General features: G+C 71.8%; 105 protein-coding genes, 3 tRNA genes and 4 pseudogenes (2 of these 112 cut by a window edge). 54 read left to right on the forward strand and 58 right to left on the reverse strand.

Annotated elements, in window-relative coordinates; all coding sequences use genetic code 11:
- The 5 genes from F4556_RS29050 to F4556_RS39555 form a co-directional block, all read left to right on the forward strand.
- On the forward strand, positions 1-2,255 hold the 3' portion of the coding sequence (locus F4556_RS29050; RefSeq protein WP_184921278.1) for a glycoside hydrolase family 95 protein. It extends 79 nt beyond the left edge of the window; 2,255 of the gene's 2,334 nt are visible here — the last part of the coding sequence; its start codon lies beyond the left edge, outside the window; the stop codon is at positions 2,253-2,255.
- A 23-nt stretch (positions 2,256-2,278) separates the two neighbouring features.
- The gene (locus tag F4556_RS29055; protein ID WP_184921280.1) at positions 2,279-3,037 is read left to right on the forward strand and encodes a GNAT family N-acetyltransferase; all 759 of its coding nucleotides are present in this window, start codon (positions 2,279-2,281) and stop codon (positions 3,035-3,037) included.
- 87 nt (positions 3,038-3,124) lie between these two features.
- Positions 3,125-3,745 (forward strand): hypothetical protein, encoded by a 621-nt coding sequence (locus F4556_RS29060; protein ID WP_184921282.1) that lies wholly within the window; start codon positions 3,125-3,127, stop codon positions 3,743-3,745.
- 71 nt (positions 3,746-3,816) lie between these two features.
- Positions 3,817-4,098: a PDDEXK family nuclease gene (locus tag F4556_RS39550; protein ID WP_313068777.1), complete on the forward strand. Its 282-nt coding sequence runs from the start codon at positions 3,817-3,819 to the stop codon at positions 4,096-4,098.
- Positions 4,077-4,253 carry a hypothetical protein gene (locus tag F4556_RS39555; protein WP_313068779.1) on the forward strand — a complete coding sequence of 59 codons (177 nt, stop codon included), beginning with the start codon at positions 4,077-4,079 and terminating at the stop codon, positions 4,251-4,253. Before F4556_RS39550 ends, F4556_RS39555 begins: the two co-directional genes overlap by 22 nt.
- 1 nt (position 4,254) lies before the next feature.
- On the opposite strand, the gene F4556_RS29070 is transcribed toward F4556_RS39555, so the two are convergent.
- Positions 4,255-4,740: a peroxiredoxin gene (locus tag F4556_RS29070; protein ID WP_184921284.1), complete on the reverse strand. Its 486-nt coding sequence runs from the start codon at positions 4,738-4,740 to the stop codon at positions 4,255-4,257.
- A gap of 81 nt (positions 4,741-4,821) precedes the next feature.
- Positions 4,822-5,154, reverse strand: coding sequence for a YnfA family protein (locus tag F4556_RS29075; protein WP_184921286.1), 333 nt, complete (start codon positions 5,152-5,154; stop codon positions 4,822-4,824).
- 96 nt (positions 5,155-5,250) lie between these two features.
- Here F4556_RS29075 and F4556_RS29080 point away from each other — a divergent pair, with 96 nt between their 5' ends.
- On the forward strand, positions 5,251-5,931 hold the full coding sequence (locus F4556_RS29080) for a GNAT family N-acetyltransferase (RefSeq protein WP_184921288.1): 681 nt from the start codon (positions 5,251-5,253) through the stop codon (positions 5,929-5,931).
- A gap of 7 nt (positions 5,932-5,938) precedes the next feature.
- Here the strand turns inward: F4556_RS29080 and F4556_RS29085 are convergent, their stop codons facing one another.
- Positions 5,939-6,526 (reverse strand): GNAT family N-acetyltransferase, encoded by a 588-nt coding sequence (locus F4556_RS29085; protein WP_184921290.1) that lies wholly within the window; start codon positions 6,524-6,526, stop codon positions 5,939-5,941.
- A gap of 55 nt (positions 6,527-6,581) precedes the next feature.
- Entirely contained in the window at positions 6,582-7,793 is a 1,212-nt protein-coding gene (locus tag F4556_RS29090) for a pyridoxal phosphate-dependent aminotransferase (protein WP_184921292.1), read from the reverse strand.
- A 97-nt stretch (positions 7,794-7,890) separates the two neighbouring features.
- Here F4556_RS29090 and F4556_RS29095 point away from each other — a divergent pair.
- The 3 genes and pseudogenes from F4556_RS29095 to F4556_RS29105 form a co-directional block, all read left to right on the forward strand.
- Positions 7,891-8,241 (forward strand): annotated as a pseudogene (locus F4556_RS29095) (winged helix-turn-helix transcriptional regulator); the annotation flags it as partial.
- A 91-nt stretch (positions 8,242-8,332) separates the two neighbouring features.
- Entirely contained in the window at positions 8,333-8,788 is a 456-nt protein-coding gene (locus tag F4556_RS29100; protein ID WP_184921296.1) for a DUF3291 domain-containing protein, read from the forward strand.
- 280 nt (positions 8,789-9,068) lie between these two features.
- Positions 9,069-10,640, forward strand: a complete 1,572-nt coding sequence (locus F4556_RS29105) for a S8 family peptidase (RefSeq protein WP_184921298.1) — start codon at positions 9,069-9,071, stop codon at positions 10,638-10,640.
- A gap of 59 nt (positions 10,641-10,699) precedes the next feature.
- Here the strand turns inward: F4556_RS29105 and F4556_RS29110 are convergent, their stop codons facing one another.
- Positions 10,700-11,512, reverse strand: coding sequence for a GNAT family N-acetyltransferase (locus tag F4556_RS29110; protein ID WP_184921300.1), 813 nt, complete (start codon positions 11,510-11,512; stop codon positions 10,700-10,702).
- Between the two features lie 123 nt (positions 11,513-11,635).
- On the opposite strand from F4556_RS29110, the gene F4556_RS29115 reads away from it, so the two are divergent.
- The gene (locus F4556_RS29115) at positions 11,636-12,430 is read left to right on the forward strand and encodes an SGNH/GDSL hydrolase family protein (protein WP_184921302.1); all 795 of its coding nucleotides are present in this window, start codon (positions 11,636-11,638) and stop codon (positions 12,428-12,430) included.
- A 24-nt stretch (positions 12,431-12,454) separates the two neighbouring features.
- Here the strand turns inward: F4556_RS29115 and F4556_RS29120 are convergent, their stop codons facing one another.
- On the reverse strand, positions 12,455-12,829 hold the full coding sequence (locus tag F4556_RS29120; protein WP_184921304.1) for a cupin domain-containing protein: 375 nt from the start codon (positions 12,827-12,829) through the stop codon (positions 12,455-12,457).
- 112 nt (positions 12,830-12,941) lie between these two features.
- Here F4556_RS29120 and F4556_RS29125 point away from each other — a divergent pair, with 112 nt between their 5' ends.
- The 3 genes from F4556_RS29125 to F4556_RS29135 all read left to right on the forward strand — a co-directional run bounded on the left by F4556_RS29125 (position 12,942) and on the right by F4556_RS29135 (position 14,619).
- The gene (locus tag F4556_RS29125; protein WP_184921306.1) at positions 12,942-13,394 is read left to right on the forward strand and encodes a MarR family winged helix-turn-helix transcriptional regulator; all 453 of its coding nucleotides are present in this window, start codon (positions 12,942-12,944) and stop codon (positions 13,392-13,394) included.
- A 96-nt stretch (positions 13,395-13,490) separates the two neighbouring features.
- Positions 13,491-13,841 carry a VOC family protein gene (locus F4556_RS29130; RefSeq protein WP_184921308.1) on the forward strand — a complete coding sequence of 117 codons (351 nt, stop codon included), beginning with the start codon at positions 13,491-13,493 and terminating at the stop codon, positions 13,839-13,841.
- A 118-nt stretch (positions 13,842-13,959) separates the two neighbouring features.
- A complete protein-coding gene (locus F4556_RS29135) occupies positions 13,960-14,619 on the forward strand; it encodes a hypothetical protein (RefSeq protein ID WP_184921310.1) in 660 nt (219 codons plus the stop codon).
- On the opposite strand, the gene F4556_RS29140 is transcribed toward F4556_RS29135, so the two are convergent.
- Positions 14,609-15,250: an HAD-IA family hydrolase gene (locus tag F4556_RS29140; protein ID WP_184921312.1), complete on the reverse strand. Its 642-nt coding sequence runs from the start codon at positions 15,248-15,250 to the stop codon at positions 14,609-14,611. The two genes, F4556_RS29135 and F4556_RS29140, sit on opposite strands and share 11 nt — an antisense overlap.
- A gap of 85 nt (positions 15,251-15,335) precedes the next feature.
- Entirely contained in the window at positions 15,336-15,845 is a 510-nt protein-coding gene (locus F4556_RS29145; RefSeq protein WP_184921314.1) for a MarR family winged helix-turn-helix transcriptional regulator, read from the reverse strand.
- Positions 15,846-16,152: 307 nt separating this feature from the next.
- Here F4556_RS29145 and F4556_RS29150 point away from each other — a divergent pair, with 307 nt between their 5' ends.
- On the forward strand, positions 16,153-17,385 hold the full coding sequence (locus tag F4556_RS29150) for a cytochrome P450 (RefSeq protein WP_184921316.1): 1,233 nt from the start codon (positions 16,153-16,155) through the stop codon (positions 17,383-17,385).
- Between the two features lie 6 nt (positions 17,386-17,391).
- The gene (locus tag F4556_RS29155) at positions 17,392-17,589 is read left to right on the forward strand and encodes a ferredoxin (protein ID WP_184921317.1); all 198 of its coding nucleotides are present in this window, start codon (positions 17,392-17,394) and stop codon (positions 17,587-17,589) included.
- Positions 17,590-17,641: 52 nt separating this feature from the next.
- On the opposite strand, the gene F4556_RS29160 is transcribed toward F4556_RS29155, so the two are convergent.
- Complete coding sequence (locus F4556_RS29160; protein ID WP_184921319.1) at positions 17,642-18,172, reverse strand: hypothetical protein; 531 nt, start codon at positions 18,170-18,172, stop codon at positions 17,642-17,644.
- A 174-nt stretch (positions 18,173-18,346) separates the two neighbouring features.
- On the opposite strand from F4556_RS29160, the gene F4556_RS29165 reads away from it, so the two are divergent.
- A complete protein-coding gene (locus tag F4556_RS29165) occupies positions 18,347-19,165 on the forward strand; it encodes a class I SAM-dependent methyltransferase (protein ID WP_184921321.1) in 819 nt (272 codons plus the stop codon).
- A 256-nt stretch (positions 19,166-19,421) separates the two neighbouring features.
- Positions 19,422-21,761, forward strand: a complete 2,340-nt coding sequence (locus F4556_RS29170; protein ID WP_184925338.1) for a Tex family protein — start codon at positions 19,422-19,424, stop codon at positions 21,759-21,761.
- Positions 21,762-21,833: 72 nt separating this feature from the next.
- Here F4556_RS29170 and F4556_RS29175 read toward each other — a convergent pair whose 3' ends face one another.
- Positions 21,834-22,400, reverse strand: a complete 567-nt coding sequence (locus F4556_RS29175) for an NUDIX domain-containing protein (protein WP_184921323.1) — start codon at positions 22,398-22,400, stop codon at positions 21,834-21,836.
- 79 nt (positions 22,401-22,479) lie between these two features.
- Here F4556_RS29175 and F4556_RS29180 point away from each other — a divergent pair, with 79 nt between their 5' ends.
- Both F4556_RS29180 and F4556_RS29185 read left to right on the forward strand, forming a co-directional pair.
- Positions 22,480-22,683, forward strand: a complete 204-nt coding sequence (locus F4556_RS29180; RefSeq protein ID WP_184921325.1) for a helix-turn-helix transcriptional regulator — start codon at positions 22,480-22,482, stop codon at positions 22,681-22,683.
- A gap of 59 nt (positions 22,684-22,742) precedes the next feature.
- Positions 22,743-23,558, forward strand: a complete 816-nt coding sequence (locus tag F4556_RS29185; RefSeq protein WP_184921327.1) for a hypothetical protein — start codon at positions 22,743-22,745, stop codon at positions 23,556-23,558.
- A 26-nt stretch (positions 23,559-23,584) separates the two neighbouring features.
- Here the strand turns inward: F4556_RS29185 and F4556_RS29190 are convergent, their stop codons facing one another.
- The 3 genes from F4556_RS29190 to F4556_RS29200 all read right to left on the reverse strand — a co-directional run bounded on the left by F4556_RS29190 (position 23,585) and on the right by F4556_RS29200 (position 25,467).
- Positions 23,585-24,007, reverse strand: a complete 423-nt coding sequence (locus F4556_RS29190; protein ID WP_184921329.1) for a MarR family winged helix-turn-helix transcriptional regulator — start codon at positions 24,005-24,007, stop codon at positions 23,585-23,587.
- A gap of 5 nt (positions 24,008-24,012) precedes the next feature.
- Positions 24,013-24,444, reverse strand: a complete 432-nt coding sequence (locus tag F4556_RS29195) for an SRPBCC family protein (protein ID WP_313068784.1) — start codon at positions 24,442-24,444, stop codon at positions 24,013-24,015.
- 66 nt (positions 24,445-24,510) lie between these two features.
- Positions 24,511-25,467 carry a LysR family transcriptional regulator gene (locus F4556_RS29200; RefSeq protein ID WP_313068786.1) on the reverse strand — a complete coding sequence of 319 codons (957 nt, stop codon included), beginning with the start codon at positions 25,465-25,467 and terminating at the stop codon, positions 24,511-24,513.
- Between the two features lie 198 nt (positions 25,468-25,665).
- Between F4556_RS29200 and snpA the strand changes: the two genes are divergently transcribed.
- Positions 25,666-26,316, forward strand: coding sequence for a snapalysin (gene snpA, locus F4556_RS29205; protein WP_246511113.1), 651 nt, complete (start codon positions 25,666-25,668; stop codon positions 26,314-26,316).
- A 57-nt stretch (positions 26,317-26,373) separates the two neighbouring features.
- On the opposite strand, the gene F4556_RS29210 is transcribed toward snpA, so the two are convergent.
- The 3 genes from F4556_RS29210 to F4556_RS29220 form a co-directional block, all read right to left on the reverse strand.
- Positions 26,374-28,743, reverse strand: coding sequence for a SpoIIE family protein phosphatase (locus F4556_RS29210; RefSeq protein ID WP_184921331.1), 2,370 nt, complete (start codon positions 28,741-28,743; stop codon positions 26,374-26,376).
- 47 nt (positions 28,744-28,790) lie between these two features.
- Complete coding sequence (locus F4556_RS29215; protein WP_184921333.1) at positions 28,791-29,615, reverse strand: SDR family oxidoreductase; 825 nt, start codon at positions 29,613-29,615, stop codon at positions 28,791-28,793.
- A 153-nt stretch (positions 29,616-29,768) separates the two neighbouring features.
- On the reverse strand, positions 29,769-33,119 hold the full coding sequence (locus F4556_RS29220; RefSeq protein ID WP_184921335.1) for a hypothetical protein: 3,351 nt from the start codon (positions 33,117-33,119) through the stop codon (positions 29,769-29,771).
- A 153-nt stretch (positions 33,120-33,272) separates the two neighbouring features.
- On the opposite strand from F4556_RS29220, the gene F4556_RS29225 reads away from it, so the two are divergent.
- Genes F4556_RS29225 through F4556_RS29245 form a run of 5 tightly spaced genes read left to right on the forward strand, consistent with a single transcriptional unit; the run spans position 33,273 to position 38,819 of the window.
- A complete protein-coding gene (locus F4556_RS29225; protein ID WP_184921337.1) occupies positions 33,273-33,923 on the forward strand; it encodes a LysE family translocator in 651 nt (216 codons plus the stop codon).
- A 39-nt stretch (positions 33,924-33,962) separates the two neighbouring features.
- Positions 33,963-34,994, forward strand: coding sequence for a hypothetical protein (locus tag F4556_RS29230; protein ID WP_184921339.1), 1,032 nt, complete (start codon positions 33,963-33,965; stop codon positions 34,992-34,994).
- Complete coding sequence (locus F4556_RS29235; RefSeq protein WP_313068788.1) at positions 34,991-36,400, forward strand: hypothetical protein; 1,410 nt, start codon at positions 34,991-34,993, stop codon at positions 36,398-36,400. Before F4556_RS29230 ends, F4556_RS29235 begins: the two co-directional genes overlap by 4 nt.
- The gene (locus tag F4556_RS29240) at positions 36,397-38,238 is read left to right on the forward strand and encodes an AAA family ATPase (protein WP_184921340.1); all 1,842 of its coding nucleotides are present in this window, start codon (positions 36,397-36,399) and stop codon (positions 38,236-38,238) included. The genes F4556_RS29235 and F4556_RS29240 overlap by 4 nt, the downstream gene beginning before the upstream one ends.
- A 23-nt stretch (positions 38,239-38,261) precedes the next feature.
- Positions 38,262-38,819, forward strand: a complete 558-nt coding sequence (locus F4556_RS29245; RefSeq protein WP_184921341.1) for a hypothetical protein — start codon at positions 38,262-38,264, stop codon at positions 38,817-38,819.
- A gap of 270 nt (positions 38,820-39,089) precedes the next feature.
- Here F4556_RS29245 and F4556_RS29250 read toward each other — a convergent pair whose 3' ends face one another.
- From F4556_RS29250 to F4556_RS29265, 4 genes are all read right to left on the reverse strand, one after another.
- Positions 39,090-40,448 (reverse strand): SDR family NAD(P)-dependent oxidoreductase, encoded by a 1,359-nt coding sequence (locus F4556_RS29250; protein WP_184921343.1) that lies wholly within the window; start codon positions 40,446-40,448, stop codon positions 39,090-39,092.
- A 20-nt stretch (positions 40,449-40,468) separates the two neighbouring features.
- Positions 40,469-40,540, reverse strand: a tRNA-Asp gene (locus F4556_RS29255).
- Between the two features lie 8 nt (positions 40,541-40,548).
- A tRNA-Gly gene (locus F4556_RS29260) sits at positions 40,549-40,623 on the reverse strand.
- A 40-nt stretch (positions 40,624-40,663) separates the two neighbouring features.
- A tRNA-Trp gene (locus F4556_RS29265) sits at positions 40,664-40,742 on the reverse strand.
- 36 nt (positions 40,743-40,778) lie between these two features.
- Between F4556_RS29265 and F4556_RS29270 the strand changes: the two genes are divergently transcribed.
- Positions 40,779-41,444 carry an HAD family hydrolase gene (locus F4556_RS29270; RefSeq protein WP_184921345.1) on the forward strand — a complete coding sequence of 222 codons (666 nt, stop codon included), beginning with the start codon at positions 40,779-40,781 and terminating at the stop codon, positions 41,442-41,444.
- A gap of 76 nt (positions 41,445-41,520) precedes the next feature.
- A complete protein-coding gene (locus F4556_RS29275) occupies positions 41,521-42,477 on the forward strand; it encodes an aldo/keto reductase (protein WP_184921347.1) in 957 nt (318 codons plus the stop codon).
- A 37-nt stretch (positions 42,478-42,514) separates the two neighbouring features.
- Here F4556_RS29275 and F4556_RS29280 read toward each other — a convergent pair whose 3' ends face one another.
- From F4556_RS29280 to F4556_RS29290, 3 genes are all read right to left on the reverse strand, one after another.
- Complete coding sequence (locus F4556_RS29280; RefSeq protein WP_184921349.1) at positions 42,515-43,489, reverse strand: aldo/keto reductase; 975 nt, start codon at positions 43,487-43,489, stop codon at positions 42,515-42,517.
- A gap of 126 nt (positions 43,490-43,615) precedes the next feature.
- On the reverse strand, positions 43,616-44,215 hold the full coding sequence (locus F4556_RS29285; RefSeq protein WP_184921351.1) for a GNAT family N-acetyltransferase: 600 nt from the start codon (positions 44,213-44,215) through the stop codon (positions 43,616-43,618).
- A gap of 118 nt (positions 44,216-44,333) precedes the next feature.
- On the reverse strand, positions 44,334-45,008 hold the full coding sequence (locus tag F4556_RS29290) for a nitroreductase family protein (protein WP_184921353.1): 675 nt from the start codon (positions 45,006-45,008) through the stop codon (positions 44,334-44,336).
- A 171-nt stretch (positions 45,009-45,179) separates the two neighbouring features.
- Between F4556_RS29290 and F4556_RS29295 the strand changes: the two genes are divergently transcribed.
- Positions 45,180-45,950 (forward strand): sulfite exporter TauE/SafE family protein, encoded by a 771-nt coding sequence (locus tag F4556_RS29295; RefSeq protein WP_184921356.1) that lies wholly within the window; start codon positions 45,180-45,182, stop codon positions 45,948-45,950.
- A 13-nt stretch (positions 45,951-45,963) separates the two neighbouring features.
- Here F4556_RS29295 and F4556_RS29300 read toward each other — a convergent pair whose 3' ends face one another.
- Positions 45,964-47,601: an ABC-F family ATP-binding cassette domain-containing protein gene (locus tag F4556_RS29300; protein ID WP_184921358.1), complete on the reverse strand. Its 1,638-nt coding sequence runs from the start codon at positions 47,599-47,601 to the stop codon at positions 45,964-45,966.
- 281 nt (positions 47,602-47,882) lie between these two features.
- On the opposite strand from F4556_RS29300, the gene F4556_RS29305 reads away from it, so the two are divergent.
- Genes F4556_RS29305 through F4556_RS29315 form a run of 3 tightly spaced genes read left to right on the forward strand, consistent with a single transcriptional unit; the run spans position 47,883 to position 50,155 of the window.
- Positions 47,883-49,499, forward strand: a complete 1,617-nt coding sequence (locus F4556_RS29305) for an ABC-F family ATP-binding cassette domain-containing protein (RefSeq protein ID WP_184921360.1) — start codon at positions 47,883-47,885, stop codon at positions 49,497-49,499.
- A 54-nt stretch (positions 49,500-49,553) separates the two neighbouring features.
- Positions 49,554-49,781 carry a hypothetical protein gene (locus tag F4556_RS29310; RefSeq protein ID WP_184921362.1) on the forward strand — a complete coding sequence of 76 codons (228 nt, stop codon included), beginning with the start codon at positions 49,554-49,556 and terminating at the stop codon, positions 49,779-49,781.
- Positions 49,778-50,155: a toxin Doc gene (locus tag F4556_RS29315; RefSeq protein ID WP_184921364.1), complete on the forward strand. Its 378-nt coding sequence runs from the start codon at positions 49,778-49,780 to the stop codon at positions 50,153-50,155. Before F4556_RS29310 ends, F4556_RS29315 begins: the two co-directional genes overlap by 4 nt.
- 31 nt (positions 50,156-50,186) lie before the next feature.
- Here F4556_RS29315 and F4556_RS29320 read toward each other — a convergent pair whose 3' ends face one another.
- On the reverse strand, positions 50,187-52,163 hold the full coding sequence (locus tag F4556_RS29320; protein WP_184921366.1) for a carbohydrate binding domain-containing protein: 1,977 nt from the start codon (positions 52,161-52,163) through the stop codon (positions 50,187-50,189).
- Between the two features lie 376 nt (positions 52,164-52,539).
- Here F4556_RS29320 and F4556_RS29325 point away from each other — a divergent pair, with 376 nt between their 5' ends.
- Together F4556_RS29325 and F4556_RS29330 are read left to right on the forward strand one after the other, a co-directional pair.
- Entirely contained in the window at positions 52,540-52,935 is a 396-nt protein-coding gene (locus F4556_RS29325) for a hypothetical protein (RefSeq protein WP_184921368.1), read from the forward strand.
- Complete coding sequence (locus tag F4556_RS29330; protein WP_184921370.1) at positions 52,932-53,318, forward strand: hypothetical protein; 387 nt, start codon at positions 52,932-52,934, stop codon at positions 53,316-53,318. Before F4556_RS29325 ends, F4556_RS29330 begins: the two co-directional genes overlap by 4 nt.
- A gap of 19 nt (positions 53,319-53,337) precedes the next feature.
- Here F4556_RS29330 and F4556_RS29335 read toward each other — a convergent pair whose 3' ends face one another.
- A complete protein-coding gene (locus F4556_RS29335; RefSeq protein WP_184921372.1) occupies positions 53,338-53,910 on the reverse strand; it encodes a YdeI/OmpD-associated family protein in 573 nt (190 codons plus the stop codon).
- A 79-nt stretch (positions 53,911-53,989) separates the two neighbouring features.
- On the opposite strand from F4556_RS29335, the gene F4556_RS29340 reads away from it, so the two are divergent.
- The gene (locus tag F4556_RS29340) at positions 53,990-54,895 is read left to right on the forward strand and encodes a HEAT repeat domain-containing protein (RefSeq protein WP_184921374.1); all 906 of its coding nucleotides are present in this window, start codon (positions 53,990-53,992) and stop codon (positions 54,893-54,895) included.
- 18 nt (positions 54,896-54,913) lie between these two features.
- On the opposite strand, the gene F4556_RS29345 is transcribed toward F4556_RS29340, so the two are convergent.
- Positions 54,914-55,369, reverse strand: coding sequence for a DUF2000 domain-containing protein (locus F4556_RS29345; RefSeq protein ID WP_184921375.1), 456 nt, complete (start codon positions 55,367-55,369; stop codon positions 54,914-54,916).
- Between the two features lie 66 nt (positions 55,370-55,435).
- Positions 55,436-56,692, reverse strand: coding sequence for an RNA-guided endonuclease InsQ/TnpB family protein (locus F4556_RS29350; protein ID WP_184921378.1), 1,257 nt, complete (start codon positions 56,690-56,692; stop codon positions 55,436-55,438).
- Between the two features lie 137 nt (positions 56,693-56,829).
- On the opposite strand from F4556_RS29350, the gene F4556_RS29355 reads away from it, so the two are divergent.
- Entirely contained in the window at positions 56,830-57,633 is an 804-nt protein-coding gene (locus F4556_RS29355) for a helix-turn-helix transcriptional regulator (protein ID WP_184921380.1), read from the forward strand.
- Between the two features lie 21 nt (positions 57,634-57,654).
- On the opposite strand, the gene F4556_RS29360 is transcribed toward F4556_RS29355, so the two are convergent.
- A complete protein-coding gene (locus tag F4556_RS29360) occupies positions 57,655-58,281 on the reverse strand; it encodes a TetR/AcrR family transcriptional regulator (protein ID WP_184921382.1) in 627 nt (208 codons plus the stop codon).
- Between the two features lie 98 nt (positions 58,282-58,379).
- Here F4556_RS29360 and F4556_RS29365 point away from each other — a divergent pair, with 98 nt between their 5' ends.
- From F4556_RS29365 to aroA, 5 genes are all read left to right on the forward strand, one after another.
- Complete coding sequence (locus tag F4556_RS29365; protein ID WP_184921384.1) at positions 58,380-59,150, forward strand: SDR family oxidoreductase; 771 nt, start codon at positions 58,380-58,382, stop codon at positions 59,148-59,150.
- Between the two features lie 140 nt (positions 59,151-59,290).
- A complete protein-coding gene (locus tag F4556_RS29370; protein ID WP_184921386.1) occupies positions 59,291-59,845 on the forward strand; it encodes a hypothetical protein in 555 nt (184 codons plus the stop codon).
- Between the two features lie 117 nt (positions 59,846-59,962).
- Entirely contained in the window at positions 59,963-60,487 is a 525-nt protein-coding gene (locus F4556_RS29375; RefSeq protein WP_184925352.1) for a SigE family RNA polymerase sigma factor, read from the forward strand.
- Positions 60,488-60,594: 107 nt separating this feature from the next.
- Complete coding sequence (locus F4556_RS29380) at positions 60,595-61,371, forward strand: hypothetical protein (RefSeq protein ID WP_184921388.1); 777 nt, start codon at positions 60,595-60,597, stop codon at positions 61,369-61,371.
- Between the two features lie 192 nt (positions 61,372-61,563).
- On the forward strand, positions 61,564-62,802 hold the full coding sequence (gene aroA, locus F4556_RS29385) for a 3-phosphoshikimate 1-carboxyvinyltransferase (protein WP_184921390.1): 1,239 nt from the start codon (positions 61,564-61,566) through the stop codon (positions 62,800-62,802).
- 50 nt (positions 62,803-62,852) lie between these two features.
- Here aroA and F4556_RS29390 read toward each other — a convergent pair whose 3' ends face one another.
- The 9 genes from F4556_RS29390 to F4556_RS29430 all read right to left on the reverse strand — a co-directional run bounded on the left by F4556_RS29390 (position 62,853) and on the right by F4556_RS29430 (position 72,160).
- The gene (locus F4556_RS29390; protein WP_184921392.1) at positions 62,853-63,500 is read right to left on the reverse strand and encodes a Pr6Pr family membrane protein; all 648 of its coding nucleotides are present in this window, start codon (positions 63,498-63,500) and stop codon (positions 62,853-62,855) included.
- Between the two features lie 105 nt (positions 63,501-63,605).
- Positions 63,606-64,250 carry a response regulator transcription factor gene (locus tag F4556_RS29395; RefSeq protein ID WP_184921394.1) on the reverse strand — a complete coding sequence of 215 codons (645 nt, stop codon included), beginning with the start codon at positions 64,248-64,250 and terminating at the stop codon, positions 63,606-63,608.
- Positions 64,247-65,461 (reverse strand): sensor histidine kinase, encoded by a 1,215-nt coding sequence (locus tag F4556_RS29400; RefSeq protein WP_184921396.1) that lies wholly within the window; start codon positions 65,459-65,461, stop codon positions 64,247-64,249. Before F4556_RS29400 ends, F4556_RS29395 begins: the two co-directional genes overlap by 4 nt.
- Positions 65,458-66,441 (reverse strand): hypothetical protein, encoded by a 984-nt coding sequence (locus tag F4556_RS29405; protein ID WP_184921398.1) that lies wholly within the window; start codon positions 66,439-66,441, stop codon positions 65,458-65,460. The genes F4556_RS29400 and F4556_RS29405 overlap by 4 nt, the downstream gene beginning before the upstream one ends.
- Before the next feature lie 242 nt (positions 66,442-66,683).
- Positions 66,684-68,060: an FAD-dependent oxidoreductase gene (locus tag F4556_RS29410; RefSeq protein ID WP_184921399.1), complete on the reverse strand. Its 1,377-nt coding sequence runs from the start codon at positions 68,058-68,060 to the stop codon at positions 66,684-66,686.
- Positions 68,061-68,195: 135 nt separating this feature from the next.
- Positions 68,196-69,506 (reverse strand): cysteine desulfurase, encoded by a 1,311-nt coding sequence (locus F4556_RS29415; RefSeq protein WP_184921401.1) that lies wholly within the window; start codon positions 69,504-69,506, stop codon positions 68,196-68,198.
- Complete coding sequence (locus F4556_RS29420; protein ID WP_184921403.1) at positions 69,493-70,887, reverse strand: family 2B encapsulin nanocompartment shell protein; 1,395 nt, start codon at positions 70,885-70,887, stop codon at positions 69,493-69,495. Before F4556_RS29420 ends, F4556_RS29415 begins: the two co-directional genes overlap by 14 nt.
- Before the next feature lie 214 nt (positions 70,888-71,101).
- Positions 71,102-71,806, reverse strand: coding sequence for a hypothetical protein (locus F4556_RS29425; protein WP_184921405.1), 705 nt, complete (start codon positions 71,804-71,806; stop codon positions 71,102-71,104).
- Between the two features lie 90 nt (positions 71,807-71,896).
- Entirely contained in the window at positions 71,897-72,160 is a 264-nt protein-coding gene (locus F4556_RS29430; RefSeq protein WP_184921407.1) for a DUF1876 domain-containing protein, read from the reverse strand.
- Between the two features lie 174 nt (positions 72,161-72,334).
- On the opposite strand from F4556_RS29430, the gene F4556_RS29435 reads away from it, so the two are divergent.
- Genes F4556_RS29435 through F4556_RS29450 form a run of 4 tightly spaced genes read left to right on the forward strand, consistent with a single transcriptional unit; the run spans position 72,335 to position 78,017 of the window.
- The gene (locus tag F4556_RS29435) at positions 72,335-73,447 is read left to right on the forward strand and encodes a CaiB/BaiF CoA transferase family protein (protein ID WP_184925355.1); all 1,113 of its coding nucleotides are present in this window, start codon (positions 72,335-72,337) and stop codon (positions 73,445-73,447) included.
- A 12-nt stretch (positions 73,448-73,459) separates the two neighbouring features.
- Positions 73,460-74,602, forward strand: a complete 1,143-nt coding sequence (locus F4556_RS29440) for an acyl-CoA dehydrogenase family protein (protein WP_184921410.1) — start codon at positions 73,460-73,462, stop codon at positions 74,600-74,602.
- An 11-nt stretch (positions 74,603-74,613) separates the two neighbouring features.
- Positions 74,614-75,828 (forward strand): acetyl-CoA C-acetyltransferase, encoded by a 1,215-nt coding sequence (locus tag F4556_RS29445; RefSeq protein ID WP_184921412.1) that lies wholly within the window; start codon positions 74,614-74,616, stop codon positions 75,826-75,828.
- A 29-nt stretch (positions 75,829-75,857) separates the two neighbouring features.
- The gene (locus F4556_RS29450; RefSeq protein WP_184921415.1) at positions 75,858-78,017 is read left to right on the forward strand and encodes a 3-hydroxyacyl-CoA dehydrogenase NAD-binding domain-containing protein; all 2,160 of its coding nucleotides are present in this window, start codon (positions 75,858-75,860) and stop codon (positions 78,015-78,017) included.
- Here F4556_RS29450 and F4556_RS29455 read toward each other — a convergent pair.
- From F4556_RS29455 to F4556_RS29475, 5 genes are all read right to left on the reverse strand, one after another.
- Positions 78,014-78,760, reverse strand: coding sequence for a MerR family transcriptional regulator (locus F4556_RS29455; RefSeq protein WP_184921417.1), 747 nt, complete (start codon positions 78,758-78,760; stop codon positions 78,014-78,016). The genes F4556_RS29450 and F4556_RS29455 overlap by 4 nt on opposite strands.
- A gap of 146 nt (positions 78,761-78,906) precedes the next feature.
- Positions 78,907-79,917 carry an isopenicillin N synthase family dioxygenase gene (locus F4556_RS29460; RefSeq protein WP_184921418.1) on the reverse strand — a complete coding sequence of 337 codons (1,011 nt, stop codon included), beginning with the start codon at positions 79,915-79,917 and terminating at the stop codon, positions 78,907-78,909.
- Positions 79,918-80,205: 288 nt separating this feature from the next.
- Positions 80,206-80,631 (reverse strand): VOC family protein, encoded by a 426-nt coding sequence (locus F4556_RS29465; RefSeq protein ID WP_184921420.1) that lies wholly within the window; start codon positions 80,629-80,631, stop codon positions 80,206-80,208.
- A gap of 115 nt (positions 80,632-80,746) precedes the next feature.
- Positions 80,747-81,376, reverse strand: coding sequence for a hypothetical protein (locus F4556_RS29470; protein WP_184921422.1), 630 nt, complete (start codon positions 81,374-81,376; stop codon positions 80,747-80,749).
- Between the two features lie 48 nt (positions 81,377-81,424).
- Positions 81,425-82,786, reverse strand: coding sequence for an NAD(P)-binding domain-containing protein (locus F4556_RS29475; RefSeq protein WP_184921424.1), 1,362 nt, complete (start codon positions 82,784-82,786; stop codon positions 81,425-81,427).
- 114 nt (positions 82,787-82,900) lie between these two features.
- Between F4556_RS29475 and F4556_RS29480 the strand changes: the two genes are divergently transcribed.
- The gene (locus F4556_RS29480; RefSeq protein ID WP_184921426.1) at positions 82,901-83,254 is read left to right on the forward strand and encodes an ArsR/SmtB family transcription factor; all 354 of its coding nucleotides are present in this window, start codon (positions 82,901-82,903) and stop codon (positions 83,252-83,254) included.
- A 46-nt stretch (positions 83,255-83,300) separates the two neighbouring features.
- On the forward strand, positions 83,301-83,774 hold the full coding sequence (locus F4556_RS29485; RefSeq protein WP_184925362.1) for a GNAT family N-acetyltransferase: 474 nt from the start codon (positions 83,301-83,303) through the stop codon (positions 83,772-83,774).
- Here F4556_RS29485 and F4556_RS29490 read toward each other — a convergent pair.
- The 3 genes from F4556_RS29490 to F4556_RS29500 are packed head-to-tail and all read right to left on the reverse strand — an operon-like array spanning position 83,767 to position 85,908.
- The gene (locus F4556_RS29490; protein ID WP_313068801.1) at positions 83,767-84,801 is read right to left on the reverse strand and encodes an ArsO family NAD(P)H-dependent flavin-containing monooxygenase; all 1,035 of its coding nucleotides are present in this window, start codon (positions 84,799-84,801) and stop codon (positions 83,767-83,769) included. The two genes, F4556_RS29485 and F4556_RS29490, sit on opposite strands and share 8 nt — an antisense overlap.
- On the reverse strand, positions 84,798-85,568 hold the full coding sequence (locus F4556_RS29495) for an aquaporin (RefSeq protein WP_246511115.1): 771 nt from the start codon (positions 85,566-85,568) through the stop codon (positions 84,798-84,800). The genes F4556_RS29490 and F4556_RS29495 overlap by 4 nt, the downstream gene beginning before the upstream one ends.
- Positions 85,569-85,596: 28 nt before the next feature.
- Complete coding sequence (locus F4556_RS29500) at positions 85,597-85,908, reverse strand: ArsR/SmtB family transcription factor (protein ID WP_184921428.1); 312 nt, start codon at positions 85,906-85,908, stop codon at positions 85,597-85,599.
- 71 nt (positions 85,909-85,979) lie between these two features.
- Here F4556_RS29500 and F4556_RS29505 point away from each other — a divergent pair, with 71 nt between their 5' ends.
- The gene (locus F4556_RS29505) at positions 85,980-86,411 is read left to right on the forward strand and encodes an arsenate reductase ArsC (protein WP_184921430.1); all 432 of its coding nucleotides are present in this window, start codon (positions 85,980-85,982) and stop codon (positions 86,409-86,411) included.
- A gap of 18 nt (positions 86,412-86,429) precedes the next feature.
- On the opposite strand, the gene F4556_RS29510 is transcribed toward F4556_RS29505, so the two are convergent.
- Entirely contained in the window at positions 86,430-87,236 is an 807-nt protein-coding gene (locus tag F4556_RS29510; protein ID WP_246511116.1) for a sulfite exporter TauE/SafE family protein, read from the reverse strand.
- Positions 87,237-87,482: 246 nt separating this feature from the next.
- On the opposite strand from F4556_RS29510, the gene F4556_RS29515 reads away from it, so the two are divergent.
- Entirely contained in the window at positions 87,483-89,291 is a 1,809-nt protein-coding gene (locus F4556_RS29515) for a CocE/NonD family hydrolase C-terminal non-catalytic domain-containing protein (protein WP_184921432.1), read from the forward strand.
- 144 nt (positions 89,292-89,435) lie between these two features.
- Here F4556_RS29515 and F4556_RS39785 read toward each other — a convergent pair whose 3' ends face one another.
- Entirely contained in the window at positions 89,436-90,296 is an 861-nt protein-coding gene (locus tag F4556_RS39785; RefSeq protein ID WP_184925371.1) for an MBL fold metallo-hydrolase, read from the reverse strand.
- A gap of 252 nt (positions 90,297-90,548) precedes the next feature.
- On the opposite strand from F4556_RS39785, the pseudogene F4556_RS39790 reads away from it, so the two are divergent.
- A pseudogene (locus F4556_RS39790) lies at positions 90,549-90,962 on the forward strand (Y-family DNA polymerase); the annotation flags it as partial.
- 990 nt (positions 90,963-91,952) lie between these two features.
- Here F4556_RS39790 and F4556_RS29530 read toward each other — a convergent pair.
- The 4 genes from F4556_RS29530 to F4556_RS29545 form a co-directional block, all read right to left on the reverse strand.
- Entirely contained in the window at positions 91,953-93,980 is a 2,028-nt protein-coding gene (locus F4556_RS29530; protein ID WP_184921434.1) for an alpha-galactosidase D, read from the reverse strand.
- A 223-nt stretch (positions 93,981-94,203) separates the two neighbouring features.
- Complete coding sequence (locus F4556_RS29535; protein WP_246511117.1) at positions 94,204-95,652, reverse strand: non-reducing end alpha-L-arabinofuranosidase family hydrolase; 1,449 nt, start codon at positions 95,650-95,652, stop codon at positions 94,204-94,206.
- Between the two features lie 788 nt (positions 95,653-96,440).
- A complete protein-coding gene (locus F4556_RS29540; protein WP_184921438.1) occupies positions 96,441-97,838 on the reverse strand; it encodes a glycoside hydrolase family 43 protein in 1,398 nt (465 codons plus the stop codon).
- 313 nt (positions 97,839-98,151) lie between these two features.
- Positions 98,152-98,706 (reverse strand): hypothetical protein, encoded by a 555-nt coding sequence (locus F4556_RS29545; RefSeq protein WP_184921440.1) that lies wholly within the window; start codon positions 98,704-98,706, stop codon positions 98,152-98,154.
- Here F4556_RS29545 and F4556_RS29550 point away from each other — a divergent pair.
- Complete coding sequence (locus F4556_RS29550; RefSeq protein WP_184921442.1) at positions 98,693-99,736, forward strand: hypothetical protein; 1,044 nt, start codon at positions 98,693-98,695, stop codon at positions 99,734-99,736. The two genes, F4556_RS29545 and F4556_RS29550, sit on opposite strands and share 14 nt — an antisense overlap.
- 332 nt (positions 99,737-100,068) lie before the next feature.
- On the opposite strand, the pseudogene F4556_RS29555 reads toward F4556_RS29550, so the two are convergent.
- Together F4556_RS29555 and F4556_RS38560 are read right to left on the reverse strand one after the other, a co-directional pair.
- Positions 100,069-100,515 (reverse strand): annotated as a pseudogene (locus tag F4556_RS29555) (GNAT family N-acetyltransferase); the annotation flags it as partial.
- Between the two features lies 1 nt (position 100,516).
- Positions 100,517-100,656, reverse strand: a pseudogene (locus tag F4556_RS38560) (IS256 family transposase); the annotation flags it as partial.
- A gap of 367 nt (positions 100,657-101,023) precedes the next feature.
- On the opposite strand from F4556_RS38560, the gene F4556_RS38565 reads away from it, so the two are divergent.
- Positions 101,024-103,009, forward strand: a complete 1,986-nt coding sequence (locus tag F4556_RS38565) for a DUF7927 domain-containing protein (protein WP_184921444.1) — start codon at positions 101,024-101,026, stop codon at positions 103,007-103,009.
- Positions 103,010-103,267: 258 nt separating this feature from the next.
- Here the strand turns inward: F4556_RS38565 and F4556_RS29565 are convergent, their stop codons facing one another.
- Both F4556_RS29565 and F4556_RS29570 read right to left on the reverse strand, forming a co-directional pair.
- Positions 103,268-104,248 (reverse strand): NADPH:quinone reductase, encoded by a 981-nt coding sequence (locus F4556_RS29565; protein WP_184921446.1) that lies wholly within the window; start codon positions 104,246-104,248, stop codon positions 103,268-103,270.
- A gap of 22 nt (positions 104,249-104,270) precedes the next feature.
- Complete coding sequence (locus tag F4556_RS29570) at positions 104,271-104,849, reverse strand: PadR family transcriptional regulator (protein WP_184921448.1); 579 nt, start codon at positions 104,847-104,849, stop codon at positions 104,271-104,273.
- A gap of 56 nt (positions 104,850-104,905) precedes the next feature.
- Between F4556_RS29570 and F4556_RS29575 the strand changes: the two genes are divergently transcribed.
- The 3 genes from F4556_RS29575 (at position 104,906) to F4556_RS29585 (ending at position 108,963) form a co-directional block, all read left to right on the forward strand.
- Positions 104,906-105,379: an ester cyclase gene (locus F4556_RS29575; RefSeq protein ID WP_246511118.1), complete on the forward strand. Its 474-nt coding sequence runs from the start codon at positions 104,906-104,908 to the stop codon at positions 105,377-105,379.
- 70 nt (positions 105,380-105,449) lie between these two features.
- Complete coding sequence (locus F4556_RS29580; protein ID WP_184921449.1) at positions 105,450-106,790, forward strand: MFS transporter; 1,341 nt, start codon at positions 105,450-105,452, stop codon at positions 106,788-106,790.
- Positions 106,791-107,253: 463 nt separating this feature from the next.
- Positions 107,254-108,963: an LPXTG cell wall anchor domain-containing protein gene (locus F4556_RS29585; protein ID WP_184921451.1), complete on the forward strand. Its 1,710-nt coding sequence runs from the start codon at positions 107,254-107,256 to the stop codon at positions 108,961-108,963.
- Positions 108,964-109,202: 239 nt separating this feature from the next.
- Here the strand turns inward: F4556_RS29585 and F4556_RS29590 are convergent, their stop codons facing one another.
- Positions 109,203-110,927 carry a family 43 glycosylhydrolase gene (locus F4556_RS29590; RefSeq protein WP_313068809.1) on the reverse strand — a complete coding sequence of 575 codons (1,725 nt, stop codon included), beginning with the start codon at positions 110,925-110,927 and terminating at the stop codon, positions 109,203-109,205.
- A 177-nt stretch (positions 110,928-111,104) separates the two neighbouring features.
- Positions 111,105-111,564, reverse strand: the final stretch of a protein-coding gene (locus F4556_RS29595) for a non-reducing end alpha-L-arabinofuranosidase family hydrolase (protein WP_184921455.1). The gene runs 1,034 nt beyond the window's last position; the window shows 460 of its 1,494 coding nt (coding positions 1,035-1,494); its start codon lies beyond the right edge, outside the window — the gene reads right to left on this strand; its stop codon occupies positions 111,105-111,107.

The raw sequence follows: 111,564 nt of genomic DNA on the forward strand, positions 1-111,564 counted from the left end.
GCGTCCTGGTGCACGGCCGGACCGACGCCGAGACGGTGGTGGTCACCCACCACGACCTGGTGCTGCCGGACGCCGCCTCGGGGGTCGAGCCGCCCGCGCTGGCCGGTGAGCTGGCCGCCGTCCAGGACCTGTTGCTCGCGGGTGAGCAGGCGGCGGCGGTCCGCCGGTTCGGCGGTGACTGGGAGGCCCGGTCCGTCCAGTCGTTCCACCCGGGCTTCGCCGTCCGCTGGACGCGCTCGCACCGCGGCGAGGTCACCGGGTACCGCCGGGAGCTGGACTTCCGGACCGGCGTGGTGACCACCCGCTGGCGGGAGGCCGACGGCGAGTGGCTGGCGGAGTGCTTCGTCTCCCGGGCCGACGACGTGGTGGTGCAGCGCCTGGTCGCCCCCGAGGGCGGCACGGTCGAGGCCGAGATCGGCCTGGACGGCCGGCTGCCGGGCGCCCCGGCCGGCCTGCGCGCGGCGGTCCGCTCGGTGTACCGGCCGGCCGAGATCCCGTACTCCGCCGAACTGCCGCGCGACACCGCCCTGTTGCGGCTGCGGGCCCGCTACCCCGACAGCGCGTACGGCTACCGGGGCGCGGCCCGGATCGTGGCGACCGGCGGTACGGTGCGCTGCGACGGGCCCCGGGTGTACGTCTCCGGCGCCCGGGAGGTGCTGGTGCTGACCCGCGCCGCCCGGGGCGAGATCGGCGCCCCGGCCTCCGAGTTGAGCCGGCTCGACACCGGGATGTACGGGCTGTCCGCCGACCACCGTGAGCTGCTGGCCCGGCACGTGGCCCTGCACGGCACCGCCTACGACCGGGTCCGGCTCGACCTCGGCGCGCCGGAGGCGGACCGGCAGCGGCCGGTCGCCGAGCTGCTGGAGCGTCAGACCGCCGACCCGTCCGTGCTCCAACCCGCGCTGCTGGAAGCCCTGTTCGCGGCCGGCCGGTACCACCTGCTGTCCGCCTCCGGCGCGCTGCCGCCGAGGCTCTGCGGCCTGTGGACCGGCGACTGGCACACCGCCTGGGGCGGCGCCTTCACCACCAACGCCAACCTCAACCTGCAGATCGCCTCCGCCGCCACCGGCGACCTGCCCGAGGTGACCCGGGCGCTGGCCGCGCTGATCCGGGGTCAGCTCGCGGACTGGCGTACCAACGCCCGGCTGCTCTACGGCACCCGGGGCGTGGTCGCCCCGGCCCACACCGACGGCACCAACGGGCTGCAGTACCACTTCGACCAGCGCTGGCCGCACCACCTCTGGACGGCCGGCGCGGACTGGCTGCTGCAACCGCTGGTCGAGTACGTCGAGACCTCCGGCGACCTCGACTTCCTGCGCGCCGAGCTGCTGCCGACGCTGGCCGAAGTCGCCGACTTCTACACCGACTTCCTCACCCGCACCGCCGCCGACGGCACCTTCGTCCTGGTGCCCTCCTACTCCCCGGAGAACCGCCCGGCCGGCCCCGACGGCGTCCCACTCCCCGCCCCCGCCTCGGTCAACGCCACGATGGACCTGGCCGCCGCCCGGCACGCCCTGCTCACCGCCGCCGACCTCACCGAACGGCACACCGACGCCTCCGGCGCGCACTGGCGGGCGGTCGCCGACCGCCTCCCCGACTACCGGGTGAACGCCGACGGCGCGCTCGCCGAATGGGCCTGGCCGTCCTCGGGCGACAGCTACGACCACCGGCACGTCAGCCACCTCTACCCCGTCTGGCCGCTGGACGAGATCAGCCCCGACACCACCCCCGCGCTGGCCGAGGCGGCCCGTACGGCACTGCTGCTGCGCGGCGACGAGAACTGGTCCGGCCACGGTCTCCTGCACCGCGCACTGGCCGCCGCCCGGCTGGACGACCCGGTGCTGGCGGGCCGTCAGCTGGCCGAACTGCTGCTCCGGGGCTTCCACTTCCGCTCCCTGATGACCAGCCACTACCCGGACCTGGAGGCGTACAACGCGGATGTCGCGCACGCCCTGCCCGCGGTGCTGACCGAGCTGCTGGTCCGTTCGCACCCCGCCACGGCCACCGCCCCCGCCCGGCTGGTGCTGCTCCCGGCGCTGCCCGAGGCCCTGCCGTTCGGCAGCCTGTCCGGGCTGCGGACCCGGTTCGGCGCGGTGGTGCGGTCGCTGAGCTGGACCCCGTCGGCCGTCACCGTGGTGCTGTACAGCCCCGTCGACCAGGAGGTGACGGTGCGGTCGGGTCCGGTCGGCAAACACCCGTCGGTGCGGCACCTGTTGACGGCGGGGGAGGAACGGCGAATCCGCTTCGACCGCTGACCGCCCTGACCTACCATCGGCGGATGTCCACCAGTGAGCTGCTGCGCGCCAACGCCTTCCGGACCGCCTTCGCCCGCCGCCAGGCCACCGAAGTGCGGGAGGTGACGGGGGGCTTCCTCGCGCTGAACGACGTGTTCCCGCTGTCGTACGAGCACAACCAGCTGCACATCGACGGGCCCGTCGGGCCGGCCACCCTGCTCACGCTGGCGGACACGGCGCTGGCGCACGCCGCGCACCGCCAACTGACGGTCTACGACGCCGAGTCGGGCGCCGCGTGCGTACCGCTCTTCGAGGCGGCCGGGTACCAGCACATGACCGAGGTGGTGCTGGCCCACCGCGGCCCGACCCCGGCTCCGGCGGCGCCCGCTTCACCGGTGGAGCTCACCGAGCTGGCGGCGCCGTACCGGGCCCGGCTGTGGGACTGGATGCCGGAGGTCTCCGAGGAGACCGTCGAGCAGCTGATCGCCCGTCGGGAGGCTCGGCTGCGCGGGGCACCGGAGGTGGTCTTCCTCGGCGCCCGCACCGCCGCCGGCTCGGTGGCAGCCTGGGCCGACCTCTACCGCGACCCCGCCACCGGCATCGCCCAGATCGAGGACCTGGTCACCGCCCTGGACCACACCGGCCGGGGCCACGGCGACACCGTCCTCACCACCGCCCTGCACCTGGCGGCCGACTACCCGCTGCGCTTCCTGGTCGCCGACGCCGAGGACTGGCCGATCCAGTGGTACACCCGCCGTGGCTTCACGCCGATCGGCGAGTGCCACTCCTTCACCCGCTCCTGAGCGTCTGCCGCTCGCGCGCCGTTACGCTGGGGCGCCGGTGATCATCTGCCCCGGTCTGACGCCCCCAGCCCCCAGGAGCTCTGTTCGATGAGTACGTTCACCGCGCCCGAGACGCCGGTCTACCGGGCCGCCACGCCACGGGAGCGGGCCGCGAAGGCGATCACCGACGTGCTGGCCCCGGCCAACCTGGTGATCGGCCTGCTGCTGCTGGTCGGCTGGCAGGGCAGCCACAGTTGGCGCGGGCTCGGCTGGGGCCTGCTGGCCGCGCTGTTCTGCGGCGTCATCCCGCTCGGCATCATCCTGCTGGGCGTGAAGCGCGGGGCGCTGACGGACAAGCACATCCGGGTCCGCAGGCAGCGGATGATCCCGATGGGCGCGAGCCTGGTCTCCGTGGTGGCGGGTGTGACCGCGCTGTACCTGATGGGCGCCCCGGCCGAGGTGTCCGCCCTGGCCGTCGCGATGCTGGTCGGGCTGGCCACCTCGCTGCTGGTGACGGTCTGGTGGCAGATCTCCATCCACAACTCGGTGGCGGGCGGAGCGGCCCTGATCCTGCTGCTGGTCTTCGGCCCGCTGCTCGCCCTCGCCGCCGCAGCGGTCGCCGCCATCGGCTGGTCCCGCCTGGTCCTCAAGGCACACACCCTGCCGCAGGTCCTGGCCGGCACGGCCCTGGGCAGCGTCGCGGCCCTCACCTTCGCCCTGCTGCGCTGACCGGTGGCAGCATTGGGCTTGGTCCGAGCCGACCAGGGCATCGTCCGACCACAGAAGGGGCCCGGCCGTAGATGCGTGTCGAGGAGTTCGAGCGGTTCGCCGCCGTAGCTTCGGAACGGCTGGAGTTCATCGCGGGTGAGGCGCGGACGAAGCCGCCTGGCGACGGCGACCACGGCGCGATCATCATGTGGTTGCTCCGGCAGTGCATGCAGCATCGACCGGAGCACGACCTGCACATCGAGCAGGGCATCCGGGTGGAGCAGTACCGCACCGGCTGTGCCCGGTCTGACGGCGTGCTCGCACCGGTGGCGCACTTCGCGGGCCAAGGTGAGTGGGCCGACCCGGCGGGCTGATCGACCACGAGCGCTGCGAGGTCACGGTCCACAGTGAGCCGGCCGGAGAGCGCTACCGGACCACGGTGATCCGGGCGTACGGCAACGAGATTGAGCTGCCGTCACCGGTCGGGTTCACCTTGCCGACGGAAATCCTCAAGAGCTACGTGCGCTGACTCAGCTCTCGCCGAGGGTCGCCAGCTGAGCGGTCAGGGTGTCGGTGTGCTGGAAGGTCAGGCCGGCCAGGGCGATGTGGCGCCAGGTGACGGTGCCGCCGCCGTCCAGGATGAAGACCGAGCGGCGCAGGCCGAGGCCGGGCACCGTGATGCCGTAGGCGCGGGCGACGGCGCGGTCGGGGTCGGCGAGGAGGGGGAAGGCCAGGCGGTGCTTGCGGGCGAAGCGTTCGTGGCTGTCCAGGTCCTGCGGGCTGATGCCCCAGACGGTGGCGCCGAGGTCCTTGAAGCGGTCCAGGTCGGAGGTGTACTCGCAGAGCTGCTTCGTGCAGACCGGGGTGTCGTCCCCCGGGTAGAAGACCAGCACCAGCGGGCGGCCCTTGGCCTCCTCGAGGTGGTACTCGCGGCGCTCGGCGAGGTCCTCCGTCAGGAGCAGGCCGGGCAGGGTGAAGGACGGCGCGGAGGCTCCGACCTCGGGCGGCTTGGCCATGGAACTTCCTTCCGGGACGGGGCCGGTGACTCGGTTACCGGGCGGTACCCATGGCACTGTACTTGCTCCCGACGGCAGCCGTCAGCGGCGCGGGCCGTACATGATGACCGCCACGCCGGCCAGGCAGATCGCCGCGCCGAGCAGGTCGGAGCGGGTCGGCCGGAAGCCGTCCACGGCCATCCCCCAGAGCAGGGAGCCCGCCACGAAGACCCCGCCGTAGGCGGCCAGCACGCGGCCGAAGTTGGAGTCGGACTGCAGGGCGGCGACGAAGCCGTACCCGCCGAGCACCACGATCCCGAGACCGGCCAGCCACCAGGGGCGGGCCTCCCGGACGCTCTGCCAGATCAGCCAGCAGCCGCCGATCTCGGCGACGGCGGCGACGGCGAACAGGGCGACGGAGCGCAGCACGGTCATGCGGGCGAGCCTAGTGATCGCCGGACGGTGCGGACACGCTGGTTACGATGGGCCGGGCCGCGCCGGGTGGGTGCGGGAGATCGGAACGGGGACCTGATGCCGCATCCGCTGGACAACCCGGTCACGGCGTCGCTGGCCGGACCGCACGCGCGGTTCGCCGAGTGGCGGGGGCGGGCGGCCCGGTACCCGGGGGACATGACGCACTTTCACGGACTGCCGGACGCGCCGCAAGCGGCGGACTGGGCGGACCTGGCCGCGCTGGCCGGGCCCGGGGCGGTGGTGCTGCTCGCGGTCGACGCGGCGGTCGTGCCGCCGACGGACTGGGCGGTGCCGTTCCGGATCGAGGGCGTGCAGCTGGTCGGCGAGGACGTGCTCGGCAAGCCGGACCCCGAGGCGGTCCGGCTCGGCCCGGCCGATGTGCCGGAGATGCTCGAGCTGGTCGAACGGACCCGGCCCGGACCGTTCCTGGCCCGGACCATCGAGATGGGCAGCTACCTGGGCATCCGCCGGGACGGCGCGCTGATCGCGATGGCGGGCGAGCGGATGCACCCGTCCGGCCACACCGAGATCAGCGCGGTCTGCACCGACCCGGACCGCCGCGGCGAGGGGCTGGCCTCCCGGCTGATCCTGGCGGTGGCGGCGGGGATCCGGGAGCGCGGCGAGGTCCCGTTCCTGCACGCGGCGGGGGACAACACCAACGCGATCCGGCTGTACGGGACGCTGGGCTTCCGGCTGCGCCGCGCGGTCACCTTCCTCGGCGCCCGGGTGCCGGGCTGACGGTCGGTCAGAGGTCGCCCTGGAGCAGCGCGTGCAGGTGCATGTCGTGCCACCCGTCGGCGTGAAGCAGCGAGCTGCGGAGGGTCCCTTCGAGGGTGTACCCGGCCTTCTCCGCCACCCGGCAGGAGGCGGCGTTGGCCACCGAGTGGCGCAGCCGGAGCCGGTGCAGGCCGAGTTCGTCGAGGGCCCACCGGCTGAGCCGCTCGGTCGCGGCCACCACGACGCCGCCACCGCGGGCGGCGGGCAGCACCCAGTAGAGGATCTCGGCGCTGCCGCCCTGGAGGTCGATCTCGTTCCAGCCGATCAGGCCGATGGCCACCTCACCGGGGCGGGCGATCGCCCAGATCGCGCCCTGCTCGGCGCGCCAGCGCTCGTGCATCCGCCCGATCCGCACGCGGGCCTCCTCGACCGTGCCCACCGAGAACAGGTTCCACTGCCGGATGTCCGGATCCTGACTCGCGGTCACCAGGCTCTCGGCGTCGGCGGGTTGCCAGGGCCGCAGCTCCAGGCCGCCGGGAAGGTCGAGCACGGGCTGTTCGCTGTCGGCCATCCGGCCGGCGGGAACGACGGGGGGCAAGGGCCAGACGGTGGTCATCGCGGCATCGTGTCAGAACGCCGGCCGCGACGCCACCGATCATCGCCGGAGGGGCCTACTGCCGGTAGGTGGTGAGGAAGCGGCCGATCCGGCTGATCGCGGTCTCCAGGTCGTCGGCCCGGGGCAGGGTGACGAAGCGGAAGTGGTCCGGGCGGGGCCAGTTGAAGCCGGTGCCCTGGACGATGTGGATCTTCTCGCGGAGCAGCAGGTCGAGTACGAAGCGCTCGTCGTCGACGATCCGGTGCACGGCCGGGTCGAGCTTGGCGAAGGCGTACAGCGCGCCCTTGGGCTTGACGCAGCTGACGCCGGGGATCTCGTTCAGCGCCCGCCAGGTGACGTCGCGCTGTTCGGTGAGGCGGCCGTTCGGCAGCGTGAGGTCCTGGATGGACTGGTGGCCGCCGAGCGCGGCCTGTACGGCGTACTGGGCCGGGACGTTGGGGCACAGCCGCATGCCCGCGAGCATGGTGAGCCCCTCCAGGTAGTCCTTGGCGTGCTGCTTGGGGCCGGAGACCACCAGCCAGCCGCTGCGGAAGCCGGCCACCCGGTACGCCTTGGAGAGGCCGTTGAAGGTGAGCGTGATGACGTCGTCGGCGAGCGCGGCGAGGCAGTGGTGCTCGACGTCGTCGTACAGGATCTTGTCGTAGATCTCGTCGGCGAGCACCATCAGGTTGTGCCGGCGGGCGAGTTCGAGGATGCCGAGCAGCAGTTCCTTCGGGTAGACCGCGCCGGTCGGGTTGTTCGGGTTGATGACCACGATGGCCTTGGTGCGGTGGCTGATCTTGGAGGCGATGTCGTCGAGGTCGGGGTACCACTCCGCCTCCTCGTCGCACAGGTAGTGCACCGCCTTGCCGCCGGCCAGCCGGACCACCGCCGTCCAGAGCGGGAAGTCCGGTGCGGGGACCAGGACTTCGTCGCCGTCGTCGACCAGGGCCTGGACCGCCATCTGGATCAGCTCGGAGGCGCCGTTGCCGAGGTAGACGTCATTGACCGTCACCCCGTCGACACCGCGCTGCTGGTAGTACTGCACCACCGCGCGGCGAGCCGGCAGGATGCCGCGCGAGTCGCTGTAGCCGTGCGCGTTGGGGAGGTTGCGGATGATGTCCTGGAGGATCTCCTCCGGCGCCTCGAAGCCGAACGGGGCCGGGTTGCCGGTGTTCAGCCGCAGCACGCTGTGTCCGGCCTCCTCGAGCGCGTTGGCCTGTTCGACCACCGGGCCGCGGATCTCGTAACACACGCCCGCCAGCTTGCTGGACTGCCGAAACTCCACTGCGGCCTCCCGACCGTCGCACCGCGCCATCATTCGGTTGCTTTGTTCTACCAAGTATCCACTTGGAAAGTCCAACCTTTTGGCTATGCTTCTCCACATGCCACGCCGAAGCTACGACCAGTACTGCGCCGTCGCCCGCGCCCTGGACGCGGTGGGGGAGCGCTGGAGCCTCCTGATCGTCCGTGAACTCCTGGACGGCCCACGTCGCTACACCGACCTGCACGCCGACCTGCCAGGGGTGTCGACCGACATCCTGGCCACCCGGCTCAAGCAGCTGGAGGGCGAGGGCGTGGTGGAGCGCCGCAAGCTGGAGCGCCCCGCCAACGCGGTGGTCTACCAGCTCACCGAGCGCGGTCTGACGCTGCGCCTGGTGGTGGACGCGCTGGGCGTCTGGGGGCTGGACGCGCTGGGTGAACCCCAGCCCACCGATGCCGTCCGGGAGCACTGGGTGACGGGCGCTCCGGCTGGCGCCACGGAGAGTGCGACCAAGGGCTGAAATTGCCGGGAGACGATCGGCCGTCCGGGTTATCGTCCGCCCCATGACGGCTCATCACCACCTCGCGCAGATCAACATAGCCCGGCTGCTCTTCCCGATCGACGGCCCCGAACTCGCCGACTTCGTCGCCCAGCTGGACCCGGTCAACGCCCTCGCCGAGCAGGCCGACGGCTTCGTCTGGCGGCTCGTCGACTCCGCCACCGAGGGGACGGTGCGGATCTACGAGGACGACTGGCTGATCGTCAACATGTCGGTCTGGCGGGACCCGGACGCGCTGGAGGCGTTCACCTACAGCCCCGAGCACATCGCGGTGCTGCGCCGCCGCCGGGAGTGGTTCGCCCGGGCGCGGGAGGCGATGACCGCGCTCTGGTGGGTGCCGGCCGGTCACCGGCCGACGGTCGAGGAGGCCGAGCGGAAGCTGACCGAGCTGCGGGCCAAGGGGCCGACGGCCGAGGTGTTCACGCTCCGTGAGACCTTCCCCGCGCCCGGCCAGGTCTGACGAACACTCAGTGGCGGGCGGGTGGACGGCGGTTGAGCGCCGTCCGAATGTGTCCTGCACGTGACAATCGTTCCCAGCTCTTGTGTCCCCGGCCGCCGATGGGTCAACCTTTCGTTGGCGGCCGGAGAACAAGTGCGCGGCCAGTACCGTCGTCCCATTTGTCATGGGCATGCATAAACCTGTGCGTGCCCACTGCGCCGCCGTGCCCGAACCGAGCCCCAAGTACCGGACCCCATCGGGCAGTTGAGTACGTACCGCCCCCACCTAGGAGGACCCTCAGATGGCAGTGATACGTCCCTCTCGGCGCGGCCTGGTCGCCGCCACGGCGGCCACCGCGGCCGTGCTGGCCCTCGGCGTCGGCTCGGCGCTGCCCGCGGCGGCCTCGGCCCAGGCCGAAGGCGTGATCGCCAACGCCGGTGCCCCGGGCACCGTCAAGGACAGCTACATCGTGGAGCTCAACCAGGGTGTCGCAGCCGCGAGTTCGGACCACGGGCAGGCCCTGGCCGACAAGTACGGCGCGAAGATCACCCGGACCTACACGGCCGCCCTGAACGGCTTCGCCGCCCAGCTCTCCGAGGCCCAGGCGAAGCGGCTGGCCGCCGACCCGGCGGTCGCCAAGGTCTCGCAGAACCGTACCTTCCACGTGGACGCCACCCAGCCGAGCCCGCCGTCCTGGGGCCTGGACCGGATCGACCAGAAGTCGCTTCCGCTGAACAGCAGTTACGGCTACCCCGACACCGCCGGCGAGGGCGTCACCGCGTACATCATCGACACCGGGGTCCGGATCAGCCACAGCGAGTTCGGCGGCCGGGCCAGCGACGGCTACGACGCGATCGACAACGACAACACCGCCCAGGACGGCTACGGACACGGCACCCACGTCGCCGCCACGGTCGCGGGCAGCTCGTACGGGGTGGCCAAGAAGGCCAAGATCGTCGCGGTCCGGGTGCTCGACAACAACGGCTCGGGCACCACCGAGCAGGTCGTCGCGGGCATCGACTGGGTGACCGCCCACGCGGTCAAGCCGGCCGTCGCCAACATGAGCCTCGGCGGTGACGTGGACGACGTGCTCGACGCGGCCGTCCGCCGGTCCATCGCCTCCGGCATCACCTACGGGGTCGCGGCGGGCAACGACAACCAGAACGCCAGCACGCACTCCCCGGCCCGGGTCGCCGAGGCCATCACGGTCGGCTCGACCACCAACACCGACGCGCGGTCCAGCTTCTCCAACTACGGAAGCCTGGTGGACCTGTTCGCGCCCGGCTCCAACATCAAGTCGGCCTGGAACAGCGGCGACACCGCCACCAACACCATCTCCGGCACCTCGATGGCCACCCCGCACGTGGTCGGCGCGGCCGCCCTCTGGCTGGCCGACCACCGCACCGACACCCCGGCCCAGGTGGCCACCGCCCTGGTCAACAACGCCACCAGCGGCGTGGTGACCAGCCCGGGCAGCGGCTCGCCGAACAAGCTGCTGTACGTCGGCACCGGCACCACCCCGCCCACCGGGCCGAAGTTCGAGAACGCCGGTGACTACGCGATCGCCGACAACACCACCGTCGAGTCGCCGATCACCGTCAGCGGTGTCACCGGCAACGCCCCGGCCGCGCTGAGCGTCGAGGTGGACATCAAGCACACCTACAAGGGCGACCTGAAGGTGGACCTGGTCGCGCCGGACGGCTCGACCTACCTGATCAAGAACTACGGTGACGGCGGCAGCGCCGACAACGTGATCGGGACCTTCACCGTGAACGCCTCCGCCGAGGTCGCCAACGGCGTCTGGAAGCTGCGGGTCAGCGACAACGCCGCCGCCGACATCGGCAAGATCGACCGCTGGGCGCTGCAGTTCTGACGTCTGGTCAGCACTGAGCCGGGGTCGCACCGTTCAGGTGCGGCCCCGGCTCTGCTGCTCTACTCGGCGGGTTCGGCGATCAGCGCGGTGCCGACCGTCCGGAAGCCGACCCGGCCGTAGATCCGGGCCACGTCCTGGTCGCCCGCCGACAGGAAGACCGTCTCCACCCCGCGCGCCCGGGCGTCCGCGACCAGGGCGGCGGTGACCGCGTACCCGAGGCCCTGGCGGCGGGCGGACGGCAGGGTGCCGATCCCGACCAACTCGCTGACCGGGCCGACCGGTTGGTGCTGGCCGCCGCACAGTGCGGTGCCGTCCGGGCCGAACGCGGCGGCCACCACGGTCAGGCCGTCCCGGATCCGTCCGGCGATTCGGGCGGCGGTGCCGTCGGCCGTCAACTTGGCGGTGAATGCGGCGAGTTCGTCCGGTCCGGCGGTGCCGATCGCGGTACCGGGCTCACTGAAGGAGAGGTACGCCACCGCGAGGGCCTCGGCCAGCGCCGGGTCGTCGGCGCCGACCACTCGGGCCGCGGTGGCCGGAGCGGCCATCGGGGGAGCGGCCGGATCGAGCACCATCAGCGGGTGGTCGTGCACCGCGAGCCCGGAGCCCTCGACGGCGGCCCGCAGGGCGGGGGTGGTCTCGGCGACCCACTCGAAGCTCTCCGGTACGCCGAGCTCGCGCTGCCGGGCCCGGACCCGGTCCACGTCCGCCACCGTCGCCGCCGGCCCGGTCCAGCCGAGCGCGGGCCGGGCGTAGTAGGGCCAGCCCTCGCCCTCCCGGACGAAGAGCGAGAGCGGCCCGAAGTCCTCGGCGCGGGCGGCATTGCGGGGTACGGCGTCGTAGTACCGCTCGAGGCGGTCGAGAAGATCAGTCACGCGCGCATGAAACCAGCCACCCGGCCGAGCCGCCACCCGATATTCCGGGCCGGTCCTTCACCCACCCCCCAATCGCCGGTCGGTCATACCGGCCGGTATCGCGGCGCGTACGATCGTTTAACTATGGACGACATCACCACCGCCACCACGTACCGCAGCTATGTCGCCGTCGGGGACTCCTTCACCGAGGGTATGTGCGACGAGCTGCAGCCCGACGGGCAGTTCCTCGGCTGGGCCGACCGGGTCGCCCGGGCGCTGGCCGCCGAGCAGGGGTCCGGCTTCCGCTACGCCAACCTGGCGGTGCGCGGGAAGCTGATCGGCCAGATCCACGACGAGCAGCTGGACGCCGCCGTCGCGATGGGCGCCGAGCTGGTCACCCTGGCGGGCGGGCTGAACGACGTGCTGCGGCCGGGTTGCGACGTCGACCAGGTGGAGGACCTGCTCGGCCGGTCGGCCGAGCGCCTGCTCGCGGGCGGCGGCACCGTGGTGATGTTCACCAGCACCGACCCGACCCGGCGGCTCGGCGGCAGCGCCCGGCTGCTGCCCGCGATCCTGCGGATGAAGGCGTTCGTCGAGGGCCTGGCCAAGGCCCACCCCAACCTGGTGGTGGTGGACCTCTACTCCGCGCCCTGCTTCGACGACCGCCGGCTCTGGGACGAGGACCGGCTGCACCTCTCGCCGGAGGGGCACCGCCGGGTGGCCACCGCCGTCCTGGAGGCGCTCGGCCGCCCGGCCCCGTACGACTGGCGGGCGCCGCTGCCGACCGCCGAGCCGCGCGGCCGGAGCGCGAAGCTGCGCTCCGACCTGCGCTGGCTGCGGATCCACCTCGGCCCGTGGATCGGGCGCCGCCTCACCGGGAAGTCCTCCGGCGACGGGCGGGCGCCGAAGCGGGCCGAGCTGCTGCCGTACGAGGGCTGACACCCAAGTCGCGGACGGTGCCGTTCAGTTGGCCCACGGCGGGGCGATGACCGTGCCGTCGGCCAGGGTGGCCCGGAGCCCGACGTTGGTGGTGACCCAGGCGGTGGCGGGCTGGTCGCCGGAGTTGTCGAGGCAGAAGCTGGACCCGGCCGGGACGATGACGGTGTCACCGGGTGCCAGGGTGCTGCGCTCGCCGTCCAGGACGACGTCGGGGGAGCCCGCGAGCAGGTGCAGGACCTCCTCGCGGCTGACGGTGTGCGGGGTGCCGGGGGTCCCGGCCGGGACGTCCAGCCGCCAGGCGCAGAGTTCGGCGCTGCCGGTGGTGGGGTTGGCGTGGACGGTGAACCGGGCGCCGTGGATCTCGTGCACGGTGGTCTGGGTGCTGCGGATGACGGGCAAGGGTCTCTGCTCTCTTCGATGCTCTGATGGTCAAGCGGCTTGTCTATATGGTCAAGCTGATTGACCTGTTTCGTCAAGAGGGACGGCACCAATGAGTGGCACAATCTCGCGCATGAGCGAGCCCGACCCCATCGCGCTGAGCATTCCTCCGCTGCTGATCGCCCTGACCGCCGACGTGGTGCACGAGATCGACGCGGGCGTCCGCCGGCGCGGTTTCGACGACGTGCGCCCGACCCACGGCTTCGCCTTCGCCCGGCTCGCCCCGGGCGGTGCCACCGTCAACGAGCTGGCCGAACACCTCGGTGTGAGCAAACAGGCCGCCAGCCAGATGGTGGAAGAACTGGTCCGCAAGGGCTACGTCGAACGCCACCCGCACCCCACCGACGCCCGCGCCCGCCTCATCCAACTGACCGCTCGCGGCTGGGAGTGCACCCGCGCCGCCGACGCGGCCGCCGCCGAGGCGGTGGTCCCCTGGGCCTCCGTCCTGGGACCCGAACGGCTCCGCCAGCTCCATGACGACCTGGCCCGGCTGGCCCCCTCGGGCCCGCTGCGGCCTGCCTGGTGACGGTCCGTCGGTGCACGGACCGGCGCCGGTTGGTCCGCCCGGCGCGCCCCGGCGGTTCGCGCGGGCAGTCGGCGGCGCGACTTCTACCATCAGCTCATGTTCAGTGGCGCACACGTGATCCTGCACAGCTCGGACGCCGAGGCCGACCGCGCGTTCGTCCGTGACGTGCTCGGCTTCGCCCATGTCGACGCCGGCCGCGGCTGGCTGATCTTCAAGCTGCCGCCGGCCGAGCTGGCCTTCCATCCGACCGAAGCACCGCCGCACAGCGAGTGCTACCTGATGTGCGAGGACCTGGACGCCGTGCTCGCCCGGCTTGCCGAGCACGGCGTCCAGCCCGTCAGGCCGCCGAGCCGGCAGAACTGGGGCACGGTCACCGCGATCCCGCTGCCGAGCGGCTTCGAGCTCCCGCTCTACCAGCCCACCCACCCGGTCGCGTACGAGCTCTGACCGGGCCGGGGCCTGAGCTTCGCGGGCCGGGTCGACGTACCGTCAGAAGTTGCTATCGTGCCCGTGATCCAACGGCGCGCGAGCCCGGTCGCGGCCACCAGAGCACTCGGGGGAAACCATGACCCAGCCACCTCCCTACGGCGACCCGATGGGTGCGCCGTCGGCGCCCGGTCCTGCGGAGGCCGAGCGGCGGTCGCCGGTGATGGTCTGGGGCGTGGTCGCGGCGGCGGTGAGTGCGGTCGCCGGGGTGGCCAGCGCCATCGCGGCGTTCACCGGCGGCGGTTCGGAGCCGTCCGCGGCGCCGACGGTCTCGTCGGTCGTGTCAGCACCGGCGGCCGAATCGGCGGCCGCGCCGGTCAGTGCCACCCCGAAGCCCGCGCCGGCGCCGGCCGCTGGTGGGGCCGTGCGCTGGACCGGGAAGGTGGTGTTGGGCCTGGAGGGCATCGACCTGGCCCAGGTGCCGCCGGTCAAGGGCTCCAGCGACAGCCTGTCCTTCCTCCGGCCGGCCGCAGGGCGCAAAGGCAGCAGCGGCATGGAGGTCAAGGGCACCAGCGCACTGTGGACCGAGACCGGCGAGCCCACGGCCCAGGGCTGCCGCGCCCTGCTGCAGATGCAGTCGCACGACCAGGTGGACGTGGTCGAGGGCGATCAGGTGTGCGTGGTCCACGAGGGCTCGCCGATCGGCCTGCTGAAGGTCACCAAGACGCACTACATGCAGGGCGGTTACGGCGAGTTGGACGCCGAACTGACGGTCTGGGACCTGCGCCTCAAGCGCTGAGCCCGGACAACGGGGCCAACGCCGCACGGAGATCGGCCGGGCCGCGGAAGTGCACGCCCGTCATGCCGAGCTCCTCGGCGGCCACGACGTTCTCCCGGCGGTCGTCGACAAAGAGGCAGCGCTCGGGCGCGACCCCGGCCCGGTCCGCGGCGACCTGGTAGATGAGGCGGTCCGGCTTCGCGGCGCCGACCAGGGCGCTGTTGACCGCACCGTCCGCGAGGTCGGCGAGGCCGAGCCGGGTGAGGTCGTCGTCCAGCCACGGGGTCGCGTTGGTGACCAGCAGGACGGGGCAGTGCGCCCGGGCCCGGCGCAACAGTTCGACCACCTCCTGGTCGGCCCGGACCGGGCTGCCGGTGAAGGCGGTCGCGAGTGCCCGGGCCTCGGCGGGCCGGGCCAGGGTGGCGAGCCCGGTGGTGATCGAGTCTCTCCACTGCTCCTTGGTGAGCTGACCGAGGATCAGCGGCAGCGCGGTCTCCGGGCCGAAGGCCACCGCCGAGGTGCTGCCCGGGGGCAGGCCGGCGGCGAGTTCCAGCCGGGCCACCTCGGTGTGGTCGAAGAAGCGGATCACGCCGTCGATGTCGCACAGGACGGCGTCGAAGCCCGGCGTACGGGGGTGGGGAAGCAGGGTCATCCCGTCTGGATACCATTCGGCGCCCGCCGTCGGCCACCGGTTCGGCTACTGACGGTGATGGGACGAAGTGTCGGTCCTGGTGGCGTCAGGACGGAAGTTCGCGGTGCGAACCAAGGTGCCGCCCGTGCTCCGGTCGGCTCTCGTCGAGCTCCAGGAAGACCGCGGGCACCTGGTTGTCGAGCACCATCCGGCCGAGCAGCTCGGCGAGTCGGCTGCGCTCGGGGTCGCTCAGCCCGGACGGCAGGGCCTGGACACGGCGGCAGGTCTCGGCGTAGAACCGCTCCGCGGTCGCGGTGCCCTCGGGGGTGAGCGCGACCCGGATGGCCCGGCGATCCTCGGGGTCCGGCTCGCGGCGGACCAGGCCGCGCTGGGCGGTGCGGTCCACCAGGCCGGTCAGGCTGGACTTGGCCAGGCCCAGGACGGTCCCGAGTTCGGTCATCCCGTACGGCTGCCCCATCAGGACACAGAGCAGCTGCCCCTGTTGGGGCGTCAGGCCGAGGACGCGGCCCGACTCGGCGTAGACGGAATTCACCAGGAATGCGGAGCGCACCAGCCCGGCGACGACACCCGGTCGCCCGTCCGTGGATTTCCCCATGCGCCCAGAATACGGCAGGCCGCCCGGGGGGTGCGTGATTCGTCTCCCGAACTACTCGGGTCGCCTGCAGCTGTCCGACGATCCGTCAAGAGCGCGCGGTGCGCCGTCCCGGGATTTTCAGCCGCAGACGATCTGACATGCCAGTACCAAGAGGGGGGTGGTTCGTCCAGGGACAGTACCGGTGACTGGGGTCGTCCGGCGCCATCCTGAGGGGTCCACTAGGGGGTCGGGATGGCCTGCGGACTCGATATCTTCCCTTTCGCAAACCTGCTCGACTGGTCCCAGGGACCGAACAACGGGAGCGGAAATGACCGAAATTGACACCCCCTCACCCCTCAGACAAGACCCGCCGCAGTTCCCGATGGAGCGGAAGTGCCCGTTCCAGCCGCCGGCCGAGTACGCCGTGATGCGTGCCGAGGAGCCGGTCGCCAAGGTCAGGCTCGCGGTCTCCGGCAAGGAGATGTGGGCGGTCAGCCGGCAGGAGCACGTGCGTCAGGTGCTCACCGACCCGACCATGAGCTCCAACTTCAAGCACCCCGGGTACCCGCTTCAGGTGCCGGTGCCGGACGACATCCTGCAGGCCATGGAGCTGCCGCTGGTCGCGATGGACCCGCCGGTGCACGGCAGGCACCGCAAGGAGATCATCCCGGAGTTCACCCTCAAGCGGATGCAGGCCCTCACCCCGCGCATCCAGAAGATCGTGGACGAGCACGTCGACGCGCTCCTGGCCAAGGGCGGGCCGGTCGACCTGCTGACCGAACTCGCCATCCCGGTACCGTCGTTGGTGCTGTGCGAGCTGCTCGGCGTACCGGCCGAGGACATCCCGGAGTTCCGCGACTTCGCCGAGACCACGGTCCGCAGCGACGTCACGCCGCAAGAGGTCGGGATGGCCATCCACCAGATGGACGTCTACCTCGACAAGCTGGTCACCGCCAAGGAGCAGAACCCCACCGAGGACGACCTGCTCGGGCGGGTCGTGCTCAAGAACACCGAGGAGGGCAACCTCAACCACCGGGAGATCGTCGCGCTGGCCCGGATGCTCATCTCCGGTGGCTTCGACACCCTCACCAACATGATCGTGCTCGGGGTGGCGGCGCTGCTCGAACACCCCGACCAGCTCGCCCAGATGAAGGCGGACCCGGAGCTGACCCGGAACGCGATCGAGGAGCTGCTGCGGTTCCTGAGCATCGCCGACTCGGCCCCCTCCCGGGTCGCCACCCAGGACCTGGAGGTCGGCGGCGTCAAGATCAAGGCGGGCGAGGGCATCATCAACCTGACCGCCTCGGCCAACCGGGACGAGACCGTTTTCGAGAACGCCGACCAGCTGGACATCTTCCGCGAGATCGGCCTGCACTCCGCGTTCGGGCACGGCGTCCACCAGTGCCCCGGCGCGAGCCTGGTCCGGGTCGAGCTGAAGATCGTCTACGACACCCTCTTCGCGCGCATCCCCGGGCTGCGGCTCGCGGTGCCGGTGGAGGAGCTCCCGTTCAAGCGCGCCACCCTCATCCAGGGCCTGGACGCACTACCGGTCACCTGGTGAGCCACCATGCCCCTTTCGGTCCATCGTGAACGCTGCATTGGATCCGGAACCTGCGTCTACACCGCGCCCGAGGTCTTCGCCCAGGACGAGGACGAAGGTCTCGTCGTCCTCCTGACGGACGGTACCGACCAGGCGAACGAACGGGCCGTCCGCTCAGCCGTCGAACGCTGCCCCGTCGCGGCGATCTCCCTCGACGCGCCCTGACACCTGCTCAGTCGCCGGGGTGCTGCGGCCACGCTCCGCAGCACCCCGGCCCTTACCCCCGGGCCGCCCGGCGCCGCCGGTGGTACGAGACCGTGACGGCCGCGAGCAGCGGGGCCCAGGCGACCTGTGGCAGGTAGACGAAGCCGATCAGGGTGTGGCCGAGCGGCGTCAGGTCGGGGTGCGGGATGCTCCACCACAGCAGGAACGGGGTCCACAGGCAGGTCAGCAGCACCACCCCGACGGTGGCGGACACCACCGCGGCCCGCTCCGGTACCGCCCGGCCGCCCAGCACCGGTATCCAGCGCGGCAGCACCTCACCCCAGGGCCGGACCAGGCCGAGCGTGAGCAGGGCGGCCAGCTCGCTGACCGCACTCAGCGCGATCAGGTACACCGCGCCCCAACCCGGCCCCAGCTGACCCTGCGCCGCCAGGTAGCCCTCGTCGGTGTACCCGGCGTGCTGCCCGGCTGCGAGCAGCAGGCGCCAGATCCCGCACGGCAGGGTGAGCAGCGCGGCGGCGTGGGCGGCCCGGACCGCCCAGCGGGGTGCGGGCGCGGCGGTTCCGGTGAGCTGAGTGGTCGTCATGGGCCAATCCTTTCCGGCCGGTGCCCACCACCACGTCGCCCCGGAGGAGGGCATCCGGGCCCGCTCCGGACGGACGCCCGCCCCGCTGCCTCACCCGCGCGGGGGAGTGCCCTCATCCCCGGGCCCGGCCGAAATGCTTTGCCGACGTCCGGTCCGCTCCGGCAGGGTACGGACATGACAGCCACGGATGACGCACCGCTGCTCGCGGAAGAAGTACACGCCTACTACGCGCGCGGCGCCGAGGACGGCCGACTGCGCTCGGGCGCCGACCGGTTGGAGTTCTGGCGGACCCAGGACGTGCTTCGCCGTCTGCTGCCCGCCGCCCCCGCCCGGGTGCTGGACGTCGGCGGCGGCAGCGGGGTGCACGCCGAGTGGCTGGTGGCCGACGGCCACCATGTCCGTCTGGTCGACCCCGTAGCGCTGCACGTCGAGCAGGCGTCGAAGCTGCCCGGGGTCGAGGCCGTGCTCGGCGACGCGCGCGAGCTGGACGCGGCCGACGGATCGGCCGACGTGGTGCTGCTGCTCGGACCGCTCTACCACCTGACGGAGTGTGCGGACCGGGTGCGGGCCCTGGCCGAGGCCCGGCGGGTGGTGCGGCCGGGCGGGCTGGTGGTGGCCGCGACCATCAACCGGTTCGCCGCGCTGCACGACACCGTCAACCGGGGCTGGTACCTGGACGACCCCGGGCGGCGCCCGCAGGTGGACGGTGCCAGTACGGACGGCCGGCTCCTGGTGACGGGTGACCGGCCGACCTTCACCACCGCCTACTTCCACCAACCCCACCAGGTCCCGGACGAGTTCGAGGCGGCCGGGCTGCGGACCACCGGCCAGTACGGCGTCGAGGGGACGGTCTGGCTGATGGGCGCCGTCAACGACTGGCTGGACGACCCGGAGCGGCGGGCCACCGTGCTCGACGTGCTGCGCCGCACCGAGTCGGAGCCCTCGCTGCTCGGCGCGAGCGGGCACCTGCTGACGGCGGGTCGGAGGTCTTAGGGGCTGTCTCCCGATTCCCGCCGGGCTCGCGGTGTTGGAGTGCGCACCTCGCCGGCTTCTCGTCGGTCGCCGATGCGCTGCATCAGGCTCCCTCCTCGGCGCCGCCGAGGCACGCACTCCAACACCGCGAGCTGATCCGACGCGAATCGGGAGACAGCCCCTAGAGGCAGGTCGCACCCGTCCGGTCACGGTTACCTGCCAGAATGCGGGGCGGAACTCAAGCTGACTCCAGGAGAAGGTGACCGGCTTCGTGACCATGCCAGTCGAACGGAAGATCGCCGAAGAGCTGGGCGTACGGGAGGGGCAGGTGAGGTCCGCCGTCGAGCTGCTCGACGGCGGCGCCACCGTGCCCTTCATCGCGCGCTACCGCAAGGAGGTCACCGGCGAGCTCGACGACACCCAGCTGCGCACGCTCGAGGAGCGGCTGCGCTACCTGCGGGAGCTGGAGGAGCGGCGGGCCGCCGTGCTGGAGTCGATCGAGAGTCAGGGCAAGCTGGACGACGTCCTGCGCGCGCAGATCCTGGCCGCCGACTCCAAGGCCCGGCTGGAGGACATCTACCTCCCGTACAAGCCCAAGCGGCGGACCAAGGCGCAGATCGCCCGCGAGGCCGGTCTCGAGCCGCTCGCCGACACCCTGCTCGCCGACCCGTCCCAGGACCCGGCCGCGCTCGCGGCGGGCTACCTGAACGAGTCGGTGGCCGACGCCACCGCGGCGCTGGACGGTGCCAGGTCGATCCTGGTCGAGCGGTTCGGCGAGGACGCCGACCTGGTCGGCACGCTGCGCGAGCGGATGTGGACCCGGGGCCGGCTGGTCGCCACCGTCCGGGACGGCAAGGAGCAGGACGGCGCCAAGTTCGCCGACTACTTCGACTTCGCCGAGCCGTACGGCAAGCTCCCCTCGCACCGCATCCTGGCGATGCTGCGCGGCGAGAAGGAGGAGGTGCTCGACCTCGAGCTCTCGCCGTACGAGGGCGCCGAGGGCGACCTGCCCGGCGCCAACGACTACGAGCAGCGGATCTCCGCGAAGTTCGGCATCGCCGACCGGGGCCGTCCGGCCGACAAGTGGCTCGGCGACACCGTCCGGTGGGCCTGGCGGACCAGGATCCTGGTCCGGCTCGGCATCGACCTGCGCACCCGGCTGCGGCAGGAGGCCGAGGACGAGGCGGTGCGGGTCTTCGCCGCGAACCTGCGCGACCTGCTGCTGGCCGCGCCGGCCGGCACCCGCGCCACCATGGGCCTGGACCCGGGCTTCCGGACCGGCGTCAAGGTCGCGGTGGTGGACGCCACCGGCAAGGTGCTCGGGTACGACACCATCTACCCGCACCAGCCCGCCAACAAGTGGGACGCCTCGATCGCCACGCTGGCCGCGCTGGCCGAGCAGCACGACGTCGAGCTGATCGCGATCGGCAACGGCACGGCCTCCCGGGAGACCGACAAGCTGGCCGAGGACCTGATCAAGCGTCACCCCGAGCTCAAGCTCACCAAGGCGATGGTCTCCGAGGCGGGCGCCTCGGTGTACTCCGCCTCGGCCTTCGCCTCGCAGGAGCTGCCGGACCTGAACGTCTCGATCCGGGGCGCGGTCTCGATCGCCCGGCGGCTCCAGGACCCGCTGGCCGAGCTGGTGAAGATCGACCCCAAGTCGATCGGCGTCGGCCAGTACCAGCACGACCTGAGCGAGCTGAAGCTCTCCCGGTCGCTGGACGCGGTGGTCGAGGACTGCGTCAACGCGGTCGGCGTGGACGTCAACACCGCCTCCGCGCCGCTGCTCACCCGGGTCTCCGGGGTCACCGGCACGCTGGCCGACAACATCGTGGCGCACCGCGACGCGAACGGCCCGTTCCGGACCCGACGGGCGCTCAAGGACGTGGCGCGGCTCGGCCCGAAGGCTTTCGAGCAGTGCGCGGGCTTCCTGCGGGTCCCCGGTGGTGACGACCCGTTGGACGCCTCCGGTGTGCACCCCGAGGCGTACCCCGTGGTGCGCCGCATCCTCGCCGCGACCGGCGGCGACCTGCGGTCGCTGATCGGCAACGGGGCGGCACTGCGGGCGCTGCGGCCGGCCGACTTCGCCGACGAGACCTTCGGCGTGCCGACCGTCACCGACATCCTCGGCGAGCTGGACAAGCCGGGCCGCGACCCGCGTCCCGCGTTCCGTACCGCGACCTTCAAGGAGGGCGTCGACAAGATCGGCGACCTGGCGGTGGGCATGGTGCTGGAGGGCGTGGTCACCAATGTCGCGGCCTTCGGCGCCTTCGTGGACGTGGGCGTCCACCAGGACGGCCTGGTGCACGTCTCGGCGCTGTCGAAGAACTTCGTCAAGGACCCGCGCGAGGTGGTCAAGCCGGGCGACATCGTCAAGGTCCGGGTGGTCACGGTGGACGTGCCGCGCAAGCGGATCGGGCTGACGCTGCGGCTGGACGACGAGGTCGGCCAGGCGGCGCCGCGCGAGCGTGACCGGGACCGCGAGCAGAACCGCGACCGTGGCCGCGGAGGCTCGAAGCCGCCCCGGCAGGACCGCAGGAACGCCCCCGCCCCGGCCCCCGCGGCCAACAGTGCGATGGCGGACGCCCTGCGCCGGGCCGGTCTGACCGGCAAGTAGCGGCGCACCGGGCCCGGCCCACCTCCCTTGATCGGGTGGTGGGCCGGGCCCGTTTCCAGTGCCGTAGCGGGGCTAGCGGCCCCGGCGGGACTCGACCGCGAGGGCGACCAGTTCGCGCCACCAGGTCTCGCGGTGGTGGGTGAGCAGGCGCTGGGCCTCGGCCGGGTCCATCGCGCGGACCTCGACCACCTGTTCGCCGTCGTCCGGGTTGCTCGGCTCGGAGTCCACGGTGACCTCGGCCCAGCCCCAGAGCCAGGCCTTCTCGGGGTGCGGCTGCCAGGGGCGGTACGGCACCGGGTGGTCCGTCACGCAGCGGTGGGCGCCGAGCCAGACCGGCTCGCCGAGCAGCCGGGCGCCGGCCTCCTCGCGGAGTTCGCGGGCCAGGCAGCTCTCGATGCTCTCGGCCGCCTCCCGGGTGCCGCCGGGCAGGAACCAGTGCCCCCGGGCGTCCCGGCAGAGCACCACCTGATCACCGGAGAAGCCCACCAGGTGGATGTTGGTGATGAGTTCGTCGGGCGGCAGCACCGCCGAGAACTGTGCGTCGATGCCGCCCCAGGCCCAGCGCTGGGGCGCGTGCAACTGCGGGAACCGGGCCGCCAGGTCCGCGAGTTCCCGTGCTCTGTCCGAGGTGTCCGTCATTCACAGATGGTAGTCCAGCCGGGGTGGGGTGTGTAAAGGACCCTTGACTCACCGTCACGGCCGACCCTACCTTTCTGGGGTGCGCAACAGCCTGCGTGAACTGCGCTCCCAACGTGGCCTTTCCCAGGGGGAGTTGGCGGATCTCCTCGGGGTCTCCCGGCAGACGGTGAACGCGATCGAGACCGGCCGGTACAACCCGGCGCTGCCGCTGGCGATCGGTATCGCCCGGTTCTTCCGGCGGCCGGTCGAGGAGATCTTCCAGCTCGACGACCCGGCCGCCTGACCGTTTCGGCCGCCCGACGTAGGGTGGGCCCCGCCGCACCTGCGAACGGAGCCCCACCGATGTCCCGGATCCTCTACGTCACCGACCTCACCTACCCGGCCAGGGGCCGCCGCTACTGCGACGAGGACATCGCCCTGTCGGCCGCGCTGCGCGGCTCCTTCGAGCTGGCGCTCTGCCACCCGCTGGACGCGGCCGCCCTGATGGACGGCTTCGACCTGACGGTGGTCCGCAACAGCGGCCCGGTGCTGCACTACCAGGAGAGCTACGACGCCTTCCGGGCCCGGGCGCTGGCGAGCGGCACCCGGGTCTTCAATCCGCTGCACGGCCGGGGCGACATGGCGGGCAAGCAGTACCTGCTCGACCTGACCGCCGCGGGCCACCCGGTGATACCGACCGTGGCGGACCGCGCCGACCTCGGCCTGCTGCCAGAGGTCGCCGAGTACGTCACCAAGCCGAAGCTCGGCGCCGACTCGATCGGCCTCGCCGTACTCCCGGCCGCCGCCCTGGCGGAGCTGGAGCTCGACGGTTCGACCCTGCTCCAGCCCCGGATCGACTTCCGGTACGAGGTGTCCTTCTACTTCGTCGGCCGGGCGTTCCAGTACGCGCTGTACGCCCCGGACCCGGCCGTCCGCTGGCAGTTGGAGCCGTACCAGCCGACCGCCGCCGACCTGGCGTTCGCCCAGGGCTTCGTGGACTGGAACTCGCTGGACCACGGCGTGCAGCGGGTGGACGCCTGCCGGACGGCCGAAGGCGGCCTGCTGCTGGTCGAGTTGGAGGACCTCAACCCCTATCTCTCGCTCGACCTGGTGGACGGGCCGACCCGGGACGGCTTCGTCCGCGCGATGGCCGCCTCGATGAGCGACCTGCTGGGCTGACGCGGTCTCAGTCCTCGGGGTGGCTCTCAGCCCTCGGGGTGGGCGAGCCGGCCGAGCAGTTCGACCACCGTGGCGCGGGGGACCGGGCTGAAGAACTCCGTGTCCACCTGCTCGACCGCGCTGATCGCCCGGGGGGCCAGCTCGGCCCCCGCCGCGGTCACCCGGAGTCGCCGGGCCCGGCTGTCGGCCGGGTCCACCTCGCGCTCGACCAGGCCCTTGGCCTCCAGGGTGCGCACCACCTGCGAGGTCATCTTCACGTCGGTGCCGGCCTGCCGGGCCAGCGCCTGCTGACTGGGGTGCTCACCCTGCCCGTTCAGCCACCAGGTGCAGGCGAGCAGCACGAACTGCACATGCGTCAGATCGAGCGGCGTCAGCGCCGTGGCGATGCCGCGCTGCCAGCGCAGGGTGGCGTGCCAGAGCAGGAACCCGGGGCTCTCGCCCGGCTGCACGGCCGTCAGCCCCGGGCCGCGTGCGCGACCAGCGCGGCCATCGTGTCGGGCCAGTCGGCGGTGATGCCGGGGCCGATCTCCGGGCCGACCTGGTCGGCGCCCTCGCCGCTGATCTCCATCCGGTAGACCACCTCGGTGCGCCCGGGGCCGAGCGGCACGAGCCGGTGGGTGGTGCGCAGCACCAGCCCGCCGAACCTGGCCTCGTCGGTGAAGTGCTCACCCTCGCCGAGCTCGACCACGGTCAGCTCGATCGGGTCCTCTCCGGGCGGGGTCATGGCGATGCCGGCGCCCACCGCGAACGGGCCCCGGAAGTCGATCTTCTCGATCTCGGCGTTCCACTCGCCCCAGCCGTCCACGTCGGCCCAGAGCCGCCAGATCGCCTCGGGGGCGGCGGCGGTCTCGATGCTGTGCTGGTACGTCCACATGGCGGCCTCCACGGCTTTGATTGTCTATGCGAAGACTATCTGCGCGGAGAGTATTAGTCCAGGGGAAGCCCCCGCCGGTCAGTGCGCCAGCAGGCGGGGTAGTGAGCTGTCGTTGCTGAGCAGCCAGGCCAGGTACGACGGGTTGGTCGCGGCCAGGTCCAGGTAGGCGGCCCGCAGGTCGGCGTACAGTCCGTCGAAGGCGGGCGCGCTGAGCGCGCGGGGGCGCCAGACCAGCAGCAGGCGGACGCTGAACGGGTTGCCGTGGACGGGGCGGATCACCGTGCCCGGGCCCGGCCGTGAGGTGGGCTGGCAGGGGCGGACGGCCTCGCCGGAGGCGACCAGTTCGGCGGCGGTGGCGTTGTCCCTGACCTGCACCACGCGCGGGTTGAGCCCGGCCTCGGAGAGCACCCGGCGCAGCGCCGCGTACTCGTGGTCGGCGGTCGGGTCGACCATCCAGGCGTCGGCGGCCAGGTCCTCCAGCCGCACCACCGGCGAGCCGGCCGCCGGGTGGCTCAGGGCGAGCGCGACGAACTGCGGCTCGCGGGCGATCAGCACCCGGTGCTCGGCGTCGGCGGGCAGCCGGAGCGGGAAGCCCTCGCTCTCGTGCACCAGGGCGATGTCCAGCTGCTCGGCGGCGACCAGGTGCAGCAGGGCGTTGGCGGAGATGTCGATCCGGATGCTGGTGCGGGTGTCCGGCAGCCGGGTGTGCACCCGGCGCAGCCAGCTGGCCACCGCGCGGCTGCCGACGCTGCCGATCCGCAGCGTCATCTGCTCGGCGTCGTCGGCCTCCTGGCGTGCGGCGCTGACCAGTTCGGCCATGTCGGCGATGATCGTCCGGGCCCGGGCGAGCACGGTGTGGCCGAGCGGGGTGAGCTGACTGCCGGTCCGTTCGCGGGTGAACAGCCGTCCGCCGAGGGCCCGTTCGATCCGGTGCAGCTGGGTGCTGACGGAGGGCTGGCTCGTGCCGAGCAGCCGGGCGGCCTTCCGGACGCTGCCGGTGTCGGCGACCGCACACAGCACACGAAGGTGTCTCACCTCGAGCTCCACATCGGGAGCATACGGCCGACCGGGCCGTTCACGCCAGGGACATGTCAGGTTTGGCGGGAAGGGGTATAGGACGGTGCTATCCCCGGCTGGCATCATCCGCAGGCCGGTCGCGGTGGCCGAAGCTCGGTGGCACGACAGTCCGTCCCCCACTCCCAAAGCACTTGCCCCACAAGGGCTTTGGAAGCCATGAACTGGAGTCCCCAGATGAAGCGCTCGATGCTCTCCGCCGCGGTGGCCGTCACCCTGGGCCTGTCCGCGGGGCTGCTGGCCGCGCCCGTCGCGAGTGCGGCCCCCCAGCCGCAGGCGGTCGCCCAGTACGCCGGATCGGCCGCCGAGCAGGCCGACGTCAAGGCCTTCCACGAGGCCGTGATGAAGTCCGCGCTGGCCAAGCAGGCGGCGAACCCGTACCTGCTCGCGGTGGTCGTCACCTACGACGCCAGCAGCGCGCCCTCGTTCCGCACCCAGATTTCCAACAGCGCCTCGATCTGGAACGGTTCGGTGCGCAACGTCCAGCTCAGGTCGGGCTCCAACGCGGACTTCCGCTACTACGAGGGCAACGACTCGCGCGGCTCCTACGCCAGCACCGACGGCCACGGCCGCGGGTACATCTTCCTCGACTACCGGCAGAACCAGCAGTACAACTCCACCCGGGTGACCGCCCACGAGACCGGCCACGTGCTCGGCCTGCCGGACCACTACTCGGGCCCGTGCAGCGAGTTGATGTCCGGTGGTGGCCCCGGCACCTCCTGCACCAACGCCTACCCGAACACCACCGAGCGGAACCGGGTCAACAACCTCTGGGCGAACGGCCTGGCCGCGACCGTGGCCGCGCGCTGACCTGACGCGCCACCAGCACCAGCGGCCCGGCCCCGTACCGACGGGGACGGGCCGCTGTCAGTGGGGCAGGTCGCCTGCCGTCCGGCAGGCGAGCAGCAGCGCGACGTCGTCGGCGCGGTGGGACGAGTGCCGGGCATCCCGGAGCAAGTGGTCGGCCAGGGCGCCGAGTTCGACGACGGAGGAGTGGGCGAGGTCGGCGCGCAGCTGGTCCAGGCCCTCCTCGAGCGGGATGCCGGGCCGTTCGATCAGGCCGTCGGTGAACAGGGCCAGGATCGCGCCGACCGGCAGCCGCAGTTCGGTGGTGGGGTACGTGACGTCCGGGTCGATGCCGAGCAGCGGTCCGCCGGCCAGGTCCAGCGGCTCGGTGCGGCCGTCGGGCCGGCGCAACAGCGGCGGGACGTGCCCGGCCCGGACCGCGAGCGCCCGGCCGGTGGCCGGGTCGAGCCGGATCAGGCAGCAGCTGGCCAGTAGCCCCGGGTCGAGGTCGAGCAGCAGCTGGTTGGTCCGGGTCAGCACCTCGTCGGGCAGGCTGCCGCTGGTGACGAACGCCCGGACCGCGCTGCGGAGTTGGCCCATGGTGGCGGCGGCGCCGACATTGTGCCCCTCGACGTCCCCGATCACCAGGCAGACCCCGGCGGGGGTGCTGATCGCGTCGTACCAGTCGCCGCCGATCTCCATCCCCCGGGTGCCTGGCAGGTAGCGGGCGGTCACCGCGAGTCCGGGCACCTCCGGCAGCCGGTGCGGCAGCAGGGCCTGCTGGAGGCCCCGGGCGAGCGCGAACTCGGCGTCGTACAGCCGGGCCCGCTCCAGTGCCTGGGCGATCAGGCCGCCGAGCGCGGTGAGCACCGAGCGCTCCTCGCTGGTGAAGCGCCGGGGCCGGTCGAAGCCCAGGATGCAGCTGCCGACCGGCAGTCCGGAGGCGACCAGGGGCAGGAAGGCCCAGGCCCGCATCTCGTCCTGGACGATGCCCGGGTAGGCGGCCAGGAGCTCGTCCGGCGACTCGAAGAAGGCGGGCGCGCCGGTGCTGAACACCTCGGTGCCGGGCAGCCTGGCCCGGACCGGGGTGCCCTCGAAGGGGGTCAGGAAGCCGTCCGGGTAGCCGGTCTGCGCGACCAGGTGCATCCGGCCCGAGCGGGCCAGGTAGAGCGCCATCTCCTGGCCGTCGAAGCCGGGCAGGATCTGGTCGATCACGCAGTCGCAGACCTCCTTGACGGTCACCGCCTCGGTCAGCGCGCTGGCCAGCTGGAGCAGGTGGTAGGTGGCCCCGAGGGTGGCCGGGGCGGCGGGCGGGGCCTCCGGCAGCGCGGCCCGGTGCGCGCCCGGCGGTCCGGCCGGGACGATCCGGACGGTCAGGCCGTGCGCGTCGGGGTAGAGCGAGAAGGCCAGCCAGTGGCCGGGCGGGCGGCAGGCCAGGAAGGCGGTGGGCTGCTGGGCGAGCATCGCCGAGCGGTACCTGTCCTCGTAGGCCGGTTCGGCCAGCCACGGGAGAGCCGACCAGGGGTGATGGCCCGTCAGCTCCTCCCGGCCGATCTCGAGCAGCAGCTCGGCGGCGTGGTTGAGGTAGCTGATCCGCCCGTCCGGGTCGAGCGCCACCACCCCGTCGCGCAGCCGCTCGACCGCGGCCACGGCGGCCGTCGCGGCGTCGGTGTCGAGGGCGATCACGCCGACCGTGCCGGGGCGGCCGGGGCGGCCGTGCAGGCCGAGCCCGCGTCGGCCGTCCCGCAGCCGGACCCGGAGGGTGAACGGCGTGTCCGCCCGCAGCGCGGCCAGCAGCGGCTCGACGTCCGCCGGGTCCAGGCGTTCGGTCAGCTCCTCGGCCCGGCCGCCGAACTCCTCCGGCGTCAGGCCCAGCACCGCGAGCAGCGCCGGGTCCGCGGTGATCCGGCCGTCGGCGAGCCGCCAGTCCAGGCCGCCGGCCCGGGGTGCGGGGCCGCCGCCGGTGGGCAGCGGTACCACCACCGGGCTGCGCGGTGCGGCCGGCACCTGGCTGTCCAGGGCGGCGGCGAGCCGGTTGGCGGTGGCGCGCAGCTGCCGCTTGGCGCCCGGCGGCGGCACGGCGGAGCTGGGCCAGAGCACGGCGAGGACGCCGAGCGGCTCGTCGTCGGCGCCGAACGGCACGCAGGCGAAGGCGTGCACGTAGGGCAGCCCGACGGCCAGCCGGGGGAAGCGCCGCATGGTGTCGTCGGCGTCGGCCACCTGCACCGTGCGGCCGGTCCGGTACGCCTCCGCGACCGGCAGCGGGGCGACCACCGGGATGTGCCGGAAGGCGCTCAGCAGGTGCGGCGGGACGCCCGTGACGGCGCTCAGCACCAGCGACCGGCCGTCGGCCGAGCGCAGGTAGAGCACGCCTCCGTAGGCCGAGGTGGTGCGGACCGCACGCAGCAGCGCCTCGGCGAGCAGGGCCTCGACGGACTCTCCCCGGCGCATGTTCTTCTCTGTACGCCGCCCCACCGGGGGTGTCAACCGGAGCCTGTTCAGTCGGGGAGCTCGCTGAAGGCCCTGGCGGCGGCCAGTTCGTCCCGGGCGGCCTGCTCGGTGTGGTCCAGGTAGGCGTAGGCGTCGGGGCCGACCGGGACCCGCAGCGGGGTGTCCTCGGCGGCCACCAGCCGCCGGACCAGCTCGGCGAAGTACTCGGGCCGGTTCAGCCCGGGCGCGGTCTCCATCTGCCGCATCGCCTCCCGCATCGGTTCGAGCTGCTCGGTATAGGCCGGGAGCCGCCGGCCGGTCTCGGCGATGGCGGCGCCGTAGCGGGTGGCGAAGCCGCCGGGCTCGACCACCGAGACCCGGATGCCGAGCGGGCGCACCTCGGCCGCCAACGCCTGGCTCATGCCCTCCAGGGCGTACTTGCCGGTGACGTACGCGCCCAGGCCGGGGAAGGCCATCCGGCCGGCCAGCGAGGAGACGTTGACGACGTGTCCGGACCCCTGGGCCCGGAACAGCGGCAGCACGGCGCGGACCAGTCGCCAGGGGCCGACCACCAGGGTCTCCAGCTGGTCGCGCAGCTCCTCGTCGGCGACCTCCTCGACCGCGCCGAAGAGGCCGCTACCCGCGTTGTTGACCAGTACGTCGAGCCCGCCGAACCGGTCGGCCGCCAGCGCCACCGCGTCGTCCACCTGGGCCTGGTCGCGGATGTCGAGCGCGGCGGTGAGCACGTGGTCGGGGTGACGGCGGCTCAGCTCCGCCAGGGTGGCCGGCTTGCGGGCGGTGGCCAGCACGGTGTCGCCCGCCGCGGCGACGGCCTCCGCCAGGGCCAGGCCGAGGCCCGAGGAGCATCCGGTGATCAGCCAACGACGTGTCATGTTTCCCCCGGGGTCCGGTCCGATCGGCCCACGGTCCCAGAAACCGGGAGCGGCCGCCGCACCGTGTGCGGGGGCGGTCGGAGGTGCCCGGGGGCGCGCGGGCGGTGGCCCGGATGCGCCCCCGGTACGTACGGGTCCGGCGGTGCTTCGGGGTTACTCCGCCGCCGTCAGCACGTCCAGCGCCGCGTCGCGGACGTCCGGCGCCGGGTGGCGGCGGAGCGTCCGCAGCACCGCCCGCCACTCGGCGGGCCAGCCGAGCTGCGGGCCGAGGCCGACGAGCAGCCCGACCGCCAGCAGGCCGGTCGCCGATCCGCCGTCGGCGGCCAGCTGCTCGGCCACCGGCCGGACCTGCTCGGGCGCGTCCGGCAGGCGGTCCCGGCCGAGCCGGGTGCTCAGTCGGGCGGCGGCGGAGGCGGCCAGCGCGGGGCGATCGGCACAGACCTCGGCCAGTTCGCGCAGCTGCGCGGAGAGCGTCCCGGCCGCCGGGTCGACCAGCCCGAGCAGCACGTCGACCCGGTGGGCGGGCTGCTCGGCCAGCAGGCCGGCCAGCGCGGCCAGGTTCGTCCGGATCCACGGCTGGTCGGGGCGGGGCAGCCCGTCGACCAGCGCGGTCAGCCGCTGCCGGGCGGGCAGGTCGCGGTCCGCCAGCGCCTCGAACTCCCCGGCCCGCAGGCTCGCGAGCAGCCCGGTGACCGTGCGGTGCAGCACGCTGCCCGGGGCGGCGCCGCCGAGCGGGTGCGGCAGGTCGTTGCCCGCCAGGGCCGTCAGGGTGCGGACGGCGGCCTGCCAGGTCTGCCGGTTCGTCAGGTCGGTGACCAGTGCGGGCAGGACGTCGGCCGCCTCGGGTGCGAACCGTGCCCAGGTGGCCAGTTGGCCGAGCGCGGGGACGGCCGCGTCGGGCTGGTCCGTGCGGCAGACCTCGCCGACCAGCCGGGCGAACCGGGCCCGGTGGGCCTCGGCCAGCTGCCACGGCCGGGTGCGCAGCAGCGCCGTCCCGGTCTGCGGCGAATCGGTGGCGGCCGCGCCGAACAGGGCCCAGATCTCCTCGCGTTCGAGCAGCCCGGCACCGGCCGCGATCACGGCCGCCTGGACGTCCGGGTGCTGACCGGGTGCCAGATACGCGAGCCTGAGCAGCTCGACGGCCCGCTCCGGCGGCAGGTATCCGGCCGCCAGCCGGACCGCCTCCTTGCGGGTGGTCACCTTGCCGCCGGTCAGCAACCCGCCCAGCTGCTCGGCGAGTTGACCGGGCGCCGCGTAGCGGGCGGCCCGGGAGGCGGCGTACACCGCGACCCTGGCCCGGTCGCCGTCGGCGCGGGCGAGCAGCACCGGCAGCTCCCGGGCCGGGTCGTCGGCCCAGGCCAGGGCGGCGAGCGCGGCCTCGGCCAGCACCACCTCGGCGGAGTCCAGGTACTCCAGGGCGAGTTGGCGCCCGAGCAGCGGGATGCCGCGGGCGGCCCTGATCGCGGCGGCCCTGGCGTGGACGGCCTGGGTGGTGTCGGCGGCCGCCCGGGCGGTCAGCCGCGCCGCCGCGGCCTGCTGCCGGGGCAGCCAGCGGGCGGCGTACCGGAGATCCGGCAGCCGCAGCCGGGTGCCGGGCTTGACGAAGCGTCCGTGCGGCGGCTGCCCGGCCAGTAGCGGGTCGAGCAGGTCGGTCCTGCGGGTGGTCAACACCTCTTCCACGGGCGGGAGTACGACCGCCGAGGGTTCGAGGGCGAGGATCCGCTCGACCCGCGCGTCCCTGCTCCGGGGGTCCGACAGCCAGAGCCGGGCGGCGGTGCCGAACGCGGCGTCGTCGCTGTGCTGTAGCGCCTGCTCCAGCAGCTGCTGGAGTTCGGGCATGCCGTGGGCCCGGTCGCCGAGCGAGCGGGTGAGGGCGAACAGCAGCCGGTGGTCGGCGACCGCCGAGGCACTGTCCAGCCACGGGCGCAGCGCGGCCAGCACCTGGTGCTCCTGGCCCCGGCGCAGGGTGCGGTGCAGGGCTCCCAGGTCGACGTTGCCGAGCTGGCCGGTGATCCGCTCCAGTGCGGCCAACGCCCAGGCCAGCAAGGGGGATCCGGCTTCGGTGGCGTGCTCGCGGAGCACCCCGACGGCCAGCTTGGTGACCGCCTGCCTGGTCCGGTACGAGGCGTCCCTGGCCTCCAGCGCGTCGGTGAGCACGCGGTCCAGCGCATCGACGTCCGCCGGGCCGAACAGCCTCGGGTGCAGCTCGGCCAGCGCGGTGAGGGCGGGGGCCCGGACCGGGTCCTGCTCGTTGCGCAACCGCTCGCACAGGGCGAGCAGCCGGGCGGTCTCGGCCGGGTCGCCGGAGCGGCCCGCGTTGGCGATCAGCAGCGGCCAGGCGAAGGCCCGGTCGCCCGCCTCCGGCCGCCGGGTGGCGGCCAGCAGCTCGGGCCTGGCCTCGGCCACCGGCAGTTGGGCCAGCACCGGCAGTACGGTGCGCCAGTCCCGCCCGGCGGCCGACAGCCGCTTGGCCTCGGCCCGGGCGCGGGCCCAGCGGTGCTCGCGCGGCAGCAGCTCGGGTGCGGTGAAGCCCTCGGTGTCCAGCCCCTCGGTCGCGGCGTCGAAGAATGCCGCCCGGCGGCTCGGCGGCAGCTCCCTGAGCAACAGCCGGAACTCGCCCGGGCGTTGCTCGAACCAGCGTCGGCCGAGCGCGGCCAGCGCGGCGGGTTCGGTGGGCTGGGCCTGTGCGAGGCGGCGCAGCACGGAGCGCGCGCAGCCGGCGGGGAGCGGCTGCGCGGAGCGTTCGGGGGCGAGCAGCCAGCGCAACACCCGCCCGGGGTCCACCGCGATCAGCGCGCCCAACTGCCGCTGGAGGTCGGACGGGAGCCAGGCCGGGCCGTACCGCTCCAGCAGGTCGAGCACCCGCTCCGGGTGGGTGTCCACCGTGACGGCCAGTCCGTCGGCGTGGTACTGCCACCAGTGCGAGCGCAACTCCGGGGTGCGGCCAGGAAGTTGCTGCTCGGCGTAGTCCAGCAGCACGGTCGGGTGGCGGCGGGTCAGGACACCCAGGCTGCTCACGGCGTGGGCCAGCTCCGGCAGCAGCCGGGCGACGAACCCGGCCGAGCAGGCCGGCAGCAAGCGGGCCGCCTCGGCCTCGCCCCAGGTGGACCTGAGCTCGACCACCAGCCGCTCGGCCAGCGCCGTCCGCCGCCCGGCCAGCACCGCCTTGGCGAGCTGCCGCCGCACCACGGCGGAGGCACCGCCGTACGCGGCCGCGATCGCGGCGTCCGGCACCGGCAGCAGCCGGACGGACCGTAGTGCGTACCCCCGGACCACCGGGTCCGGGTCGGTCAGCCGCTCGGTCAGCCACTCGGTGCGCCGACCGGCCACCGCGGCGAGGGCGGCCAGCCGTCGCTCGAACGGGCCGCGTCGGTCCAGATCGGCCAGCAGCTCGTCCAGTTGGCGATCGCTCAGCGACCGGGCGAACGCGGCGACGGTCGGGGCCACCTGCGGGTGGGCGAGCGGGTCGAGGGAACGGAGCAGCTGATCAGCGGTGTGGGGCATGGGCCGGATTCTGCCCCAGCGCCGTGGGGCCGGGCCAGCCGAAAAAATTGGGGCGAAGCGGAGCGGGCCCGGCTGTCATCATGACCGCTTCGGCAGCGAACCAGCACCGCGCACCGGCACAGCGAGCCGGTGCGGCGGGCGAAGGAGACGGACATGATCAGCGGCGGAGCGTTGGCGGGAATCGCCTTGGTGTCGTTCGGGATGGCCCTCACCCCGGGGCCCAACCTGATCTATCTGGTCTCCCGGTCGGTGGTCCAGGGCCGCCGGGCCGGGCTGGTCTCGCTGGCCGGGGTGGGCGTCGGCTTCGCGGTCTACCTGGTCGCCGCGACCGCCGGGATCGCCACCGTCTTCGCGCTGGTGCCCGAGGTCTACCTGACCCTCAAGCTGGCCGGGGCCTGCTACCTGCTCTGGCTGGCCTGGCAGATGGTCCGGCCGGGCGGCGAATCGGTCTTCGCGCCCAAGGAGTTGGCGCCCGACCGGCCGCGCAAGCTGTTCCTGATGGGCCTGGTCACCTGCCTGCTGAACCCCAAGATCGCCATCCTGTACATCTCGCTGCTGCCGCAGTTCGTCTCGCCCGAGCAGGGTCAGGTCGCCCTGCAGAGCCTGCTGCTCGGACTCACCCAGATCACCGTCTGCCTGCTCTGCGACGGCGCGTTCGTGCTGATGGCCGGTTCGGTCGCGGCCTTCCTGGCCCGTCGCCCGACCTGGCAGCGCGTGCACCGCTACGCGATGGGCACGCTGCTGGCCGGCTTCGCCCTGCGGCTCGCCGCCGACCGCTCGAAGGCGGTGCTGGCCGCGCCGTGACCGGCTGACATGATGTCGGACCGGAGGTAGGAGGGGATCATGGACGAGTCGACCGCCCGAGGCGTGCGATACCTGCTGGGGCTGGCCCCGGACGGAGCGGGGCGGCGGGTCTGCGGCCGCCTGCGGATCGATCCGGACGGGCCGGTGGGGCCTGAGTTCCCGAGCAGCGAGTACGGGTCGTACCAGGCGCTGCAGCTGATCCGGACGACGCCGGCGCTCGTGACCTGGATGCTGCAGCAGGACGACCCCCGGGTGAACGAACTGCTGTGCAGGCGTGGGCTGGTGCCCGAAGGCGTGGGCCAGGACGTACGAGATGGGCTGCCGTTCGGCCTGGAGCGGACCGATCCGGTGCCGGTGAGCCCGAACCTGTCCCGACGGGTGGAGCTCCCGCCGTCGGCGGAGCTGGTCGACCGGCTCCGCCGGGCTGTCGGCAGCGGGTCGCTCAGGGGTGCCCGGCAGGTTGCGCGCGGGCTCCGGCGGGCCGACTGGCCGCAGGTCGTCGCCGCGCACCAGGAGGAGCCGTTCCCCGGCTACGCACGCTGGGCGCTGGCCGAACAGATCGACTGCCCGCCGGAGTTGCGCGCCGCGTTCGGTACGCACCGCAAGTTCGAGCACCGGCTGCGGCAGGCCGGGGTGCTCGGCGGCCCGGCCGATCTCCTGGCAGGGGCCACCTCCGCCCGGGAGGCCCTACGGCTGCTCGGCTTCGGGCGGCTGGTCTTCCCGACCCGGCTGGCGGAGGCCGAGGACGTCCTGCGGCCGCTGGTGGAACGGGAGTTGGGCGGCCATGGCGAAGCCTGGGCGGTGCTGGCCCGGCTGCTCCCCGGCTTCGCCGGCACCCTGCCGGAGCTGATCGTCACCGCCGGGGCGGTGGCCGGGCCGGCGCCCGAGCACGAGCCGGAGTACGAGTTCGAGCCGGTACCCGCCAAGGCGCCTGCGCGGCCGCACCCCTGGGCGGTCCCGGCCTCGGTCAAGCTCAAGGTCCCGGTCCCCGTTGAGCCCGAGCCCGAAGCCGAGCCGACCTCCTGGCAGAAGTTGGGCGGCCTGGTGCGCCGGATCCTCGGCCCGTCGTGACCGACGACCGTCCGTACGTGGTCGACCTCACCGACCGCCGCGCGCTGCTCAGTTGGCAGCCGGCCGCCGCCGAGGTGGTGGCCGAGGCCGAGCGGCTGAAGGAGGCCGCGCTGCTCGACTTCGGCCTGACCGAGTCGGCCGTGGCCTCCTGGCTGTACGCCAAGTGCCACCACCAACTGCCCACCACCGCCGTCCCGACGGCCGCCGTGGTGGCCTCCGGCGACGGCAGCTGCCTGCTGCTCTACAACCCGGAGTTCTTCGTCGGGATCGGCCTTGAGGGCGTCAAGTTCGTGCTGTTCCACGAGGCCAGGCACCTGATCCAGCGTCATCTGCACGCCGAGCCGGAACTCCGGGACGACCCGGTGCACCGGCTGGCCACCGAGGTGACCATCAATCACGTCGCGATGGTCCGGCTGGACCGGCGTGAACTGCCGGAGCTGAACGGCGAACCGGTCGGCGTGCACCCCCGCGAGATCTACCGGGCCTATCGGGATGACCTGGCCGGGCAGGGCCTTCAGTCGGTCGAGTACCGGGAGTTCGTCGCGACCGATCAGAGCGTGTACACCGAGCTGCGCCGGATGCGCCGGCCCCCGGTGGTGCACGACTGCGTCCACCTCGACCAGAGCCTGGAAGTCCCGCTCGACCAGGAGACGGTGGACCGGATCACCTCCTCCATCCTGCTCAACTCCCTGCTGGCGGCCCGCCGCGGCCACCGGGGCGCCGAGCAGGAGCTGCGCGACCTGATGGAACGCACCGTAGGGTCCTCGGAGCGGATCTCCCGGATCTGGGGGCAGCTCGGCGCGGGCCAGCTGCGCGGCAGGACCGACGCCACCCGTCGGGTGGAGTGGTGGCAGCGCTGGCTGGTGGACGTGCTGGCGAGCCGGCTCAGCGAGGGCGAGCGGCTGGTCTACCCGAAGAAGCGCGGCGCGCTCCTCGCCGCCCTCGGCCAACCCCCGCTGCTCTCCCGGCGCGGGCCGGTCCGGCAGCGGGTACTGGTGGTCGCGTACGACACCTCGGGTTCGATGCCCACCCGGGTGGTGGACTGGCTGACCGAACTGGTCGGCCGGATCGACGGGGTGGTCGCGCACTGGCTCTCGTTCGACGGGACGGTGATGCCGTTCCGCCCCGGGGAGCGGGTCTACGGCGGTGGGGGCACCAGCTTCCAGGTGGTCGCCGACTACGTGGAGGGCCGCACGGCCGGTCCGGGCGGTCTGTTCGCCGAGGACCCGGACGCGGTGATCGTGGTCACCGACGGCCACGCCCCGCCGATCACCCCCGCCGAGCCGGACAAGTGGATCTGGCTGATCACCGACGGCGGCGACGGCTCCGGCGACGACTGGCCCGAGCACCACCGACCCCCGATGGCCTGTCACCGCGTCACCACCACAGGAGCCGTGCCCCGATGACCACCGCACCCACCAGGACCTGGCGGGCCACCGCCACCTACCCGGTCGCGCCCGAGGGCTGGACCGGCCGCTCCCGGCTGGAGGAGTTCATCGACGCGATGATCGAACTCGGCCTGACCGGGCAGATCTTCGGCGAGCACGGCATCGGCAAGACCTCCGGCTTCCACAGCCACCTGGCCGCCGCCCACCCGGACCTGCGGCTGGTCGTCGTCCCGGCCGCCAACCTGACGCCCGACGACCTGCTGGCCAACGCCCCGGTCCGGGACGAGGCCACCGGCGAACTGGTGCTGCGTCAGCTGGTGATGAGTCAACTGCGGCCGGGACAGCCGTTCGTGCTGCTGATCGACGACTCCCTGCAGGCGGGGGACGCCATCCAGTCGCAGCTGATGCAGATCGCCTGCAACTGGACCCTGGGCGCGTACGACCTGCGCGAACTCGGCTGCGTCGGAGTCTTCCTGACCGACAACGAGTCGCTGGCGGAGACCGCCGCCCGGCGCGGCGATCTCGCCATCCTGGACCGGATGGTGACGATCCGGATCTCCGCCGCCGACACCGCCTGGCGGATCAGCCTGGCCGCCCGCTTCCCGGAGTGGGACCTCAAGCCGGTGTTCGCGGTCTGGGCCGCCCTCGCGCCCGCCGTACGGGAGTTGCTCTCCCCGCGCACCCTGGAACACGTGCTCGCCAACGCCCGTGAGGGCTTCCCGCTGGTCTGGGGCCTGCCCCTGGTCAACGGCGAACGACTCCGGCTGGCCGAGCCCGGCGCGGACGGGCGGCCGGGGCCGGACCGTACCCACGAGACGCTTGACCGGATCGCGGGCGCCCTCGGCGTGCCCAACCCCGCCCGGATCGCCGACCCGGTCCGCCGGGTGCTGCGCGCCGCGTTCGCCCGCCGCTGGGCGGTGCTGCTCCAGGGGCCGCCCGGTTGCGGAAAGACCGAGCTGGTACGGGAGTTGGCGACGGAGGCGCTGGACGGCCGACCGCCGCTGTACTTCTCGCTGCCGGTCACCAACGTCGAGGACCTGTGCGCGCCGATCCCCACCCCCGACGGCACGCTCGACAACCTGCTCGCCGGGATCTTCACCGGCGACGAGCCCAAGGTGCTGGTCTGGGACGAGTACAACCGTCCCAAGGACCGCTCGGCCTTCGCCAAGCTGATGGAGATCACCCAGGAGTGGTCGATCGCGGGCCACCCGATCGCCAACCTGCGCGCCCAGATCGCGCTGCAGAACCCGCCCTACCACCTGGGCCGCAAGCTGCTGGTGGCCCGCAACAACATCGCCCAGGCGAGCCGCTTCACCGCCTCGCTCGACCTGGACCCCGCTGACATCCCCGCCAACGAGTGGCTGATCGCCCGCTACGGCCCGGTCGCCGAGACCGTACTGGACTGGTGGAAGTTCGACCTGGACGAGGACGGCCGGGGCTGGATCAGCAAGCGCACCATGGAACGCCTGATCAAGCTCCACCAGCACGGCCTGCCACTGGAGATGGGCACCGTCTACCTCGGTGACGGCGAGTACGCCCCGGTCTCGCTCACCGCGCTGATCGACCGGCTGGCCGACCGCCCGGTGGCCGGGCTACGGGAGATCGCCGCCGACCCGAGGGGCTGGGAGGCCAGACTGCGCCGGGCGGCCGAGCAGTCCAGCGAGGGCGGCAACGACACCGATCTGGTGCACCAGGCCATCGCGAACGCGGAGTTGTCCCAACTGCGGCGGTACAAGGGCGTGGTGCTGCGGATGGTGGCGCTGCTGCCGCCGAAGCTCCGTTCGACCTATCTGGTCGGCGCCTCGCCGGAGCAACAGCGGTTCTGGATCAGCCTGTTCGCCAAGCTGCCGCGCTGAGCGGACGGATCGTGGAGGGAATCGTGCACGAGTCGACCGCGCAGGGAGTCCGGTACCTGTTGGGGCTGGCCCCACCGGGTACGGCGGGGCGGGTCTGTGAGCGACTGGGGATCGCTCCGTACGGTCTGGCGGGGCCGACGCGGGGACAGCCGGAATCGGTCGTCCGGGTCGTCCGGGAAGCGCCCCGGGCCGTCCGGGTCTGGCTGCTCCGGCAGGACGACCGGGAGCTGAACCGGCTGCTCTGCCGCGAGGGCCTGCTGCCCGCAGGCGTGGCCGAGGACGTCCGGAGCGGCTTGTTGTTCGGCCCCCGGCGGTCCGAACCGGCCCCGGCCGGAACGCAGTTCACCCGGCGGTCCCGGCTCGCCGCACCGGAGGCGCTGATCGGCAGGCTCCGGCGGGCCACCGGCAGCGGGTCGCTCAGGGACGCCCGGGCGGCCGCGGCGGAGCGGACCACTTCGGCCGCCGCGTCGCCCAGCGGGTTGCGCTTGAGCCACAGGGCCTGGACGGTCTGCGGGGAGGCCCGCAGATGGTCGGCGATCCGGCAGGCGCCGGTGGTGGTGATGTTGTTGCAGCCCATGTAGAGCGTCGTGACCTCGGTGGCCAGGGTTCGGGCCGTGAGGGTGGCCGCGCCCTGGTCGCCCAACCGGTCGGTACCGAGCAGCAGATGGCGCACCGGCCCGCTTGGCGGGAGGGACTCGGCGACCAGGGCCGCGGCGTCCGGGCCGAGGTCCTGCTTGCACAGGTCGAGCCTTCCGTCGGGCAGTGCGGTGCCCGTGGGGAAGTCGATCCGCTCGGTGGCGGGCCGACCGGCCCGCAGTCAAGTGAGCAAGGGCGTCAGATCGGTCCGGTGCTCACCAGGCCGCCTCGCGGTAGTCCTTCAGGAAGACTCCCGAGACCGGGGAGCCGGCCTCGCCCCGGACGATCGGGTCGTAGACCCGGGCTGCGCCGTCCACGATGTCGAGCGGGGTGCGGAAGCCGTGGTCGGCCAGCCGGGACTTCTTCGGGGCCGGGTTCTCGTCGGTGATCCAGCCGGTGTCCACCGCGCACATGTGGACGCCTTGGTCGGCGAGTTCGGCCGCGCTGGTGCGGGTGAGCATGTTGAGGGCGGCCTTGGCCATGTTGGTGTGCGGGTGGCCGCCGGTCTTGTTGCGGACCTCGAACCGGCCCTCGACGGCGGTGACGTTCACGACGTAGCGGTTCGGGTGCGGGGAGGCGAGCAGCAGCGGCAGCAGGCGGTCGCAGAGCAGCGCCGGGGCCAGCGCGTTGACCAGCTGGGTCTCCAGCACCTCGGCCGGGTCCAGCTCACCGAGCCGGGCCGACCAGGAGTTGGCGGGTGCGGTGTCCGGCAGCAGCCCGGCCTCGTCGGCCAACGAGGTGACCTGGCTGGTGAGTTCGGCGCCGGTCAGCTCGGTGGCGGGCCAGGCGGCGGTGAGCGCGGGCATCGGTCGGAAGCCGGGGGCGAGCGAGACCCGGCTGCCCGGTGGCAGGCTCTCGTGCTCGCCGGCCGCCAGCAGCGCGTACGCCTCCGGCGGGCGGCGCAGGGTCTGCGCGGCATTGTTCACCAGGATGTCCAGCGGCCGCCCGTCGGCACGCAACTGCTCGCAGAGGCCCAGCACTTGGCGCGGGTCGCGGAGGTCGATGCCGACCACGTCGAGCCGGTCCAGCCACTGTTCGCTGCCCGGGGCGGCCTGGAAGCGGCGCAGGGTGTCGTGCGGGAAGCGGCTGGTGACGGTCAGTTCGGCGCCGTCCCTGAGCATCATCAGGGCGAGCTGGAAGCCGATCTTCACCCGGCCGCCGGTGAGCAGCGCGCGGCGGCCGCGCAGATCGGTGGAGAGGCCGCGCCGGGCGGTGTTGTCGGCGGCGCAGTCCGGGCAGAGCCGGTGGTAGAAGCTGTCCACCTGCCAGTAGGCGGTCTTGCAGACGTAGCAGTGCTGGGCACGGCGGAGTTCGCCGAGCGGGGTGGGGACGGACGGGGTGGGCAGCGGGGCGTCCTCACGGCGGGCCAGACCGCCGGTGGCGGTGCTGCCGATCAGCGCGGCGTCCCCGGCGAAGCCCGCCCGGCGGCGGCGCTTGCGGCCGTCCCGGACGAAGGACTCGCTGCTGTGCTCGGCCCGCAGCCGGACCGGATCGTCGAAGGGCAGCCGGCGCAGCCGTCCGAGCGTCAGCTCGAACGCGGCCAGCTCCTGCTCCGTCAACTCGCCCTGTGGCACGGCCGCTCCTGCGTTCTCGGTGGTCCCGGCCGGATTCGAACCGGCGTGTCTGCCCTGATGAGGCAGTGCGCCTGCCTCTGCGCTACGGGACCGGCAGTGTTGCCCGAGGGCCGGATTCGAACCGGCGTCCCCGCCATGGCATGGCGGCGCGCCTGCCTCTGCGCTACGCCCGGGCAACTGGCGGCGATCTTACCGGGGCGGGGGACGGCGAGGGCTGCCCGGGGGCCGGATTCGAACCGGCGTGATGTGCGGTTTTGGAGACCGCGTGCGCCTGCCTCTGCGCTACGCCCGGACAGCTGGGGCGATAGTAGCCGGTTCTATGCTGCGAGGATGATCAAGCCGATAGAACTGGTGATATTCGACTGCGACGGCGTACTGGTGGACAGCGAGCGGATCGCCCTCCGGCTGCAGGTCGCGCTGGGCGCCGAACTCGGCTGGCCGCTCACCGAGGAGGAAGTGATCGACCGCTTCATCGGCCGCTCCAGCACCTCTATCAAGGAGCAGATCGCCGAACGGCTCGGCGAGCCCACGGCCGCCCGGTGGTGGGAGCAGCTGATGGAGCGTCATCAGGTCGAGGTGGACGCCGGGATCACCGCCGTGGACGGGCTGCCCGAGGCGCTGGCCGCGATCACGCTGCCGACCTGCGTCGCGTCCAGCGGCTCGCACGAGAAGATGCGCCACACCCTCGGCCGGACCGGTCTGTACGGCCACTTCGAGGGCCGGATCTTCAGCGCCTACGAGGTCGCCCACGGCAAGCCCGCCCCGGACCTGTTCCTGTACGCCGCCGAGCGGATGGGCGTCGACCCCGCCGCCTGCGCGGTGGTCGAGGACAGCAACCCCGGTGTCCGGGCGGCCCGCGCCGCCGGGATGCGGGCCTTCGGCTACGCGGGCGGACTGACCCGGGCCGAGCGGCTGGCAGGCCCCGGCACCGTGGTCTTCCACGACATGCGGGAGCTTCCGGGGCTGCTGGCGGGTGCGACGGCGGGTCGGGCTTGACCTTGAGTGCACTCCAAGAGGCAGGGTGGTCCCGCGCGATCGGTTCGGACGTGAAGGATCTGAAGGAGTGACAACTATGCGGACCACCAAGCTCGGTGTCGACGGTCCCGAGGTCGGCGTGATCGGCCTCGGCTGCATGGGGATGACCTGGGCGTACGACCCGAACGGGCGGGACGACACCGCCTCGGTCGAGGTGCTGCGCTCGGCGCTCGACCTCGGGGTGACGCTGATCGACACGGCGGACGTCTACGGGCCGTACGACAACGAGGAGTTGGTCGGCAAGGGCCTGGCCTGCGAGTACCGCGAGCGGGCCGTGCTGGCCACCAAGGTCGGCCTGGTGCAGGGCAAGGACGGGGCCCGGGTCGGCAACGACGGGCGGCCGGAGCACGTGCGGCGGTCGATCGACGACAGCCTGCGCCGGCTGGGCACCGACCACGTGGACCTGTACCAGCTGCACCGGGTCGACCCCGCCGTGCCGCTGGAGGAGACCTGGGGCGCGATGGCGGAGGCGGTCGCGGCCGGCAAGGCGCGCCGACTCGGGCTCTCCGAGGTGACGGTGGAGCAGATCCAGCGGGCACAGGCGGTGCACCCGGTGGCCTCGGTGCAGTCGGAGCTCTCGCTCTGGACCCGGGACGCGCTGGCCGAGGTCGTCCCGTACACCGAGGCGAACGGGATCGCGTTCCTGCCGTTCTCGCCGCTCGGCCGGGGCTTCCTGGCCGGCCGGTTCAGCTCGGCCGCCGACATCCCGGCGGACGACTGGCGGTCCACCCTGCCGCGCTTCCAGGCGGACGCGCTGGCGGCGAACCAGGCGCTGGTGGACACCGTCCGCCGGATCGCCGACCAGTACGGTGCCACTCCGGCGCAGGTCGCGCTGGCCTGGGTGGTCGCGCAGGGGCAGTACGTGGTGCCGATCCCGGGCACCAAGACGCCCAAGTACCTGGTGGACAACGCCGGTGCGGCCGACCTGACCCTGACGGCGGCCGACCTCGCGGAGCTGGACGCGCTGCCCGCTCCGGTCGGCGGCCGGTACTGAGGCGGTCGGTACTGAGGAGCGGCCCGCTGCCCCGGGCTCAGGCCCAGGGCAGCGCGGCCCGGGTACGCCAGTACGCCTCGGCGGGCTCGGCCAGCGGAGCCAGTGCGGCGAGCTGCTCGGGGGAGAGCGCCGGGGCGGTGAGGTTGGAGGCCAGCTGCCCGGCGGTGGCCGCGCCCGAGAGCACCACGTCCGCCCAGGGCTGCGCGGCGGCCGCCGCCAGCGCGAGGGCGTCGCAGGAGGTGCCGGCCGCGTCGGCGAGGGAGCGGAGCTCGGGGGCGGCGTTGCGATCGGCCAGGCGGCCGTTGGCCATACCCTCCTTGACCACGACCAGCCAGCCCGCCGCGTGCGCCTCGGCCAGCGCGGGCCCGGCGGACGGCTCCAGCACGTTCCAGGTGGACTGCACGGCGGCGAACAGCGGACGGCCCGCCACCGTCACGGCCAGGGCGGCCCGGACCGTCTCGGCCTGCGCGGGCCCGCTGGTGGAGAGGCCGACCCGGACGCCCTCCTCGGCCAGGGCCGCCAGCCGGTCGTGCAGGACGGGGTCGGTGAGGGCGGGGCTGTCCGGCATCACGGAGTGCACCAGGTAGACGTCCAGCCGGGCGCCCAACAGGGCCCGGGACTCCTTGAGTTGACGGTCGAACACCTCCACCGAGTGCTCCTTGACCTCGTGCACGGGCACGCCGGAGGTCCGCCAGTCGGCGGTGTAGGTGTAACCCCACTTGCTGCCCACCTGCACATCGCCCGCCTCGGGGTGCGCAGCCAGCCACTCGCCGACGAACTCCTCGGCGCGGCCGTACGACCGGGCGGTGTCGAAGTACCGCACCCCGGCCGCGTACGCGGCGTCCAGCAGGCCGTGCGTCCGCTCCCGCAGCGCGGCCACGGTCCGCTCGGCCGGCAGGTCGAGGTCGCGGCCGAGCGTGATGTAGCCGGGCCGCCCGACCGCGGCCGTACCCAGGCCGAACCGGACGGGCGACGGGCTGACGGAGGGTCCGGTGGCGGGCGCGGTCGGCACGGTGGGGGTCCTTTCGGCGATTCGGGCGGGACGACTGCGGCAGGCCGCCCGTATCGCACCTTATGTCACCGGCCGCCGCCGACCCGGGCCTGATCCCCCCTCAGGGCGGGGACCAGGCCCGGACGGTCAGGCGGTACGGACCCAGATCAGCTTCCGCCCGGTCTCGGCGGGGGCGGTCGGGGTGTAGTCGATTGTCCGGTCGAGCCGGTAGCCGAGCCGCTCGGGCACGGCGGCGCTGGGCTGGTTGCCCTCGTCGCAGTGGATCTCCACCCGGGTGACGCCGGGCAGCGCGAGGGCGACCTCGGTGAGCCGGGCGGCCGCGGCGGTGGCGATGCCCCGGCGGGTGTGGTCGGCGGAGACCCAGTAGCCGATCTCCAGCGCACCCGGGCCGATCCGGCCGTGCAGGCCGAACGCGCCCACCACGCTGCCGGGTCGGTCGTCCAGGCCGACCAGGTACATGAAGTCGGTGCCCTCGTCCCAGGCGGTCACGCCGGCCTGGGCGAGCTCCCGGGAGAGCTCGGGCGTGGGGGCCTCGGCGGCCCACGCCATCCACGGCCGCAGGTGGTCCAGGTTGGCCACGACGGCCGCGTTCAGCGGGTCGGCGTCGGCCAGCCCCCGGCGGCGCAGGGACACCCCGCCGGGCAGCGCGATCAGCTCGGGCGGGCGGCCGGTGGTGACGGGGGCGGCCTCGGGGGCGGGGGCGGGCTCGTGGGTGGTCTCGCTCATGAGCGGATTATCCCCTCCGTGCCGCGCCCCCGACCAGGTATTTTCTCGCTGAGCGGAGACCGGTTCCGGATAACCGGACGGTCGGTTCGAGACAGGTCAGAGCTGGGTCGGATCCGGGTCAGAGCCGGATCACCACGTCGTCGAGCGGCTTGCGGTGCAGGTCGGGCACCCGCGCCCCGTCCGCCGGGTAGCCGACCGGGATGACGTACGCGGCACGCTCCTCGACCGGCCGCTCGCAGACCTCGTTCAGGAAGCGCATCGGGCTGGGCGTGTGAGTGAGCGTCACCAGACCGGCCTGGTGCAGGGTGGCGAGCAGGAAGCCGACCGCGATTCCGACCGACTCCTTGGTGTAGTAGGGCCGGGGCGAGTCCGGGCCCTTGTGCACCTCGAACACCACGATCACGGCCGGGGCGTCCTCCAGGAACGGCTTCTCCCAGTCCGTCCCGATCGGCGCCAGCGCGGCCAGCCACTCCTCCGAGGCCCGGTGCGCGTAGAACTCCCGCTCCTCGGCCTCGGCCGCCTCGCGCAGCCGTCGCTTGCGCTCCGGATCGGTGATCACCACGAACCGCCAGGGCTGGACGTGCGCCCCGCTGGGCGCGGTCGAGGCGGTACGGATCGCCCAGTCGATCACCCCGTCGGGGATCGGGCGGGTCGAGTAGTCGCGGACGGTCCGGCGGAGCGCCATCACGTCGTGGAAGGACCTGCTGCGGGTCTCCGCCTCGTGGGCGGGGACCGTCATCGGGCGGAGCGGCACGGTCGGGTAGGCGGCCGCTGGCGCTGTGCTGTCAACCATGGGCGACAGCACAGCACATGACGGTGCCTCAATGGAAGGTCTGGACCACAGATCCGTTACGTCGCGAGGTCGCGGCCCACCAGGGGCCCCTGATCATCTGCGGCAGGGGGGTCACTAGGGTGAGGCCATGCGCTCGCCCCTCGCCTTCGACAGTCGTCCGACGGCCCGGTCATGACCGGCCTCGGCGAGATCGCGCTGCTGGCAGCCGCAGGGCTGCTCGGCGGGGTGGTCGGCACCGCGGGCGGCATCACCTCCCTGATCACGTACCCGGCCCTGCTCGCGGTGGGCCTCCCCGCACTCTCGGCGAGTGTCACCAACATGGTCGCGCTGGTCGCGAGCTGGCCCGGCGCGGCCCTCGCCTCCCGGCCCGAACTCGCCGATCAGGGACGGTGGTTGCGAAGCTGGGTGCCGCTGTCGGCGCTGGGCGGGGCGGCCGGATCGGCGCTGGTGCTGGTCACCCCGCCCGGTGTCTTCGCCCGCGTCGTGCCGGTCCTGGTGGCCGTCGGCTCGCTGGCCCTGTTCGCCCAGCCCCGGCTGGCCGCCCTCCACCAGCGGCGCCAGAGCCGCCGCGCTCCGGGCGCCCGCGGGGTGGCCCTGCCGCTCGGCCTGATCACGATGTCGGTCTACAACGGCTACTTCGGCGCGGGGTCCGGGGTGATGGTGCTGGCCCTGCTCCTGATCACCACCGAGCCCCGGCTGGCCACCGCCAACGCCCTGAAGAACATGGTCCTCGGCGCCGCGACGCTGGTCTCCGCCGGAGCCTTCGCCGTCTTCGGCCCCGTCGACTGGTGGGCCGTGCTGCCGCTGGGGCTGGGCGCGTTCGTCGGGTCCACGCTCGGCCCCCTGGTCGCGCGCCGCCTGCCGCCCGCCCTGCTGCGCCGACTGGTCGCCCTGATCGGCATCGGCCTGGCCATGCAGCTGTGGCTCAACCCGAGCGGCTGAGCCACCCCAGCCGCTAGAGCTCCTGGACCCGACCGCCCGAGACCTCGAGGCGGCGGTTGACCGTCACCGCCTCGAGCATCCGGCGGTCGTGGGTGACCAGCAGCAGGGTGCCGGTGTAGGAGGCGAGCGCGGACTCCAACTGCTCGATGGCGGGCAGGTCCAGGTGGTTGGTCGGCTCGTCCAGCACCAGCAGGTTCACGCCGCGCCCCTGGAGCAGGGCCAGTGCGGCCCTGGTGCGCTCGCCGGGGGAGAGGGTGTGAGCCGGGCGCAGCACGTGGGCCGCCTTGAGGCCGAACTTGGCCAGCAGGGTGCGGCCCTCCTCCGGGGAGAGGTCGGGCACGGCCGCCTGGAAGGCGTCCAGCAGCGGTTCCTCGCCGAAGAACAGTCCGCGGGCCTGGTCGACCTCGCCGACCAGCACGCCGGAGCCCAAAGTGGTGCTGCCGTCGGTGAGTTCGAGCCGGCCGAGCAGGGCGGCCAGCAGGGTGGACTTGCCCGCGCCGTTCGCACCGGTGATGGCCACCCGGTCCGCCCAGTCGATCTGCAGGTCCACCGGGCCGAAGGAGAACTCGCCGCGCTCGGCCTTCGCCCCGCGCAGGGTGGCGACCACCGAGCCCGAGCGCGGGGCGGCGGCGATCTCCATCCGCAGGTCCCACTCCTTGCGCGGCTCCTCGACCACGTCCAGGCGCTCGATCATGCGCTGGGTCTGGCGAGCCTTGGCGGCCTGCTTCTCGCTGGACTCGGCGCGCGTCGCGCGGCCGATCTTGTCGTTGTCGCTGGACTTGCGGCGGGCGTTGCGGACGCCGCTCTCCATCCAGCCCCGCTGCATCCGGGCCCGCGCCTCCAGGCCCGCCTTGGTGTCGGCGAACTCCTCGTACTCCTCGCGCGCGTGCCGACGGGCCACCGCGCGCTCCTCCAGGTAGGCGTCGTAGCCGCCGCCGAAGTGGTTCACCTGCTGCTGGGCGAGATCCAGCTCCAGCACCCGGGTCACCGTACGGGTCAGGAACTCGCGGTCGTGGCTGATCAGCACGGTGCCCGCGCGCAGGCCCTTGACGAAGGACTCCAGCCGCTCCAGGCCGTCCAGGTCCAGGTCGTTGGTCGGCTCGTCGAGCAGGAAGACGTCGTACCGGGAGAGCAGCAGCGAGGCCAGCCCGGCCCGGGCCGCCTGGCCGCCGGAGAGCGCGGTCATCGGCAGGTCCAGGCTCACCTTCAGCCCGAGCGAGCCGGCCACCTCCTCGGCGCGCTCCTCCAGATCCGCACCGCCGAGGTCGAGCCACCGGTCGAGGCCGATCGCGTACGCGTCGTCGGCGCCGGGACGCCCCTCGACCAGGCCCTCGGTGGCCTCGTCCAGCGCGGCCTGGGCAGCGGCCACACCGGTGCGCCGGGCCAGGAAGTCGCGGACCGACTCGCCGGGGCGGCGCTCGGGTTCCTGCGGCAGGTGGCCGACGTTGGCGCTCGGCGGGCTCAGCTTGAGCGAACCGCTCTCGGGGGTGCTCAGACCGGCCATCAACCGGAGCAGGGTCGACTTGCCCGCGCCGTTGGCCCCGACCAGGCCGACCACGTCGCCGGGGGCGACGACCAGGTCCAGGCCGGAAAAGAGGATGCGGTCGCCGTGGCCGGCGCTGAGGTCCTTGACTACGAGAGTGGCGCTCATGATGTCCCCGATCCTATCCGGCCCGCCGGAAAACCCTTTGCGGGCGGTCGGGCCGGCACCTAGCTTTGATCTCGGCCCACAAGCGATCCGAAGACTGGAGAAGGCCGTTGCTCTACTGAGGTCCTGAGACACCGCCCCCGCTGACATCCTTCGCGGGCGTGCGTGCGTTGACCTCGGTGGCGAGCCCCTTCTTTCGTGGTGCCCTCCCCATCCTCCGCAGCGCAGCGGTGTCTCCCCGTGCTCGTTCCCCACCACGGCGACCACTTCCCGGGAGGCCATCCATGGCGCAACCCACCTCTTCCATCCGCTGCACCGACCTCGGCTTCGAGTGGCCGGACGGCCGCAGCGTGCTGCACGACTTCCAGCTCGTGGTCGGCCCCGGCCGCACCGGCCTGATCGGCCTGAACGGGGCCGGCAAGTCCACCCTGCTCCGGCTGCTCGCCGGAGAGCTCGCCCCGACTGCCGGAAGCATCCGGATCGGCGGCGAACTCGGCTACCTGCCACAGGACTTGACCCTGGATACCGCTCAGCGGGTGGACCAGGCGCTCGGCATCGCGGCGGCCCGCGAGGCGCTGCACGCGATCGAGTCCGGCGACACCGACGAGCGGCACTTCACCGCGATCGGCGAGGACTGGGACGTCGAGGAGCGCGCGACCGCCACCCTGGCCAGGCTCGGCCTCGGCCGGCTCGGCCTGGACCGTACGGTCGGCGGGCTCTCCGGCGGCGAGGCGGTGCTGCTGCACCTGGCCGCGCTGCTGCTGCGCCGACCGGACGTACTGCTGCTCGACGAGCCGACCAACAACCTGGACCGGCGGGCCCGGGGGCTGCTGTACGAGGCGGTGGCCTCCTGGCCCGGGGTGATGGTGATCGTCAGCCACGACCGGGAGCTGCTCGCGCTGGTGGACCAGATCGCCGACCTGCGGGACGGCACGGTCACCTGGTACGGCGGCAACTTCGCCGACTACGAACGGACCGTGGCCGCCCAGCAGGAGACCGCCGAACGGTTGGTCCGCGCGGCCGAGTCCGACGTCCAACGCCAGCAGCGCGACCTGGCCGACGCCCGCATCCGCCTGGAGCGGAGCGCCAGTTACGGCAAGCGGAAGTCGGTCCAGCGCAACGACCCGAAGATCCTCGCGGGCGCCTTCAAACGCCGCGCCGAGGAGACCGCGGGCCGGCTCAAGGGCATGCACACCGACCGTCTCAACGAGGCCAAGGAGCGACTGAACGCGGCCGAGGAGGCGGTCCGGGACGACGCCGAGATCCGGATCGACCTGCCCCGGACGGCCGTGCCGGAAGGCCGGACGGTGCTCAGCCTGGACGGCGTCCGGCTCGCGTACGGCAACCGGGTCAGCCTGGAGATCCGGGGTCCTGAGCGGATCGCACTGGTCGGCCGGAACGGCTCGGGCAAGTCCACCCTGTTGCGCACCATCGCCGGTGAACTCCGGCCATCGGAAGGGGAGATGACCGTACCGGTGCCGGTCCGGCACCTGCCGCAGCGGCTCGACCTGCTGGACGACTTGCTCTCGGTGGCGGGCAACGTCAAGCTGTACGCCCCGTCGGCGGGCGACAACGCGATCCGGGCCAGGCTGGCCCGGTTCCAGTTCCGCGCCGGCCGGGCCGACCAGCAGGCCGGCACCCTCTCGGGCGGCGAGCGCTTCCGGGCCACCCTGGCCGCGCTGCTGCTGGCCGACCCGCCCCCGCAGCTGCTGCTGTTGGACGAGCCGACCAACAACCTGGACCTGGCCAGCGTGCGCCAGCTCACCCAGGCACTGGCCGGGTATCGGGGAGCGCTGATCGTGGCCAGCCACGACCTGCCGTTCCTGCACGGCATCGGCGCCACCCGCTGGCTCGAACTGGACGGCGGCCTGCGGCCGGTCGAGCCGGCCGAGCTGATCTGACGGATCCATTCGGAGGGGTACTGCTGGCCGGTACCCCTCCGGTACCGTGGCGGTATGCCAGCGCTCAACATCGAGTACACCGAGCTCGAACTCGCCGCGATCCGGGCGGCGGCAGCCGCCGACGGCAAGAGTGTGAAGGCGTACGTGCACGATCTGAGTGTCCGTGAGCAGCAGCGCCGGACGTTCGTGGAGCACGCGGTGGCGTTCTGGAACGAGCACCTCGACGAGTTCGACGCGGCCTTCCCCGAGGATGCACCAACGGACAAGGGCCCTGACGCGTGAGGACCGTGCTGCATGTCGACATCCGTTGGCTGCTCGATGTCCAGGAGCAGGCGTATCCGGAGGACCTGACGGTCCGGGACTACTCAGCGCTGCAGGCCGCCGTCGCCCGGCACCGGGTGAACACGGCTCAGCTCGGCCACGATGCCGACCCGTCCTGGTGCGCGGCCGCGCTGATGCACACCATCGTGCAGCTGCGCCCGCTGCCGGTGCGCAACAACCTCTACGCCTGTATGGCCACCGCCGCGTACATGCACGCGGCCGAGGAAGGCATCGACCCGCCGTACGGTGCGCTGGTCGAACTGGCCAGGGACGTAGCTGAGTTCAATGCCGACGTGTTCGTGGCGGCCGACCGCATCCGGTCCTGGCGGATCTGACTCCGCGAGGACCGGACACGACAAACGGCGGTCAGGCGGGGATGACCGTCACGTCGTCGCACCAGCCGTAGCCGGTGCCGCTGCGGGCGTAGCAGTAGACCTTGGCGCTGGTGGCGTTCGGTCCGGTGGTGAAGGTGGTGGTGCCCTCGGACCAGCCGGTGGCCGTGAAGGCGGCCCGGGTGCTGGAGCCGAGGGTGTCGTACTGCTTGACGCCGAGCGAGAGTTCGGTGCCGGTGGCGGAGACCCGGCCCCAACCGGAGAGCCGGTAGGTGGTGTTGGGGGCGAGGGTGACGACCTGTTCGGCGGCGGCCTGGGCCGGGCCGACCCGAGCGGCGCGGGTGCCGGAGTGGGCGTTCGTGGTGTCGACGGTGACGCCGCCGTAGAAGGTCCAGGGGGAGAGGGCGCCGGTCTCGAAGCCGGGGTTGCGGACGGCGTTGGCCGGGGCGCACGCGGTGTCGTCGAAGGTGGCGGCCTGCTGGAAGCCCCGGTCCGGGCGGCAGACGGCGGGTACGGGGGTGCCGAAGAAGTCCTGGCCGCCGTTGTCCGCTATCACCGAACCGGAGGCGCGGGAGGGGGAGTTGGCGCTGAGCCGGTAGTCCTCGGGGGTGCTGCCGCCGGCGTTGGCGAAGCCGGGTTCGGTGGTCAGCTTCTCCGGGTCGGCGGGCTCGTTGGCCGGGTGGTTGCCGAAGAAGGTGTTGGCGGTCCAGGTGAAGTCGGCGGGCTGATAGACGTTGGAGCCGAAGCCCGCGTACCCGCCGGTGCCGAGGTTGTGGAAGACGTTGCCGGTCAGCCGGGTGGCGCTGGTGCCGGAGCCGTCCTGGATGATCGCGGTGGTCGAACCGGCGGGCAGGTACACGGTGTTGTGGTACATCTGGGCGTTCTTCTCGCCGACCGCGAACAGCCAGCGGCTCTTGTCGGCCCGGCTCAGGTTGTACCGGACCACGGTGCCGGTGCTGCTGGAACCCGCGCCGCAGGCCCCGCAGAACAGCATGAAGCCGCCCTCGTTGTCGTGGCTGTAGTTGTACTGGAAGACCACGCCGGTGTTGCCGTAGTCGGAGTCGAAGGCCATCCCGTCGTTGTTGTCGGACAGCCTGCGGACGTGGTGCACCTCGTTGTACTGGACCGTGGTGTAGTCCGAATTGATGGTCCAGATACCGGCGTTGGAGCCCATCGGGCGCATCGCGAGGTCGTACGCGAGGTTGTGCTCCACCAGTGCGTGGTCGGCGGCCCGGACCACGATGCCGTCGCCGCCGGTGTCGCTGATCGTGTTGCCCCGGAAGACCAGCCGGGTGCTGGGACGCCAGTTGACCGTGGAGCCGCAGCCGTCCCCGCTGCCGTAGCTGGGCCGGCACATCCAGCTGGAGCGGTTGGTCAGGCCCTCGCGGTCGACCCGGGCGATCCGGGAGTTCTGCACCAGGACGTCGTCGAAGTTGGTGGGGGTGACGGTGCCGGAGACCCGGAACTGGATGCCGTTGCTCCACTTGGTGGCGTCGCCGTTGACGTCGTGCACGTAGACGTCGTCGACCAGGTAGTGCGAGCCGACCCCGTCGGGCAGGTCGGCGACCTCGACCAGCAGGCCGTTGCGTTCCCGCTTGGTGGCGGCGGGGTCGGCGAAGGTGATCTCCAGTTCGCGGAGCTCCCACTGCTCGACGTTGTAGAGGTGCACGGCGGCCTGCTCGGTCGAGGCCGGGTCGCCGGACACCACCGGGCGGGCGGTGCCGGTGCCGTAGCCGGCCAGGGTGACCGGTGCGCCGGGTGCCCCGGAGCCCTGCGGCTTGAGGGTGCCGAGGCAGGTGGCGCCGCGCTTGAGCAGCAACTGGTCACCGGGGCCGAAGAGATGGGCGTTGGCGGCGGCCAGGCTGTTCCAGGGGCTGGTGACGGTACCGGTGCCGTTGGTGGCCGCGGAGCAGTCCAGGTAGCTGGTGACGGGGGAGGCGGCGACTGCCGGGGTGGGTAGGGCCGCGGCGGTGAGCGCGAGGAGGGTGAGGGCGGTGCGGGGCAGGAGCATGGGTGGGTGACTCCCTGAGTGGCGATCCGAAGGGCGATGGGATCGAATGGGACCGTTAGATCGATCAGCGCTCGAATGATACAAACCGATCAGGCGGTCGGAACAGACCCGTGCACGGGGGAAATGGGGTGGTGCGGGTTCGGCTCCCGGGTGCTCCCGAGTGCGCCTGGGGCGTGCGGGGGCTGATGTGGCGTCACCCGTCCGGGTAGTGCCGCTGCCGTCCGGGACGTCCGGGGTGGGGGCGGGCCGCACAATCGGCCGGATGGATGACGTTTCCCTCTGCCCGCCGCCCCCTCCGCAGCCGCCGCCACCGCCACCGCCCCCACCTCCTCCTCCGGCGCAGACGTGCCCGTCGGAGGCGGCCACGCCGACGCCGGTGGTGTCCACTCCGGCGCCGTCACCCTCGCCCACGCCCCCGGTCGCCACGCCCACCCCGGCCGCCGCCGCGGCGAGCAGCGTCGCCGCGCCGCCCGAGGCACCCCGTACGCAGACCGCGAAGCCGGTCCGGCCCAAGGCACCCGTGGTCGCGCGCACGGTGGCGCCGGAGCCGACGACACCTCAGGCGGTCGCGCCCGAACCGCAGTCCGCGCCGCCATCGGTCACCTACAGCGCACTGGCCGCCCCGCCGCCCGTCCCTCCGCCGCCGCCCGGTCAGGCCGGCCAGGGGATCGACCCGGTGATCTGGTCGGTCGTCCTGCTGCTGGTGATCCTCGTCCCGGCCGCCCTGGCGGCCCTGCTCCAGCCCGTCCACCGTTCCAGGAGCCGCACGTGAACCTGCTCGCACTGGTCGGCGCCCTCGCCGCGCTGCTCATCGCCGTGATCGGCCTCGCCGTCGCGCACCGGCTGCGCCCGGCCCTCCCCAAGGGCGAGCCGGAGCCCGAGCCGCACGCGGTCCTGCTGACCATCGGCTCCGGCCTGCTGTCCGGCTTCGTCCTGCTCACCGGCTTCCTGGTGGCCACCGGCTGGGCCGCCCGCAGCACCAACATCGTGCCGCCGCTCGGCCTCTACGCGGCGGACATCTGCGCCGCGATCGCCGTCCTGCTCTACCCGGCCCTGGCCGGACTGCCGTTCACCGCCCGCCACGTCACCGCCGTCGCCTTCTTCGGCGCCCTGGTCGGCTACACCCTCACGGCCGCGATCCAGCTCCGCCCCTGACCGGAACTCCCACGGTCGGTCAGTTCGGGCCCTGGGCCAGTGATTTCACCGCTCTGGCCAGTCGGGCCTGCCGGGCTTCGGGGGTGAGGGCTTGCAGCAGGGGCAGCAGCAACTGGTAGCGCCCGGTCTGGTTGAGGGCCTCGAACGCCCGCGTCGCCGCCGGATCGGCCGCCAGGGCCTCGGCCAGGTCGGCCGGCACCGTCGCGTTCCGCTGCGACGCGTACGCGGCCGCCCACCGCCCGTCCGCCTGCGCCCGGCGGACCTCGGCGAGGCCGGGCTCCCGCATCCGGCCGGCGGCCGTCAGCTCGGCGACCTTCTCCACGTTGACCTGCGACCAGAGGCTCCGGGGCCGTCGGGGGACGTACCGCTGCAGGTAGTACTGCCCGTCGAGGGAGCGGCGCTGCCCGGAGACCCATCCGAAGCAGAGCCCGTGGTCCACGAGTTCGTCGTCGGTGACGCTCGGGATGCCGGACTTCTTCTTGGCGACCTTGACCCAGATCCCCTCCTGCCGCCCGTGGTGCTCGGCCAGCCACCGCTCGAACGCGGCCCCGTCCGCGAAGGCCACGATCTCCACCCCGTCACGCTCGTCCATGCAGCCCAGGCTAGGGCCTCTCTTTCGGCGGCCCGAAAATTCGCCCGGCTGTCCGCTGACCGTGCGCCAGACTGGCCAGGTGGAGAGTGACACGGTGGCGGTGCTGTCGACGGGCCTGGAGCTGATCGGTTCCGGCGAGCCGGACGAGCGGCGGGCCGGGTGCGACCTGTTGGGCGACGCCGCCGATCAGCACGAGGACCTTCGCGACGGTGTGGCGACCGCGCTCCTCGCCCTGGCCGAACGGGAGACCGAGGCCCGCGTCCTGCAGTCCCTGGCGCGCGCGATCGAGCGGACGTACGACCAGCGCGCCGTGCCCGTCCTGGTCACGTTGGCCAGGCATCCCGACGCCGAGGTCCGCGAGGAGGTGGCCCGCTCGTTCGCCGGTGTGGTCACGGGCCTGCCGGACGGGCCGGAGATCCGGGCGCTGATCACGCTGACCCGTGACGAGGAGCCGGAGGTCCGCAACTGGGCGACCTTCACCCTGGGCTTCCAGGCCGAGACCGACAGCCCCGCGATCCGGGCCGCGCTCAGGGACCGGGTGGCCGACGGGTGCGCGGACGTCCGGGAGGAAGGCATCCGGGGGCTCGCCCGCCGACGCGACCCCCGCGCCGTGCCGCTGCTGCTGGAACTCCTCGGCGACCCCGAGGGCGCGCACAACCTCACCTTCGACGCGGCGCGGCTCATGGGCGCTCCCGAACTCCTGCCGGCTCTGCTGGCCTACGATCCCGCCGACCCGGGGGTGGCCGCCGCGGTGCGTGCCTGTGACCCGGTGCAGCAGGCCCAACTGGGCTCCAACTGCTGGGCGTTGCTGTCGGCCCTCGATCAGGCGTGCCCCGAGGCGGGTGTCGGCCTCTCCGCCGGCCGGTTCGGCCCCGGGCTGTCCCTCGACATCGGTTCGCTGAGGTACGACGTCGAGGCGCTGCTCGCCCGCGCGGGCGGTGACCCCCTTCGCGCCGTCGACCTGGTGCTCGCCGACCTGGCCTGATGGTGCGGGAGCGCGCGGTCAGGGATGCATCCGCGCGCCCTTGAGGACCTTGTCCACCGCGTTGCGCGGCCCGTGCACGGCCAGGCCCACCAGGTCGAGTTGGTGCGTGCCGACGGCCCGTACGGCTGCCCGGTTGTCGCGGTCGTTGCCGGTGCCGAACAGGTCCGACGTGAAGACGGACGTCGGCAGCGAGCGGGACAGGGCGCGGCCGTGCGCGCTGGTCAGCAGCTCCTTCGTCCCCTCGAAGACCAGCACCGGCTGACGGAACATCGGCAGGTACGCGACGTCGTCGGCGTCCGCGTACGGCTCGCCGATCAGTTCGGGTGCCGCCGTGCCGAGGCCGCTGACCAGGAAGGCGGTCACGTTCAGGCGTTGCCAGGGCTCCAGGTCCTCGCGCAGCAGTACGGCGATCTTCGTGTCGAAGCGAACGGGGCCGCTCGCGTTCAGGGGGGTGGTCTCGTCGTTCGTTCTCATGCGTTGAGACTGCCGGTTGGGCGCCGGTGGCGTCTTGTACGTTCTTTGCTTGACATCCTCGCCGCGCTAAGGCGTGGGGATTCCGGCCGCGCCTGCGGCGCGGGGCTTGCGCCCCGTACGGCTGGCGTTCCGGTGGGTTCCTGTTTCAACGGGCCGTGCCTGGCGTGGGATTGCCACGCCGGGTCTTACCGGCCCTCCGCAGGCGTTTAGCCTGTCCGCCCGTCCGGCGGCCAGGATGTTCCGAGCAGCATTGAGGTCACGGTCATGAGAGGTACCGCACGCGCCGCACTTCCACGTGCGGACGTTCAGGGGCTTGGGACCGTCCGGAACTCCGCAGGTGGAGCACACCTGGGAGGTCGGTTCGTACCGGCCGATGACACCGACATGCCGACCGTACCGGGCCGCCTTCTCGGTCAGCAGGCGCCGGAAGGTCGACCATCCGGCGTCATACACGGACTTGGCCAGGCGAGTGCGCGCGAGACCGCGCACGTTCAGATCCTCCAGGTAGATCGCTTGGGTTTCGCGGATCAACCTGGTTGTCTGCTTGTGCATCCAGTCCATGCGAGTGTCGGCAACCCTGGCGTGCGCCTTGGCGACCTTGCGCCGGGCCTTCGCCCGGTTCCTGCTCCCCTTCGCCTTGCGGGACAGGACGCGCTGCGCGGCCTTCAACCGGCGCTCGGCCTTGCGCAGGAAGCGCGGATTGTCGATCACCGTGCCGTCGGACATCACTGCGTAGGTGGTCAGCCCGAGGTCGATCCCGACCTCGGCGTCCAGCGCCGGGAGATGCTCGGGTTCGATGTCCACGACGAAGCTGGCGTGGTAGCGGCCGGACGGGTCCAGGACGACTGTCACGGACGATGGATCGGCGGGCAGTGCCCGCGCCCACTTCACCCGCACGTCACCGATCTTCGCCAGATTCAGCTTCCCGTTGCCGCGGATACGGAACCCGTTGCGGGAGAACCGCAGGGACTGACGGTTGTCCTTCCGCGACTTGAACCGGGGCAGCCCAACCGGTCGGCCCCGGCGTTTGCCCGACAGCGAGTCGTAGAAGTTCCGATACGCCGTGTCCAGGTCGCGAAGGGACGACTGCAGCGCGTCGACCGACACCGACCCGAGCCACGACCGGGCGTCCGTTTTCTTCGCGTCGGTGATCACTGTCTTGGCCAGGGCCCCGGACGGGAGTTTCGACCGGTCCGCCTTCCATGCTGCCTTTCGAAGGGCAAGCGCATCGTTGTACACCACCCGCGCGCACCCGAACGTACGGGCCAGCGCAGAGCGCTGACCCACCGTCGGATAGACGCGATACGAGTACCGAAGATGCACACGATCAACATACCGACAGGCACTGACAACCACCTGCACGGAAGTCTGCCCTGGCAGCGAAACGCCGCCCCCGACCTGCTCTGTAGGCGATCCGTTTCCTCTCCCAGCCAAGGCCGGGGTATCCACGGAGGTCCCCGATGACGCCCCGCCAGGAGATCGCCGCTTGGCGTCCGTCGGTGCCGGGTGTGACGGAGGTCTTCCACGCCCGCTTCACCGAGCACGCGTACCCGATGCACGTGCACGACAGCTGGACCCTGCTGATCGTCGACGACGGCGCGGTCCGGTACGACCTGGACCGTCACCAGCGGGGCACCCCGGGCGACACCGTCAGCCTGCTCCCGCCGCTGGTCCCGCACAACGGTTCGCCGGCCACCGCCGGCGGCTTCCGCAAGCGGGTGCTCTATCTGGACATGACCCAGCTGGACGCGAGCCTGATCGGCCCGGCGGTCGACGGCCCCGACCTCCACGACCCCGAACTGCGCGCCTGCATCGGGCAGTTGCACACCGCCCTCGCCCGCCCGGGGGACGAACTGGAGGCTGAGAGCCGGCTCGCTCTCGTCGGCGAGCGCTTGCGCGCACACCTGCGACCCCGGCTGGTGGCGGGCGGTGCGGTGCCCGAACCGGGAGTCGCCGGGCACCTGCGGGACCTGCTCGACGAGCGGCTGACCGAGGCCACCACCCTGGAGCAGGCCGCACGCCTGCTGCATGCCCACCCCGCCCACCTGGTACGGGCGTTCAGTGCCGCGTACGGGATCGCGCCGCACCAGTACGTGATGTCCCGCCGGGTCGACCTGGCGCGGCGGCTGCTGCTCGACGGGCAGCCGCCGGGTGAGGTGGCGATCGCCGTCGGCTTCTACGACCAGCCGCACTTCACCCGGCACTTCAAACGGATCTGGGGCATCACGCCGGGCCGCTACGCCCGTACCGGCGCGGGGAGTTGAGCCCCCGGGCCGGGCCGTCCGTCAGCGGACCGGTTCGGGCCAGGCTCGCATCGCGAGGTCGGCGACCTGCTCCAGCTCGGCCCTGGTCGCGCCGTCGCGGGCCCGCTGTGACATGCCCTGCAGGACCGTCCCGACGAAGACGGCCAGCGCGGCGGCATCGGTACCGGGCGGCTCGTGTCCGGCCGCGACGTCGGCCCGGATGCGGGACTCCAGGGCCCGGAGGTTGCCGTTGCGCACGCCGCGCAGCTCCTCCTCCACCTCGTGCGTCGTGCAGTTGACCGCCGAGCTGATCAGCAGACAGCCCCACGGGTGGGCCGGGTCGGTGTACTCGGCCGCCGCCACCCGCAACATCCGCGCGACGCCCGCCCGGGTGGTCGGCCCTTCGTCCAGCGCGTGCGAGACGGTCGCGCCGTGCGCCCGCCGGTAGTCGGCCACGACCTCCTCGAACAGGGAGCGTTTGTCGCCGAACGCCGCGTAGAGACTCGGCGGGCGGATCCCCATTGCGGCGGTGAGATCGGCGACCGAGGTCGCCTCGTAGCCGCGCTCCCAGAACAGGTCCACGGCCCGGGCGAGGGCGGCCTCGCGGTCGAAGGAGCGGGGGCGCCCGCGCGGGGCCGGGTGCTGCGCGATGGGCTGGTCGGCGGTCATGGCGGGAATTCTATATCGAGCACTACAGAAGAGTGCTACGGTCTCGTTCCGTAGTGATCGCTAAAGAAATCGTTTCGACGTGGAATGAGGGCACAGCCATGGGTTCGCTTGCAGGCAGGACGGCACTGGTCACCGGCGGCAGCCGAGGCATCGGCCGGGGCGTCGCCGAGCGGCTGGCGCGGGAGGGTGCCCTGGTCGCGGTGCACTACGGCAGCAACCGGGAGGCCGCCGAGCAGGTCGTCAAGGGGATCAGGGCCGACGGCGGCCGGGCGTTCGCGATCGGCGCCGAGCTCGGTGTGCCGGGCGACGCGCAGGCGCTCTGGGCGGCGTTCGACGCGGCGCTGGCCGAGCACGGCGAGGGCGCGACCGGGCTGGACATTCTGGTCAACAACGCCGGCATCGGCGCCCACGGCCGGATCCACGAGGTGACCGAGGCGGACTACGACCGGGTCTTCGCGGTCAACGTCAAGGCACCGTTCTTCATCGTCCGGCAGGGCCTCGACCGGCTGCGGGACGGCGGCCGGATCATCAACATCTCCTCCGGTGCCACCCGGATCGCCTTTCCCGCCATCACCGCCTACTCGATGACCAAGGGCGCGCTCGACATCCTGACGCTGACGCTCGCCCAGGATCTCGGGCCGCGCGGGATCACCGTGAACTCGGTCAGCCCGGGGATCGTCGCCACCGACATCAACCCCTGGCTGGCCGACCCGGACGCCCACGCCGAGGCGGCGGCCTACTCCGTCTTCGGCCGGGTCGGCCGGCCGAGCGACATCGCCGACGTGGTCGCCTTCGTGGCCTCCGACGACGCCCGCTGGATCACCGGCCAGACGCTGGACGCCACCGGCGGCTCCTCGCTGGGGGTGTAGGCCCGGCCGGCTCCCCCTCGCACGGGGGAGAGGGTCCGTCCTTGTGGTGGACGTCCGACTCCAGGGGTGACTGGGAGATTTGAGGCAGCGGCGGGAACGCCTGCCGCTGCCAACTCCAGCGTCCCATCGGAGGATTGACCATGCGAAAGCTCATCGCCGCAGTCGCGCTCACCACCGCCGTGACCGCCGTCGGCACCACTGCCGCATCGGCGGCACCGGCCGCCGACAGCACCCGCCACCAGAGCCTGCACGCCTGGACGCTGCTCAACGAGCACGGCCCGGGCCCCAACCCGGGCGAGCGGCTCACCGTCCGGGTCGAAGCCCACGCAAACGCCGGTCACCAGGCCCGTGGGCGTGCCGTCGTCGAGCACGTCTTCCCGGGCGGTTACGCCGTGCGGGGTGAGATGAGCATCGACTGCCTCAGCACCGACGGCGCCGCCGTCACGGTGACCGGGCCGCTCGAATCGCTCCACTTCACCGTCCCCGCAGGCGAGAACCCGCCGCCCGCGCCGCCGAGCACCTGGCACCCCGAGGCCGGTCTCACCTTCTACCCCGCCGACGAGCACGGCGAGCGCCGGGTCGGCTGGTCGGGTGCCAACGCACTGGACTACAGCGCCCCGGCCCAGGCCACCAAGTGCATGCCCACGGCGCCCAGCACCTGGGTGATCCAGGGCGGCTTCACCCTCCGTCGGTGACCGGAGCTTCGGCTGACGGAGGATCAGGATCGCTGTGTAACATCCCGGCCGCCCACCCGGTCATTGAGGTGTAGGGCAAATTCGACCAGGGGGCGAGCGGTGGCAGGCAACAGGACGGTGCGCAAGGCCTGGGAGGACGACTTCGAGGCGTTCGCGGCAGGGCGGGCCGGTCCGCTGTTCCGGTCGGCCTGCCTGCTCACGGGAGGCGACACGCACCTCGCCGAGGATCTGGTCCAGGAGACGCTGGCCCGGGTCTACGCCCAGTGGCACCGCACGTCGTGGTTCTCGAGCCGGGCGGTGATCGAGAATCCGGCCGGCTACGCGCACACGGTGCTGGTTCGGGCCTTCCTCTCGCACCGGGGCCGTCGCAGCAGCGGCGAGCACCCGGTCGGCGAGATCCCGGACGGCGCGGCGAAGGAGGGCGACACCACGCTGCGCCTCGCCTTGGAGGCCGCGCTCCGTGCGCTGTCACCTCGGGACCGCGCGGTGCTGGTCCTGCGCTACTGGGAGGACCGGAGCGTGGAGGAGACTGCCGGCGTGCTGAACAGCAGCTCGGGCGCGGTCCGCACCCAGACCGTCCGGGCCCTCGGCCGGATCCGCGCCCTGCTCGGCGACGGTATCGCCGACCTCGCCCTCCGCTGAGCCGCCGTCAGCGCGTCGGCCGCTGAGTCGGCCAACCCCTACCGGACGGGCGACCACGCCGCGGTCCGAGCTCCAGACACCTCAGACCAGAGAGACGATGCAGCCCGATGCCAACCGATCGCTCCGACCAGGACTTCGAGAACGACTTCGCCCAGGTGCTGAACCGCGTGGGCAGCGAGTACACGACCAGGGAGCACGCCCTGGTCGACTCCGCCTGGGGGCGCGGACGCCGTCTGCGCCGTCGCCGGGCCGCAGGGCTGGCCGCGGGGGTGACCGCTGTGGTGCTCGCCGGTACGACGGCGGGTGCGCTCGCCATCGGCTCCGACCGGCCCGTCGCCGGGCGGGCGATGGGCCCGGCGAGCTCGGCCTCGGCCACCGTGCTGACGGGGCAGCAGTTCCTCGGCATGCTGACCGAGCTGCTGCCAGCCGGGAGAATGACGGTCGACGAGGCCAGAGGCTCGGAGAGCGACACACCGCAGCTCCGGGTGGTCGTCGACGAGGGCGGCGGCGCGGCCCAGCTGCTGTTCTGGGTCATGGAAAGCACCCCGGGTTCGAGCGCCCGGGGGTGCGAGGGCATCCCAGCAGGCGACGCGTGCACCGCCACCGAGCTGGCCGACGGCTCCTCCCTGGTGATCTACCAGGCAGGTACCAGGGACAACGAACCGGCCGGTTCGAAGGCCTGGTCCGCCACCCTGCGCAAGAGCGGACGGACCATCATGCTCCAGGAGTGGAACCGCGAACCACTCGCCCGGGACACCCCGGTCACCCGGGTCGACCCCCCGCTCTCCCCGGCCCGGCTCGGCGAGATCGTCACCGACCCCCGCTGGGACACCGTGTCTCTCGCCTCCTCCGGCCCGGCCGCGGCGCTGCACCGTAGCGGGTGATCGACCCCGCCCCAGCCACCGTCGTCCCACACGCGATCGGTACGGGAGGTGCGGCCGGGCCAGTGAGTTTCCTGGTCGGCGGTGTGCCGAGCTGACGGACTGTGGTCCGAGTCGTGGAACGGCCGCCGGTGCTCGGGGGGTGGCGGGGGAGGATGGGGGAGACCCCGAGATGAGCCCGGCGTGGAGGACCCTGTGACGGTTGTCGAGATTCCTGGATCGAAGTCGGTGACGGCGCGTGCGCTGTTCCTGGCCGCTGCGGCGGAGGGGACCACCAGACTCCGCAGGCCGCTGCACTCGGACGACACCGAGGGCTTCGCCGAGGGGCTGGCCAAGCTCGGGTACGCGGTGGCGGCCGAGGGCCAGGACTGGGTGATCGAGGGACGGCCGCAGGGACCGGCCAACGACGCCGACGTGTACTGCCGGGACGGGGCGACCACGGCGCGGTTCCTGCCGGCGCTGGCGGCGGCGGGTCACGGGGAGTTCCGGTTCGACGCCTCGGCGCAGATGCGGCGGCGGCCGGTCGGCCCGCTGACCGGGGCGCTGCGCGAGCTCGGCGTCGAGCTGGTGCACGAGGAGCAGGAGGGCCACCACCCGCTGCGGATCAGCGCGAAGGGGGTCCGGGGCGGTGAGCTGACGCTCGACGCGGGGCTGTCCTCGCAGTACCTGACGGCGCTGCTGCTGCTCGGCCCGCTGACCCAGCGGGGGCTGCGGATCACCGTGACCGACCTGGTCTCGGTGCCGTACGTCGAGATCACGCTGGCGATGATGCGCAGCTTCGGGGTGGAGGCGCGGCGCGAGGGCAAGGTCTTCGTGGTGCCGCCGGGCGGCTACACGGCGGTCGAGTACCCGGTCGAGCCGGATGCCTCGACGGCCAGCTACGTGTTCGCGGCGGCCGCCCTGACGGGCCGTGAGGTGACCGTCCCCGGCCTCGGGGCCGGTGCGCTCCAGGGTGACCTGCGCTTCGTGGACGTGCTGGAGCGGATGGGCGCGACGGTGCGGATCGGTGCGGACGCGGTCACCGTCACCGGCGCCGAGGGCGGCCGGCTGCGCGGGCTGACGGTGAACATGCGGGACATCTCCGACACCATGCCCACGCTCGCCGCGATCGCGCCGTTCGCCGACGGCCCGGTGCGGATCGAGGACGTCTACAACACCCGGGTCAAGGAGTGCGACCGCTTGGAGGCCTGCGCGGAGAACCTGCGCCGCCAGGGCATCACGGTGGAGACCGGCCGGGACTGGATCGAGATCCAGCCGGGCACCCCGCGGGCGGCGGAGATCGCCACCCACGGGGACCACCGGATGGTGATGTCGTTCGCGGTCGCGGGCCTGCGCACCCCGGGCACCACCTTCGACGACCCGGGCTGCGTGCGGAAGACCTTCCCGGCGTTCCACCAGGAGTTCGCGAAGCTGCGCGAGACCTGGGGCGTCTGACCCGGGGTCTGACCCGGGGTCTGACCCGGGGTCTGACCCGGCGTCAGGCCCTACGCCTCGACCGGCCGGAGCTTGCGCGAGACCTTCGTGCCGAGCCGGTCGAGGCCGACCACCAGTGCGGCCAGCGCGACGAACTCGACGGTCAGCTGGACCACCTGGAGCGACACCCAGCCGTAGCCCTTCTCGGACGGGTCGAGGAAGAAGTACGGGTACTTGTTGGGGAAGTCCGGGAAGACCGCGGCCCGGGTCAGCGTCACGGCCGCGTAGCCGAGCGGGAAGGTCAGCCAGAGCGGCAGGTCCTTCCAGCGCGAGGCGTTGCGCGGCTTGAGGCAGAGCCAGTCCGTGAGCACCAGCAGCGGCGTGACGTAGTGCAGGAAGAAGCTCGACCACTCCTGCCGCAGGTCGGCGCCGTCGACCAGGCCGGGCAGCGGGTTGACGCCCTTGTTCAGCAGGATGTGCGCGACCAGGCCGGTGATCGTGATGTACAGCGTCGCGGCGCCGCGCAGCCGGGGCGCGGGGGCGTCCACGGTGTTCCGCTTGACCATCCAGTAGACGGCGCCGATGTAGTAGCCGAGCACGATGACGTTGCTCTCGACCGTGAAGTACACCAGCGAGCCGGTACTGAGGATCAGTCCGAGCCCGGCCGAGATCACCACGGCCAGGCGCCACCAGAGCGCCGGACGGGTCCAGACCGACATGCGTTCACCAGTTCTTGTCGTACGGTTCGCCCCCCAGGGGCCCGGTCGCCGCACTCTACCCGTGGGTAGCCGGGGTGCGGAAGGAGATCCCCGGCAGGAGATCCGTCAGCCCGGCTGGACGAAGCCGGACTCGTACGCGGTGATCACCGCCTGGGTGCGGTCCCGGGCGCCGAGCTTGGCCAGCACGCTGCCGACGTGCGTCTTCACGGTCTCGGGGCTGACCACCAGCCGCTCGGCGATCTCGCCGTTGGTCAGCCCGGCGGCCATCAGCCGGAGCACCTGGCCCTCCCGTTCGGTGAGCCGGTCGGTCGGCGAGGGGCCGGTGGCGGGCGCCCGCCGTCCGGCGGCCAGCTGCCGGATGGCGTTCGGGAAGAGCAGCGAGTCGCCGTGCGCGACCAGCCGGACGGCCTGCACCATCTCCTCCGCCCGGGCCCGCTTGAGCAGGAAGCCGGCCGCCCCGGCGCGCAGCGCCTCGTACACGTAGTCGTCGTTCTCGAAGGTGGTCACCACCAGCACCCGGGGCGCCGGGTCGAGGTCGGCCATCAGCTGTTCGGTGGCCCGGATGCCGTCGATCTGCGGCATCCGGACGTCCATCAGCACCACGTCGGGCCGCAGCTCGCGCACCACCGGGATCACCTCGGCGCCGGTGGCCGCCTCACCCACCACGGTCAGGTCGGGTTCGGCGTCCAGGATGGCCCGCAGGCCCAGCCGGACCAGCCGCTCGTCGTCGGCGATCACCACACGGATCATGACTGTTGCTCCCCCTCGATCGGCAGCCGGGCGGCCAGTCGCCACCGGCCGTCCCCGGTCGGTCCGGCCTGGCACTCGCCGTTCAGCACGGCGGCCCGCTCGGCCATCCCGCGCAGGCCCCGGCCACCGCCGGGACGGCTCGGCCGGTCGGCACCGACCGGGTTGCTCAACTCCAACTCCAGTACTCCACCGGTCAGTTCGAGCCGGAGTGCGGCGGGCACCTGCCCGGCGTGCCGGAGCACGTTGGTCAGACCCTCCTGGACGATCCGGTACGCGGCCCGGGAGACCTCGCCGGGCAGCGCGGTCAGGCCCGGGCCCGACCGGGTCTCGACCGGCACCCCGGCCAGCTCCAACTGACGGAGCAGGGTGTCCAGTTCAGCCAGGGTCGGGCCGGTGGCCGGGTCGGCGGGCTGGTCCTCGCGGAGCAGGCCGAGCACGGTGTCCAGTTCGGCGACGGCGATCCTGGCGGTCTCCTCGATCGCCGCCAGCGCCTCCGCGACGAACTCCGGGCTGCTCGCCAGCACCCGCCCGGCGGCTGCCGCCTGGATGCCGACCGCGCTCAGCGCGTGCCCGACCGAGTCGTGCAACTCCCGTGCCAGCCGGTTGCGTTGGGCCAGTTCGAGGGACCTGCGCTCGGCAGCCGCCAGCTTCTCGGCCGGGGTCGGGCCGAGCAGGGCAGGGGCGGTCCTGGCCAGCCAGGCCCCGGCGGCGGCGTTGCCGAGCACGGGCAGCACGGCCAAGCCGAGCGCGAGCAGCGGCAGCGGTATCCGGGCGCCGCCGAACCAGAGGTCGAGCAGCCTTTCGGAGGGGAAGAACAGCACAGTCACCACCGCGGGCGGCACCGACAGCGACACGCCGGCCACGATCCCGCCGAGCAGCAGGTGCTGGACGTACCAGGCGGCGGTGCGCCGCCGGGCGGCCCAGCTCTGCGACGGGGTGGTCGCCAACTCCGTTGCCCCGCCGAGGCCGAGCGCCCGGGCGGCGGTGCTCTCCAGCACCCGCACCATCGGGACCAGCGCGGTGACGGCGGCCATCGGCAGCGCCAGCGCCAGCGCGGCGAACTGCAGCAGCACGTTCTCCTGCGGACTGCGATCCCCGGTCTGCGAGGACAGCAGGACCAGCGAGAGCATCCAGTACGGCATCAACAGCGCCCCGCCGAGCACCAGGTGGACCCAGCGCAGGGCCGCTCTGCGCCCGATCAGTGCACTCATCCGGCTGACTCTACGTCAGCCCGGACGGATGCGTGTTCGAGCAGTGCGACCGCGCCGACCACCAGCAGCAACAGGCCCGCGCCGGCCTGCCCGACGCTCACCAGCGAGGCGGCCGGCGGGACGGCGTCCGCCGCGCTCGGCAGCTCGGTCCGCAGGCCGTCCGCGAACAACGTCCAGGCGCCCCAGGCGAACACCGAGCCGGCCGCCAGCCAGGCGGTCAGCAGGGTGGGCCTGAGCGGCCGGTCGGGGCCGAGCCGGAAGGCCAGCCGGAGGAAGGCCGCGCCGGCCGCGAGCAGCAGTACGGCGGTGACGCCCGCGATGATCCGCTGCGGCCGCTGCGGCCCGTCCGCGAAGGAGAGCGGCAGGCCGGAGTCGCCGCCCAGCGCCCAGTACAGCTTGGCGGCCGCGACCGGCAGCGCGAGTCCGGCTGCCACGCAGCTCAGCACCTGCTGGAGCCGGAGGGTGGCGGTGCGCGGCAGATCGCCGATCCGGCTGCCGAGCAGGACGGCCCAGCGCTCCCGGGCGTGCAGCACGAAACCGGCGATCAGGGCCAGCCCCTGGAGCACGAAGCCGCCGTAGACCAGCACGAACACCCAGGGGTCCAGCCACCCCTGCTGGGCGGCCGGGGGCTCGTCGCCGAGCACCAGCTGCGCGCCGAAGATCAGCGGCAGCTCGAGCACGATGCTGCCGAGCAGTCCGGTGGCCACCCACATCGGGAAGACCAGCAGTCCGACCGGCACCCGTCGGCCCCAGGGGCGGACGAAGGCGAGCGCGAGCAGCAGGGCGACGGCGTCCATCCCGAAGGTGACCAGGTTGGCCACCCAGAGCGCGTCGGCGTCGATCGAGAGGTCGGCCTCGCCGGTGAAGCCGACCGTACTGCCACACAGCCAGAGCAGTTTGAGGGTCAGATAGGGCAGCGTCGCCACGACGGCGACGGCGCACAGGCCACGGCGAAGGGCGCCGGAAGAGGTGAGGTCCATGCCTCGACCCTCTCGCCCGGCGCCCCTGTCCCACGTCCACCGTGGTCACGAACCCACTCCCCCTGGCGGGGGAAATTGGGGCCTGTCTGACCATTCCCGCCGGGGCCGGCCGGCCCGCCCGGCACGCACGCCGCACGGCCGAAACGCCCAAGTAGCTCCGCTACGAGGGCGTCCCGGCCGCACGCCGAGCGCACGCACCGAACGACCCGGCCTGATCCGACGCGAATGATCAGACAGACCCCCTACTCCTGAGGGAGCGTCACCCCGCTGGCGCGGAGCATCTCGGCGCGCTCGACCACCTTGACCCGCTCGCGGTCCTGCGGCTCGCCGAGCGCCCGCTCGTACGCGTCCAGCAGCTTCCAGCCGGGCCAGGTGGTGTAGTTGACGCCGGTCCCGTCCAGGAAGGAGACGATCGCGTCCTGCTCCGGGGCCTCCGGGGCGCGCAGCGCGTCGTTCCGGAAGTCCTCGATCAGGCAGGCCACGGTCTCGTTGGCGTCGCCCTTGGTGTGGCCGATCAGGCCGACCGGGCCGCGCTTGATCCAGCCGGTGACGTAGGTGGAGGGCAGGTGCTGCCCGCCCTCGATCACCCGGCCCGCCTGGTGCGGGACGGTGCCCGAGAGGGTGTCGAACGGCAGCTTGGGCAGCTCCTGGGAGAGGTAGCCGACCGCGCGGTAGACCGACTGGATGTCCCAGTCCTGGTAGTTGCCGGTGCCCTTGACGTTGCCGGTGCCGTCCAGCTCGGTGCGCTCGGTGCGCAGGCCGACCACCCGGCCGTCCTCGCCGAGCACCTCGACCGGCGACTCGAAGAAGTGCAGGAACAGCTTGTGCGGGCGGTCGCCGATGTCGCGGATCGCCCAGTTCTCCAGGGTGGAGGCGACCATGTCGGCCTGCTTGTTGCCCCGGCGGGTGGCGATGCTGCCGTCGTCGTAGTCGATGTCCTCGGGGTTGACGATCACCTCGATGGTGGGGGAGTGGTCGAGCTCGCGCAGCTCCATCGGGCTGAACTTCGCCTGCGCCGGGCCGCGGCGGCCGAAGACGTGGATCTCCACCGCCTTGTTGGCGGCCAGACCGGCGTGGACGTTCGGCGGGATCTCGGTGGGCAGCAGCTCGTCGGCGGTCTTGGCCAGGATCCGCGCCACGTCGAGGGCGACGTTGCCGACGCCGAGCACGGCGACCTTCTCGGCCTCCAAGGGCCAGGTCCGCGGGACGTCCGGGTGGCCGTCGTACCAGGAGACGAAGTCGGCCGCGCCGTAGGAGCCGTCCAGCTCGATGCCGGGGATGTCCAGCGCGCGGTCGGCGTCGGCGCCGGTGGAGAAGACCACGGCGTCGTAGAACCGGTGCAGGTCGTCCAGGGTGAGGTCGGTGCCGTAGTCGACGTTGCCGAACAGGCGGATCTGCGGCTTGTCGAGCACCTGGTTCAGCGCGGTCACGATGCCCTTGATCCGGGGGTGGTCGGGGGCGACGCCGTACCGGATCAGACCGAAGGGGGCAGGCATCCGCTCGAACAGGTCGATCGAGACCCCGGGTTCGGTGGCGACCTCGGACTTCAGCAGCGCGTCGGCGGCGTAGATGCCGGCGGGACCGGCTCCGACTATGGCCACTCGGATGGGGCGAGGCATGCGGTGCATCCTTCGGCTGGGCAGCGGTTATCCGCCAGGGTGACTGGCGGCTCCCGGTTAGGCTACCCTTTCCGAGCTTATGACCCCATAGGGATGATCTATGCCTGGCCGGGAACCGCTCAGCCACCACGGGGCTCAAGACCGGACGGCCGCCACCAGCGCGTCCACCTCCTGCACCGTGTTGTACAGCGCCAGCGAGGCTCGCACCGCCGCCGCCACCCCGAACGACCGCAGGGCGGGCTGCGCGCAGTGGTGCCCGGCCCGGACGGCGATGCCCTGCAGGTCGAGGGAGCGGGCCAGTTCGGCCGGGTCCGTCCCGGCCAGCAGGAAGGTCAGCACCCCGATCTTCCCCGGCGCGGTGCCGATCAGCCTGATCCCTGGGACGCCCGCGAGCGCGGACATCGCGTACGCGGTGAGCTGCTCCTCGTGGCGCGCGGCGGCCTGCCGGTCCAGCCCGGCCAGGAAGTCCAGCGCCGCGCGCAGCCCGGCCACCCCGGCGATGTGGCCGGTCCCCGCCTCCAGCCGGTGCGGCACCGGCGCGTAGGTGTTCCCCTCGAACCGGACCGACTCGATCATGTTGCCGCCGCCCTGCCACGGCGGCATCGCCTCCAGCAGCTCGCGCTTGCCGTAGAGCACGCCGATCCCGGTGGGGGCGAAGATCTTGTGCCCGGAGAACACGTAGAAGTCGGCGTCCAGCGCGCTGACGTCCACCGGGAAGTGGCTCACCGCCTGCGCGCCGTCCACCAGCACCCGGGCCCCGTACCGGTGCGCCAGCGCGGTCATCTCCGCCACCGGCGGGACGGTGCCCAGCACGTTGGCGGCGTGGGTCAGCGCCACCAGCCTGGTACGGGAGCCCAGCAGGTCCCGGTACGCGTCCCGGTCCAGCTGCCCGTCGGGGAGCAGCGGGATCGGGCGGACCCGGGCCCGGCGCTCCGCCGCGATCAGCTGCCAGGGCACCAGGTTGGAGTGGTGCTCGGCCGCCGAGACCAGGATCTCGTCGCCCAGGCCGAGGTTGGCCCGCCCCCAGCTCTGCGCCACCAGGTTGACCCCCTCGGTGGCGCCCCGGACGAAGACGATCTGCTCGGGACCGGGCGCCCCGAGCAGCCGGGCCGCGGCCGCCCGGCCACCCTCGTACTGCTCGGTGGCCTGCCGGGCCAGGGCGTGCGCGCCCCGGTGCACGTTGGAGCTGCCCGAGGTGTAGTGCTCGGCGACCGCCTCGGCCACCTGCCGGGGCTTGAGCGTGGTGGCCGCGTTGTCCAGCCAGATCAGCGGACGGCCGTTCACCTCCCGGTGCAGCTGCGGGAATTCGCGTCGGACGGCCTCGACGTCGAACCCGGTGGGCGGCGGTGCCGGGATCGGCGGCCGGGGCGGTTCGGCGAGCCAGTACCGCTGCCCGGCCACCGCGTGGCCGAGCGCGGCGGGCGGCCTGAGGTCAGGAGTAGTCATGGAACTTCGACACCTCGACGTTCTGCAGCACCGCGACGGCGTCCTCCACCAGCGCGGCGGCCGAGAAGTAACTGGTCACCAGGTACGAGGTGATGGCCTTCAGGTCGACGCCCATCGGACGCACCGACAGGCCCGGCTCCACCTCGTCCGGCACCTTGGACGGCCGCAGCCCGACCACGCCCTGCTCCGCCTCGCCGACCCGCATCAGCAGGATGTTGGTGGTCCCCGGGGCGGACTGGCCGGAGCCCTTCAGGTCGAGCTTGTCCGAGGGCAGCAGCGGCACGCCCCGCCAGCTCATGAACGGGCTGCCGAACAGCTCCATGACCACCGGCGGCACGCCGCGCCGGGTGCACTCCCGGCCGAACGCCGCGATCGCCTTCGGGTGGGCCAGGAAGAAGGCGGGCTGCTTCCAGACCCGGGTGAGCAGCTCGTCCAGGTCGTCCGGGGTCGGCGCGCCGCTCCTCGGGTGCACCCGCTGGCCGGGGGAGACGTTGTTGAGCAGCCCGAACTCCGGGTGGTTGAGCATCTCCCACTCCTGACGCTCGCGCAACGCCTCAGTGGTTAGCCGGAGTTGGGCCTGCACCTGGTCGATCGAGGAGTTGTAGATGTCCGAGACCCGGGTGTGCACCCTGAGCACCGTCTGCGCGATGCTCAGCTCGTACTCGCGCGGGGTGTCCTCGTAGTCGACGAAGGTCTGCGGCAGCTCCGGCTCGCCCGCGTGCCCGGCGGCCAGCCCGATCGGGCTCTCGCCGTCCGGCCGGGCCCGGCCCGGCTCGACGTAGCTGCGCAGCGCCGCCTGCAACGCGGGCTCCCGGGCGGCCAGTTCGGTCAGCAGTCGGCGCTCCAGCGAGAGCACGGTGCACGGCGTCGCGGCCCGTACCTGGTACGGCATCGGCTCCCCGCGCACCCAGGCGGCCGGGTCGAACACGTCGCCGTCACCCAGCATGTCCAGCACCGCTTCGTCGCCGTACTGCCCGACCGTCCGCTTCTCGGCCCGGCCGGACGCGAGGATCTGCAGCCGCTCGGCCGGTGCGCCCGCCTCCGCGACGACCGCCCCGGCCGGCACCTCCCGCTGCTCGAACCCGTCGGCCAGCGCGGCCAGCAGCGCGATGTCCAGCCCGCGCAGGAACGGCAGTTCGCACAGGTCCTCGGCGATCACCCGGACCACCCCGGCCTCGCCGTACGTGCTGATCAGCCCGTCCCCGAGGATGAACCCGCGCCGCCGGTTCACCCGGTAGACGCCGGCCTCCAGCTCCACCCACGGCAGCGCCCGGAGCAGGTAGCGCGGGGAGATGCCGAGCATCTGCGGCGCGGTCTTGGTGGTGGTGGCGAGCATCCTCGCCGTGGTCGTACTGAGGCTGTGCTGCGCGGTCTCGGGCATCGCGAAAATCCTCTGTCGGGGGACCTGAGCGGCTGTCAGGTCGGCGTCGGCAGATGCTTGATCATCAATCTGCGAGAGGAATTGTTGCGGGAGTGTGACCGCAGTTCGTAGCCGTTCTATTCGGTGCGGAAAGGATTCTTTCAACGGTGAGGGGCGGATCCTGGTAGCAAGATCCGTCCCTCGGGTGACCGGCTGCCGGCCGGTGTACGAACCGTCAGGTCGAGGTGCCGGTCACCTCGGGTCCGGCGGCGGCCGGCATCAGCAGCACCACGCAGGCCGCGAGCATCCAGAGCGCGAAGATCAGCGGGGTGAGCCAGGCGCCGAACGGACCGGCCAGGCACAGGATCGCCAGCACGAACGCGAACCAGCCGAGCCAGCCCGGCAGAGCGTGGCCGGTCTGCACCGCGCGCCAAAGGGCGAACAGCAGCACCGAGACGCCCACCATCGCCGCGATCGTGCTCGCGTAGGACATGTCCAGCAGCAGGATGGCGATGACCACCGTTCGCGGCTCGACCGGGAAGCCGTCCGCGTAGTTGGCACTGATCCCGAAGAGGTTGCCGATGGTGCCGGCCAGCATGATGAACACCATGAAGACCGTGCCGCCCGCCAGCATCAGGGTCGGCAGGCTCCCGCTCCGGCCCGCCCGTCGCTCGCCGTCGCGGACGATCCGGATCAGCGCCACCAGGAACCAGGCGAACAGCAGCGCCGAGGCCAGGTGCATGAGCGCCGACGCCTCGCCCAGGTGTCGGTTGCCGCTGTCGAGGTAATAACGGGTCAACTTCGGCACCGCGTCGATGCCGTCGTACTCCGGGGTCCGCCACAGAAGCAGTTGCCCGGCCACCAGGAACCCGGCCGACCCGATGCCGGCGACCGCAGCCCAGACGGTGCTGCGACGGGGAACCACGCTCGTCGATGCCATGATCGCGACCTTCCGGACGAAACGTCCCGAGCTATGAAATTTTACCACCGGGACCCAAGGGTGGCCGGGTCCCAGTGGTGATGGTGCGGGTCAGAAGATCAGATGGGCGGAGGTGTGGGTGCGGTCCTCGATTCCGGTGGCGGCCTTGTGGATCAGCTCGTGGGCCAGGTTGGAGCAGGCGCGCGCGGCGGCCAGTTCCTCGCCGACGGTGGAGTCGGGGGCGTCGTCCGGGTTGCGGCGGGCGATACCGAGACCCCGGACGCCAGGGGCACTGAAGCCGCTGAGCGATGCGGTACAGGTGGTGCGGGTGTCGTCCTCCTCGAAGGTGAGGTCGACGATCCAGTGGTTCTGCATGTCCGATCACCTCTCTCGGGTGGATCGTTCAGCCCCAGAATCCGCCTGCGCGGGGCCGATCGCAAGGCTGTGCCCGGCCCGCCGTCGCGACCCTTGTTACCGGCTGGTCACTTGTCTATCATCACGACTGTGACAGCCCCACTGTCAAACATGGGAGGACGGTCGGTGGCACAGATGACCAGCCCCGGGCCGCTGGCCGGGGTCAGGGTGGTGGAGCTCGCCGGGATCGGTCCCGGCCCGTTCGCCGCGATGCTGCTCGCCGACCTGGGCGCCGACGTGGTCCGGGTGGACCGGCCGGAGCCGGCCGTGCTCGGGCCCGACCCGGCGTACGACGTGACGAACCGGAACAAGCGCTCGGTGGTGGTCGACCTCAAGGCGCCCGAGGGGCCGGGCCAGGTGCTCGACCTGGTCGAGCGGGCCCATCTGTTGATCGAGGGCTACCGCCCCGGCGTGGCCGAACGCCTTGGCGTCGGTCCCGACGCCTGTCTGGCCCGCAATCCCGCCCTGGTCTACGGCCGGATGACCGGCTGGGGCCAGAGCGGCCCGCTCGCCCAGCGCGCCGGGCACGACCTCGGCTACGCGGCCACCGCCGGCGTGCTCGGCCTGGCCGGGGCGGCCGACGGGCCGCCCGCCTTCCCCGCCAACCTGCTCGGTGACTACGCCGGCGGCTCGCTCTACCTGGTGACCGGCCTGCTGGCCGCCCTGCGGCACGCCGAGCGGACCGGCGCCGGCCAGGTGGTGGACGCCGCGATCGTGGACGGCGCGGCCCACCTGACCACCATGCTCTGGGGCCTGCTGGCCGCCGGGCTCTGGCAGGACGGACGCGGCGTCAACCTGCTGGACGGCGGCGCCCCGTGCTACTCCGTCTACCAGGCGGCGGACGGCGGCTACCTGGCCGTGGGTGCCCTGGAGCCGCAGTTCTACGCCGAGTTCGCCCGGCTGCTGGAGCTCGGCCCGGACGCCCCCGGCCAGTACGACCAGGCCCGCTGGCCCGAACTCCGGGCCCTGATCGCGACCCGGTTCGCCACCCGGACCCAGGCCGAGTGGGCGGCCGTCTTCGAGGGCACCGACGCCTGCACCGCCCCGGTGCTGACGCTCACTCAGGCCGCCGGGCACGAACACCTGGTGGCGCGCGGCACGTACGTCACCGAAGGTGGTATCACCCAGCCCGCCCCCGCCCCGCGCTTCTCCGTCACCCCCGGCGCGCTGCGCCGCCCTCCGGCCCGGCCCGGCGGTCACACCGCCGAAGTGGCCCGGGACTGGGACGTCAAGAGTCTCTCCAGCTGAAGGCAGGAAACCGTGCAGCGTGAGATCTACACCGAGGAGCACGAGGCGTTCCGGGAGACCGTCCGCGCCTTCCTCGCCAAGGAGGTGCTCCCGCACCACGAACGCTGGGAGCAGGCCGGGATCGTCGACCGCTCGGCCTGGCTGGCGGCCGGCCGGCAGGGCCTGCTCGGCCTGGCCGTCCCGGAGGAGTACGGCGGCGGTGGCAGCGCCGACTTCCGCTACCCGGCCGTGCTGGCCGAGGAGTTCACCCGGGCCGGGGCCAGCGGTCTGGCGCTCGGCCTGCACAACGACATCATCGGCCCGTACCTGACCCAGCTGGCCACCGAGGAGCAGAAGCGGCGCTGGCTGCCCGGCTTCTGCTCCGGCGAGCTGATCACCGCGATCGCGATGACCGAGCCGGGCACCGGCTCCGACCTGCAGGGCATCGCCACCCGGGCCGAGGACCGGGGCGACCACTACCTGCTGAACGGCGCCAAGACCTTCATCTCCAACGGCATCCTGGCCGACCTGGTGATCGTGGTCGCCAAGACCACCGCCGAGGGCGGCGCGCACGGCCTCAGCCTGCTGGTGGTCGAGCGCGGCACGGACGGCTTCGAGCGCGGCCGCAACCTGGACAAGATCGGCCAGAAGGCCCAGGACACCGCCGAGTTGTTCTTCCAGGACGTCCGGGTGCCGAAGGCCAACCTGCTCGGCGAGGAGAACCAGGGCTTCCTGTACCTGATGCGCAACCTGGCCCAGGAGCGGCTGGGCATCGCGGTCTCGGCGATCGCCGGGGCCGAGTACCTGGTCGAGTTGACCACCGAGTACGTCAAGCAGCGCACCGCGTTCGGGAAGCCGCTGGCCAAGCTCCAGCACATCCGGTTCGAGATCGCCGAAATGGCCACCGAGTGCGCGGTCACCCGGACCTTCGTGGACCGCTGCATCACCGAGCACAACCGCTACGCGCTCACCCCTGTCGACGCCTCGATGGCCAAGTGGTGGGCCACCGAGCTGCAGAAGCGCACCGCCGACCGCTGCCTGCAACTGCACGGCGGCTACGGCTACATGACGGAGTACCCGGTCGCCAAGGCGTTCACCGACGGCCGGATCCAGACCATCTACGGCGGCACCACCGAGATCATGAAAGAGATCATCGGCCGCTCCCTGCTGACCTGAGAGGCACTCACGTGACCACCGAAGCGTACGTCTACGACGCTATCCGCACCCCACGCGGCCGGGGCAAGGCCAACGGCAGTCTGCACGGCACCAAGCCGATCGACCTGGTGGTCGGTCTGATCCACGAACTCCAGGCCCGCAACCCGGGGTTGGACCCGGCCGCGATCGACGACATCGTGCTCGGCGTGGTCAGCCCGATCGGCGACCAGGGCTCCGACATCGCCCGGATCGCCGCGATCGCGGCCGGGCTGCCGGACACCGTGGCCGGGGTGCAGGAGAACCGCTTCTGCGCCTCCGGCCTGGAGGCGGTCAACCTGGCCGCCGCCAAGGTCCGTTCGGGCTGGGAGGACCTGATCCTGGCCGGCGGCGTGGAGTCGATGAGCCGGGTCAAGATGGGTTCCGACGGCGGCGCCTGGTTCGCCGACCCGATGACCGCCTACGACACCCACTTCGTCCCGCAGGGCATCGGCGCCGACCTGATCGCCACCATCGAGGGCCTGTCCCGCACCGACGTGGACGCCTTCGCGGTCGAGTCCCAGGTCCGCGCCGCCAAGGCCCAGGCCGACGGTCTCTTCGACCGCTCGGTGGTACCGGTCAAGGACCGGAACGGACTTGTGGTGCTGGAGCGGGACGAGTTCATCCGCCCCGGCACCACGGTCGAGACGCTGGCCGGGCTCAAGCCCTCGTTCGCCGGCATCGGCGAGGCGGGCGGCTTCGACGCCGTCGCGCTGCAGAAGTACCACTGGGTCGAGTCGATCGACCACGTGCACCACGCGGGCAACTCCTCCGGCATCGTGGACGGCGCCGCCCTGGTGGCGATCGGCTCCCGGGAGATCGGCGAGCGGTACGGGCTGCGCCCGCGGGCCCGGATCGTCTCGGCCGCGGTCTCCGGCTCCGAGCCCACCATCATGCTCACCGGCCCGGCCCCCGCCACCCGCAAGGCGCTCGCCAAGGCCGGGCTGACCGCCGCCGACATCGACCTGGTCGAGATCAACGAGGCGTTCGCCGCCGTCGCGCTCCGCTTCATCCGCGAACTCGGCTTCCGGCACGACCAGGTGAACGTCAACGGAGGCGCGATCGCGCTCGGCCACCCGCTCGGCGCCACCGGCGCGATGCTGCTCGGCACCATCGTCGACGAGCTGGAGCGGCGCGACCTGCGCTACGGCCTGATCACCCTGTGCGTGGGCGGCGGCATGGGCGTCGCCACCATCGTCGAGCGCATCTGACCACCCGTCACTCCTGGAGACCTGGACTCATGACTGCCACCACCCCCATCCGCTGGGAGCAGGACGCGACCGGCGTGGTCACCCTGGTACTGGACGACCCGGACCAGTCCGCCAACACCATGAACGCCGCCTTCACCGACGCGCTGGAGGCAACCGTCGCCCGGCTGAAGGCACTTGACGGCCTGCGCGGCGTGATCGTCACCTCCGCCAAGAAGACCTTCTTCGCCGGCGGCGACCTGCGGCTGATCTCCGCCGCCCGCCCCGAGGACGCCCAGCGGGTGTTCGACAACTCGATGCGGATCAAGCGCGCGCTGCGCACCCTGGAGACGCTGGGCAGGCCCGTTGTCGCCGCGATCAACGGTGCCGCGCTCGGCGGCGGCCTCGAACTCGCGCTGGCCTGCCACCACCGGGTCGCGCTGGACGCCCCCGGCAGCAAGATCGGCCTGCCCGAGGTGACGCTCGGTCTGCTGCCCGGCGGCGGCGGAGTGGTCCGTACGGTGCGGATGTTCGGCATCACCGACGCGCTGCTCAAGGTGCTGCTGCAGGGCCGTCAGTACCGGCCCGCGCAGGCGCTGGAGCACGGCCTCGTCGACGAACTTGCCGTTGACACCGGGGACTTGTTGGCGAAGGCGCGGGCCTGGGTGGACGCGCACGAGGAGGCCGTCCAGCCCTGGGACGTCAAGGGGTACAAGATCCCCGGCGGCACCCCGAGCACCCCCGCGTTCGCCGCCAACCTGCCCGCCTTCCCGGCCAACCTGCGCAAGCAGCTGGCCGGTGCGCCCTACCCCGCCCCGCGCAACATCCTGGCGGCGGCCGTCGAGAGCGCCCAGGTGGACGTGGACACCGCGATGGTGATCGAGGCGCGCTACTTCGCCGAGCTGGCCTGCGGGCAGACCTCGAAGAACATGATCAAGGCGCTGTTCTTCGACATGCAGGCCGTCAACTCCGGTGCCAGCCGCCCGGATTCGGTCCCGGCCCGGAAGGCCGCCAAGGTGGCCGTGCTGGGTGCCGGGATGATGGGCGCGGGCATCGCGTACTCCTGCGCCAAGGCCGGCATCGAGGTGCTGCTCAAGGATGTCACCGTGGCGGCGGCCGAACGCGGCAAGGCGTACTCGGCGGCCCTGCTGGACAAGGCGGTGGCCCGCGGCCGGACCACGCCCGAGGAGCGGGACGCCTTCCTGGCCCGGATCACCCCGACCGCCGACGCGGCCGACCTGGCCGGCTGCGACACCGTGATCGAGGCGGTCTTCGAGAACACCGAGCTCAAGCACAAGGTGTTCCAGGAGGTCCAGGACGTCGTCGCGCCCGACGCGCTGCTCTGCTCCAACACCTCGACCCTGCCGATCGGCGTGCTGGCCGAAGGGGTCACCCGGCGGGCCGACTTCATCGGCCTGCACTTCTTCTCGCCGGTCGACAAGATGCCGCTGGTCGAGATCATCCGAGGGCCGGAGACCGGGGACGAGGCGCTGGCGCGGGCCTTCGACCTGGTCCGGCAGATCGCCAAGACCCCGATCGTGGTGAACGACTCGCGCGGCTTCTTCACCTCCCGGGTGATCGGCCAGTTCATCAACGAGGGCGTGGCGATGGTCGGCGAGGGCCTCGACCCGTCCTCGGTCGAGCAGGCCGCCGCGCAGGCCGGCTACCCCGCCAAGGTCCTGTCGCTGCTGGACGAGCTGACCCTCACCCTGCCGCGCAAGATCCGCGACGAGTCCCGCCGGGCGATCGAGGAGGCGGGCGGCGTCTGGCCCGCCCACCCCGCCGACACCGTGATGGACCGGATGCTCGACGAGTTCGAGCGCCCCGGCCGCAGCGGCGGCGCGGGCTTCTACGACTACGCCGACGGCCGCCGCACCCGGCTCTGGCCCGGCCTGCGCGAGCACTTCGCCCGCCCGGGCGCGGAGATCCCGTTCGAGGACATGAAGGAGCGGATGCTGTTCGCCGAGGCACTGGACTCGGTCCGCTGCCTCGCCGAAGGCGTCCTCACCTCGGTGCCCGACGCCAACGTCGGCTCGATCCTCGGCATCGGCTTCCCGGCCTGGACCGGCGGCGTGCTCCAGTACATCAACGGCTACGACGGCGGCCTGCCCGGATTCACCGCCCGCGCCCGCGAGTTGGCAGCCACGTACGGCCCGCGCTTCGAGCCGCCCGCGCTGCTCGAGGAGATGGCCGCCGACGGGCGGACCTTCTAGCCGTCCCCGCTCGGCCGCGCGTCCTCCTCGGGGCGCGCGGCCAGCTCCTCGGCGAGGGAGCGCTGAAAGGCCGTCACGATGGCCTGCACGACCATGGGCTGGATCTGCTCGGTCAGCGCCTTCATCCGCTCCAGGGCCCGGTCGTCCGGCTCGCTCTCGCGGTACGGGCGCCACACCGTGTCGCGGAACAGCCGGTGCAGGTCGTGCGCGGTGGCCTGGCTGTGCAGCCGGACCACCGCGCGGGCGGCGACCAGGGTCTCCAGTGGGATGGGCACGTCCAGCACCCGTACGCCCAGGGGCAGCAGGCCGGGGTCGATCTTGAAGACCTCAGGGGTGTCGGTGCGGTGCACCGCACCCATCGCGGCCAGCCGGTCCACGTCCTCGTCCGAGAGCGCCCGCCCCGCCCGGCGGCCGAGCTGCTCACGGGTGGCCTCCTCCGCCGCCACCGGCGTCCAGGAGGCCACCAGCGCGCGGTGGATCACCAGGTCCAGCGAGCCGACGTCGTCCGGGAGTTGGGACAGATAGCGGTCGATCGCCGCCAGGGTCAAGCCCTGCCGCTGCAGCTCCTCGATCAGCTCCAGCCGCCCCAGGTGCTCGGCCCCGTACCAGCCGACCCGACGCGGCCCCAGCTCCGGCGGCGGCAGCAGCCCCTTCGCGCTGTAGAACCGCAGCGTCCGGACCGTCACCCCGGCCCGGGCCGCCAGCTCGTCGACGGTCATCTGCGACGGCGCAGCTCCTGCCATGGTGGGACCTCCCGCTCGGGATCGGACGCGGCAGTACCGCTGTGACAGCAGTAGTGTCCCACTAGCTCCGGCCGGTGGGGGAGATCAGCCCGGTGTCGGTGACCTCGATCGGTCGCGGCGTTCGGGGCGGTTTAGCTGAACCTCGCTCAGGCGGCCAGGAGTTCGGGGTGGTGACGCTTCGTCACCTCGGGGTGGGCGCGGGCGTAGCCCTTGAGTTCGTTGCGGCCGAACTCGGCGAACAGGGGGTTGCGCGGGTCCTGGGTGGCGCCGGGGGCGTGGTGGGCCTGCGGGAAGTCGAGCGGGGTGATGTGGGCGTCCAGGCGCGGGTTGTAGAAGAACGGGACGGAGAACCGTTCGCGGGAGCCGGGCGGGCTGACCACCCGGTGGCTGGTGGCCTTGAGGTAACCGTCGGTGGCGACCTCGAGCAGCTCGCCGAGGTTCACCACGAAGGCGCCGGGGAGCGGCGGGACGGAGAGGAACGTCCCGTCGGAGCGGAGCACTTCGAGGCCGCCGACCTCGTCCTGGAGCAGCAGCGTGATGAAGCCGTAGTCCTTGTGCGCGCCGACCCCCTGCGCGGTGCCGTCGGGGGAGGTGCCGGGGTAGCGGACCAGCTTGAGCCGCAGGTGCGGGTGGCCGGCGAAGGCGTAGTCGTAGAAGTCGGGGCGGGCGCCGATCGAGGTCAGCAGTTCGTGCAGCAGCCGGGCGGCGACCGAGCCGAGGTGGTCGATCCAGTTCAGGGTGGCGGCGCGGAGCCCGGGCACGGCGGCGGGCCACTGGTTCGGCCCCTCCAGCCACCAGTACGGCTGCTCGCCGGGACCTGGCACGTGCGGCGGGAGTTCGGCGCCGATGTCGAGCTGGTCGCGCCAGTCCTGGCGGCCGGCGGTGCGTTCGGTGCCGGTCCTGGTGTAGCCGCGGTAGTGCGGGGAGTTGAGGTTGCTCACCGCCAGCCGGTCGGCCTCCGGGAGGGCGAAGAACGCGTGCATGGCGTCGGTCAGCTCGGCGGTCTCCCCGGCGGTCACGCCGTGGCCGGTGAGCTGGAAGAAACCGACCTCGGTGGCCGCGGCACGCAGGGTGTCGTGCAGTCGGGCCAGGTCGCCGGCGGAGCCGTCGGCGAGCGAGAGGTCGATGACGGGGAGGCCGGTGAGTCGCGCTGTCATGGCTGCCATCCGAGGTGAGTCCCCCCGGGATCGGACACACAGCACCAGATTACCGTCGGAAGGGGGTTGACCTGCGGGTGAACCGGAGGAGACTGGTAGGTACACCCCGGATCACCGGATGGAGCCCGCCCCGCAGGCAGAGACGTCTGTCGGCCCCGCGAGAGCACACATCCAAGCCCCCGGTCAGGCCCCCGGCAACTCCGTTCGGGGAGCCGGTTCTCGGCGACGACCGAGCCCCGGCGCTCGAAGCGGGAGTACCGGGGACTGCGCTGTGTTCAGCCCTTTCGTTCAGCCCTTTCGAGGCTCGCCCCGGTAGGTGCCGAAGGCCCAGAGATTGCCCTCCGGATCGCGCACGGTGAAGTCCCGTGAACCGTCCGGACCGTAGTCGGTGTCGTGCGGCTCCGCGACCACCGAGGCCCCGGCCGCGACCGCCCGGGCGAACAGCGCGTCCGGGTCCTCCGTGACCACGACGTACGCCCCGAAGTTGCCCGGCCGCAGCGGCCACGGGTCCTCGTCGCTGTCCTGCTCACGGGCCGAACCGAGCATGATCCCGCCACCGGCCGGCCAGCTGAGCTGGGCGTGGTGCACATGCGTCTCGTCCGCGTAGACGGCGGTCGCCTCGAAGCCGAACGCCTCGGTCAGGAAGCGGATCAGCGCGTGGGCGTCGTGCGCCCGCAGGCTCGGCCAGACCTGCGGCGGGGGCGGCTGGGTCATCGGGTGCTCCTCGGTCTGGACGTCGGCGGTCGGCCTTCAGGCTCAGGTTAGGCCGCGGCCGCGCCGCTCCCGCGGATTCCCGCCCGTGCCGTTTCGGTGGCGCCCGGCCGCCGGGTCAGGCCCGACGCTCGGGGACGATCTCGACGCCGGCCGCGAGCATGTTGGCGACGATCTGCTCGGCCAGCGTGTCGTGACAGATCAGCAGATCCATCGGCGGGTCGCCCTTCATGACGACCAGGTAACCGGTGCCGGTGGGTTCGAGCTGCCACCGGTCCCGGTCGGTGGTCCACAGGTCCTGATAGGAGGCGAGGTCCGGTTCGGTGGACGGCGGTTGGGCCCGGAGCGTGACGGCGGGCAGGTAGTGGCCCGGGCGCGCGGGCCGAAGCAGCAGCCCCGGCGGCCGGTCCGCGCCCAGCGCCGCCAGCACCTCGGCCGCGGGGTAGCCGAACAGGTCGACGTCGTCGAGCACGACCGCCACCTCGGCCGGGCGCCAGTACGGCTGGTGGCCACACCGTCGCAGGACGGCACTGTCCAGCGTCCCGTCCGGTGCCGACCCCGCCCGGGCACTCACCTCGAGGTCGCCCCACCCGACGGAGTACGCCCACGCCGCCTCCGGGACTTCGTCCCGCCGGACCTCACCGAGCCGGGTCAGGGCATCGCGCGTCGCGGCCCCGTCCAGGCCGAAGCGGAGCACCCCGGAATCGTCCGGCAGGCGGACCCCGGTGGCTGGCAGCAGTTCGAACATCCGCTGATCGTCGCGACTGCCGACCGGCCACCGCAACCCGATTCCTGGTCAGCAGCCGCCGGAGGTGGAGCAGCACGAGCCGGAGCTGACGTTGAGAGTGATGAGCTGAGGTGCGGCGGGGGTCGAGCAACAGCTGCTTTCGGTGGTGGGCTGGTCGAAGAGGCCGGCGCCGCCGCAGACGCCGGTTTCGGGGAGGGTGAGTTCGACGCGGGTGGCGGCTTCGTGGTCGCCGGCGAGGTGGGCGGCGATGGAGCGGACCTGCTCGTAGCCGGTCATGGCGAGGAAGGTCGGGGCGCGGCCGTACGACTTCATGCCGACCAGGTGGACGCCCTGTTCGGGGTGGGAGAGCTCGGCGACGCCGTGCGGGTAGACGGTGCCGCAGGAGTGCTGGTTGGGGTCGATCAGCGGGGCCAGTGCGACCGGGGCCTGGAGCCGCTCGTCCAGGCCGAGCCGCAGCTCGGAGAGGAAGGAGTGGTCGGGGCGGAGGCCGGTCAGGACGATGATCTCGTCCAGGTCCTCGGCTCGGGTGCCCTCGTCGGAGACCAGCGCGAGCCGACCGTCGGACTCCTCGACGGCGGTGGTGCGGAAACCGGTCAGCGCACTCGCGTGGCCGTTCTCGACGGCGGCCTTCGCGGCCTGGCCGAGTGCGCCGCGGGCGGGGAGCTGGTCGGCGCTGCCGCCGCCGAAGGTCGAGCCGGTGAGGCCGCGGCGGAGCACCCAGACGGCGTGGGTGCCGCTCTCCTGCTGCGCGAGGTCGGCGAGCCCGGCCAGGGCGGTGAAGGCGGAGGCGCCGGAGCCGACGACGGCGGTGCGCTTGCCGGCGTACCGGGCGCGGACCTGAGGGTCCTTCAGGTCCGGGATGCGGTACGAGATCCGGGCCGCGTGCGCCTTCTCGCCGAGGGCGGGGAGCCCGTCAGCGCCGACCGGACTGGGGGTGGACCAGGTGCCGGAGGCGTCGATGACGGCGGCGGCGCTGATCCGCTCCTCGCGGCCGTCGGCGGTGGTGAGGTGGACGGTGAACGGCTGCTCGGAGCGGCCGGAGTCGACGACGCGGTCGCGGCCTGCCCGGGCGACGCCGGTGACCGTGGTGTTGTAGCGGACCTTCGCTCCCAGGGTGTCGGCGAGCGGCTGGAGGTACCGCTTGGCCCAGTCGGCGCCGGTGGGGTAGGTGGCCGGGTCGGGCCGGGTCCAGCCGGTGGGGCCGAGGAGCTTCTCGGCGGCCGGGTCGACGAGTTCGGCCCAGGTGGAGAAGAGCCGCACGTGCCCCCACTCCCGTACCGCGCTCGCGGCGGCGGAGCCGGACTCGGCGACGATCACGTCCAGGCCGCGCCCGGTGAGGTGGGCGGCGGCGGCCAGGCCGATCGGGCCGGCGCCGATGACGAGGACGGGCAGGTCGTGACCTTCGGACATGGCGGTGGTCCCCTTCGATGCGAGCGGCCGTGGCCGCCCGGCTGATTCGATGAACGTCGATATGCTGACGAGTGCGACCTTGCCACTCGATTAGATGGCTGTCAACATAGACACATGTCGAATCTGGAGTTGACCGTACTGGAGCCCGAGGCGGTGCCGTGCTGCGCACCGATCACCTCGGCGGAGCTGTCCGCCGAGGACGCGGTGCGGATGGCGGCGATGTTCAAGGCGCTGGCCGATCCGGTCCGGCTGCGGCTGTTCTCCAAGGTCGCCTCGCACGAGGGCGGGGAGGCGTGCGTGTGCGACATCCAGGATGTCGGGGTCTCCCAGCCGACGGTCAGTCACCACCTGAAGAAGCTCCGCGAGGCCGGGCTGCTGACCAGCGAGCGCCGGGGCACCTGGGTCTACTACAAGGTGGCGCCGTCCGTGGTGGCGGGCATGTCCGCCCTGCTCGACCTCAACCGCTGACCGCCGAGGAGGACGAGTGCCGCACCCCGCCGTCACCCTCGCCCCGATGGAGCCCGGGCACGCCCGCGAGGTCCTGGCGATCTACCAGGCCGGCATCGACGAGGGCAACGCCACCTTCGAGACCGCCGCACCCTCCTGGGGGGCGTTCGACGCCGCCCGTCTGCCCGCTCACCGGTACGTCGTCCTGGGGCCGGGAGGTGCGGTGCTGGGCTGGGTCGCGGTGAGCGCGGTCTCTGTCCGGGCCGCGTACGCGGGCGTGGTCGAGCACTCCGTCTACGTCCACCCCGACGGGCGCGGCCGGGGCGTCGCGCGGGCCCTGCTGGACGCGCTCATCGCCTCGACCGAGGCGGCGGGCATCTGGACCATCCAGTCCGGCGTCTTCCCGGAGAACGCCGCCAGCCTCGCCCTGCACGCCGGAGCGGGATTCCGCGTCATCGGTACCCGCGAGCGGGTCGCCCGCCACCACGGCACCTGGCGCGACGTCCTGCTGATCGAACGCCGCAGCCCGGCCGTCAGCTGAGCAGCAGGCCGGTGATCTCGCCGACGGCCGCCCGGGCGGTGCGGCCGACGCCGATGAGGGTGGCGGAGGCAGGGCCGGTCCAGTCGCCGTAGCCGAGCAGGTGGATGCGCTCCTCCTCGACGGCGCGGGTGCCGTCGACCGGGATGCGGCCGCGCGTACGGTGCAGGCCGGTCGGGACGAGGTGTGGGCGGAAGCCGGTGCACCAGATCACCGCATCGGCAGGCCAATTGGTCCCGTCAGCCCAGGCCGGGCCGGTGGCGGTGAGCCGGTCGAACATCGGATGGGCTGTCAGCCCGGCGGCCCGGGCGGCGCGTACGGGCGGGACGGCGACGATGTCGCCGAGCGAGGAGATCGACGGTCCGTCGGCGCGGACCCGGCGGGTGGCGAGGTCGAACAGGGCCCGGCCGTCGATCTCGTCGGGGAGATGACGGACCGGGCGCCGGGTGACCCAGCGGACGGTGGCGACGCCGTGCAGGTCGGCGGCGATCTGGGCGCCGGAGTTGCCGCCGCCGACCACCACGACGCGCTGCCCGGCGAAGTCGGCCGCGCTGCGGTAGCCGTACGTGTGGAGCTGACGGCCCGTGAACTCGCGGCGGCCCGGTACGGCCGGGACGAACGGCCGCTCCCAGTTCCCGGTGGCCAGGATCAGCGCGTCGCTGTGCCAGGCACCCTGGCTGGTACGGGTGCGCAGGCCCGCCGGGGTCCGTTCGACGCTCTCGGCCCACACCGGGCGGTGCACGGGCAGCTCGTACCGCTTCTCGTACGCCGCAAGGTAGTTCACCACGTGGGCGGCGTCCGGGTACTCCTGGCCGGCCTGATGCGGCATCGGACGGCCGGGCAGCGAGGAGTACCCGGCTGGGGAGAACAGTCGCAGGCTGTCCCAGTAGTGCTGCCAGGCGCCGCCCGGTGCGGTGGCGGCGTCGAGGATGGCGAACTCCAGCCCGGCGCGCCGCAGGTGGTAGCCGGCGGCGAGACCGGCCTGGCCGCCCCCGATGACCAGCACCTGGGTGCGCCGGGCCTCGCTCACTTCGTACCGGCCGTGCGGCGGCGGTGGTCGAAGATCAGCGCGACCAGCAGCAATCCCAGTGCACCGCCGAGCAGTTGCGCGCCGAGGAAGCCAGGGAGGGAGGCCGGGGCGATACCGGCGAAGGTGTCGGTGAACGCGCGGCCGATGGTGACGGCCGGGTTGGCGAAGGAGGTGGAGGAGGTGAACCAGTACGCGGCGCCGATGTAGGAGGCGACCGCGACGGGGGCGAAGCGCAGGTGGTCGGTCCTGGCGAGCCCGAAGATCAGCAGGACCAGGCCGGCGGTGGCGACGACCTCGCCGATCAGCAGGTGCCCGGCGGAGCGGTCGTGGGTCGACCAACTCACCAGCGCCTCACCGAACATGGCGTCCGCCAGGATCGCCCCGCCGATCGCGCCCACGATCTGCGCGGCGACGTAGGCGGCGACCTCACGAGCCGTCAGGCGGCGATCGGTCCACCACTCGGCGAGGGTGACGACGGGGTTGAAGTGCGCGCCGGAGACCGGGCCGAGCAGCAGGATCAGCACGCCGAGACCGAAGACGGTGGCCAGCGAGTTGGCCAGCAGCTGCAGGCCGACGTCCTGGGACAGTTCGGTGGCCTGGATGCCGGAGCCGACCACGACGGTCACCAGGGCGGCGGTGCCGACCAGTTCGGCCGCGACCCGGTTCAGCAGCGGGGCAGTCGGGGGCTCGACGGCGAGGGGGCACCCCCGGCCGGAGGCTGGGGGAGGCTCGGTGATCGTGGGTCTGGGCTCGGCTATGGCGCTCAACAGGTACTCCTCGGGCAGGGCGGGTGGTTCAGCAGGATCGCTTGAAGTTGGCCTCGGCGGTCATCCGGGCGGCGGAGGCCAGGGCGGCGAACTCCGCCGCCAGGCCGGTCAGGGCCTCGGGGCGGAGCGAGTAGTACGTGAAGCGTCCGCAGGGCTCGGTGTCCACGAGGCCCGCCTCGCGCAGGATCTTCAGGTGGTTCGACAGGTTGGTCTGCTTGGCGCCGGTCTCCTCCACCAGGTGTGTCGTGCACAGCGCCTCCCGGCTCAGGAGCGCGATGATCTGCATCCGGAGCGGGTCGGCCAGGGCTTTCAACACATCACTGTCGACTGAAGTCACCATGCGCTGATACGTTACCCGGGTCGGGCCCGCCAAGCGAGCCCCCTTCTTCTCCGTCAGAAGGAAGCATCGCCATGACCTCCGCTCCCGCCGCCTCCGTGCTGTTCGTCTGCATCCACAACGCCGGACGCTCGCAGATGGCCGCCGGCTTCCTGCGCCACCTCGCCGGTGACCGCGTCGAGGTCCGCTCGGCGGGCTCGGTCCCGGGCGACCGGATCAACCCGTCCGCCGTGGCCGCGATGGCCGAGCTGGGCATCGACATCTCCGACCAGCAGCCGAAGGTGCTCACCACGGAAGCGGTGCAGGCCTCCGACTACGTGATCACCATGGGCTGCGGGGACGCCTGCCCGTACTTCCCCGGCAAGAAGTACCTGGACTGGCAGCTGGCGGACCCGGCCGGCCAGGGCGTCGAGGCCGTCCGGCCGATCCGCGACGAGATCAAGGGCCTGATCGAGAACCTGATCGCCGAGATCGACGCCGGGTCCGCATCCGCCCGGGAGAGCTGACACCAACGTGACCGGAGCTCAGTCGTGACGGGCGAGCTTGGCCGCGGAGACGAGCAGGATCACGGCCAGTGCGGGGATGAGGACCAGGTCCGGGAATACGCCGAGGAGCAGGCCGCCCAGGACCGCGCCGGTGACCGAGCCTGCGGCCGTGACCATGGTGAAGCGGAGGTTGGCGTCGAGGACCGCGAAGCTGCCGTCGCGGCTGTAGCGGGCGAAGGCCACCAGCATGGTGGGCAGTGACACCAGCAGGGAGAGGCTTCCCGCGGTCTTGATGTCCACCGCGAACAGCAGCACGATCGTCGGGATCAGCAGCTCGCCCCCGGCCACGCCCATGATCGCCGCGACCACCCCGATGCCGAACCCGGCCACGACTCCGCAGGGCACCTGAGCCCACAGCGGCAGCGCGAGCGGGTCCAAGGCGGTGGTGTGCGTGACCAGCAGGGCCGCGGCCATGAGCACCATCAACGCCGCCAGCACCTTGTAGAGGGTGGCGCTGCGCATCCGCACCGCCCAACTCGCTCCGGCCCAGGCGCCCAGCAGGCTTCCGGCCAACAGGTCGACCGCGACGGGCCAGTGCGCCGCCACCTCCGTAGCCGGCACCGCCGCCAGTCGCGCGGGCAGCGCGACCAGGACCACCACCAGGCTCATCGCCTTGTTCAGGATGACGGCGGAGAGCGCGGCGAACCCGAACAGGCCGATCAGCAGCGGCAGTCGGAACTCCGCACCGCCCAGTCCGATCATCCCGCCCAGGACGCCGATGGCCGCCCCCGCGCCGAACACCAGGGGTGTCGAACGCGCGGGAGCGAGGCGGTTGTCCATGACCATGGCGGGCATCCTCGCGGGCCACGGCCGCTGCGCGCTACGGCAGATCCTCCGAGGCGTGACGAGGCACGGCGGTGCCAGGTGGGATCGGGCGACGATTCACCCCTTTTAGTGAATATGACACGGTCTCAGTTTCTCCGCCTCTGTGGTGATCATGATGGACCTCGGTACCTGCGGGGGCCGCGCCCGTTCGGGTGCGAAGATCTCCTGCCGGGATCTCATATCCGTTACCGAATAAGGGTGGTTCGTATGACTGCTTCCGGTGGAGAGCCGATCCCGTCGATCACCGATGCGACGCTCACCGATATCGCCACCAACGGCATCTGGGGCCCCGGCCCTACCGTCAACCCGGCCGCCGTCGACGCGTCCAGGGCCCTGCTCGCCGCCCTCCAGGGCGAGACGCGCGGGACCCTCCCGGCGGAGCTGGAGAGCCTGGCGGCCGACGTCCGGCAGCGCGCCACGATCAACCTTCCGCAGATCGTCGCCGAGGACGGGGTCCGCCTGTCGGCCTTCTCCATCAAGCTGAACGGTCCGGAGCCGCGCCCGCTCGTGGTGGTGCCCGCCGGCTGGAGCCCGTTCGGCTGGCTGCCGTTCCTGTACGCGTACCTGACGCTGGCTCAGCGCGGCTACCACGTGCTGGCCTACACGCCCCGGGGGATCGGCGATCCGGCGCTGCCCTCCACGTCCGAGGGCTTCATCGACGTCGGCGGGCCCAAGGACTGGTCCGACGGGTCGACGGTGCTCGACTACGCGCAGGCGCACTTCGACCCGAGTCGGATCGGTCTGCTCGGCGAGTCGTACGGCTCCGGGATCAGCCAGCTGGTCGCCGCGCACGACCCCGACAACCGGGTCTCCGTGGTGGTCGCGCTGAGCACCTGGGGCAACCTGGCCACCAGCATGTACGACAACGGCACCCGGCACCTCGCGGCCGTCAACGCCCTGATCGCCTTCACCGGTGGCGACTTGGTGGACAAGTTCGACGAGGACACCCAGCGGATCCTCGCGGACTTCCGGAACGGCGAGAACCTCGACGGCGTGGTGGCGTGGGGCACCGAGCGGTCCCCGGCGACCTACGCGGACATCACCAACGAGCGGGGGATCCCGACGTTCGTCTCCAACACCTGGCACGAGAGCCTGTTCCCGGCCGGTCAGGTGATCGACGCCTTCACCCGGCTCACCGTGCCGAAGCGGCTGAACATGTGGATCGGCGACCACGGCGCCCCCGAGGGCCCGGGCCTGGCCGGCCTGGTGGCCGGCCTGCCGTTCCCCGGCCTGCGCACGCCGATGCAGGAGGCGTACGACTGGCTGGACCACCACCTGCTCGACGTGGACAACGGCGTGCCGACCTGGCCGGAGGTCGACAACCAGGTCATGTTCACCTACCGGACCGTCCCGGTTCCCGGCGGCAGCAACCTCATCACCTCCCCGGCCCGCCGCGAGGAGCGCACGACGTGGGACGGTGTCACCACCGGTCGCGAGCGGTTGTACCTCACGGCCGCCGGCGGTTCCGGTGACGGCGCGCTGGCCACCGAGCCGGCCGGCGGCTGGGCGCGGGACTTCGCGGCCGGTGACCTGACCACCGCCACCGCGATGGACGCCATCATGCAGACCGGGCAGAAGGAGTGGTTCGGCAACCCCAAGACCTACGACCTGGCGAAGTTCGAACGGTCGCAGCTGCTGGTCTGGTCGACCGAGCCGCTGACCGGCCAGGACGGCGTGGCCCGTCGCATCCGCGGCAGCGTGACGCTGCGGCTCGCCGTCCGCAGCACGGAGGACGCCGCCACCCTGGTGGCCTACCTGTTCGACGTCGCCCCGGACGGCACCGCCCGGATCGTCACGCACGAGCCGTTCACCGTGCTCGCGCTGGCGCCCGGCGAGGACCGCACCGTCCGCTGGGAACTCCAGCCCGCCGCCTACGACCTGACGGAGGGTCACCGTCTGGCCCTGGTGGTCAACGGCCGCGACCAGCTGTACTCCTTCGCCGGCCAGGAGGGCAGCACCACCACGGTCACCTCGCCGGCCGACGGCGAAGCCTTCCTGGAGCTGCCTCTCGGCTGAACCAGGTGCGCTGACGCGCCCTCACCGGAGCGGGCCGACGCTGTGCAGCGTCGGCCCGCTCGTTCCGCATCAGCCGAGCGGTCCAGGCAGTTCATCGGCCTCAGTGCGGTGACCGTCGCCGACTCCGGTTGGCCAGGCGTGACGTCACTGCGATGACGCCTTGGCCCGCTTCGCCCCGGCCCAGAGTGAGCCCGGGTTCGCCCGGTTCGGGTACAGCGCGAGCATCGCCTCGTACAGATCGGCCGCGGTCTGAGTCTCGGCGTCGAGCCGGTTGAAGTCCGCCAGGTACTTCGCTGTCTCGGCCAGGATCTTCGGGTCGTCGGGCAGGTCGGGGTTCTTGTGGCCGGCGACGACGAAGGCGGGGTCGAGTGCGGCGAGCGTGTCGGTGGCGCGCATCCACTCCTCGCGCGACGTGGTGGTGGTCTCGCCCAGGTACTGGTGGATGCCGTTGTAGGCGACATCGCCGGCCACGACGAGCCTCAGGTCCGGCACCCACAGTGCGGTGCTGCCCTCGCAGTCGGTGAAGCCGGTCTCGACCGCCCGCAGCGGGTGCCCTTCGAGGGTGAAGGTGTCGCCGTCCAGGACCTCCGGGAAGACCTGCGGCAGCGGGACCTGTCCCGGAAAGCGTGAGGTCCAGAAGGTGTCGACGTAGGGCGGTGTGCCCTCGAACCTCGCCTTGGCCACGGCTGCGGCGGTCGAGACCGCCTTGGCTTCGGGAAATGCTTCTAGGAGCTGCTTCACGCCGAAGCCGTGGTCGCCGTGGCCGTGCGTGATGTAGACGTAGGCCAGGTTGCGGTCGTGTGCCTTCACCCAGTCGACGAGTTGCTGGTTCTGTTCGACGGTGAGGAATGTGTCGACCAGCGCGGCGTCACGGTCACCGAAGATCAGCGTCGAGGTGTTGACCACCCACTGGAGCTCTTCCGTGCCGGGCGGCAGGTCGCGGGTCAGACCCGACCGGCGCATGCACAAGGTCTCGTACTGCAGCGCCGATGTGGCTTCCGGCATGTCGTTGTTCCCTTCCGCTCTCGCTGAGATCCAGGCCGACTCACTCGGCTCGGTCGGTCGCGACGGCCTCGGAACCCAGGGGGTGGAGACCCGACGAGCAGCCGACCCGATTTCCAAGACCAATCCTGCGAGCCTGCACCAGATCCGCAACGCGACCAGGAGTTCGCCAATGTGACAAGTAGCGCGACAAGTCACAGTGAGTGAGCGGGTGGGTCGGGTTTCCGGACTTGAATAGGTACGAACGAATGTTCGATGCTGAGGTATGTCGACTTTCGATCCCGCGCTGATCCGCCCGGCGGCCCTCGTGCCCGCCGGGGCGGAGAGCCTGCCACGGACGGGCCGGTGGCGCCGCAGTTGGCGGCCCGGCCGGTGGCGGTGCTGGAGGCCGGCCGGGTGCTGGCCTGCTCGGCGGCGGCGCGGGACGCCGGGGTGCGGCGCGGGCAGCAGCTCCGGCTGGCCCAGCGGCTCTGCCCGGAGCTGCGGCTGCGGGAGCGCCAACCCGCCCGGGAGGCCGAACTGTTCGAGCCGGTGGAGGCGTTCACCCCACGGGTGGAGGTGCTCCGGCCCGGGGTGTGCGTGATCCCGGTCAAGGGCCCGGCCCGGTACTTCGGCGGCGAGCAGGCGCTGGCCGAGCAGGTGCGGGTGGCAGCGCTGGCAGCCCTGCCGTTCCCGGGCGAGGTCAGGATCGGGGTCGCGGACGGCCTGTTCGCCGCCACCCTCGCGGCCCGCAGCGCCGGTTCGGGCGAGGGTGAGGGGCGGCCGGACGTGCTGCGCCGGGCGCCGTACGGGCTGGTGGTGCAGCCAGGACGGACGGCCGAGTTCCTGGCCCCGTACCCGGTGGCCGTGCTCGGTGATGAGACCCTGGCGGAGCTGCTGGTACGGCTCGGGGTGCGGACCGTCGGTGCGTTCGCCGCGCTCTCGGTGCGGTCGGTCGCCGACCGGTTCGGCCCGGCCGGGACGGCCGCGCACCGGCGCTCCCGAGGGCTGCACGCCCGGCCGCTGGTGCCGCGCGGGACGGGCCCCGATCTGACGGTGGAGCAGCTCTTCGACCCGCCGGAGCCGCTGGCCGAGCCGCTGGTCTTCGTGGCCAGGACGCTCGCCGACCTGCTCTACGAGCGGCTCGGCGCGGTCGGCCTGACCTGTCGGCGGGTCGCGGTCGAGGTGACCACCGCCGACGGCCGGACGCAGTCCCGGCTCTGGCGGCACGAGCGGCGGCTCGGCGCGGCGGCGCTGGCCGCGCGGGTTCACCGCGCTGCGGCTGGTCCCGGGCGGCCTGGTGCCGGACCAGGGGCGGCAGTTGGCGCTCTGGGGCGAGCACGTGGCCGGAGACGCGTTGGAGCGGGCGGTGGCCCGGGTACAGGCGGTGGTCGGCCCGGGTGGCATCACCCGGCCGCAGCCGGCCGCTGGTGGGACCCGGTACGGGCCCGCCGCCGCGCCAGGATCCAAGTGGTCGCCGAGGGAAGGGCGTTACTGCTCACGGTGGCCCGGTGGACACCCATCGACCCCTGGTCCCATCCCGTCATCCCGGTGGTCGTCCACAGCCTTCGTGGGCTCGACGACCTCGGACTCGGAGGCGATCTCACTGGTCGTCAATGCTCCTTCGGTGAACCGGTGTTGGGCCGAGCGTCTTGCAGTTGCTCACGCTGTCGTGCCGGACTACGACAGGGCCCACTTCTGGCTGTTGTTGCCGTTGCAGGTCCACAGGACCAGCTTGGTGCCGTTGGCGGTCCCCGCGCCGGTGGCGTCCAGGCAGAGGCCGCCGTTCCCGTTGGTGATGGTGCCGTTCGCGTTGACGTTCCACTGCTGGTTGCTCTGGCCGTTGCAGTCCCAGATGACGACCCTGGTGCCGTTGGCCGTGCCGCCGTTGTAGGCGTCCAGGCACTTGTTGCCGTAGACCACGAGCTGCTTGCGGGAGGTGTTGTTCCACGACTGGTTCTCACCGCCGTTGCAGCCCCACAGCTGCGCGTCGGTGCCGTTGATGATGGTGTAGTTGTTGATGTCGAGGCAGCGGTTCGACTGCGCTCCGACCACCTGGGCGCCGTTCGCGCCGGGCAGTGGGCGGACCTCGATGGCGTCGAAGTCCGGTGTCCAGGCGGAGGAGTTGGAGAACGACAGCGTGTTCGACGTGCCCTTGGCCAGGGAGACCTCGACCGAGACCGTGCCGGGCGTGGTCCAGGAACCGGTCGGCGGGAAGGACACCGTGGTGGCCTGCTGTCCGTTGACCTGGAGGACGGCCGTACGGGCGGCGTTGGTGCCGTTGGTGTAGGCGATCTCGACGACCTTGGTGCCCGTGGCGTCGGCCGTGACGTTGTTGAAGCGGAGGGTGTTGGCGGCGCCGTTGCCGACGTTGCCCACCTTGGTGCCGCCGGAGCAGTTGGCGCAGGTGGCGTTGGCCGCGGAGCCGCCCTTGGTGTTGGCGGTGGCCTCGGCCTCGTAGGTGGAGCTCGCCGCCTCGGTGCCGCCGGTGACCGTGAGCATCACGGAGTCCTTGGCGGGGACGGAGACGGTGTAATTGGTGCCGAAACTGCCCACGTTGGAGCGCGTCCAGGGGTTGCGGACCGTGGCGGAGGCGTCGGTCAGGCCGAGGTCGGACCACCGGACGGTCATGTTCTGCGCGCTGGAGGTGCGGTTGAGCAGGGTGACGGCCCGCTTGCCGGTTCCGGCCAGGACCTTGCCGTAGACCTGCAGTCCGGTGGTGTCCTCGGCGACCTTGACGCCCTGGAGGCCGCGCGGGTCCTGGTCGACCGCGATGACCTCGGGATTGGTGAGGATGTCACGTGTCTGCGTGCTCATCGTGGCCACGTTGTTGCCGGCCAGGAGCGGGGCGCCCGAGATGGCCCACAAGTTCATGTGGCTGCGGTTCTGGGCGGCGGTGAAGCCGTCCAGGCCGACCATGAGCATGTCCGGGTCGTTGTAGTAGCCGGTGTGCTGGGCCGAGGGGTGCACGTTCGTGTCGAAGTTGGCGAGCATGCTGTCCCACGACGGCGATTGGCCGTGGAAGATGATGTCGGTGTTGGTACGCCACAGGGCGGCCATGCCGGCGCCCCAGTTCCAGGGGTTCTGCTTGCCCCAGTTGCAGACCGACAAGGCCAGCGGGCGGCCCGTGGTGGCCGCGGCCTTCGCGGCCGCGTCGCTGATGGCCTGGTAGGTGGACTTGGCGTCGAGCTGCTCCACGTCGCCGCCGCACCAGTCGACCTTGACGTAGTCGAAACCCCACTTCGAGAACTGGAGCATGTCCTGCTCGTAGTGGCCCTCGCTGCCGCTGCCGGGCGCGGCCGGGCGGCCCGTCGGGTAGTAGTAGCCGCAGCCGTCCTTCCCCGCGTCGGTGTAGATGCCCGCCTTGAGGCCCTTGCTGTGGATGTAGTCGGCGATGGCGCTCATACCGCCGGGCCACTCGGACTCGTCGGTGGTGATGTTGCCCTGGCTGTCGCGGGTGCCCTGCCACCAGCCCTCGTCGAGGTTGATGTACTTGTACCCGGCGGCCGGCAGTCCGGCCGCGACGAACGCGTCGACCTGCGCCTTGATCACGTTGTAGTCGATCTTTGCGGCGAAGGTGTTCCACGAGGCCCAGCCCATCGGCGCCGGGGGCACCGCGATCTGACTGGACGTCACCGCAACCGGTTCCGTCCGGTCCGGTGTGGTGGCCTGCTGGTGCTGGAGGCCGGCCAGAGCGCCGGCAGCCATCGCGAGCACTGCGGTGCGGACGAGAACGGCTCGGCCCAGGCGTCTTGTTCGGGGGGCGAAATGCTGGAGCGGCATGAGGGTTCCTTCCGAAGGCACACGACCGAACACCGAAGAGCGGTCGAGATGTCGAGCAGTGCACGGCTTGCCGAGCCGGTCGAACGCGTCTCCGTGTGCGGTGTATGTCGCTGTGGTGACGGCGGGACCGTGCGGAGCCCGCCACCGGCTAGCGCTGCAGTGTCAGCACGCCCGGCCGGTACGGCAGGAGGCCGTAGTCCCCGCCGTCGGTGCTGGGGTCGCGCCCTTGGTAAAGGAACTGCAGGTTGCAGGGGTCGATGGTCTTGGTCTGGTCGGGGTTGGTGCGGACCAGATCGCCGTGGCTGATGTCGTTGGTCCAGGTGGCGCCGCTGTTGGCCTTGCCGGCGAACGGGTTGGTCACGGTGTCGGCCTGCGGTGTCCACGTGCCGTCCAGGCTGGTGGCCGTGAACGAGCGGAAGTAGCGACCGTACCCTGTGTAATTCTGGGCCTCGACGATCATGAGGTACTGGTTCTGACCCTGGACCTTGTAGACCTCCGGTGCCTCGAACAGGTTGAGCGGCGTGTCGCTCATGATCTTCGTGAAAGAACCGAAGGTGCCCGGGAAGTTGCCGATGGGCATGCTGGCGCGGTAGATGCCGCCTTCGTCGTCGGCGAAGAACATGTACATGTTCGTGCTGTCGCCGATGAGGGTCACGTCGAGGGGGCCCCCCTTCGGGAGGGTGCCCGTGAACAGCTCCTGCTGCGCGGACCAGCCGTTGGGGTTGGTGGGGTCGCTCGAGGTGCGGTAGCCGAAGCTGTATGGCCAAGCCCCGTTGTAAGCGAGCACCCAGAGGTTCTTCGGGGCGAAGTAGAACAGCGTCGGCGCGATGCCGTCGAAGGGAATCGTGTTCTGGGTGGCGGTGGCCATGTCGGACCAGTTCGTGAAGGGACTGAAGGTCGTCAGTCCCCAGCGCCCGTCGTTACCGGCGAGGGTGTTGTGCGTCGTGGCATAGACGATGTGCTTGCCGTTGTGGACGACGCCGGTGAAGTCCTTGAGCGCGGCCCACCCCGACTTCGGCTGCGCCAGCGGGCCGGTCGAGGTCCAGCGGTAGGTCGACGGAAGAGCGCACGCGCCGGTGGCGACGTCGGCGACGGGGACGAGCTGCCACTGCTGGTTGCTGCCGCCCCAGTCGGCGTACTGGACGATCTTGCCGCCGTCGGCGGTGGAGGCGCTCTGCACCTCAAGTGCCTTGCTGCTGTGGCGGTTCAGCAGGCGGACGTAGCCGTCGGTGGAGTCGGCGAGGCGGAACTGCTGGTTGGTTGCGTTGAGGTCACTCCACTGGACGACGTCGGCGCCGTCGGCCGAAGACCAGCCGTAGTCGTCCAGCACCTTGCCGGAGTTGCGGTTCTGCAGGCGGTAGTAGCCACTGCCGGAGTCCAGGAAGCGCCACTGCTGGGCTTCATTGCTGGAGCGGGTCCACTGGACGACGGACGAACCGTCGGCGGTGGCGAAGTTGTAGTCGTCCAGCGCCTTGCCGCTGTTGCGGTTCACCAGCACGTACCACTTGCCGGTGTCGACCGAAGCCGCCGAGGCGGACGACGGGTTCACCATCGCCAGGAAGCCGGCCACGAAGACCATCGACAGCAGGGCGGCCATCCGCGGCCGCCATCCGCGCCGTGAGGTTCGTGGAGCTGCACCGAGAGCGTTCATCTGCACCCTCCTAGGGGCGACTTGGGCTGGGGTCGGTCCTTGTCGATGCGTGCGGGTCGGGCACGACACGTCCGAGGCGGCGGCAGGACGTGACCCCTGCGGGGTGGGGGCACCGGGTCTCCGGCGCGTTGTTAGCGCTAACAACTTGAAAGTCGAACATCCGGCGTGTGCAGGGAGAAAACCACGGGGCGCGAGAGGGCGTCAAGTACCGTGCCGCAACCTGTCCGTTACTGGCACGTCATCAGAAGCTCGTCCTGTCAGAGTTGTTGACGAGACTGACGTGAGTGATCACACTCTTCGGCGGCCGGGGCGGGCAGAAGACTGACCGCGCAGCAGGCGGTCGCGGTGACAACGGTGGCCAGGCGGAGTGCTCGGCACGTCAGGGGACTCCTCCACGGGAACGGAAGACCGGTCAAGGCCCTTCAGGGACGCCCCGCACGCGGCGAGGAAATGTCCGCCATGCGCAGGATGGGCAATTCCAGTGGACCAGGTGCCACCGCGGGTGGAGGAGTTCACCCATTCGCACGCACGCGCACCAGCCGCTCGGACGGTACACCTTCCGCAACCGGACTTCCCCCGGCCCCACCGCGTACGGTCGACGGGCCCGTCCGGGTCGATCTCCCCACGGACACCGCCTGGTCCCTTCGGGTTCACCCCGAAGGGACCAGGCCGGCGTTTCCCAACGGCCGTGAAGCCAACGGCCGTTGGGAAACGCCGGCCCGAGCCGGCCCCCGTCAGTAGCCGACGTGGAAGGTGGCGTCGGCCTTATCCGTGGTGGTGGAGATCGGGTCGATGCGAAGGACGAAGCCGGTGTGCCGGATGTAGCGCGTCGGGAAGTTGTGCGATCGGAACGACGACCAGGCGGAGTCGGCCAGTCCGGCGGTCCTGTGGAACGTGGCGTCCGCGGCGAAGGTCGCGGTGCCGTCGTTCTCTTCCAGTCGCAGGTCGTAGTTGTAGTGCCGCAGATAGCGGGTCGGGAAGTTCACCGACTGGAAGGACACACCCGCGCTGTCGGCCAGGCCGGGCACGAGCTTCCACTGCGACTCGGTGTACGGGTCGAACGGGTAGACATCGATCCGGGCAACGGAGTTGGCATGGCGGACGTAACGGTCGGGGTAGTTGTAGGACTTCAGCCGGTTCCAGGCGGGGCTGCCCCACTTCGCCACGAGGTTGTCGTACTCACTCGTGGTGATCGTCGCGATGGTGCAGTGCTTGGAGTTGAGCGGCTGGGTGTAGAGGCGCTGGTCGAGCGGGGTCCAGGTGCCGGCGGCGAGGTCGTTGCTCTGCCAGGCGTAGAAGACGCCGTTCGGCGAGTAGGTGTCGCCCCACAGGTACCAGGATCCGGAGGTCAGGGACTTCACCAGGGTCGGCGCCTCGGTGGCACCGTGAGCGGCCGCCGTGCTGAAGGGCGTGAAGCTGCCCGGATTGAGGGTGGTCGACCGCGCGCCGACCAGGGTCTCGTCCCTCTTGTGGTAGAGGTAGTTGACGCCGTTGACGCCCACGGCCAGAGTGCCGTCAATGATGTCGTAGCCGGGATCGAAGAAAACCTGCGGGGACGACACCGTCTGGAAATCGGTGGTGTAGTTCACCATGATCACGCCGTGGCCGCTGGCATTGACGGACGAGTAGATGATCCCGTACGCGCCCCGGCCTGCGTCCCAGAACGACTCGGGCGCCCAGCTGTGGGTGACCATGTCGTGCAGCTTGATGCGTCGGTAGCCGGTGAGGGTGCGCAGGTCCGCGGAGTCCCAGACGTGGATGTACTGGCTGTTGTAGCCCCAGTCGAAGCCCTTGAGGTCGGTGGCGAGTACGACGAAGGTGCCGTCCTGCTTGCGCATGATGAACGGATCACGCAGGCCGCCCGCACCCGCGGTCGGGGTCACCACGGGGTTGTTCTGGTTGAGCGGCATCCAGCGCAGGCCGTCGGTGCTGACGGCCAGGTGCAGGCCGTAGTTGGCGTCCAGCAAGGCCGCGGACTCGGTGAAGTAGCCCATGACGTAGGCCGCGTCGGCAGCGTAGGCGGGCCGCGTGCCCAGGGCCAGCGTGCCGCTCAGGGCCAGCGGGACGGTGGCGGCCATACCGAGGAACAGTCGGCGCGACGGGTGGGGGCCGGGGCCGGTTGTGGCGGTCATTCGCGCTCCAGGGTGGGTGGGGGGTGGGCGGCCGTCCTCGGCGGTCACGGCATGCACCGTCGCAGTGCTGGGCGGGGCGCCCCGGACCACGGGATGCAACGGGTCCCGCGGGTTGTCACCGACCTTGCGTCCCGGTGCTGGACGCTGCTGCCCGTTCCGTGGAGCCCAGCCCATCGGGGGTGCGGGGAGGGTGGAAGCGGGACCGAATGTTAGCGTTAACAATCCGGTCGGCGAGGTCGGTCGTCAGATGAAGGCGGCTCGATGGCCATCACTATGGGTCAGCCCGAGTAGTGCGTCAAGATCCCGCGCAAGGTCACCCCGCGGCCCGACCGGGAATCGCGGCCAGGCCCGATCCGTCATCCCGGACGGGTACGTCAGCCTCGACGAAGCCCAGCCGCCGGTTCAGGCCGATAGCCGCAGCGTCGCCCGGGTGGTGGAAGGCCCGCATCCAGTGCATGCCACGGTTCACCACCACGCTCCGATCCTGCCCGTCGTTCCGCCTGTCAAAAAAGTCCGCGCGGGGCGGCAACCTTTCCGGGCTGCCGGACCACTGAAGGTCGTCGGATCGACTGACACGATCAAAGGAGGGCTCTGCTATGCCCGCTCCACATCCGCGCCGCCCGTGGCGTTTCACGTTGGCGGGTGCCGTGTCGGCGACCCTGCTTGCGGTGGTTGCCGGCTGCGGTGTGCCGCCGCATGCCGGGAAGGTCGCCGCGAGCACCCCCACCGAGGCGGCGCCTGCGACGGCAGCGGTTTCGTCCACCCCATCGGCGCCTGCGACCACGGCGGCTTCACCGACTCCATCGGCCAGTGCGACCCCCAGCATGGCGGCGAGCCCATCGGGTAAAACTTTCATGGGCAAGAGCACGGTGATGATCGGAAGAATATCGAACGATAAACCTTCGGTTGCCGCACCATTCGACGCTCAGTACCAATACGTCGTCAGTCCGCCTGCACCGTCGAGCGACGTGTACACGGCGAAGTCCTGCCCGGACGGGACGAACTGGTGGGGATGCGCGTGGGGTGGGCGCGGGGGGCTCGTCCCCCATATGCAAGCCCGCGCTGCGCAGGCCACCTATCAGGGTCAACCGCATCCGCAGACGATGGTGTGGTCGTGGTTTGTAATCCCCCATCTCACCCCCAATGCGACGTGGCAGGACGAGGTGAAGGCGGTCAACCGGGTCGACCTCCTCACCAGATACCTGAACGACTACCGTTTCTTCCTCCAGAAGATCGGCACCTCGCACGACATGATCGATCTCGAAGCTGATTTTTGGGGATTCGCACGAGGGACGGGCGATGTGACCAAGGTCCCGGCGCAGGTGACTGCTGCGGCTCCGAACGACTGCGGAAACCAGGAGAACAGTGTGGCGGGTCTGGCCCGCTGCCTGATCTCAATGACCCACAAGTACGCTCCTGACGCGACCGCCGGTCTGCACCTCACCTGCTGGGACTGGCCGGGCAACGAGCAGAAATGCGCCAGGGATTACGTGGCCCTCGGGGCAAAGAATGCGGACTTCCTGGTCGGGGAGGTTGAAGCCGTGGACGCCGGCCTCAATGCCTTGCCGGAGAATGGCGGACACAGCTCATTCTGGAGCGAAAAGAAGTGGTCCGCGCAGCTCGCGTATTGGAAGACGATGGCGGAGGCGGCCGGCAAACCGATCGTGGTCTGGCAGATCCCGGTCGGCAACATGCGACAGAACAACACCCCGTACCACTATCAGGACGACAAGGTGGACTGGCTGTTCTCGCACATGGACCAGGTCGCGAGCGCCCATGTCGCGGCTCTGCTGTTCGGCCAAGGATCGGACAAGTCGACCACGATTGAAACCGACGGCGGCAACCTGTTCGCGAAGACGATCGCCTACCAAAACTCGGGTGGCACGCCGCTCAAATAGTGTGAGAAGGCTGCTGCCTTCGCGGTCAGCGCGTCGTTCAGCACGATCGGCCTGGTCCTAAGTCTGCGTTGCTTGTCGATGTTCCACAGCTTGTGAAGGCGGCTCAACTCGCTGAGGAGAAACATGTCCTCGTAGGAGATCGCCATGACGCCAGGGCCGTTTCAAAGCCCTGGTGACCACGTGAGTCCGCAGGCCGGAGCCGCCCGGCCGGGCCCGTCACGTACGCATCGAAGCTCCAGTCGAACGAGGTGACTTGCCAAGTCGCCTTGAACCGCTGGAGCTTCGATGGAGTAATTGTCAAGAGTTGTGGATTTGGCTGTTGACGTCCATCGAGCCTGTTCCCATTCGGTCCGGGTGAGTTCGTACTCGACTTCGCCGTGCTCGGAGCCCTCGATCGCCTCCGGCCAGTCCCCGGTGAAGTTCCTGACGAAGGACAGGCCCGATTTCTCCATGACGCGACGGGAACGGGTGTTGACGTCCATCGTGTTCGCCGTGACCCGCTCGACCTCCATGTCCGTGAACCCCTTGTGGATCAGGGCCCGGGATCCCTCGGTGGCGTAACCGTGTCCCCATGCCGCCTGGTTCAACCGGTAGCCGAGTTCGACCACGGCGGTGCTGTGCTCCTCCACCGGCCGGAACTCGAACCAGCCCAGGAAGGTGCCGGTGGTCTTCACCTGCGCGGCCCAGTAGCCGTGGGTCTCCCAGCACCGGTAATCGTGCAGGAGCCGGGGCAGCGTCCGCGTCTCGATCGCCTGGCGGCTGATGGGACGGCCACCGTTCGAAGCGGGCGCCTACTCGGACGAGGGCGACAAGGTGGGGTGCGGTGACCGCCAACGGGCCTGGGCGGACTCGGCGAGCTTGAATTCCATCGCCGGCGCGGCGGCCGGGCTGCCCGCGCCGCGGCTGACCTTGGTCCGGAGGCCGCGTTGCGGGGCCACAAAAAGGTAACGGGAGCCGTCGGGCAATCAGGTGGCTCCCGGGGATCATGTGCGTGTCCGCGTACGCCGAATCAGGAGCATATGAGAGCTTTCCGACAGTGTCCGAATTGCGGAGGGAAAGCAGCATATGCGCCGTAAGGGGTCGACCAGGGGGAAGTATGGAATCCCCAGATGGGCACCGGCGGTCGCGCTGGCGGTCGGCGTCGCGGCTGCATCTGCCGGGCTGGTGCCGTCCGCCGATGCACTCAAGGCGGAGGACCGCGCGCCGCGTGCGAAGTCTGCCGTGACCGCCGCGGGAGAGGCCGGCGGTTCGCGGGCCCCGCGCACAGCCGGAGTTCCGGCGGCACCTGTGAAGGTGTACGACGAGGACTTCGAGAACGTCGCCGCGGGCTCGGAACCGGTGCTGCTGTCCTCGTACAAGGGCGCGTCGGGCGAGACGTACACCGCCGACCCCGCCTGGCTCCAGGACTGCAACGGGTGGGTGCTGAACAAGGCGGACTCGGCCGGCTTCGGGCAGGGGCTGAGCGAGTGCCAGGACGCGTTCTTCTGGGACGAGCTGCGTGACATCACCGCGGGGATCGGGTCCTACGAGGGGCTGCCGGTCCCCGCGTCCAACCACGCCGTGGCCGGGTTCACCAAGAACCAGGCCGTCCCGGTGGACGCCGTGGAGTTCCGGACCGTCGAGCCGATCCCCCTGGGCTCGGCCAACCGGTTCCTCACGGCGGCGGTGACCTCCGGCGCCGGGAACTGCAACCTCGTCGGGCCCAGGCTGCAGTTCGACCTGGTCGACGGCACCACCGAGTACCCGGTGACCGACGAGCCGATCAACCCCTGCACCGACACCGACCGGAAGGAGTACCCGGGGGTCCAGAGTCCCGTCTTCGTGGTGCACAAGGCCGCCGACAAGCCGAAGCTCTATCCGGGGACTTCGGTCGGCGTGGTCATGCGCAACGCCGAGACGACGCCGGTCGGCAACGATGCGGCGTTCGACGACATCCAGGTGCTCGATGTGACTCCCCAGGTGGACAAGTCGTTCTCGCCGTCCCCGGTGGCGGTGGGCGCGACCTCGACGCTGACGTTCACGGTGACCAACACCTCGGACCTGCTCGCGAAGCAGGGCTGGTCATTCGCCGACCACCTGCCGCCCGGTCTGACCGTGGCCGGCACGGCGAAGCCCACCACGAGCTGCACGAACGGCAAGGTCGCAGCGACCGCCGGGGGCACCTCGGTCGGCCTGTCAGGCGACCTGGACGCCGGCCAGGCCTCCTGCACCCTGAGCGTGGACGTGACCTCGGGCACGGCCGGGACCTACCGGAACTGCGCCGACAACACGTCGGACCTGGTCGGGGTGCTGCCGCCGGCCTGCGCCACCGTGGTGTTCGACACCCCCCACTACGAGATCACCAAGACGGCGAACCCGGCTGCGGGCAGCAGTATCGCGCCGGGCACCAAGGTCGCCTACACGGTGGTGGTGCGGAACACTGGCACGCTGCCGGTGGACGCCACAGCGGTCGACGACCTCAGCGGCGTACTCGACGACGCGGTCTACGACGACGCCGACGCCAGCTCCGGCACCGTCACCTACGCGGCGCCGAAGCTGTCCTGGTCGGGGACACTGCAACCGGGGCAGAGCGCGACGGTCACCTACTCGGTGACGGTGAACACCCCGGACACCGGTGACCGGAAGCTGCACAACCACGTCACCGGCGACCGCCACTCGAACTGCCTCACGGGCAGCGAGGCCGGCTGCATCAGCGACCTTACCGTCGGGGGCCTGGTCGTATCGAAGACCGCCGATGCCTCGTCAGCCGAGCCCGGTCAGCGGGTCACCTACACGCTCAAGGTCACCAACCCGAACGGGAGCACATACCCCGGGGCCACGGTGACCGACGACCTGACGAACGTGCTGGACGACGCGACGTGGGGCAACGACGCCACCACGACCTCCGGCACCGTCACTTACGCGGCCCCGGTGCTCTCCTGGACTGGCGACGTACCCGCGGGCCGAACCGTGACGATCACCTACTCGGTCACAGCCGACAATCCCGACATCGGCGACCACCGGCTCGACAACACGATCGTCGGCCCCGCAGGCTCCAACTGCGCCGCCGGCTCCAGCGACACCGACTGCTCCACCCACGGAAAGGTCGCCCCGAGCCCGAGCCCGAGCGCCAGCCCGCGTCCCAGCCCGAGTCCGAGTCCCAGCCCGAATCCGGCCCCGCTGCCCAACACCGGCGGCAAACCCCTCATCCGGTATGCGGGTCTGGCCGCCGCCCTCGCCCTCGCTGCCGGAATCCTCCTCACCGCCGTCGTGCGCCGCCGGAGCCGCAGCTGAACCGATCCGAACACCGGTAACGACCCGGCAGCCCCCTGCACGGTGACGGTCGCCCCGACTTTGGCCCCTGGGTAGCGCCCTTCCAATTCCTTGACCAGGGCCTGCGCGCGGAGGGCCACGAGATCCGGGACGAGGATGTGGCCCCAGCGTGACCCGGACACGGTCGACCTCGATGACGATGATGACGGCGCGGAGGACTGAGACGCGTCAGGGGCCGACAGACGGCAGCGGCCGCTGCTACAGCGGCTTTCCAGGGCCTTATCGGGGAATGTCGATCAGAACGCGGCCGCGGCCGCCGGCGTCGACGCGGTCGTGGGCCTTGGCGATGTCGGCGAGCGGGTAGCGGTCGCCGACATCGACGGTAAGCGCGCCGACGGCGGCCGCGGAGGTCAGATCACGGGCGGCCTGGAGTTTGGCGTCGGCGGGGAAGTCGTCGCTGCCGATCAGGCGCAGGGTGACGTTGTTGAACAGCAGGGTCCAGAAGGGGATTTCGGTGCGGTCGGCGCGGGTGGCGTAGGCGGCGATGGTTGCGCCGTTGGCGGCGACGGCGTTGTCGAGGTCGGCGTTGTCGGACAGGGACACCTCGATGATCCGGTCCACACTGGCGGGGGCGTGGGCGAGGACCTCGGCGGCCGGGTCGGCGGCGTCGAGGGCGACGGCGTGGGAGATGACCGCCGGATCGACCCGGTCCAGGTCGGCTGTGCGGCGGACGGTGCCGATGACGGTGGCCCCGCCCCAGGCGGCGAGCTGGGCTGCCAGCGAGCCGACCCCGCCGAGGGCCCCGTTGACCAGGACGACCTTGCCATCGACCGGGCCGTCGGCGAACACGCTGCGGTGCGCGGTGATGCCGGGGATGCCCAGGCTCGCGCCGAGATCGTCGGAGAGGTGGTCGGGCAACGGGACGGTGAGGCCGGCGGGCACGACTGCGTACTGGGCGGCGGTACCGAAGGCCCGGTAGGACTGGGCGCCGTACACCCACACGCGCTGCCCGCTGCGGCGCTCGTCGACTCCGTGGCCGACCGCGTCGATCACGCCGGCGGCGTCGCTGTGCGGGATCACCCGCGGGTAGGGCATGCCGGAGCCGGTCCAGCCGGTGCGCTTCTTGGTGTCGCCGGGGTTCACCCCCGAGACGGTGATGCGGACGCGGACCTCTCCGGGGCCGGGGGTGGGGTCGGGCAGTTCGCCGACCTGCAGTACCTCGGCGGCCGGGCCTTGTGCGTCGTACCAGGAAGCAAGCATGGGGGGCGCCTTTCGTTGTCTGTCAGCTCGCCGATGCGTCGAGCGGGGAGGAGGTGTGTGGGGCGCGCGTGGGGCCGGGCTCGGGGGCGTCCTGGCCGAGGGACTCGCGGATCCAGGCTCGTTCGGCCTGGCTGGTGGCGCGGGCGGTGAGCAGCATGCCGCGCCGGTAGGGGTCGGCGACCTCCTCGGCGCGCAGCGGCGTCTCTCCGTCGTAGAAGAAGCTCGCCGATTCCTCCAGGAAGGCGAGCCGGCGCCTGAGCACCGCGTGCTGGTCGGCCAGGTCCGGGAGCAGGGAGAGGAAGGCCAGGATCGTGAACCAGCGGGGGAAGTCGGTGAGTTCGTGCTCGGCCGGCTCGCGCAGCCGCCGGAGCATGTCCTCGCGGCCCGCGTCGGTCAGGTTCAGCACATACCGGCCGCCTCCTGCTTCCGGCGCGGGTCGCCGCTGAATCAGTCCGGCCTTGGTCAGGCGGTTGATCGCCGGGTAGAGGGTGCCGTCGCTGACCGGTCGGCTGTATCCGGTGAGGTGCGTGATGCGGCGGCGTAGCTCGTGTCCGGGAAGGGGGCCTGCGGCCAGGAAGCCGAGTATGGAGAGTTCCAGCATTCCTCCAGCATGGCATATCGAAACGAGGTTCACATCGATTCGATGTTACAGTCGTCATGGTCCTGCCGTTCGCTCCGAACACCACCACGCAGGCAGAGAGGCAGAGGAAGATGTCACCGGAATCCGTTGAATCAGTGATGAAGCGCTTCGTCGAGTTCATCAACACAGCCGACGAGGACCTCGCCCGGGAGGTCATCGCCCCCGACGCGGTGTTCCACGCACCCAGTCACGCTGAACCGCTGCGGGGCCCTGAGGGCTACCTGGAGATCATCGCGATGATGCGCAGCGCATTCCCCGACATCCGGTGGACGCTGGAGGAGAGCATCACCGAAGGCGGCACGGTGGCAGCACGGTTCACCATGCGCGGCACTCACGAAGGCGAGTTCTTCGGCATCCCTGCCACCGGCAACAAGATCGCGGTCCAGGCCATGAACTTCTACTACCTGGCCGATGGACGCATCGTCAAAGAGCGGGGTCAGCCCGATCTCCTCGGGCTCATGCAGCAGATCGGCGCCGTACCGGCGCCGTGAGGCAGACAGTCGCCTCCTCCTCCCGCGCAACCCTCCAGGTCCGCGCTGCCGCCCTCCCGCAAGGCACATCATGGAATCCCTCGCACCCGCACCGCCCGCTCAGGCGATAGCCGTCCTGCCCCGGTCCTCCATTCTGGTAGCGGCCCTGTCCACCGTCGTGGAGTGGTACGACTTCACGCTGTACCTGTACATGACCACCGTGCTGTCCCGGGTGTTCTTCGGCACCGGCTCCACCTCGCTCTTGATCACCCTGGCGGTCTTCGCCGTCGCCTACCTGATGCGCCCGCTCGGCGCGATGGCCTTCGGCCACATCGGGGACCGGCTCGGGCGCCGCAAGGTGCTGCTCGGCTCGATGGCAGTCATGACCGCCGCGATGCTGGCCACCGCCCTGCTCCCGACCCACGACCAGATCGGCTCCATCGCCGGGGCGCTGCTGTTGCTGCTGCGCTGCGTCATGGGCTTCGCCGTCGGCGGCGAATACACCGGTGTCACCGCCTACCTGGTCGAAGGTGCCCCACCCCACCGGCGCGGCCTGGTCGCCTCACTGGCCTCCGCCGCCAGCGAGATCGGTGCACTGCTCGCCGCCGGCGTCGCTGCCCTCACCGTCACCCTCGTCCCCGGTCCCACCCTGGACGCGTGGGGGTGGCGCATCCCCTTCCTGTTCGGCACGCTGCTCGCCACCACGGTGCTGATCGCCCGCTCCACCATGCGCGAATCCCCCGCCTTCGAGCAGCAGCCCCCGCCCGACACCAAGGGCGCGGGCCCACTGATGACCACGGTGCGCACCCAGCGCCCCGCGCTCTACCGGACGTTCGCGATCTCGGCGCTCGGCTCGGTGACGTACTACGTCGGCATCAGCTACGTCCCCACCTACCTCGGCGCGGTCAGCGGCTTCAGCGAGTCCGACGCCCTCTGGCTGTCGACCATCGCGGCCCTCGTCGTCATCGTCGTCACGCCGTTCGTGGGTGCCCTGTCCGACCGGGTCGGCCGCCGCCCCGCACTCACGCTCTTCGGTGCCCTGGCGGTGATCCTGCCGCCGGCCATGTTCGGCCTGATGACCCAGGGCAGCTTCGCCGCCGCACTGACCGGCGCGGTCGTCCTGGCCTGCATGGCAGGCGGCATCAGCGCGGTCGCGGCCTCCGCGATCGCTGAACAGTTCCCCGTCGCCCAGCGCCTCAGCGGCCTCGCGCTCGGCGCCACCGCTGCTACCGCCCTCTTCGGCGGACTCACCCCTTACGCCTCCCAGGCCCTGGTCGACTCCACCGGCTGGGCCCTGATCCCCGGCGCCCTGGTCGCCGTCACTGCCCTGGCCGTCCTGCCCGTCCTGCGCCGCCTCCCGGAAACCGCGCCGGCTATCCGTGCACCCCAGCCCGGCCATCTCGCCCCGGAACCCGAACCCCAAGCCCGCTGAGGACTTCTGCCTGGAGTACGCCGATGCGCGCGGGAGGATGCGTCGAGGGCTGCTTGAGGTGATGTGGCCGGCCCGGTTCGATGAAGTGATGCCGGTACGCGACCTGTCGTCGTACAAGCGGCAGCGCAACTTCACCGGCCGGTAGTGGGGCATGTGATGGTTCGCGCCGTCGAGGTGGAAAGGGAGCCCGGGCGTGTCACCGGGGCACGGGTCACCGGGTCCGGTGAGACGGTGCGACCGCGTCTCGGAAAAACGATTGAGGCGGCAACCTTTTCGCTCTGAGCGGCCACTCAGGGGTGTACCGACGAGGGCCAGCCGTGGCCAGCGCCGCAACGCCATCTGTGTCAACACCCGATCGGAGCCCCACGTGTCACCAGACGACCCGCGATCCGCCGAGCAGCCGATGCCTTGGGATCGCACGCCCCACCGCAGCCGGATACTCCGGCATCTTGCCGTGGGGGCGGTGGCGGTACTCACCGCCTCGGCCGGTGTCGGCGCCCTGGCGCCCACCGCGGGCGCCGAGCCGACCGTCCGCATCAGTGTGGATGCCGGCACCTCCCTGGGCACGGTGCCCAACAGTGGCGCCGGCCTCAACACGGGCTTCGGCGACGAGCACATGGGGGACGCCCAGGTGACATCGCTGATGAAGGCCGCGGGAGTCCGGCAGCTGCGCTATCCCGGCGGCTCCGGCGCGGACGACTACCACTGGAAGACCCACACCTCCGGCGACGGCAGCGGCTGGATCCCCTCCAACACCGACTTCGACCACTTCATGGCCACCGCGAAGACGGTCGGCGCCCAGCCGATCCTGACCGCGAACTACGGTTCCGGCACCCCCCAGGAGGCCGCCGACTGGGTCAAGTACGCCAACGTCGACAAGGGTTACGGCGTGAAGTACTGGGAGATCGGCAACGAGGTCTACGGCAACGGGCACTACGGCGACGGCAAGGGCTGGGAACTTGACAAGCACGCCGACAAGAGCCCGAAGGAGTACGGGAAGAACCTGATCGCCTACTCGAAGGCGATGAAGGCCGTGGACCCGACGGTGAAGATCGGAGCGGTGCTCACCACCCCCGGCGGCTGGCCGGATAAGGAGAAGGCTCCCGGTGACAGCGCCGACTGGAACAACACGGTGCTCTCCATCGCGGGAAGCTCGATCGACTTCGTCATCGTCCACTGGTATCCGGGCGGCACCACCACGGCCGACCTGCTGAACACCCCCTCCCGGATCGCCGCTACCACGTCCGAGCTGCGCTCGCTGATCGCCAAGTACACGGGCTCGCGCGCCGCTTCGGTGGAGATCGCGGTCACCGAGACCGACGCCGTCGGCTCGCCCGCCCTGACCAGCCAGGCCGCAGCCCTGTTCGCGCCGGACACCTACATGACCTGGTTCGAGCAAGGCGCCACCCACGTGGACTGGTGGAACCTGCACAACGGCACGAGCGAAGCACCCACCACCGTCCACGGCGAGACCGACTACCAGGACGGGGGTGTGCTCTCCGCCGGAACCTGCGCCGGGGGGAAGTGCCAACCGCCGCGCGACACGCCCTTCCCCACCTACTGGGGCATCCGCTCGCTGACCGCACTGGCGCAGCCTGGCGACACCATCGTCAAGTCGTCCTCGGGCGACTCGTCGGTTGCCGTGCACGCGGTGCGGAGCAACAACGGCGGTCTGAACGTCATGCTGATCAACAAGAGCCCGCAGAACGCGGCGGAGGTGTCGCTCTCGTACGCCGGATTCACCCCGGCCGCAGGGGCGGTCACGACCGTTTCGTACGCCAAGGAAGGCACCGCCCTGACGACGGCGGAGCGGGGCACGGCGGTCGCACAGACGCTGCCGCCGTACTCGATCACGACTCTTCAGCTGAAGCCCGCGTCGAAGACTGCCGGCGCTGACAAGCCGTCGCCCCTCCCCAAGCCGACCGCCGCCACCCCGACCGCCGCCACGCCGGTTGTCTCCGCCTCCGGCACGACCGGCAGCCGTGCGCAGGCGGAGAAGGGCATACCCGTCGGCCACCCGAGCCCGAGCCCGAGCAGCACGTCCGGCGGCCTGGCTTCCACCGGGATGAGCGATGCTGTCACGTACAGCGCCGTCGGTGGCCTGCTGGCCATCGCTGCCGGAAGCGTCCTGGTGCTTCGCGGACGTCGCCGCAAGGCTCTGCACGGGAAGTGAGACCGCGTGAGTGACTGACGGCCCGGCAGCAACGCCACCCACCCGTGGCGTGCGCGCCGGGCCGTCGGCCTCTGCCCCCGTCAGGGAACAGACAAGGCCCGGGTCGTTGACCTGGACCTGGCTACCTGGACACCGGTCCCGACCCGTGGGGCGGCCCACTGGCCGCGTTCCGGGCCAGCAAAAAGGCCTGGACAGGGTCGGGCGCGGGGTTGCCGGCCCGGGCCCGACCCTGTGTTGGTTCAGCTCTTGCCGGTCAGGCGCCAGACCTGGTTCTTCTTGGTGGCCAGAGCACTGGCGGAGTCACAGGTCCACTGGTGGACCAGCGCTCCGACGGCGGTGGAGATCCCGCTGACGTCCACGCACTTGCCGCTGTGCACCGCGGCGAGCTGGTAGTCGTTGGCGGCGACCTGCCGCAGCGTGAACTGCTGGTTCGTGCCGCCGTGGCAGGTCCACTGGTGGACCGCCGCGCCGTCGGCGGTGGAGATGCCGGCGATGTCGAGGCACTTGCCGCTGGAGCGGTTCACCAGGGAGTAGGTGTCCGCCACCCCTGGCACCGGGCGGAAGTCGAACCGCTGTTCCGCACCGGCGCCGCAGGTGTACTGCCGGTACTGAGTGCCGTCGGCGGTGCTCTGGTTGGGGTCGTCCAGGCAGTACCCGCTGTGCTGGGCGACGGCGGTTGACGAGAAGGCGGGCTGGCCGGCGGTGAACTGCCACCAGTTCATGTTGAACAGGTACCCGCTGCCACCGGCGAAGCTCAGGTACAGATCGTGGGTCCCGGTCGCACCGGTAACAGGGCACGAGACCGTGCTCCAGGTCTGCCAGCCTCCGGTGCCCGACACCGTGCAGGTCCCGACCGTTGGCCCGGTAGGACTGTCCAGGTGCAGCTCAACTCGGCCGCCACTGGTGTTCGATGCCACCCTGGTGGTGAACGAGCCGGCACCTGCGCCGAATGCCACGCCCTTGACCTTGACGTAATCGCCGTTCTCAATCCAGCTGACGTTCATCCCGCCCTCGCTGGAGGGTTCGGTTTCGATGCCGCTGCCCCACGCGATGGTCTCGGCTTCCTGGCGGACATAAGGATCGAGCGTGCCGACCTGCGGGGCCCCGGCCGTCGTCATATTGAACGTCGGAATGCTGCCGTCGGCGTTGTAGCTGAACTTCTCCACCGCAACCGACCGGGTGAAGCCACCACCGCCCGGCAGAGCGCCGTTGTGGTAGAAGAAGTACGAGCCGCCGTTGAAATCGATGACGCCGGCGTGGTTGGTGAAGCTGCTGCCCTCCGAGGGCATGATGGTGCCGCGATACGTCCACGGTCCGGTCGGGCCGGGCGAGGTGGAGTAGCCGATGAACTCGGAGCAGCATTTCGCCGCGAACACCATGTAGTAAAGGCCGTTGCGCTTGTAGAACCACGGGCCTTCCTCGTACAGGGTGGGCCGGGTCGCGTCTCCCGTACGGGTGCCGAACCCCGCGGTGGTCAGCGGTATCTGCGTCGGGCTGCCGGAGTACGAGATCATGTCGGCGTTGAGCCGCACGTACCAGAGATTCGGATTGCCGTAATACAGGTAGGCCTGCCCGTCGTCGTCGATGAAGACGGTGGGGTCGATTTCACTGTTCTCCACCAGCGGGTGGCCGAGGGCGTCCCGGAACGGGCCGGTGGGGCTGTCCGACACCGCCACGCCGATGGCGAACTGGCCGGTCGCCCGGACCGACACCGGCACGTACCAGTAGAACTTGCCGCCCCGTTCGACGGCCTGGCCCGCCCACGCGTTGGCGCCCGCCCAGCTGAAGGTGTTCAGGCTCATCGGCGAGCCGTGGTCGGTCCAGTTGACCATGTCGGCGGAGGACCACACCCGCCAGTCCTTCATCACGAAGGAGGTGGAGCCGTCCTCGTCGTGCCCGGTGTACAGGTAGACCCGGCCGTTGTGGACCAGCGGTGCCGGGTCGGCGGTGTAAATGTGTTGCACGATCGGATTGTCTGCCCGGGCCGTGGCCGGAAAGAACGCCGTCATACAGAGAAGGCTTACCACCAAGGCGAGGACGCGTTTCGACGACCACCGAAGTGTGAATTTCACTGGTTGATTCCCTTGTTCGGGTGGGATGCGAAGGGATGCCGTCGGCGGGGACCGCCAGCAGCTGGACCTTTAGCGCTGCAGTGTCAGCAGGCCCGGCCGGTACGGCAGGAGGCCGTATTCCATGCCGTCGGTGCCGGGGTCGCGCCCCTGGTAGAGGAACTGCAGATTGCAAGGGTCGATGGTCTTGGTCTGGTCGGGGTTGGTGCGGACCAGATCGCCGTGGCTGATGTCGTTGGTCCAGGTCGCGCCGCTGTTGGCCTTGCCGGCGAAGGGGTTGCTCTGGGTGTCGGCCTGCGGTGTCCACGTGCCGTCCAGGCTGGTGGCCGTGAACGAGCGGAAGAAGCGGCCGCGCCAGTCCTGCGCCTCGACGATCATGAGGTACTGGTTCTGCCCCTGGACCTTGTAGACCTCGATCGCCTCGAACAGGTTGGCCGGCGTGTCGCTCATGATCTTCGTGGACGACGCACCGAAGCTGCCCGGGAAGTTGCCGATGGGCATGCTGGCGCGGTAGATGCCGCCGCGGTCGTCG

This window comes from Kitasatospora gansuensis, from assembly GCF_014203705.1.
GTDB classification, from domain to species: domain Bacteria; phylum Actinomycetota; class Actinomycetes; order Streptomycetales; family Streptomycetaceae; genus Kitasatospora; species Kitasatospora gansuensis.

Excerpts from the sequence above, each read along its gene's own strand:
- F4556_RS39785 (WP_184925371.1), bottom strand. The coding sequence starts at position 90,296 with ATGCCGGAAGCCACATCGGCGCTGCAGTACGAGACCTTGTGCATGCGC.
- F4556_RS29285 (WP_184921351.1), bottom strand. The coding sequence starts at position 44,215 with ATGAGCGAGACCACCCACGAGCCCGCCCCCGCCCCCGAGGCCGCCCCC.
- F4556_RS29550 (WP_184921442.1), top strand. The coding sequence starts at position 98,693 with ATGGGCAAGAGCACGGTGATGATCGGAAGAATATCGAACGATAAACCT.
- F4556_RS29405 (WP_184921398.1), bottom strand. The coding sequence starts at position 66,441 with ATGGACCTCACCTCTTCCGGCGCCCTTCGCCGTGGCCTGTGCGCCGTC.
- F4556_RS29125 (WP_184921306.1), top strand. The coding sequence starts at position 12,942 with ATGAGCGAGCCCGACCCCATCGCGCTGAGCATTCCTCCGCTGCTGATC.
- F4556_RS29215 (WP_184921333.1), bottom strand. The coding sequence starts at position 29,615 with ATGACACGTCGTTGGCTGATCACCGGATGCTCCTCGGGCCTCGGCCTG.
- F4556_RS29295 (WP_184921356.1), top strand. The coding sequence starts at position 45,180 with ATGACCGGCCTCGGCGAGATCGCGCTGCTGGCAGCCGCAGGGCTGCTC.
- F4556_RS29145 (WP_184921314.1), bottom strand. The coding sequence starts at position 15,845 with ATGGGGAAATCCACGGACGGGCGACCGGGTGTCGTCGCCGGGCTGGTG.
- F4556_RS29165 (WP_184921321.1), top strand. The coding sequence starts at position 18,347 with ATGACAGCCACGGATGACGCACCGCTGCTCGCGGAAGAAGTACACGCC.
- F4556_RS29475 (WP_184921424.1), bottom strand. The coding sequence starts at position 82,786 with ATGTCCGAAGGTCACGACCTGCCCGTCCTCGTCATCGGCGCCGGCCCG.
- F4556_RS29460 (WP_184921418.1), bottom strand. The coding sequence starts at position 79,917 with ATGACAGCGCGACTCACCGGCCTCCCCGTCATCGACCTCTCGCTCGCC.
- F4556_RS29370 (WP_184921386.1), top strand. The coding sequence starts at position 59,291 with ATGCGAAAGCTCATCGCCGCAGTCGCGCTCACCACCGCCGTGACCGCC.
- F4556_RS29270 (WP_184921345.1), top strand. The coding sequence starts at position 40,779 with ATGATCAAGCCGATAGAACTGGTGATATTCGACTGCGACGGCGTACTG.
- F4556_RS29470 (WP_184921422.1), bottom strand. The coding sequence starts at position 81,376 with ATGTTCGAACTGCTGCCAGCCACCGGGGTCCGCCTGCCGGACGATTCC.
- F4556_RS29380 (WP_184921388.1), top strand. The coding sequence starts at position 60,595 with ATGCCAACCGATCGCTCCGACCAGGACTTCGAGAACGACTTCGCCCAG.
- F4556_RS29185 (WP_184921327.1), top strand. The coding sequence starts at position 22,743 with ATGTCCCGGATCCTCTACGTCACCGACCTCACCTACCCGGCCAGGGGC.
- F4556_RS29055 (WP_184921280.1), top strand. The coding sequence starts at position 2,279 with ATGTCCACCAGTGAGCTGCTGCGCGCCAACGCCTTCCGGACCGCCTTC.
- F4556_RS29580 (WP_184921449.1), top strand. The coding sequence starts at position 105,450 with ATGGAATCCCTCGCACCCGCACCGCCCGCTCAGGCGATAGCCGTCCTG.
- F4556_RS29500 (WP_184921428.1), bottom strand. The coding sequence starts at position 85,908 with ATGGTGACTTCAGTCGACAGTGATGTGTTGAAAGCCCTGGCCGACCCG.
- F4556_RS29455 (WP_184921417.1), bottom strand. The coding sequence starts at position 78,760 with ATGGCAGGAGCTGCGCCGTCGCAGATGACCGTCGACGAGCTGGCGGCC.
- F4556_RS29225 (WP_184921337.1), top strand. The coding sequence starts at position 33,273 with ATGATCAGCGGCGGAGCGTTGGCGGGAATCGCCTTGGTGTCGTTCGGG.
- F4556_RS29135 (WP_184921310.1), top strand. The coding sequence starts at position 13,960 with ATGACCCAGCCACCTCCCTACGGCGACCCGATGGGTGCGCCGTCGGCG.
- snpA (WP_246511113.1), top strand. The coding sequence starts at position 25,666 with ATGAACTGGAGTCCCCAGATGAAGCGCTCGATGCTCTCCGCCGCGGTG.
- F4556_RS29575 (WP_246511118.1), top strand. The coding sequence starts at position 104,906 with ATGGTCCTGCCGTTCGCTCCGAACACCACCACGCAGGCAGAGAGGCAG.
- F4556_RS29320 (WP_184921366.1), bottom strand. The coding sequence starts at position 52,163 with ATGCTCCTGCCCCGCACCGCCCTCACCCTCCTCGCGCTCACCGCCGCG.
- F4556_RS29570 (WP_184921448.1), bottom strand. The coding sequence starts at position 104,849 with ATGCTGGAACTCTCCATACTCGGCTTCCTGGCCGCAGGCCCCCTTCCC.
- F4556_RS29335 (WP_184921372.1), bottom strand. The coding sequence starts at position 53,910 with ATGGACGAGCGTGACGGGGTGGAGATCGTGGCCTTCGCGGACGGGGCC.
- F4556_RS29565 (WP_184921446.1), bottom strand. The coding sequence starts at position 104,248 with ATGCTTGCTTCCTGGTACGACGCACAAGGCCCGGCCGCCGAGGTACTG.
- F4556_RS29400 (WP_184921396.1), bottom strand. The coding sequence starts at position 65,461 with ATGAGTGCACTGATCGGGCGCAGAGCGGCCCTGCGCTGGGTCCACCTG.
- F4556_RS29530 (WP_184921434.1), bottom strand. The coding sequence starts at position 93,980 with ATGGCTGCCGGCGCTCTGGCCGGCCTCCAGCACCAGCAGGCCACCACA.
- F4556_RS29515 (WP_184921432.1), top strand. The coding sequence starts at position 87,483 with ATGACTGCTTCCGGTGGAGAGCCGATCCCGTCGATCACCGATGCGACG.
- F4556_RS29105 (WP_184921298.1), top strand. The coding sequence starts at position 9,069 with ATGGCAGTGATACGTCCCTCTCGGCGCGGCCTGGTCGCCGCCACGGCG.
- F4556_RS29230 (WP_184921339.1), top strand. The coding sequence starts at position 33,963 with ATGGACGAGTCGACCGCCCGAGGCGTGCGATACCTGCTGGGGCTGGCC.
- F4556_RS29115 (WP_184921302.1), top strand. The coding sequence starts at position 11,636 with ATGGACGACATCACCACCGCCACCACGTACCGCAGCTATGTCGCCGTC.
- F4556_RS29080 (WP_184921288.1), top strand. The coding sequence starts at position 5,251 with ATGCCGCATCCGCTGGACAACCCGGTCACGGCGTCGCTGGCCGGACCG.
- F4556_RS29140 (WP_184921312.1), bottom strand. The coding sequence starts at position 15,250 with ATGACCCTGCTTCCCCACCCCCGTACGCCGGGCTTCGACGCCGTCCTG.
- F4556_RS29395 (WP_184921394.1), bottom strand. The coding sequence starts at position 64,250 with ATGATCCGTGTGGTGATCGCCGACGACGAGCGGCTGGTCCGGCTGGGC.
- F4556_RS29535 (WP_246511117.1), bottom strand. The coding sequence starts at position 95,652 with ATGGCCGCCCTGCTGTCGATGGTCTTCGTGGCCGGCTTCCTGGCGATG.
- F4556_RS29390 (WP_184921392.1), bottom strand. The coding sequence starts at position 63,500 with ATGTCGGTCTGGACCCGTCCGGCGCTCTGGTGGCGCCTGGCCGTGGTG.
- F4556_RS29345 (WP_184921375.1), bottom strand. The coding sequence starts at position 55,369 with ATGAGAACGAACGACGAGACCACCCCCCTGAACGCGAGCGGCCCCGTT.
- F4556_RS29170 (WP_184925338.1), top strand. The coding sequence starts at position 19,422 with ATGCCAGTCGAACGGAAGATCGCCGAAGAGCTGGGCGTACGGGAGGGG.
- F4556_RS29425 (WP_184921405.1), bottom strand. The coding sequence starts at position 71,806 with ATGGCATCGACGAGCGTGGTTCCCCGTCGCAGCACCGTCTGGGCTGCG.
- F4556_RS29175 (WP_184921323.1), bottom strand. The coding sequence starts at position 22,400 with ATGACGGACACCTCGGACAGAGCACGGGAACTCGCGGACCTGGCGGCC.
- F4556_RS29240 (WP_184921340.1), top strand. The coding sequence starts at position 36,397 with ATGACCACCGCACCCACCAGGACCTGGCGGGCCACCGCCACCTACCCG.
- F4556_RS29435 (WP_184925355.1), top strand. The coding sequence starts at position 72,335 with ATGACCAGCCCCGGGCCGCTGGCCGGGGTCAGGGTGGTGGAGCTCGCC.
- F4556_RS29430 (WP_184921407.1), bottom strand. The coding sequence starts at position 72,160 with ATGCAGAACCACTGGATCGTCGACCTCACCTTCGAGGAGGACGACACC.
- F4556_RS29310 (WP_184921362.1), top strand. The coding sequence starts at position 49,554 with ATGCCAGCGCTCAACATCGAGTACACCGAGCTCGAACTCGCCGCGATC.
- F4556_RS29540 (WP_184921438.1), bottom strand. The coding sequence starts at position 97,838 with ATGACCGCCACAACCGGCCCCGGCCCCCACCCGTCGCGCCGACTGTTC.
- F4556_RS29100 (WP_184921296.1), top strand. The coding sequence starts at position 8,333 with ATGACGGCTCATCACCACCTCGCGCAGATCAACATAGCCCGGCTGCTC.
- F4556_RS29305 (WP_184921360.1), top strand. The coding sequence starts at position 47,883 with ATGGCGCAACCCACCTCTTCCATCCGCTGCACCGACCTCGGCTTCGAG.
- F4556_RS39550 (WP_313068777.1), top strand. The coding sequence starts at position 3,817 with ATGCGTGTCGAGGAGTTCGAGCGGTTCGCCGCCGTAGCTTCGGAACGG.
- F4556_RS29450 (WP_184921415.1), top strand. The coding sequence starts at position 75,858 with ATGACTGCCACCACCCCCATCCGCTGGGAGCAGGACGCGACCGGCGTG.
- F4556_RS29290 (WP_184921353.1), bottom strand. The coding sequence starts at position 45,008 with ATGGTTGACAGCACAGCGCCAGCGGCCGCCTACCCGACCGTGCCGCTC.
- F4556_RS29360 (WP_184921382.1), bottom strand. The coding sequence starts at position 58,281 with ATGACCGCCGACCAGCCCATCGCGCAGCACCCGGCCCCGCGCGGGCGC.
- F4556_RS29150 (WP_184921316.1), top strand. The coding sequence starts at position 16,153 with ATGACCGAAATTGACACCCCCTCACCCCTCAGACAAGACCCGCCGCAG.
- F4556_RS29420 (WP_184921403.1), bottom strand. The coding sequence starts at position 70,887 with ATGCCCGAGACCGCGCAGCACAGCCTCAGTACGACCACGGCGAGGATG.
- F4556_RS29505 (WP_184921430.1), top strand. The coding sequence starts at position 85,980 with ATGACCTCCGCTCCCGCCGCCTCCGTGCTGTTCGTCTGCATCCACAAC.
- F4556_RS29085 (WP_184921290.1), bottom strand. The coding sequence starts at position 6,526 with ATGACCACCGTCTGGCCCTTGCCCCCCGTCGTTCCCGCCGGCCGGATG.
- F4556_RS29210 (WP_184921331.1), bottom strand. The coding sequence starts at position 28,743 with ATGCGCCGGGGAGAGTCCGTCGAGGCCCTGCTCGCCGAGGCGCTGCTG.
- F4556_RS29415 (WP_184921401.1), bottom strand. The coding sequence starts at position 69,506 with ATGACTACTCCTGACCTCAGGCCGCCCGCCGCGCTCGGCCACGCGGTG.
- F4556_RS29365 (WP_184921384.1), top strand. The coding sequence starts at position 58,380 with ATGGGTTCGCTTGCAGGCAGGACGGCACTGGTCACCGGCGGCAGCCGA.
- F4556_RS29220 (WP_184921335.1), bottom strand. The coding sequence starts at position 33,119 with ATGCCCCACACCGCTGATCAGCTGCTCCGTTCCCTCGACCCGCTCGCC.
- F4556_RS29410 (WP_184921399.1), bottom strand. The coding sequence starts at position 68,060 with ATGCCTCGCCCCATCCGAGTGGCCATAGTCGGAGCCGGTCCCGCCGGC.
- F4556_RS29130 (WP_184921308.1), top strand. The coding sequence starts at position 13,491 with ATGTTCAGTGGCGCACACGTGATCCTGCACAGCTCGGACGCCGAGGCC.
- F4556_RS29355 (WP_184921380.1), top strand. The coding sequence starts at position 56,830 with ATGACGCCCCGCCAGGAGATCGCCGCTTGGCGTCCGTCGGTGCCGGGT.
- F4556_RS29465 (WP_184921420.1), bottom strand. The coding sequence starts at position 80,631 with ATGACCCAGCCGCCCCCGCCGCAGGTCTGGCCGAGCCTGCGGGCGCAC.
- F4556_RS29060 (WP_184921282.1), top strand. The coding sequence starts at position 3,125 with ATGAGTACGTTCACCGCGCCCGAGACGCCGGTCTACCGGGCCGCCACG.
- F4556_RS29160 (WP_184921319.1), bottom strand. The coding sequence starts at position 18,172 with ATGACGACCACTCAGCTCACCGGAACCGCCGCGCCCGCACCCCGCTGG.
- F4556_RS29300 (WP_184921358.1), bottom strand. The coding sequence starts at position 47,601 with ATGAGCGCCACTCTCGTAGTCAAGGACCTCAGCGCCGGCCACGGCGAC.
- F4556_RS29275 (WP_184921347.1), top strand. The coding sequence starts at position 41,521 with ATGCGGACCACCAAGCTCGGTGTCGACGGTCCCGAGGTCGGCGTGATC.
- F4556_RS29070 (WP_184921284.1), bottom strand. The coding sequence starts at position 4,740 with ATGGCCAAGCCGCCCGAGGTCGGAGCCTCCGCGCCGTCCTTCACCCTG.
- F4556_RS29510 (WP_246511116.1), bottom strand. The coding sequence starts at position 87,236 with ATGGTCATGGACAACCGCCTCGCTCCCGCGCGTTCGACACCCCTGGTG.
- F4556_RS29155 (WP_184921317.1), top strand. The coding sequence starts at position 17,392 with ATGCCCCTTTCGGTCCATCGTGAACGCTGCATTGGATCCGGAACCTGC.
- F4556_RS29075 (WP_184921286.1), bottom strand. The coding sequence starts at position 5,154 with ATGACCGTGCTGCGCTCCGTCGCCCTGTTCGCCGTCGCCGCCGTCGCC.
- F4556_RS29485 (WP_184925362.1), top strand. The coding sequence starts at position 83,301 with ATGGAGCCCGGGCACGCCCGCGAGGTCCTGGCGATCTACCAGGCCGGC.
- F4556_RS29480 (WP_184921426.1), top strand. The coding sequence starts at position 82,901 with ATGTCGAATCTGGAGTTGACCGTACTGGAGCCCGAGGCGGTGCCGTGC.